Origin of the sequence: Aeromonas sp. 604443 (assembly GCF_049170315.1) — a bacterium.
Classification (GTDB): Bacteria; Pseudomonadota; Gammaproteobacteria; order Enterobacterales; family Aeromonadaceae; genus Aeromonas; species Aeromonas veronii_A.
Map to the genome: position 1 here is coordinate 1 of NZ_JAAKMI010000006.1, position 115,343 is coordinate 115,343.

The window sequence follows — 115,343 nt, forward strand, 5'->3', positions numbered from 1 at the left end:
TGGTGCGCCCGAGAGGATTCGAACCTCTGACCACCTGGTTCGTAGCCAGGTACTCTATCCAGCTGAGCTACGGGCGCAAATGGCGGAGAAGGGGGGATTCGAACCCCCGATGCGGGTATAAGCCGCATACTCCCTTAGCAGGGGAGCGCCTTCAGCCTCTCGGCCACCTCTCCGTTTGCGGGGCTGATAATACTTCACAGGGATTTTTAGTCAAACACTTTTTTGGAGAAAAAAGTGCGTTCGCTCAGCATTTGGTCAAAGCGTGGAATATTCAAACAATATCGGCACTTATCCCGCAGTTTCGCGCCCTGCAGGGCAATTTCAGGGGGCCGGAAAAACAAAAGGCGACACATGAGGTGTCGCCTTGTCACAGCCATGAAAGTGGCTTAGAAGCCCGGTTGGCCCGGAACTTTCTCGGCCTGGATGCGCTGGTAGATCTCTTCGCGGTGTACGGAGACCTCTTTCGGCGCGTTAACACCGATACGGACCTGGTTACCTTTAACGCCCAGTACGGTGACAGTCACTTCATCACCAATCATCAGGGTTTCCCCTACACGACGAGTCAAAATAAGCATTCGCTTGCTCCTGTATCCTGTTTTGTTTTTATATCGATATGCGACATTATCTTACAAAGATACCGATATGGTAAATGGTTGAAACTAAATCAATCAGCGATTGTTAGCCCAAAGGCTGCTCTTGGGGCGCTTGATCCAATCCAAAAGCGGCGTGCAGGGCCCGCACCGCCAGCTCCAGATACTTCTCGTCAATCACCACCGAGATTTTGATTTCAGAGGTAGAAATCAACTGCATGTTGATCCCCTCCTCGCCCAATACCTTGAACATGGTGCGCGCAACACCGGGATGGTTCCACATGCCGACACCGACAATGGAGACCTTGGCAATCTCGCCATTCCCCTGCACGCAGGAGGCTCCCAGCTCAGTGGCGGTCTCCTCCAGCAGCGCACGGGCACGGCGGTAGTCGTCACGATTCACCGTGAAGGTGAAGTCGGCGGTGCCATCTCCCAGGGTATTTTGCACAATCATGTCGACATCAATGTTGGCGTCGCTGATCGGGTTCAGGATCTGCGCAGCCACGGTCGGTCTGTCCGGCACACCCAGAATGGTCAGGCTGGCCTCGTTGCGGTTAAAAGCGATCCCGGATACCAGGGGAGCTTCCATCCTCTCACCTCCATATGTGATTAAGGTTCCCTCTCCGTCGACAAAGCTCGACAGCACCCGCAGCGGGACGCGGTACTTGCCCGCAAACTCCACCGAGCGGATCTGCAGCACCTTGGCGCCGAGACTGGCCATCTCCAGCATCTCCTCGAAGGTGATGGTGTCGAGACGACGAGCCTTGGGCTCGATGCGCGGATCCGTGGTGTATACCCCATCCACATCGGTAAAGATCTGGCACTCATCGGCCTTGATGGCCGCCGCCACGGCAACCGCCGTGGTATCCGAACCGCCGCGGCCCAGCGTCGTGATGGCGTTATGCTCGTCACGGCCCTGGAAACCGGCGATCACCACCACCTTGCCCGCAGCCAGTTCGGCATGAACCAGCTCGGTGTCGATGTGGGTGATGCGCGCCTTGCCATAGGCGGAATCGGTGTGAATCCGTACCTGATCGCCAGTCATCGAGACCGCCGGGCAACCGCGTTTGTTCAACGCGATGGCCAGCAGCGCTATGGTGACCTGCTCACCGGTGGAGACCAGTACATCCATCTCGCGCCGGTTGGCATCAGGATCCAGTTGCTGGGCCATGCCCAGCAACCGGTTGGTTTCGCCCGACATGGCGGAGACAACCACCACCACGTCGTGTCCCTGGGCGCGGGTCTGCTCGACCCGCTCAGCTACCGCCTCGATCCGCTCCAGTGTGCCGACCGAGGTGCCGCCGTACTTCTGTACATAGAGTGCCACAGATCACCTCGCCCGATTACAGGCGCTCTTCCAGCCAGGAGTGAACGGATTGCAGCGCTGCCGGCACCGCCTCAGGCTGGGTACCACCCGCCTGTGCCATGTCCGGACGGCCACCGCCCTTGCCACCCACCTGCTGGGCAACCAGATTGACCAGCTCACCGGCCTTGACCTTGCCGGTCAGGTCGTTGGTGACGCCCGCGATCAGGTTGACCTTGCCGTCGGCACAGGTTGCCAGCAGCACAACACCGGACTTCATCTGGTTCTTCAGCTCGTCCAGCATGCCGCGCAGGGATTTCGGATCGGCCCCTTCCAGCGCTGCAACCAGCACCTTCTGACCGTTGATCTCGATCACCTGACCCAGCAGGTCGTTACCGGCCTGAGCGGCCAGCTTGGCCTTGAGCTGCTCCAGCTCGCGCTCCATCATCTTGGCCTTGTCCAGCATCTGGCGAACCTTGTCGGCGATGCAGAACTGGTCGCCTTTCACCAGGGCAGCAGCCTCTTCGATCTGCTCGCCAACCTGATGCATGAAGTCGATGGCCGCTTTGCCGGTCACCGCTTCGATACGGCGCACGCCAGCAGCGATACCGCTCTCGGCGATGATCTTGAAGAAGCCGATATCACCGGTGCGCTTGGCGTGAGTACCGCCGCACAGCTCGGTGGAGTAGTCGCCCATGCGCACAACACGCACGTCGTCTTCATATTTTTCACCAAACAGCGCCATGGCACCGGCGGACTTGGCCGCTTCCAGATCCATCAGCTGGGTGGTGATTTCGTGGTTGGCGCGGATCTGGTTGTTGACCAGCTCCTCGACCCGGCGAATGGTCGCCATGGTCAGCCCCTCGAAGTGGGAGAAGTCGAAACGCATGCGCTCGGCTCCAACCAGAGAACCTTTCTGGGTGACGTGCTCGCCCAGAGCCTGACGCAGGGCAGCGTGCAGCAGGTGAGTTACGGAGTGGTTCAGGGCGATGGCCTGACGACGGTCAGCGTCCACCACGGCCTCAACCTCGGCCCCTTTCTCCAGGGTGCCCAGCTCCATGTAGCCCTTGTGGATGATCGCCTTGCCCGCTTTCAGGGTGTCGGTCACGGCAAAGATGCCGTCGTCCACTTTCAGGATCCCGCTATCGCCAATCTGGCCGCCGGACTCGGCGTAGAAGGGGGTCTCTTCCAGCACGATGACTGCTTCGTCACCGGCAATCAGACCGCTCACCTCTTCCACACCCTTGTAGATGCCGACCACGCGAGTGCGCTCGCTCAGGGTCTTGTAACCGGTGAAGGGGGTCTCGAAGTCGAGCTTGAGCATCTCGTTGTAGTTCACGCCGAAGCTGGACGCTTCCTTGGCACGAGCACGCTGCTTCTCCATCTCGGCCTTGAAGCCCTCTTCGTCGATGCCGATCTCGCGCTCGCGCACCACGTCGGCAGTCAGGTCGGCCGGGAAGCCGTAAGTGTCATAGAGCTTGAACACCACTTCACCCGGAATAACCTTGGCATCGCCCAGGTTGGCCAGAGCGTCTTCCAGCAGCAGCAGACCGCGATCCAGCGTGCGGACGAACTGCTCCTCTTCGATGCGCAGCACGCGCTCGACCAGCGGCAGCTGGGCGATCAGCTCGGCAGCGACATCCTTCATCTGCACTGCCAGCTCGGCAGCCAGTTTGTAGAAGAAGACATCGGTAGCGCCCAGCTTGCGACCGTGACGCACGGCGCGGCGGATGATGCGGCGCAGCACATAGCCACGACCTTCGTTGGACGGCATCACGCCATCTGCCACCAGGAAGGCGCAGGAGCGGATGTGGTCAGCGATGACGCGCAGGGACTGGTTGCTCAGATCGGTAGTGCCGACAATCTCGGCCGCTTTCTTGATCAGCGCCTGGAAGATGTCGATTTCGTAGTTGGAGTGCACGCCCTGCATGATGGCGGAGATACGCTCCAGACCCATGCCGGTATCCACGGACGGACGCGGCAGCGGCTCCATGGTGCCGTCAGCCTGACGGTTGAACTGCATGAACACCACGTTCCAGATCTCGATGAAACGGTCGCCATCCTCTTCCGGTGAGCCGGGACGGCCACCCCAGATGTGATCGCCGTGGTCATAGAAGATCTCGGTGCAAGGACCGCACGGGCCGGTATCACCCATCGCCCAGAAGTTGTCGGAAGCGTAAGGGGCACCCTTGTTGTCACCGATGCGCACGATGCGATCGGCCGGGACACCGACCTCTTTTTCCCAGATATCGAAAGCTTCATCATCAGTCGCGTAGACGGTCACCAGCAGGCGATCTTTCGGCAGTTGCAGCACCTCGGTCAGGAAGCCCCATGCAAACTTGATGGCATCCTGTTTGAAGTAGTCACCGAAGCTGAAGTTGCCCAGCATTTCGAAGAAGGTGTGGTGACGAGCGGTATAGCCGACGTTTTCCAGATCGTTGTGCTTACCACCGGCACGCACGCAACGCTGGGAAGTCGTCGCGCGATTGTAGGCACGCTTGTCTGCGCCAAGGAACACGTCCTTGAACTGGTTCATACCCGCGTTGGTAAACAACAGGGTCGGGTCGTTATGCGGTACCAGCGAGCTGGAGGAGACAACCTGGTGCCCCTGGGAACGGAAATACTCGAGAAACGCAGCGCGAATCTCTGACGTGGACATATACATGGAAAATCCTGCTTGATTCGAATACGGACTTTTAACCGCATTAATGTAAGTTTTCTGCGGGGTAAAGTAAAACGGACAGGGCCGCCACGGGTGAAAAAGCGCACATAAACGGGCCAGAAAAGAGCGTCGCTGCCCACGGTGGCTTTTTTCACTGTCGAGACGCAAAAAAGTAGCGCATAAAGAGGGATGAGATGAACAAAAGGCGGCTTTTTCGGAATTGCGCTCGCAACCTACTGAGCCGGCAGGAAAAACCTGCCACAAGGAGAGGTGAAACGACTTTTGCCACGCAGTGGCGTTACTCTTCCCGCTCCTGCAGGGCCGAGATGGCATAACGGGCCTGATCCTGAGTAAAGCCGCGCCCCAGCAGATATTTGAGCCACTTCATCCGCAGCTTGAAATCGGCCAGATCGGCAATTTTTGCCCGTCGCTCCAACAGTTCGAAGGCAAGCTCGAACCAGTCCAGCTCGGGTTGCTCGAAGGCGGCATCGATCTGGCCATCGTCCAACCCCTTGCGGCGCAGGTCGAAACGGATCTTGAGCGGGCCATGTCCCTTGGCGGCACCGGCCCGCACCGCCATGGCACCATATCGCTCGTCATTGACCCAGTTGTAACCGCGGCAGTAGTCGACCACCGCCTCGATCACCTCTTCCTGATAGCCCTGCTGGCGCAGGCGTCTGGTCAGCTCCGACTCGGCACTCTCGCGGCGGGCCAGACTGCGCATGGCATAGCCACGGGCAGCGGCCAGCTGTTCGGCAAAGGTCGGCTCGGCGGGCTCGAGCGGTTCGGTCACGGATTCATCTACCATCATAAATAACAAGGCCGGGTATCTACCCGGCCTTCCTTTGTTCCTTATTCGAACTCTTGTTCGCTTTCGGCATCGAACTCGTCTGCCTCAACCGGTGCAGCCTTGTCATCGACAGGTACAGCACCGGAGAGCAGCAGCTCGCGCAGTTTGGCTTCCACTTCGCCAGCCAGCGCTTTGTTCTCGGCGAACAGCTTCATCACGTTGGCCTTGCCCTGACCAATCTTCTCGCCGTTGTAGCTGTACCAGGCACCCGCCTTGTCGATCAGCTTGTGCTTGACGCCGAGATCCACCAGCTCGCCCTCTTTGGAGATGCCGGCACCGTAGAAGATCTGGAATTCGGCCTGCTTGAAGGGAGGAGCTACCTTGTTCTTCACTACCTTGACGCGGGTCTCGTTACCGACCACTTCGTCGCCTTCCTTGATGGCGCCGGTACGACGGATATCCAGACGCACGGAGGCGTAGAACTTGAGCGCGTTACCACCGGTAGTGGTCTCCGGGCTACCGAACATGACGCCGATCTTCATCCGGATCTGGTTGATGAAGATGCACAGGCAATTGGCGTTCTTGATATTGGCGGTCAGCTTGCGCAGCGCCTGGGACATCAGACGGGCCTGCAGGCCAACGTGGGAGTCACCCATCTCGCCTTCGATTTCCGCTTTCGGAGTCAGGGCTGCCACGGAGTCGACGATGATGACGTCAACGGCGTTGGAGCGCACCAGCATGTCGCAGATCTCCAGCGCCTGTTCACCGGTATCCGGCTGGGAGATGAGCAGGTCGTCAACGTTGACGCCGAGCTTGGCAGCATAGATGGGATCCAGCGCGTGCTCCGCATCGACGAAGGCACAGGTCTTGCCCTTCTTCTGGGCTTCGGCGATAACCTGCAGGGTCAGCGTGGTTTTACCGGAAGATTCCGGGCCGTAGATCTCGACGATACGACCGCACGGCAGACCACCGATCCCCAACGCCACGTCCAGAGAGAGGGAGCCGGTGGAGATGGCTTCAATATCCATGGTCTTGCTGTCGCCCAGACGCATGATGGAGCCTTTGCCGAACTGCTTTTCAATCTGACCCAGCGCAGCCGCCAGTGCCTTCTGTTTGTTCTGATCCATGCCAATCTCCGCTGGAAATCGTGAGTAAAAAATGAAGTTGGGCTAAGTATACTGTCTATTCATACAGTATCAAGCCCAATTTATCTGAGCAGGGCCAACAGACCCGACAAGGCCTGTCTCACCGCCTGCTGGCGCACCTGCCGGCGATCCCCGTCGAAGCGGGCCAGCAGGGAGTGGTGGCGGCCATTGCTGTCGGCCCAGGCGAACCAGACGGTGCCGACCGGCTTGCCCTCGGTGGCGCCGCCGGGGCCGGCGATACCACTGATAGCAACGCTGATGGAGGCAGACGAGTGCGCCAGCGCGCCGCGGGCCATCTCCAGCACCACAGCCTCGCTCACTGCACCATGCTGTTCAAGGCTATCGCTGCTCACCCCCAACATCTGCTGCTTGGCCTCGTTGGTGTAGGTGACAAATCCGCGATCGAACCAGCCGGAGCTGCCCGCGATGTCGGTGATGGCGCTGGCCACCCCGCCGCCGGTACAGGATTCGGCTGTCGCAGCCAGCCAGCCCCGTTGACCAAGGGCCCGCCCCAGCTCGATGGCGAGGTGCTCTATCTCTGCGTCCAGTTTCATCACAGCTCCTTCTGATTCGTGGAAAGGGCACATTATGCGATCCCGCCGCAGCCCCTCGCAACTGAGCTGATTGTCACAAGGCTGATGACTCGCATCAGCCAAATGGTGGTGTGAGCCAACCTCCCCCGGCGCGGCGCTTATGTGTAGAATGGCGCCATCAAGCTCAAGGCTCATCACCGCAGACCCGGGCCCGCAGAGGCCCCTTCTGGAATAGAACATGACCGCACAACACCAAGCTACTGGCGCCGCGCCAAGCGCCAATCTCAGCGCCCACACGCCCATGATGCAGCAGTATCTGACCCTCAAGGCCGAGAACCCGGAGATCCTGCTGTTCTACCGGATGGGCGACTTCTACGAGTTGTTCTATGACGATGCCCGCAAGGCCTCCCAGCTGCTCGATATCTCCCTGACCAAGCGCGGCCAGTCGGCCGGCAGCCCCATCCCGATGGCAGGCGTGCCCTATCACGCCATCGAGGGTTATCTGGCCAAGCTGGTGCAGCTCGGCGAATCTGCCGCCATCTGCGAACAGGTGGGGGATCCCTCCACCAGCAAGGGGCCGGTGGAGCGCAAGGTCATTCGCATCATCACCCCGGGCACCGTCTCCGACGAGGCGCTGCTCAGCGAGCGGCAGGACAACCTGATCGCCGCCGTCTATCACGATGGCCGCCGCTTCGGCTATGGCACCATGGACATCGGCTCCGGCCGCTTCTTCATCAACCAGTTCGAGAAAGAAGAGACCCTGCTGGCGGAGCTGCAGCGCACCAATCCGGCGGAGCTGCTCTACCCCGAATCCTTCGCCTTCCTGCACCACGTCGAGGGGCGCCGCGGCCTGCGCCGACGCCCGGAGTGGGAGTTCGAGCTCGGCACCGCCCGCAAGCTCTTGTGCCAGCAGTTCGGTACCCAGGATCTGGTGGGCTTTGGCGTCGAACAGAGCGAGACCGCCCTGTGCGCCGCCGGCTGCCTGATGCAGTACGTCAAGGACACCCAGCGCACCGCCCTGCCCCACATTCGCAGCGTGCGCCTCGAGCAGCCGGATCACGCGGTCATCATGGATGCCGCCACCCGCCGCAATCTGGAGCTGACCCAGAATCTGGCCGGCGGTCACGACAACACCCTCTCCGCCGTGCTGGACTGCACCGCCACGCCGATGGGCAGCCGGCTGCTCAAGCGCTGGATCCACCAGCCGATCCGCGATCGGGTGATCCTGAAAGGTCGCCAGAGCACCATCCATACGCTTATCGAGCAGAACCTCTATGACGAGTTGGGCGGATTGCTGCGTCAGGTCGGCGATGTGGAGCGGGTGCTGGCGCGTCTGGCACTGCGCTCGGCCCGTCCGCGCGATCTCACCCGGCTGCGGCAGGCTTTTGCCCAGCTGCCCGAACTGCAGCGCCTGCTGGCGGAGAGCGAGCACGAAGCGGTGCAGCAGTTGCGCGAGCGGGCCAGCACCTTCCCCGAGCTGCTGGACTTGCTGGAGCGCGCCGTGATGGAGGTGCCGCCGGTGCTGATCCGCGATGGCGGCGTGATCCGTGAAGGGTTCAACGCCGAGCTGGACGAACTGCGGGATCTCGCCAACGGCGCCACCGCCAGCCTCGCCCGCATCGAGGAGCGGGAGAAGCTGCTGACCGGCATCAACACCCTCAAGGTGGGTTACAACAAGGTGCACGGCTTCTATATCGAGGTTAGCCGCGCCAACAGCCATCTGGTGCCGGCCCACTACATCCGCCGCCAGACCCTCAAGAACAACGAACGCTACATCATCGACGAGCTGAAAAAGTACGAGGATCGGGTGCTCACCGCCCAGGCGCAGGCGCTGGCGCTGGAGAAACGCCTCTACGAGGAGCTGCTCGATGCCCTGCTGCCGCACCTTGGCGATCTGCAGGAGTCTGCTGCCGCGCTGGCGGAGCTGGACGTGCTGGCCAACCTGGCCGAGCGGGCCGAGACCCTCGACTATCGCTGCCCCACCCTCATCGACGAAGATCAGATCATCATCGAGGCGGGCCGCCATCCGGTGGTGGAGCAGGTGATGACCGACCCCTTCATTGCCAACCCCATCCGGCTGGAGCGGGAGCGGCGGATGCTGATCATCACTGGCCCCAACATGGGCGGTAAATCGACCTACATGCGCCAGACCGCGCTGATCGTGCTGCTGGCCCACATCGGCGCCTTCGTGCCGGCCGACAGCGCCCGCATCGGCCCCATCGACCGCATCTTCACCCGCATCGGAGCCTCGGATGATCTGGCCTCAGGAAGATCCACCTTTATGGTGGAGATGACCGAGACCGCCAATATCCTCAACAACGCCACCGCCCGCAGTCTGGTGCTGATGGACGAGATCGGCCGCGGCACCAGCACCTACGACGGTCTCTCGCTGGCGTGGGCCTGCGCCGAGCAGCTGGCGAGCAAGATCGGCGCCTACACCCTGTTTGCCACCCACTACTTCGAGCTGACCCGCCTGCCGGAGCTGATGAGCGGGCTGGCCAACGTCCACCTGGATGCGGTGGAGCACGGCGACACCATCGCCTTTATGCACGCGGTGCAGGAAGGGGCGGCCAGCCGCTCCTACGGTCTGCAAGTTGCCGCACTGGCGGGGGTGCCGAAATCGGTGATCCAGCAGGCCCGTCACAAACTGCATGAGCTGGAGAGCGCCACCCCGGTAGCCGCCGGTGAAACCCGCCCGGCCCCGGTGGCCCTCGCCCCGCAGCCTCATCCGGTGGTGGAAGAGCTGGAAGCGCTGCGCCCCGACGAGCTCACCCCGCGCCAGGCACTGGACCTGCTCTATCGCCTCAAGCAGATGCTGTGAACAACCGCTGCGGCTCAGGTATGAAACAACTGGCCTGACGCTGTCATCATCAACAAAAGAGCCGCCCATCGGGCGGCTCTTTGCATCGTCTTTTTATAGAACCGTCAATCTATACTGGGCGCTGCCGCGATATGGGTCGCCTCTGACTGGTGGTCACCCTCCTTGATCCAGGCATCCAGCAAGGTATAAGCCACAGCCAGCACCACGGGGCCGATAAACAGACCGATGATCCCCATCGCCAGCAGGCCGCCGATAACCCCCACCAGAATGAGAATGAGGGGCAGATTGGCACCGCGTTTGATCAGGAAGGGACGCAGGAAGTTGTCCATTGTGCCGGCGATCAGCGACCAGACCAGCAGGAAGGTGCCCCAGGTAGTATCACCGCTCCAGTAGAGATAACCGACACAGGAGATCAGCACCGGAAAGGGACCTATCTGGGCGACGATGAGCAGGAACATTACCACCACCAGAACCATGGTGTAGGGGATGCCAGCGATCCACAGCCCCACCCCGGCCACCGAGGATTGCACCAGCGCAGTAACCACCACCCCCATGGCCACGGCGCGGATCGCCTGGGAAGCCAGCACGGTCGCATTGTCACCGCGATCCCCGGCCAGCCGGTGGGCAAAGCGGCGAATGCCGGTCGCCACCACTTCACCGGAGTGATAGAGCAGACCACAGATACCGACCGTCAGCAGGAAGTGGACCAGCAGCATGCCCAGATTACCGGCCTGAGCAGCCAGCCAGCGCGCCGTCTGGCCGAAGTAGGGCGCCAGTTTGGCAAACAGCACCTGACCACCGCTCGCCAGAATTTGCTGCCAGAAGTCATAGAGCTTGCCGCCCACCAGCGGGATCTGCTGCAACCAGAGCAGCTCGGGCGGAGGCGACTGGCTGATATTGGTCCCCAGTTCGATCAGCATGGGGGCTTTCTCCGCCACATTGGCCAGTGTCATAAAGAGCGGAATGACAAACATCAGCAATAGCACCAGGCTCATAAAGAGAGCGGCCAGCGCACGCTTGCCCCACAGCAACCGCTGCACCATCAACATCAGTGGCCAGGTAGCGATGGTGATCATGGTGGCCCACACCAGTGCGGGCAGGAAGGGGCGCAGCACCATAAAGCAGGAGATGATCAGGAGGCTGAGAAACAGCACCCCCAAGGTTATCTTGGCCAAATCCACTTTTTTCATATTCATAGAGTTCCCCTTGCAGGGCGTCCGCCCCTGGGTCGTGAGTCTTGTTTCAAGAGAGAGAGTATCCACCAGAGGCCGACGCTCAACCAGAGCCCCAGCCCGAAAAAGAGCACAAACTGTCCGAGCAGTATGATCAACGAGCTACTGGTTAGCAGCGGCAACAGCCACAGGCCGGCACCGATCAGCAAGCCGCCCGCCAGCACAACGCCCCCTGTAAGCAGCGGGGGATAACCAGCACGAACGAGGGCAGCCTTTCCCCCGAGCCAGAGGCCCAGCGCTACCAGCCCGATACCGGTCAGATGGGCCGATTGGGTCATTCCCCCGAGCGCCAGCGCCGCGGCAATCAGCAGCAACCAGCCTGCCCCACCCCCATCGGTACGCCAGCAGGGACAAGCAGCCAGCAGTATGGCGCCCATCAGCAGCCCCGCCGCTACGTCAGAGATAAAGTGCACCCCGAGCCAGACCCGCGCCAGACCTGTGGTCAGCGCCAGCAGCAGCGCCAGCGAATAGGCCAGCCCGCGCCGGGCAGGCCAGAGCCAGCCAAGCAGCGCCCCCCAGAACAGCAAGGCCGAGGCGGTATGGCCGCTCGGCATGCCAAAGCCTTGGGCACTCTGGGTTGCCAGTTCAGGTTGCAGATGGAAGGGGCGCGGCCAGCTGATCCCCTCCTTGCTTGCCTGCACCAGCAAGCCGAGCCAGAGCATGGCGAACAGCAGCTGGCGCAGTCGCGGCCACCCCAGCAGCGGGAGCAGCAAAGGTATCAGGGCAAGCTGAAAGCCGCCTGAACCAAACAGATTGCTGACCGACAGCCACCAGACATCGGGCCCCAGCCACTGTTGCATGTGCAGCATCAGCGGGATCTCGGCCTGATGCAGCGCATTGCCCTGCATCACGAAATCGGCCTGCCAGCGCACCTCGCTCTCCGGCACCTGATCAAGCCTGGCTTGCAGCCAGTCGAGCTGATCCGGGAAGCGGCGCTGCTCGCGGGGGAGCTGGTCGATGGCGATCAGCCGGGCGTTAAGGATCTCGCCACCCAGATTGGGGGCCTTCAGGATGGAGACAAACGCGGCGCCTTGCTGCGCGACAATCGGTTCCAGAGTGCGACAAGCGAAGATAACCGCCCGCTGCCAGCGACCCAGCTCCTGCACAACCCCCCCCCGCAAGCCGGTCTCTTCATAGAGTTCGCGCAGCGCCGCCTGTTCGGGGCGCTCATCGCCATCTATGTAGCCGCCGCTCAGACTGTAGCGGGAGGAGATGCGATCCTGCACCAGCAGCAGTTGATCCTGATGGCGGATGGCGCAAGCCGCCGCCGAGGGAGCCGCCGGTTCGGCACTCAGGGCTGGCAGAGCGGCAAACAGCGCCAGCAACAGTAAAAAGAGGGTTCTCGACATCAATTTGCTTTCCCTATGCACAATGGCGACAAGCCTCCCAGAAATCAGATAGTTGGGCAACGGTAGCGGCCGGATTGCCGCCGTTCCAGCCGCGCTGGCGGTGCACGGAAGATTGCGATGAAGCAGGGCACTCCCTACTATTGGCGGCTATCTTCAATTTCATGCAGCAAACGCTGGAGCCCTCCATGAGACAGTTCGGCTTTTTCCTCGGCATCGCCATCGGTGTCATCCTGATCCTGTTCGGCAGCATCGTTATCTTTCAGGCCCTGCCTGCGGCACTGGACGTGCTGGAGATGCCAAGCCGCATCCCGTTCGTGCGCGAGGTCTACACCTGGCTGATGACCAGCGCCAACGGCCTCACCGCCCAGCTGGAGCAGAACTTCCTGGAAGCGTTCCAGACCGTGCTCAAGCTGATCCTGCTCATCACCTTCATGTGGGTCTGCGTCAAGCTGGTCAACATGGGGGTGCTGATTATCCGTGCCGGGGTTGACCTGATCCGCACCGCCATCGCCCACAGCGAAGGCAAGGAGGAGAAGAAAGTCGAACCGCAGGATCGCTTCTGATCACCGACCTGACCGGCCAATTGCACTGAACGATGGCGCCCCGCGAGGGGCGACATCTTTTATGCAACATATGGCAGGCAATCTACCCCTTACGGCCAGATCCCCCGCTTTTCCCTTGTTAATCAGCAAACTGCCCATATGTTGCGTGGTCAGGACAACAGCGGGGCACGCCTTCGCTGCCGGCCGGTTTCTATCCAGCGGCCCGCCTCTGGTATAATCGACCACCCCTTTTCCCCGTTATGGAGCCGGTTCATGGCCAATCATCCGGAAAGCGCCCTTGAGGTTCGTCTCGACAAGTGGTTGTGGGCGGCCCGTTTCTACAAGACCCGCTCGCTGGCGCGGGATCAGATTGACGGCGGCAAGGTGCACTACAATGGTCAGCGCAGCAAGCCGGGAAAACAGGTGGAAGTGGGGGCGCTGATCCGCTTCTGGCAGGGGCAGGATGAGCGGGAAGTGCGGGTGCTGGCCATCAGCGATCAGCGCAAATCGGCACCGCTCGCCCAGCAGCTCTATGAAGAGACTGCCGAAAGCCTGAAAAAACGGGCAGAAAACAGCGAGGCGCGCCGCTTCAACAGCCAGTTTGCGCCGAGCCCGGAGCGTCGCCCCGACAAGCAGGAGCGGCGCCAGCTGCTCAAGGTCAAACAGTACTGACCGACCCCGATTTGATACCGGGCTGGCCGCAACCCCAGCCCGCCCGATTTACCTCACCGAAGAACCCAGGAACATATGATGAGCAACCAAGATCTGCTGTATCGCTATCTGTTTGAAGAGTACGAAGTACGTGGCGAGCTGGTCCAGCTGGATCACACCTACCGCCATGTGGTGGAAGCCCAGAACTACCCGGTGCAGGTGCAAAAACTGCTGGGCGAGCTGCTGGTCGCCACCAGCCTGCTGACCGCCACCCTCAAGTTTAAAGGTTCCATCACCGTTCAGCTGCAGGGCGATGGCCCGGTGCGTCTGGCCGTCATCAACGGTGACCACAACCAGCAGCTGCGCGGCGTGGCCCGCTTTGAAGGCGAACTGCCGAGCGACAACAAGCTGCAGAGCCTGATCGGCAACGGCCAGCTGGTCATCACCATCACCCCGGATCAGGGCGAGCGCTATCAGGGCATCATCGCGCTGGACGCCGACACCCTGGCTGGCTGTCTGGAGCACTACTTTGCCCAGTCCGAGCAGCTGGCGACCAAGCTGTGGATCCGCACCGGTTACCACGAGGGCGAACCGCGCGCTGCCGGCATCATGCTGCAGGAGCTGCCCGCCCAGAGCGAGGATCACAGCAACGACTTCGAGCACCTGACCCAGCTCACCAGCACCATCAAGGATGAAGAGCTGTTTGGTCTGGAAGCGGAAGAGATCCTCTACCGTCTCTACCATCAGGACAAGGTACGGGTGTTCGATCCGCAGGCGGTCGAGTTCCGCTGCACCTGCTCCCGTGAGCGCTGCGAAGGTGCCCTGCTGCAGATAGAAAAGGAAGAGGTCATGGATATGGTGCAGGAGCTCGGCAAGATCGACATGCATTGTGATTATTGCGGCGCCCAGTACCAATTTAATGGGATCGATGTCGAAACCCTGTTCAGCAGGGCTCCCGGCAATGATGCAAACAAGTTACACTAATTAAAGGCGGGCAAAACCCGCCTTTAACTTTAATAACAAAAAAATACCCTATTTTATAAAGTTTGATGGCGATCGCTAAACTCTACCACCTAAGTGATAGGATGAACGTCAGATAGAACCCTACCAACCTCTGAACCCAGGAGAATACAATGACAATCGTGGCAGAACCCACCCTGGCCCAACAATTAGGACTGGACCAGTACGGCATCAAAAACAGCCAGGAAATCGTTCGCAACCCCTCTTACGAGCAGCTTTTCGCTGAAGAGACACGCCCTGACCTGGAAGGGTTCGAGCGCGGCGTCGTCACCGAACTGGGCGCCGTCAACGTCAACACCGGTATCTTCACCGGCCGCTCTCCGAAAGATAAATATATCGTCAAAGATGCCACTACCCAGGATACTGTGTGGTGGTCTGACCAGGGTAAAAACGATAACAAAGCCATTACCCCCGAAGTGTGGTCACATCTGAAAGGACTAGTCACCAAACAGCTCTCCGGCAAGCGCCTGTTTGTGGTCGACGGCTTCTGCGGTGCCAACCCGGACACCCGCCTGGCCGTGCGCATCATCACCGAGGTGGCCTGGCAGGCACACTTCGTGAAAAACATGTTCATCCGCCCGAGCGATGAAGAGCTGAAAACCTTCAAACCTGACTTCGTGGTGATGAACGGTGCCAAGTGCACCAACCCGAACTGGAAGGAGCAGGGTCTCAACTCCGAGAACTTTGTTGCCTTCAACATGACCGAGAAAATGCAGCTCATCGGTGGCACCTGGTACGGTGGCGAGATGAAGAAGGGCATGTTCTCCATGATGAACTACTTCCTGCCCCTGCGCGGCATTGCCTCCATGCACTGTTCCGCCAACGTGGGTCAGGACGGCGACGTTGCCATCTTCTTCGGCCTCTCCGGCACCGGCAAGACCACCCTATCCACCGATCCGAAGCGCCAGCTGATCGGCGATGACGAGCACGGCTGGGATGACCACGGCGTGTTCAACTTCGAAGGGGGCTGCTACGCCAAGACCATCAAGCTCTCCGAAGAGGCCGAGCCGGATATCTACCACGCCATCCGCCGCGATGCGCTGCTGGAGAACGTGACCGTTGCTGCCGATGGCACCATCGACTTCGATGATGGCTCCAAGACCGAGAACACCCGCGTTTCCTACCCCATCTATCACATCGACAACATCGTCAAGCCGGTCTCCAAGGCTGGTCACGCCACCAAGGTGATCTTCCTGACTGCCGACGCCTTCGGCGTGCTGCCCCCGGTCTCCAAGCTGACCAAGGAGCAGACCAAGTACCACTTCCTGTCTGGCTTCACCGCCAAACTGGCCGGTACCGAGCGCGGCATCACAGAGCCGACCCCGACCTTCTCCTCCTGCTTCGGCGCAGCCTTCCTCTCCCTGCATCCGACCAAGTACGGTGAGGAGCTGGTAAAACGGATGGAAGCGGCAGGTGCAGAGGCCTATCTGGTCAACACCGGCTGGAACGGCACCGGCAAGCGCATCTCCATCAAGGATACCCGCGCCATCATCGATGCCATCCTGGATGGCTCCATCGAGAAGGCCGAGACCAAGGTGCTGCCGATCTTCAATCTGGAGATCCCGACCGCGCTGCACGATGTGAACCCGGCGATCCTCGACCCGCGCGACACTTACGCCGACAAGGCCGAGTGGGATGCCAAGGCCGTCGATCTGGCAGGGCGCTTCATCAAGAACTTCGAGCGCTTCACCGATAACGATGAAGGCAAACGTCTGGTTGCGGCAGGCCCGCAGCTGTAACAGGCTCGCTTCGTATCAGTGACATCATGCCGGTCAGCCACGCTGACCGGCATTTTTGTTTTTGTGGAGCCCCGAACGCCGCCATCGCCCCCGTTAAAGGGGCCAAAACCTTGCCTTTGCCTGTTGTGACAGGTTAGATTCAGCCAAACTTTATACAATATACAATTTTGTAACGCCCAATCGTGACCCGACCATGACCCCACCCTACAAGACCCGAACCCAGATGGTGATGGAAAACCTCCGTGGCCGGATCCTCCGTGGGGAGTTCCCCGCTGGCGCCCCCTTGCGTCAGGATGCCATCGCCAAAGAGCTGGCAGTGAGCCGCATCCCGGTGCGCGAAGCCCTGATGCAGCTGGAAGCGCAGGGGCTGGTGAAGTTCGAAGCCCATCGCGGCGCCGTGGTCACCATGCTGGACGCCTCGGCCATTGAAGAGCTCTTTTATTTGCGAGCGCTGCTGGAAGCCGATACCCTGTTTCACGCCGTCGACAAGATGACGGAAGCCACCTTCGCGCAAGCGGAGGCGATCCTCGCCCAGTTTGATCACGCCCTGGAGTCAGGCACCCAGATCGAACATTGGGCCGAGTTGAACCACAGCTTTCACGCCACCCTCTATCAGGCAGCCGGTCGCCCCCAGGCACTTGAACTGATCGCCCAGATCAATCTGAGCTGTGACCGCTATGTCCGCTTCGAGCTGCTCTTTGCCAGCGACGGCGTGGACAAGGCGGAGCGTGAACACGCCCAATTGCTGGAACTGTGCCGCGCCCGGCGCAAGCACGAGGCGGTGGTGCTGCTCAGGCAGCATATCGAAGCGGCAGGTCAGTCGATCAAGCGAATCCTGGCCAGCGGCCATAAAAACTGAACACTCATATAGCAACCATCTGGCACTAACGACATGAATAATTTCGAGATAATTGAAACCCGCGTCGCCCAAGTCAGGGCCGAGCTGGCCATGCAGGAGTTGGACGCCTTTATCGTCCCCCACGATGATGAGCACCTCGGCGAGTACATCCCCGCCTATGCCGAGCGGCTTGACTGGATCACCGGTTTCAACGGCTCTGCCGGCGTCGCCATCATCATGGCCCAGCGAGCAGCCCTCTTTGTCGATGGTCGCTATACGGTGCAGGCGCGGATGCAAACCCCCGCCGAACTGTTCGAATTCCTCCACCTTATTGAAAATCCTCATGTGCAGTGGCTGGCCGAACAGCTGCCATCAGGCTCCCGGGTTGGCTTTGATGCCCGCCTGCACAGCCTGACCTGGTACAAGAATGCCAAGGCCGTGCTGGCCGAGCGCGGTATCGAGCTGATCCGCGTCGAGCAGAACCCCATCGACCTGAACTGGAGCGATCGTCCCGAGCCGACCAAGACGCCGGTCATCCTCTACAGCGAAGAGCTGGCGGGCCAGTCGAGCCAGGCCAAGCGCGAACAGCTGGCCGCCGATCTGCGCAAGCGCGGCCTCGATGCCGTGCTGCTGACCCAGGCCGAGCCCATCAACTGGCTGCTCAACCTGCGTGGCCGCGATATCGAGCGGCTGCCGGTGGTGCTCGGTTTTGCCGTGCTCTACGCCAACACCACCATGGATTTCTTCGTCGATACCGACAAGATCGACTGCTTCGCCTTCAGCCAGCACGTGGGGCAGGATGTCTCCGTCTACCCCATCGACAAGCTGGAAGATGTGTTGCAGCGCATCGGTGAAGATCAGCAGAAGGTGCTGGCCGATCCGGACAGCGCCAACGCCTGGACCCAGCTCGTCATGGAAGAGGCGGGTGCCATTCTGGTGGCTGGCCAAGACCCCACCATGCTGCCGAAAGCGTGCAAGAACGAAATCGAGCTGACCGGTATGCGTGCCGCTCACCTGCGTGATGGTGTGGCCATGACCCGCTTCCTCGCCTGGCTGGATCGGCTGGTCGCCTCCGGCGAGGTCGAGGGAGTGGATGAAGGCACCCTGGCCGATCAGGTGGAAGCGTTCCGCCGCGAGCAGGAGCACTACGTCGAGCCGAGCTTCGATACCATCTCCGCGCTCGGCCCCAACGCCGCCATGTGCCACTACCACCACACCAATGGCACCCCGCGTGTGTTTGGTCAGGACAGCCTCTATCTGCTGGACTCTGGCGCCCAGTATATGGATGGCACCACCGACATCACCCGCACCATCAAGGTGGGTGAGGTGAGCGACGAGCAGAAAGCGATGTTTACCCGCGTATTGCAGGGCCATATCGCGCTGGATCAGGCCCGCTTCCCGCGCGGCACTGCCGGGATCCAGCTCGACGTGCTGGCCCGCATGCCGCTGTGGCAAGCCGGTTACAACTACGACCACGGCACCGGCCACGGCGTCGGCCACTTCCTGAGTGTCCACGAAGGGCCCCAGCGCATCGCCCCGAAAGGGAGCATGGTCGCCCTGCAACCGGGCATGGTGCTCTCCAATGAGCCGGGCTACTACCGCGAAGATGGCTTCGGTATCCGCTGCGAGAACCTGGTAGTCGTGACCGAGCTGGAGCAGATCGGCGAGTTGCCGATGCTGGGCTTCGAGCGTCTGACCTATGTACCGTTCGATACCCGCCTGATCGACCGCAGCCTGCTGAGCCCGGCCGAATTCCGCTGGATCAACGAATACCACGCCGAAGTGTTCCGCCGCCTGAGCCCGCTGCTCGAGGGTGAGGATCTCGCCTGGCTGGAGCAGGCAACCAGCCTCATCTGATGACACAGGGCCTGCGGGCCCTGTTTTTTTGTCCCCCCTTTTGACCTGTATCAACACCCTGCCCGGGCTGGTCAGGAAAATGGCGACCATGAAAATTCATCAAGCCAACCCAGCAAGGGGCGCGCACGCCAGCACCGGCAAAGCGGCAAGCGTTCACCCCAGACTGGTGCGCGAGCAGCGGACGGTCAGCGCCATGATCCGCCTCTACTGCCAGCACCACCATCAGGATCCCCACTGCCGTCACTGTCGCAAGCTGCGAGATTTCGCCCACCAGCGGCTCGCCCGCTGCCGTTACGGCCACGGCCACGGCCACGGCCACAAGCCCACCTGCGCCAACTGCAACATCCACTGCTACGCGCCAGCGATGCGCAAACAGATCCAGCAGGTGATGCGCTGGAGTGGCCCCCGCATGCTGCTGCGCCACCCCTGGCTCACCCTTCGCCACCTGCTCGACGGCTTTCGCAAGGCTCCCAAACTGCCCCACAGCAGACCGCTGCCGCCATAACCGCCAATCCCTTGCATCCGGCAGGGGATGACCACTACCCTATGACTCCTTTTCTGCCGTTGGCCCCAAGGTTAGCGGCGTTGCCGATCCGTTTGCTGCCGATGGAGTCCTGATGCACCACAACCCGCCCCTGCTACGCACCGCCACCCACAATGACATGCACGCCATCTGGCAGATCGATGCCAAAGTCTTTGGTGAAGATGTCTATCCCGCCTTCTTCTTCCGTCAGGCGATGGATTTATGGCCCGAGTTGTTGCTGGTGGCCGAATACGAGGGGCAACTGGTGGGTTATGTGCTGGGTGGCTTTGGTCAGGAGCGGTCGCAAGGCTGGGTGCTCTCGCTGGCGGTGCTGCCCGAGGCGCGCGGTTTCGGCCTCGCGGAGCGGATGATGCGCCAGATGGAGGCCAACCAGCAGGCGCTGCAGATAAGCGAACTGCGGCTCACGGTCGATCCGGCCAATCCGGCCCAGCGCCTCTACTACCGTCTTGGCTATCAACTGGTTGAAGAGGTCGCCGACTACTTCTGCCCCGGCGAGGATCGGCTTGTGCTGGTTAAAACCCTCTCAAGTACAGCTGCGATTCAAGGATAAAACCGGTTACAGAACGCATAATTGGTTACATTTTGCCGATTTCATGTCCCGCTTGCTTGGAGTAAAGTTCAATTCATCAAACTGATTGTTTGAATTCTATTCAGCCTTGGAGGCCCATCATGTTGAAACGTATGACCCTTATTGCCCTGCTGGCCGCCACTACCGTCACCGGTTGCGCCAACAGCGATGTCTACTCTGGCGATGTCTACACCAAAGACCGTGCCAAGCAGGTACAAACCGTCAGCTATGGCACCATCATCTCCACCCGCCCGGTGAAGATCCAGGCCGATGAGAACTCCCTGATTGGCACCATTGGCGGCGCCGTAGTCGGCGGCCTGCTGGGCAGCACCATAGGCGGCGGCACCGGCCGTGATATCGCCACAGCAGGTGGTGCCATTGCCGGCGCGGCAGCCGGCAAGGCCGCTGGCGACAAACTCAACCAGGTCGACGGCGTCGAGCTGGAGATCAAGAAAGAGAACGGCGAAGCCATCGTGGTCGTGCAGAAAGCCAGCCCCACCTTCACCCCGGGTGCTCGCGTGCGCATGACCCAGGGCAATGGCAGCATCAACGTGGCCGTCGTGAACTAAGCGTGTGAACTCAGGCTTTGCAGCTTTAGAGTCATAAAAAAACCGCCGGTTCCGGCGGTTTTTTGTTGTCTGGCATTCGGGATTACATGCTGTAAGCCTTCTCGCCGTGGGAGGTGACATCCAGCCCTTCCCGCTCGGCATCGCCGTTCACCCGCAGACCCACCAGCATGTCGACCGCCTTGAAGGCAATCGCCGCCACGGCACCGGACCAGAACAGGGTGACACCGACCCCGATGGCCTGGATCTTCACCTGAGTCAGAATGGAGTAGCCATCGGCAACCTGATTGGTGACATAGTCCCACACCCCGGTGCCGCCCAGATCCGGGCTGGCAAAGACGCCGGTCAGCAGGGCGCCGAGAATGCCGCACACCCCGTGCAGACCGAAGACATCCAGGCTGTCATCGGCCCCCAGCAGACGCTTGAGACCGTGGACGCCCCACAGACCGGCCACACCACTGACAAGACCCATCACCAGCGCGCCACCGACACCGACAAACCCGGCCGCCGGGGTGATCATCACCAGACCGGACACCGCTCCGGACGCCGCACCCAGCAGGGAGGGACGCCCCTTCATCACCCACTCGGCCAACGTCCATGACAGAGCTGCCGCAGCCGGTGCCACCCAGGTGTTGATAAAGGCGAGCGCAGCCACCCCGTTGGCTTCCAGCGCGGAGCCCGCGTTGAAACCGAACCAGCCGAACCAGAGCAGGGAGGCGCCGATCATGGTCATGGTCAGGCTGTGGGGGGTCATGGGATCACGACCGTAGCCCAGACGCTTGCCCACCAGATAGGCCCCCACCAGACCCGCCACGGCGGCGTTGATGTGCACCACTGTGCCGCCTGCAAAGTCCAGCGCACCATGCTGGAACAGATACCCGGCAGTTGCGGTCGCGGTTGCTGCGGCTTCGGCGCTGGTATAGGCATCCGGACCCGCCCAATACCACACCATATGAGCCAGCGGGATATAGGCGAAGGTGAACCAGATCACCGAGAAGAGCAGCACGGCGGCAAACTTGATGCGCTCGGCAAACGCCCCCACGATAAGGCCGCAGGTGATGGCGGCAAAGGCCCCCTGGAACACCACATAGATCAGCTCGCTGATCCCGACACCCTTGCTGAAGGTGGCGGCGATGGAGTCAGGGGTCACCCCCTTGAGCAGCACCTTGCTGAAGGAGCCATAGAAATTGCCCCCCTCGGTAAAGGCCAGCGAATAACCGTAGATCACCCAGAGCACGCAGATGAGGCAGAACAGGGTAAAGACCTGCATCAGCACGCTCAGCATGTTTTTGGCCCGTACCAGACCACCGTAGAAGAGGGCCAGACCGGGGATCGACATTAGGATCACCAGCGCCGCCGAGAGCAGCATCCAGGTGTTGTCACCCTTGTTGATTGTCATGGCGGCAACCGGAGCCACCGCCGCCTGTACCTGAGCGACCTCTTCGGCCCAACTTGGGGTAACCAGCAAGGCAGGCAACATCGTCAGACCCGCCATCATCCATTTTTTGACCATAGAGCACTCTCCTTCCCTGTCGTACCGGTACAAGACCGGCTCCGTTTCCCTGATTGAATCTGTGGCGAACCGCAAGGTGTTGCTGCAACCCGCCAGAATCACACCCGCGCCCGGCACGGGGATGCCTCTTGCCACTTCCTCATCACTGCGTCTGCCGCCGATGAGCGCAAGAGACCGTCTGACATGTAAAAAGCATAAAGTGGGCCATAATTTTAAATCCTTAAAAATCATTAAATTAACTATCTCAGCCATCGCTAACGCACCAAAATGGCGCACGCTCTGCGCTAACCGGTACTGAACCGCCCTGTCACAGGGCAGGGCATGGCCGGCGCACCACAAATGCGCAAATCCTGAACCAGCCCACAAGCTGAAGCCCTCGATATCGCGCGCTGCGGGCCAACTCGTTTACACTGGCAGACCAGCCGTTTCTGTTATCCGACTACGGCATACCATTACGCAGTGCCTTGTTTGCAACGTGATGGCGGGCACAATCCGAGGAACACCATGCAGTTTGATCGTCTCGATATCAGCCTCTCCCACTACCATCAGCTCGATCGGGAGCATCGTTCCCACATCTTGTTGCTGGGGGGATTGATGCTGGCCATCATGACCCTTCATCTGTTGCTGCTGCCCCACTTCCCCTACGAGCGCTTTTACGCCGTCAGCTTTGGCTTCGAGGTGATCAACTGGCTCACCATGCTGTTCCTGTTCTGGGTGGTGCAGTGCGCCCACCTGCCCACCCACACCTACCGCATGCTCTCCTGCGGTCTGATGCTGTGGATCATGGGGGCCACCGCCGACATCATGGATGAGCTGGTGGCGCAGCCGCTCTGGCTCGCCATCTATGCCGAGGATCTGCTGCGCTCCAGCGGCATCCTGCTCAGCAGCATCGGCATCCTGAGCACCATGCACCACCTCTTTCATATCAATACCCGGCTCAGAGAGCAGGCGCTGTTTGACGATCTGACCAAGCTGCCAAACCGGCGCTACTTTCATCAGCAGCTGTTTCTGGAGCAAGGGGTTTGCCATGCCCTCATCCTGCTGGACCTGGATCACTTCAAGCGGATCAATGACAACTACGGCCACGATATCGGGGATCGGGTGCTGCAGCAGTTTGGCGAGCTGTTGCAACAGCACTGCCCACCGGGTGCGCTGGCGGCCCGTGTCGGTGGTGAAGAGTTTGCCCTGCTGCTGCCCGTCGCTCACGAAGCCGATTTGCAGCAACTGACCAACACCCTGCTCACTGCGACCCGCACCATAGCCCCCGACCCGACCCATACCATGACGGTCAGTCTGGGGATGGGGATCCGCGAGCCCGGGGAGCCGGCCGTCTCGCTGTTCAAACGGGTGGATCAGGCGCTTTATGGCGCCAAGGAGGCGGGTAGAAACTGCGCGGTATGGGCGACGCCGACTAATAAAGAGGCGTGAAGAGCTGCCGGTTGATTGCCGGTCACTGCGGAACATTGCTGCTGAAACAGGGGCCCAGGGGCCCCTGTTTTATGGGGGGAAATCCCCCCGCCTAAAAGCGGAAGGTAAGACCGAGATTGGCCTGCCACTGGGTCACCAGCTCCCCGCGTACCTTGAACACGCACTGCTCCGGGTTGCAGAGAAACTGGTTGTTGTCGTTAACCAGCGAGCCATAACCGCGCACCTCGGCCCGCAGCGCCAGATGCTCGGCGAGGCGCGGTTGCACCCCGAGCGCCAGCGACATGGAAGGGGTCACCTCGCTGTCGTAAGCGGCAAAGCGGGTCACCCCGATCCCGGCGCCGATATAGGGCGCCATCAGGTTGTCAGAGAGGGTCAGAGCACCGGCAAAGTGCAGGATGTCCACCGTCAGGCGATCCGGCTGGTCGGGAGAGAGGGTGGTGGACTGATGGCTGTAGAGCAGCTCGATCATGCCCGGATCATCCACCTCCTTGCTGATAAAGAGACCCCAACTGCCAGAGCCCTGCCCCTGCAGTGAATCGAGCGAGGCCGAGCGCGAGACCGGCTGCACCACCTCGTCACTCTTCTCGAAGTCGATGGCTGAGCTGTAGCCGAAAAACGGCGTCACCTGCCAACCGGATGTGGTTGCTGCCTCACTACTCCAGGCCTGACCCAGTGGCAGCAACAGCCCCATCATCACTATCCCGGCTCTCTTCATCATCATCCCCTGCTCCCTGTGTGATTGTGCAGAAAGCATACCAGAGGCGTCCTAGGCCCATCCTAAACGGCGGCTGTACCGGATCACTTTCATGGGGGGGATCACACTCATCGATGGCGCGGCAAAGCAGTACCATTGTGGCCTTGCCGTACTCCCCGCCACCATTCATCGACGGTTAACCTCTGCCACGTATGCTGGCGCCAAAGCGGGTCATAGGGACCAGTCATCACCACTCAGAAGGACATCAGGGAATGGTTGCCGCGCAACTTCACGACCCCCAAACCACCCTCGCGGATACCCTGCGGGCCACCGCGCACGCCATCGACGAAAGCCACATCAGCCTGCGCCAGATGCTGGAGCTGGTGGGCGAACAGGGCATGCTGCTGTTTTGCGTGCTGCTCACCGTCCCCTTTCTGTTGCCGGTCTCCATCCCCGGTGTCAGCACCCCGTTTGGCCTGCTGATCCTTTTTATCGGTATAGGCATCACCCTCAACCGGGTGCCCTGGCTACCCGCCATCCTGATGGAGCGCCGCTTCGCCGCCGACCAGCTCAAGCCGACCCTGCACAAGGGGGCAGATCTGCTGGCCCGTGTCGATCGCGTTATCCGCCCGCGTCTGCTGGTGCTGACCGGCAGCAGCACGGTCAACCGCTGCAACGGTCTGCTGATCATGCTGGCCGCCCTGCTGCTGATGCTACCCCTGGGCGCCATCCCCTTCACCAACGCCATGCCTGCCTGGGCCATCCTGCTGCTGGCCACCGGCATGTTGCAGCGGGACGGTCTGTTCGTTGCCAGCGGCTATCTGCTGGTAAGCGCAACCCTGGTCTGGTTCAGCGTGCTGGCCCTCGGCTTGCTGATGGCGGGCCAGAGCGCCACCGGCCTGCTCGGCTAACCCCGATGCACAGAAAAAGGGCGACCAGATGGTCGCCCTTTTGGATTTGTGCGGGATACTGCCCGGTCAAAGCAGATCGTAGATAAGGGCCGAGATGGCAAGCAGCCCCATCACCAACACAAAAAGGGTACTCGGCCCGCGATAACGCTTGAGTGCGGGCAAGCGATAGATGGAGCAGGCTGGCAGCAGAAACAGGATCACCGCGATCAGCGGGCCACTGACGCGCTCGATGATGTCGAGCACATTGGGGTTCAGATAGGTGATGAGGGCGGTCACCATAAACAGGATCACCGACGACACCCGGGCGATGGTCGACTCCTTGAGGGAGAGCCCCAGCCCCTGACAGGCACCGCTCACCATGCTCACAGTCCCCTCGCTAACCCCCATGGAGGTGCCGAGGAAGGATTTGGACATGGCCAGAATGGCGATAAGCGGCCCTACATAGGCGATCAGCGGATTGGAAAACTTGTTCGCCAGCGCCGACAGCACCGAGATATTGTCGGTGCGGGCCAGCGCCATCTCGGCCTGACTCAGGCTCATCACGCAGCTCACCACGAAGAAGAGCACGCTGCCGCAAATCAACATGCTGCTGTACTTGATGATCCGCTTGGCACGCAGGTCGGCACTCTCCTGACAGCGCTTTTTCTGCGCCGCACTGAAGGAGGAGATAATGGGCGCATGGCTGAAAGAGAACACCATCACCGGCACGATCAGCCAGAGGGATTTCCAGAACGCCGGGTCACGCCACTCCACTGCCTGACTCTCTGTGAAATAGGAGAGGCTCCACTGGGGCAGCAGATAGATGGAGAGGCCAATCAGAAAGGCGACCATCGGCAGAGCCAGCACGCTGATGGCCGACACCACGATCTGTTTGCCGGCCAGCAGGATCAGATGCAGACCCAGCATCACCCCCAGCACCAGCAAGCCGCGGGGAAGCGCGGCATCCCCCAGCTGATGTACCACGAAGCTCTGGATCGCATTGGTGATGGAGATGCTGTAAACCAGAATGATGGGGTAGAAGGCCATCAGATAGACCAGCATCAGCAGCTTGCCCGCCCTGGCACCGAAGTGCTCCTCCACCACATGGGTGATATCCCCCTCCTTATGGGAACTGGAGAGCACAAAGCGGCTCAATGCCCGGTGGGAATAATAAGAAAGCGGAAAAGCCAGCAATAATATAAACAGCAAAATAACCGGGGAATTACTGCCGACAGTAATAGGGAGAAATAACGTACCGGCACCAACAGCAGTGGCATATAAGCCCATGGTCCATACCGAATCGCTTTTCTCCCATTTCAATTTTGAAACAGGGTGACTCTTTTCAGCAATAGAAACACTCATTGCAATATATACCTTATTAGTCTGTCATCATTATTTTTATTGGCCCGAATAACAGGCTGGCGATATGTCATGGCAGATCGCCCTGTTCGTGAAAGAACAACGCCGCCAGTAGCCAACAGGGCCACCGGAGGGAAACGGAGCTGCCACGCTACCATCGTTGAAATCGCCAACCTGGTCAAGGTTAATAATTCATGACCGTTTGAATCGGATTGTTTCAAAAGACAATGAAATGTGTCACATTCGTCATCCAGAACCAGATCCAAACCCTTTTGATAACATACCGATAAAACCTCATCCTGTTGCCCAACAACACAAATAAGACCAGCGATCAGGCCGATAATATTAACACCTTAAGCTGTGGAATATCAGTGAAATAATACGGCCAACTTTTCTACTAATTGACAGTGATGTCAGCCAATTTATTTATGGCAAAAGGAAAGGTGATGTCTGCCAATAACAGGACCAATCAGCTCAGCGTGCCGGGCAGTGTGCCACCCGGTTGCGCCCTGCCCGCTTGGCCTGATAGAGCCACTCGTCGGCCCGGGCCAGCGCCTGATTGATCTCCTCCTCCGGCTGCACCAGGGTTGTGCCCAGACTGACCGTGATGGCGACCGGATCGGCAGGCAATGCTTCGACAGCGGCACGGATCTGCTCCGCCATCTGCAGCAAACCGGCCTCATCGATCCGTGGCAACAGGATAAGAAACTCCTCGCCGCCGCTGCGCACAAAGAGATCGTCCGCCCGCAACAGGGCATCGATGCAGCCACTGAATCGCTGCAAGGCCCGATCTCCCTGCTGATGGCCGTAGTGATCGTTGATCTGCTTGAAGTGATCGATGTCGAGCATGATAAGGCCACAGGGCGCCTCCCCTGTCCGCAGCGGCTGGCAGTGCTCGAAGAAGAAGCGGCGGTTGTAGAGACCGGTCAGCTGATCGGTCTCGCTCTGGCGCTGCAGTCGCTGCTGCAACTCGTACTGGCGGGTAATATTGCGAGTCACCCAGGCCACCGCCCGCTTGCCGTCATAGAGGGAGGGCAGCGGGGCAATCTTGCCCTCGAAGCGTTGTACCCCCTGCGGCCCGACGGCGGCATTGATCCCCCCCACCTCGGCTGCTGATAGCTCATACTCCACCACCCGCACCTGACCGCTCGCCAGTGACTCGGCAACCTGTGCCTTGACCCACATGGCCATCTCGGGTGGCAGCACATCGGCCAGTTGCTTGCCCGCCAGCGGATTGCCATCGTGATAGGATTGCTGCTCCATGCCGCCGATATATTCCACGTAATAACCATCTTCACTGAGGATGAAGATGGGATCTGGCAGTTGGGCCATCACTTCATAAAGCTGGGTTACCGAAAGCGCCACGGAGACTCCTGTACGTTAGGGTCAAACAGGGGGGAGATATTCTGCCTTAAAAGGACTCACTCGCCCTCATCGGCAACGGAGAAAAATCTGCCGTCATAGCCAACAATCCTTTACATCTAGCAGCATGCGGACGTCTCGGCCAGCAAGGATTGCCTGCGCCCACCGCCGCTCTGACTTGCGACCGTTCGCAGTGGCGGATGGCCCCTCCCTCGCTCAATGATATCTCATTGTTTCAACTCACAAGTTCATTTACGCTGGCCGTCACGAGTCCAGTTTTCACCTCATCAGCCATCAGGAACGCCAGCCCCCCCGCAACCGCAGGGGCTGTACCACGGAAAAGGAATCGCCAGATGAAAAACGCCATCGTTACCGCCCGCTTCGACGCTATCAGTACCGAAGGGGAACAGCTCACCCTCAAGATCGCCATCAAGGCCCCCGAGCCGGATCCCAAGTCCGCCAGCGGTGACTGGCGCTGCAAGGTGAAGCTGGCGGGGCTGAGCGACAAAACCTTTATCTACGGCATCGACAGCCTGCAGGCCCTGAGCCTCGCCATCAAGTTTGTCGAAACCGAACTGCGCGCCTTCTCCGATGCGGGCTGGCAATTCTATCTGCCTGGCTGCCCCGATCACCCCATCGACATGAGCGCCTGCTACTTCCCGGCGCTCTAGCCCGGCCAACCCAAGGAGCCCGGATGCACGGACCCGATCCCGCCAATCCCCACCCCATGAATGGCTTCCCCCAGGTGTGTTTTATCAAGAACACCATCAAGGGGCCCAATATCGAGGTGGGTGACTACACCTATTACGACGACCCGGAGGATTCGGCGGGCTTCGAGCGCAACGTCCTCTACCACTTCCCCTTCGTCGGCGACAAGCTCATCATCGGCAAGTTCTGCGCCATCGCCCGCGGGGTGAAGTTCATCATGAACGGCGCCAACCACCAGACCTCCGGCTTCTCCACCTACCCTTTCTTTATCTTCGGCAACGGCTGGGAGCATGCCGCACCCGCCCCGGGCAGCCTCCCCTACAAGGGGGATACCGTCATCGGCAACGATGTCTGGATTGGCTATGAGGCTCTGATCATGCCGGGGGTAAAGGTCGGCAACGGCGCCATTATCGCCGCCCGCTCCGTGGTCACCGGTGACGTGCCCGCCTACGCCGTGGTCGGCGGCAACCCGGCCAAAGTGATCCGCTACCGCTTCGACGACGACACCATAGCCCGTCTCAACGCCATCGCCTGGTGGGACTGGCCGGTGGAGCAGATCAGCCGCAACCTGCCGCTTATCAGCGGCGGCGAGATAGCCGCGCTGGAAGCGGCAATCCGCTAGAGACAAGCCCCATCAGGCATAGGGCCAGAAATGAGAAGAGGGTTGAGCGCACAGGCACTCAACCCTCTTTTTGATTGGTCGCAGACCGCTCAGTGGCTGGCGGAGCGACTACCGCTCCAGATCAGCTCGCCGCTGCGCAGCTCCATCAGGGTCATCGACAACCGATAACGGCTCCCCTCTGTCAACAGATCCCCGTAGAGCATGTAGCCGGCGCCGGTCTGACGGCCAAGCCGCACCAGGGAGGCCGGGTTCATCCTGCCCTGCTGATACTCCAGCTGGCCGGTGATGGCTGCCACCTGCCCTTGGTCGACAAAGTGAAAACCGCTCTTGCTCTGGATGCGCTTGCTCATGGCCGCCGCCATGGCGCGGGTGTCCACCGGCTCGCCGGTGCCGTTCTGGGGCGGGGTGAGCAGCAGCACCGGCTGACCGGTTTGCGCCAGCTCCCGCACCTCGGGGGCCTGCACAAAGAGATCGGCCATGGCCTGCGCCAGTCCGGTCGGCGCCACCGGCTTGGGCTGAACGTCCCCGCTATCCGGTTTGGTCACCGGCTTGTCCGGCTGGCTCACTGGCTGATCGGGTTCACTGACAGGAGCCTGAGTACCACCGTAGGGATTGACCGCACAACCGCCCAGCAGCAGGGCCCCCACCATCAACAAGGAACGCAGCTTCATCTTTTCTCTCCGCCAGAAATCCGTAAACGGGCATCAACACATGCCCGCATGGCGGAGCCCCTGCCCCGCATCCTCCTTATGCTAGGGACAAACCCCGGCGGGGTCGATACGCCCACCACCACAGGGCGACAGAGACTGGCGAACCTGGGCCCACGAAAAAGCTGGCACGGCTCCACCCGATTCCGTTAGGGTAGTGTCGGTAAAACATCAACAGTAACGCAGCGGTAAGCCCGGCGCACAACACGTCGCAACCCGACAGAGATCATCACACTCAAGCAGGAAGCACTATGCAACTCACCCCACCCCAACCGCCTCAGGACGATGAGATCGAAGCGCTGCGCATTGGCCTCTCGGGCTTCAACAAGGATCACGCCGGCACCCATCTGCGCGAGCGGATCGCAAGCTTTATCAAGGATAAAGAGGGCAAGGTACACGGCGGCATCATCGCCGACATCAAGTGGGGCTGGCTGCACGTCGACTGGCTCTGGATCGACGAAAGCATCCGCCGCGACGGCTGGGGCGGCCGCCTGCTCGGCGCCATGGAGCAGTACGCCCAAAGCAAAGGCATCACCAACTACCATCTGGAAACCACCAGTTTTCAGGCCCTCCCCTTCTACCAGAAGCAGGGTTACGAAGTCTTTGGCCAGCTGCCCGATATGCCGCCGGGGCATATCAGTCACTTTCTGAAAAAGCAGTCATAAGCCGATGAGCAGCCGCAACAGCCCTGCAATAGACAAGGCGCCGGGTAGCAGGAGCCTCTCCTTCTACAGGCGCCTTGCCTTGCTCTTTGCACTGCTTACAACCAGCGCCAGCGCCTTTGCCCTGTCACTACACGATCTGGATCCGGCATTTGAGCGGTGCGAAGCGATCAAGTCACAACACAGCGCCACACTGCCCGCGAAAAGCGACCTCTTCTGGTCACTGGAGAGGGAACAGCAGGCGACCTTGCTGATCTATCTGCATGAGAAAAGCATGGAGCGCTGCACCGCAGCAGAAGTGGATGCGCTGGCGATCAAGGCGTTCCATCAGGCGGTAGCGGGAGACCGCAGTTTTCTCGATACCCCGATCAAGGCGAGAACCACCACGCTCACTCCCGCCCAGCAAACCCAGTTACAACAAGTCGGCCAAACAGAGCTGGAAAGGTTGGCTGGCATGAAGGCATTTGCTCAGCCCTTCTCGCTAACCGAATACCTCAAGCAGCTTTGAGTTGGAAAAGATAACCTACGTACTTTGGATATAGGAATATCTGGCAACAGGGACTAGTAATCCTTTTCATCTCTAAAATAAAAACTTCAAGCTCTACTATTTAATTGGCAGAAAGAAATTAACACTAAGTCAGATTATTACACTGGATAAGCAAAATACTATTATCTAGAGTGATAGGTTCACTCTGACTTATAAAAATCGTTACACATTTTTTAGATTTAGAGTAGATATTTTTCACAAAGACTATAAGAAATCATTTTTAAATAAATTACGTACTGTATGTAATGGCCCCTATAGGGGCCATCGATAATAGTCAGAAGTTGAAAGGAACAACTACATCGTCAAATTCAATCTCATCAACTTCTTCATAGTGAACACCACAGATATCTGCTAACAGTCTTGCATGTACTCCAAGCTTTTTAGCAAGCATATCAAATGATATTCCTAATTCATTCTTAAGTAACGAGATACTCTCCTGTAAAACATGTGGCTCTTCCATAGCCAGTTCATCATCTAATCTTTCTTTCCTTGTTTGCCGTGTCTGACTAAACCAAACATTGGCACCTCTATATTGCTGTGCGTTAATAAAACCCAAAAAATGGGCGCGATATATTATTGCCTTTGCACTAACCTTCCATCTAATCTTGAGATCGTATACTTTTTTCCAATTAATAATGCCATCTCTTCCCAAGCAAGATGGAAACTCTCTTGCAAAAGAGCTTCGAGGAAAAAGAAAGGCACTAGCAAAGGCATCCGCTTCACGTTCAGTTTGCTTGCAACCAGTTTCAATCCCATCATGCATAACTAGATGCCCACACTCATGGGCTAGATCAAAACGCATTCTGCATACACTTTCTTTGGCGGAGTTTCGAATTATTATTGGATATTTTCTATTAACTGATAAAGCATCAACCTTTTCAGAAACACCATCAAAGCAAGTAACAATTGCACCCTGATTTTCAACAACATTGATCATATTATCGATGGGTGCATCTAGCGATAGCCCCCATCGTTCTCTTGCTCCTTCCGCAATCTTTTCAATTATCGGCGAAGTTAATACATCTATTTTACTGTTGTCGATAAGATTAAATTTATTCTCAGGCATATCCAAATGCTCATGCAACTCTGTCACTAATTGCTCAAGGATTGTACTGTATGCCTGAACTCGTTCTTTCACACCCACAGGGGTGGTCTGTCTCTTTCTAAAATGGCATTGTTCTGGTTTCACATCACCAGAAAGAGGTCTTTCAAAAAAATCTGGCTGTACTCTTAGATACTCAGCAAGAGCATTCGTGACATCAGATGCAGGAGCACGAATATCACTTTCATACTGATGTATGCTTTGCCTAGATACAGATACAGCTTCACCCAACTCTTGCAGGGTAAAGCCATTTAATATGCGAGCCAGACGAAGTCGCTCACCATAGAAAGTCATGGACATAATCTACTAACCATTGTCACTATCCTCCACTTTTTTGATTTTTCTCTTGATGGAGATAGATGCTTTATCAGTTTTAATAGGCTCAGGAAGGTCTTCGTTAATAAGACCCAAAGCTGTTACACGCTCATCAAGTGCAATTTCCCAACAGGAAACTTGAACACTATTCTGAAAACCAGCAAACGTGACTCGTTCTACATAGCGAAACTCATCTACTTCAATGGCAAAAAACCAAAGCACAGTTGCGGCATCCCCAATCTCTGGGGGCAATAGCGACATTTGTTTCATCGCTTCAACAGAAGGGATTAATCTGCGTTCCTCTGGGCAAGAGGGTCTCCCACGATATAGCCGAACGGGAACAGAACTAACAGAGAAGGTAAATTTTCCATCTGGTTTGACAATTCCAAGCCATGGCCATCCCGCATTATCTGCAGCCGCACGAATAATTCTGTTACGCGAGCACTCATACGCTCTCATACCTGTCGCACGGGCAGTATCACCAAGTTCATCATCATGCCTGTCAATAACATCATCTCTGACATCTCGGATAAGAGATGCAAGTCGTTTTAGTCGCTCTTGTGATAATGCCGGATTTAATTCCCACGGTTTTTGCATACTTAGAGATCCTCTAACAAGGAGTTGGTGTAGCCCAGAAGGGTGCTCGGTGAAATGTCCTTGCATGATCTTGCGTTTTCTTTGATTTGTCAAGCCACCCAGAAAATGTCATCTCGTTTTTGATTGTTCAACCTCGATGGCCTACAGAGGAACTGGAAGCCCTTTTATGTTCCTAAACCCAGCTCAAAATCGGACATAGGGTGGATAAGGCAACCCCTCGCACAGAGTTCCATTCACCCACAGCTATTTTTACGCCAGCGAAACAATGCCAACGACAATCGTTACACCAGAGAGACAATCCTGCTGGAGCAAACAAAGCAAAGCGGCAAGCAGTGGCGGGGATCTGCCCCTTCGATCTGCTTGCCGCCGTCTGTTATCACTGGGGATACGCCTCTTTAGCGACCCAAAAACGGTTCCCAATCTTTAAACACCGGCTGCAACCCCGCCTGTCGCACGGCGGCGGCCACTTCCCCCACCGGGCGGTCGTCGTGGATGGCGAACTGCTCCAACTCCTCTGCATCCCCCTCGGCATAGCCACCCGGCTGGGTGCGCGACTCGGCCGACATCTGGGTGATGCCAAGGCGCACCGCGCCGTTGCGAAAGGTAGCCGACTCGCGGGTGGAGAGGGACAAGTCCAGCGTGGGCGAGAAGAGGCGCCAGGCACAGATCAGCTGAGCCAGCTGGCGATCCGACATGACCACGGCAGGCTCCAGAGCGCCGGTGCAGGGGCGCAGACGCGGGAAGGAGAGGGAATAGCGGCTCTGCCAGTGGTGGCGCTCAAGCCAGCTCAGATGCTCGGCGACAAAGTAGCTGTCGGCGCGCCAGTCCGAGGAGAGGCCGATCAGCGCCCCCAACCCGATTTTGTCGATACCGGCGCGGCCCAGCCGATCCGGCGTGGCGAGGCGCCATGCGATATCCCGCTTGTTGCCACGCAGATGGTGGCGGGCGTAGGTGGGGGCGTGGTAGGTCTCCTGATAAACCATGACGGCATCGAGGCCGAGGCTCTTCAGTTCGGCATAGTCAGCCTGCGAGAGGGGCTGAACCTCCATCCCCACCGTGCTGAAGTGGCGGCGGATGATGGGCATCACCTCGCGAAAATAGGCGAGCCCCACCTTGTGCTCGTGCTCGCCGGTCACCAGCAGCACGCTGTCAAAACCGCGCGCCTTGATGGCCAGACACTCGCGCTTAATCTCCTCTGTATTCAAGGTCTTGCGCTTGAGGCGGTTGCTCATGGAGAAGCCGCAGTAGGTGCAGTCGTTGGCGCAGAGGTTCGACAGATAGAGCGGCACATAGAAGCCGATGGTGTTGCCAAAGCGCTGGCGGGTCAGCCGCTCGGCCTCGGCCGCCATCTGCGGCAGATAGACTTCGGCGGCAGGGGAGATCAGCGCCATAAAATCGCCCAGAGTGCGGCGCGGAGCACTCAGGGCGCGGGCCACATCGGCGGCAGTTTTGGCGCGGATCTGCATGCCGATATCGTCCCACTCAAGTTCGAACCAGCGGTCGAGAAAGGAAGGCTCCTTAGCCCTCCCCCCCGGCGCCCTCACCCCCAGCCCCTCTCCCAGAGGGAGAGGGAGGCAAACCTCTGGCAGCCCTTGGGGCAAGGGGGAGATGTTCATGGTCGCCCCTGTTTCATGACTCATAACGCCCCCAGAAAATCGGTGAGCGGGCTGGAGGCTTGCGCCTGCAGGGCGCGGGCGCCAAGGCCAGCTTCATAGGCGCTGCGACCGGCGGTGCAGGCCAGTGCAAAGGCGCGGCCCATGGCGACCGGATCGCCGCTCACCGCAATGGCGGTGTTGACCAGCACGGCATCGGCGCCCAGTTCAAAGGCAGCGGCCGCATGGCTCGGTGCACCGATCCCCGCATCCACCACCACAGGCACATTGGCCTGCTCGACGATGATGGAGAGAAACTCCCGGGTCACCAGCCCCTGATTGGAGCCGATGGGCGCACCGAGCGGCATCACGGCGGCGCAGCCCACCTCTTCCAGCCGCTTGCAGAGCACGGGGTCGGCGCCGCAGTAGGGCAGCACCACAAAGCCCTCTCTCACCAGCAGCTCGGCGGCTTTCAGCGTCTCGATGGGATCGGGCAGCAGATAGCGCGGGTCGGGGTGGATCTCCAGCTTCAGCCAGTTCGTCCCCAGCGCCTCGCGGGCGAGGTGGGCGGCAAACACCGCCTCGGCGGCGGTCTTGGCGCCGGAGGTGTTGGGCAAGAGCTTGACCCCGAGTTGCAGCAAGGGGCTCAGGATATCGTCGTGGGCCTTGCCCGGTTCGAGCCGCTTGATGGCCATGGTGACCAGTTGGGAGCCGCTCGCCTCGATGGCGGCGGCCATCAGTTCCGGGCGGGCAAACTTGCCGGTGCCGGTAAAGAGGCGCGAAGAGAAGGTGTGATCGGCAATTTTGAGCATGTCAGTCAGCCTCCCGCAATGGCGGTGAAGAGGTGAAGTTCATCCCCGTCATTGAGACGGGTCTCGGCCCAGCGGCCTCGGGGCAGCACGGCGCCGTTGAGGGCTACCGCCACCCCCTGTGGATTAACGTCTTGCGCCGCCAGCAGATCGGCCACGCTCTGCCCTGCCGTAAGCGGCTGGGCTTTATCGTTGAGTCGAATGGTCAAGGTCATGGGGTGATCTCCTTATCGTGTGTCGGGCATCGTCGCTGCCCGCAGACCGGGCAATCGGGATCGGGGGCCAGAGTGAGGGTTTGCCACTGATGGCTCAGGGCATCGAAACGGCGCAGGGTGCCGGCGACCTGGCTCGGCATCCCGAGCAGCAGTTTCAGTGCCTCCAGCGCCTGCAAAGAGCCCATCACTCCGACCAGCGGGCCGGTGACGCCGCTGGTCTCGCAGCTCTGGCTCACCTTGGTATCCAGCGGATAGAGGCAGGCATAGCAGGCGTGCTCCGTGCTGGTGCGCGCCATCAGCTGCCCCTGCCAACCCACCGCGGCGGCGGAGAGCCAGGGCTTGCCCTGAGCCACGCAGGCGACGTTGATGGCCTGGCGGGTGGCGAGGTTGTCACAGCAGTCGATCACCAGATCAACCTCGGCCACAAACTCCGGCAGGCTGGCGGCATCGAGCCGCTGGTTGATGGCAATCAGCTCCACCAGCGGGTTGTGGGCGGCCAAGCGTTCGCGGGCCAGCTCCGCCTTGGAGTGGTTGACCGCCTCACTATCGAACAGGATCTGGCGCGGCAAGTTGCTGGAATCCACCGTATCACCATCGGCCAACCACAAGGTACCCACCCCGGCCCCCGCCAGATAGAGGGCGAGCGGTGAGCCAAGCCCGCCCAAGCCCACGATCAGCACGGATTTATCCTTGAGCCGTGCCTGACCGGCCTCCCCCACTTCCGCCAGCATCAGTTGGCGACCGTATCTGAGGTATTCCGCATCAGAGAGCATGTTCAGCCTCCCGTATAACGGTGGCCGAGCGCGGCTCATCCCCCGCCCCCACGGCGGCGAGCAGCCGCTCGGTCGCCCCCTGCCAGTCGTCGCTGGCAGTGATGGCCGAAACCAGCGCGATACTGCCGACTCCGCTTGCCTTGACCGCCGCCACTCGCTCCTCGCTGATGCCGCCGATGGCCACCGTCGGCCAGTCGCACATCAGGGCGCGGTAGCGATGCAGCCGCACCAGCCCCTGCGGACGGGAGGGCATCGCCTTGGTGTTGGTCGGGAAGATATGCCCCAACGCGATATAGGAGGGGGCCAGCTCGCGCGCACGCATCAGCTCGAAGTAGCCGTGGGTGGAGATGCCAAGACGCAGCCCGGCCGCCTGAATGGCGGCGAGATCCGCCGTATCCATATCCTCCTGCCCCAGGTGCACGCCCCAAGCCCCCGCCTCGATGGCCTGCTGCCAGTAGTCGTTGATAAAAAGCCGCGCCCCATAACGGCGACCAAGCTCAACCGCATCGCGAATGGCCGGTGCTACCTGAGCGGCGGGCAGATCCTTGATCCGCAGCTGGATGGTCTTGACCCCCTGCCCCAGCAGGCGGCGCAACCACTTGACCGAATCGACCACAGGATAGAGGCCGAGGTTGTGTTCGGTCGGCGCAAAGGGGCCCTGCGGCAGGCGGGCGCTGCTTGTCTCATAAAGTCCGAAACGACGGTCGAGGGCAGACCCTGCCAGCACGGCACGGGGGAAGTGGGCAAGATCGGCTGGCCAGCCAAGATGGGCGATGGGGCCCGGGCCTGCCCCCACTCCCTGCGCCGCCGCCAGCCCCTGTTGCAGGTAAGCACGAGCGAGGGTGATGGCGTCCTCTACCGGATAATCCTGCGCCACCACGGCGGCGATGGCGCTGGCGTAACAGCAGCCGGTGCCGTGGCCGTGGCGGGTATTCAGGCGCGGCGCCGCCAGCCAGAATTCGCGGGTCTCATCCTGGTAGTAGTCGAGGCAGAGATCGCCGCTCCACTCCAGATGGCCCCCCTTGACCAGCACGGCGCGGGCGCCGAGTTCGCGCAGGCGGCGGGCGGCGAGGCGCACCAGTTCGGGGCTGCTGACCGGCAGTCCGGTCAGGGCTTCCAATTCGGGGCCGTTGGGGGTGATGAGCGACAGACGTGGCAACAGCTGCTCGCGCACCGCCGCCAGCATATTGGGCTCCGCCATCGGGGTGCCGGTGCTGGCAATGGCCACCGGGTCGTAGACCACGAAGGGGGCCGGGGTAGCCGCCAGTCGGCGGGCCAGCACCTCCACATGGAGCCGGGTCGGCAGCAGGCCGATCTTGATGGCGGCAGGCGGCAGATCGACGCCGAGGGCGTCGATCTGGGCGGTGAAGGTCTGCATCAGCACAGGGTCGACCATCTTAACCGCCACCGAGTTCTGGGCGGTAATGGCGGAGATGACCGAGCAGCCGTGGACGCCGAGGTCGTGCAATGTGTGCAAGTCGGCCTGAATGCCGGCGCCGCCGCCGGAGTCTGAACCGGCGATGGTCCAGACCACAGGTAGCGAGTCCGTCACAGGCAGCAGATCGGCGGGGCTGACAGCCCCGCTTGCACTGCTCACGCCTCCTCCCCTGCAGCCTGTTTCAGCGCCGCCGCCTGATGGTAGATCTCGCCGCCGGTCTCCTTGAAGGTTTCGGCCATGCGGGCCATGCCGCTCTCCACCTGAGCCACCACCTGCTCCTGCTGGCCATCCATACCGACCAGCTTGATCTCAACGGCCTCCAGCTTTGCTGCGTAGTCACGCACGTCCTGAGTGATCTTCATGGAGCAGAACTTGGGCCCGCACATGGAGCAGAAGTGAGCCACCTTGCCGGACTCCTGCGGCAGGGTCTCGTCGTGGTAGGCGCGAGCGGTGTCGGGGTCGAGGGCCAGATTGAACTGATCCTCCCAGCGAAACTCGAAGCGCGCCTTGGACATGGCGTTGTCGCGGATCTGGGCCCCCGGATGACCCTTGGCCAGATCGGCGGCGTGGGCGGCAATCTTGTAGGTGATCAGCCCCTGCTTCACATCCTCCTTGTTGGGCAGCCCCAGATGCTCCTTGGGGGTGACGTAGCAGAGCATGGCGCAGCCGTACCAGCCGATAAGCGCGGCGCCGATGCCGGAGGTGAAGTGATCGTAACCCGGCGCGATATCGGTGGTGAGCGGGCCCAGGGTGTAGAAAGGCGCCTCGTGGCAGTGCTCCAGCTGCTCGGTCATGTTGCGCTCGATCATGTGCATCGGCACATGACCCGGCCCCTCGATCATCACCTGTACGTCGTACTCCCACGCAATTTTGGTCAGCTCGCCCAGGGTGCGCAGCTCGGCGAACTGAGCCTCGTCGTTGGCGTCATAGACTGAGCCCGGACGCAGACCGTCGCCCAGCGACAGCGCCACGTCATAAGCGGCGCAGATCTCGCAAATTTCTCGGAAGTGCTGGTAGAGGAAGTTCTCCTTGTGGTGGGAGAGGCACCACTTGGCCATGATGCTGCCGCCGCGCGACACGATGCCGGTGAGGCGTTTGGCGGTCATCGGCACAAAGCGCAGCAGGACGCCAGCGTGGATGGTGAAATAGTCCACCCCCTGCTCGGCCTGCTCCAGCAGGGTGTCGCGGAACAGCTCCCAGGTGAGGTCTTCGGCGATGCCGTTGGTTTTCTCCAGCGCCTGATAGATGGGCACTGTACCGATGGGCACCGGGCTGTTGCGCAGGATCCACTCGCGGGTCTCGTGGATATAGCGGCCGGTGGAGAGATCCATCACTGTGTCCGCGCCCCAGCGGGTCGACCAGACCAGCTTCTCCACCTCCTCTTCGATGCTGGAGGTGACCGCCGAGTTGCCGATGTTGGCGTTGATCTTCACCAGAAAATTGCGGCCGATGATCATCGGCTCCGCTTCCGGGTGGTTGATGTTGCTGGGGATAATGGCGCGACCGGCGGCCACCTCATCACGGACAAATTCGGGGGTGATATTTTCCGGCAGGCGGGCACCGAAATCGCGGCCCGGATGCTGGGTACGCAGGAGCTCTGAGCGCACCCGCTCGCGACCCATGTTCTCGCGAATGGCGATAAATTCCATCTCGGGAGTAACGATACCGGCACGGGCGTAGTGGAGCTGGGTGACCCGGCGGCCCGGCTTGGCGCGGCGCGGTTTCGGCAGATGCTCGAAGCGCAGGTGATCCAGCCCCTCATCGGCCAGCCGCTCCTGAGTGAAGGTAGAGCTGAGTCCCGGCAGTTCGTCGGTATCATCGCGCTCCAGCACCCAGTTTTCCCGCAGGCGCGGCAGACCGCGGCGCACATCGATGGCGACCCCCTCCTCCCCGTAACGGCCCGAGGTGTCGTAGACCGGCACCGGCTCGTTGGGCTCGAATTGGGGATTTTCTTTGGTGCCGCCGACGAAGGTATCGGCCAGCTGGATCTCCCGCAGGGGTACCCGGATATCGGCGCGGGAGCCTTCGATAAAGATGCGGCGGGAGTTGGGGTGAGCCATCCCCTTGAGGCTGTCGATAAAGGCCTGAGCGCTGGAGCGCTGCTCGCGGCGGCTGGATTTGGTGGTATCAGATACGGAAGTAGACATAGCAAAACTCACATTAACTGGTTGAAGTTATGGGTATTTGCTTGTCTGGAGTTCGAGGAGAAGATGAACTTGCGGCGGGGTGTTTATCTCGGGAGGGAGTGCGTGCGGGATGGATCTCCGCGCCGCTGTTCTGCCACTTCCAGCTATCTGCACATTGTGGGCAAGGCGCCCCACGTGCTGGACAACCGGACGGGACAGACTCCCTCCTGTGCGCCCTGACCCATCAGGGTTACCCCTTCGATGAGCGGAAGAGGCTTGTTCCTCCCCCGGCGCGGTAACCCGCAAGTTACCCTTGTTCCCTTCGCAGGTTTTAACCTGATCAGGTTCCACGGATCCCGAATTAACGGTCTCAGCTTCGCGTCGTTCGACGGTCAGCACTCCGACAAGATGGCGCCAGTATAAGGGGGAAAATCCAAAGCACAAGCCGTTAACAATATGGGGGCAACGGCTGGTGCAGTGGTCAGACGGGTTACTCCCCGCGCGACCAGGTGCGGATGGCGGCGATCTCCGCGGCGGGGATCTGCAGGGATTCGAGGAATTCCTGATGGGCCTGTGGCTCCATCTTCTCGAACTGGATATGCCAGTTGCGCATCATCTCTTCGGTCATGCCTGCGGCCTGCATGATGGCAACCCAGCGTGCCTTGTCTACCATGGGGATCTCCTCGTGTGTCTGTTGGCGATAGAGGATGATGGCCCGCTGTTGCCGCCTCAGCTCGGCGATCTCCTGCTCCAGTCGCAGCAGGTGACCATCGAGGCAGGAGTGGCTCTCCTGCCTCGCTGCCAGCAGGGTGCCGATCTCTTCGAGCGGCAGTCCCATGGCGCGAAAGCTGGCGATCTGCCGCCCCCGTTCCAGCTCGGCCTCGCCATAGCGGCGATAGCCGTTCTCCCCGCGCAGGGCGGGCAGCAGTAAACCGAGACGTTCGTAATAGAGCAGGGTGGTGCGGCTCAGGCCCAGTTCTCTGGCCAGCCGGGTAATCGTCAACATAGGGGTTCCTTCATCCAACGGGCTGAGGATAAACCCGCCTATTGTAGACGGGTCAACACCTTCGCAGGAGTGACCACCAGGATCAGGAGCCACGGGCAGTAACAGTGAGTGATATGAGAAGTGGGGTAGATAGGCAATCCGGAGAGGGATCCATGGCCGGCAGGTGATGCAGGCCCCCATGAAAGGGGCCTGCGAGTGAGGTTATTGAACCGGTGCTATGGTCAGGGATACGTTGCCAAACCCTTCGCTGGCAAGGGCCTCGCTGTCCAGATCCACACCGGTCAGAGCCACACCTTCAGCAGAGGAGTTACGCAACTGCGCAGCCTTCGCGGAACGGGTCTGGGGCTGACCAATCTCGATATCACCGGCAAACTGGCTCTCGGCATAGAAGTCACCGGTCACTGCCGAACGGATCGGGCGCAGCACACGGCCCAGGTTATTCTGCATGGTCGACAAGCCATACTCGCTGATGGTCCAGTTCCAGTCCCACCACTTCACTTCACCCGGGATATAACGCTTGTCCCACTGGTAACGGATGCTGCTCGCCTTGTCGCGGAACGGGCCGACGGCAAAGGTGTGCTCCCAGGTCGGACGATTCTCCGGATGGGTATACCAGGCATTGCCGCCCCAACGCAGGAAGCCCTTCATGGTCAGGTCATAATTGACCTCGGCCTTGAACTCGTAGGGGTAGGAGATGTTGGACTTGTAGAGGGCAACCCGCACCGGCAGGCTGGAGTGAGGCGGCACCGTGGGACGCGCTTCAACCGAGACGGTCTCGGTGGTCGAGCCCCCGTGTTGGGAAGCCCAGCTCTGGCTCGCCGCAATCTCGATGGCAAGCTCGGTCTCCCCCACCAGCGGCCACTGGAACTTGTTCTTGGTGGTCACCTTCTCGCTCAGGCTGTAGGTGTCGGTCTTCGACCAGTTGGTGGCCTTGTCGTACTTCAGGGTCACCACCACCTGCTGGGGAAGGTCGGTGTAGTTGGTCGCATTGGCCGTGATGGTCTTGACCAGCTGCTTGCCACTCTCGGTAACCTGACCGTGGCTAAACGAGTCAGGTTCCAGAGTATATGAGAAGTTGCTCACCGTGATGGAGCTCTTCTCTCCACAGCGATATCCGGAGCAGCCGCCGTCATTATTTCCCTTTATCAGCCAGGTATCGCCAACCCGGGTAACGTCCATATCTTCCCCGACATAGGGGCTATGATTCCCCCCCACCCAGGCATATCCCAAATAATGGGCGAGATAACTGGCCGGCTTGATAAAATAATCATTGTCATGGACAAGCCGCCATTGCACATCGACTTCATCTCCCGCCGGAATATTCCAGACAGAGAGTGTTGGTATTTCTCCGGAAACCGGTGAGTTGGGATAGCACCAGGTTTCTCCGGCAGTGCCCTGTTTGATTTCGCCATTATATCCCGGCCCCATAATCACCCAGCGATCCGCCAGCCCGGTGATCTGCCACTGCCCCATGCGGCTGACCAGATTACCCTTGATACTCATGGCTTCATCGCGGGTCAGAGGACGATAACCACTGGCACAGACGCCCGTGCCAAGACCCGCCCACTTGACCTGATCAGGGTAGACAGGTTCAGCCGCCTGCACCTGAGCGAGCATCAATGAAGATGCCAAAAACGCCAGATTGGCGGTAATTATTCTATTCATCATTTATCCCTCTTTCAGACATACGATAATTGTTATTGTGTAGAAATATCCTTTTTCATTTGACAGGGATGAACTCCGACAAAACCTGACACAAGCGAAATAAACCACCAAAAAACATCCATGACAAACAAAATAATGGTGGTATAAGAAAATAATTAGAGTGATGACTTTATTGAGGAATAAATCATAAATATTGTGGCAGCCATTATTTAATGGCTGCCACAATATGGTGAAACCATATTAAATAAGAAGATACTGAATTACTCTTCCGGATTGATCACTTCAATTCCCTGCAATATTCCATTCGCCGAACGGATCAATACCAGCTCGCTCCCGGCATGCAGATCGGCGGCCGAACCGTTGATCCAGCGCACCAGCGGATTGAGTGGCACAGTGCCCAGGGTGGCCAACGTGAGCTGCCGGTCATCGAAGGATTGCAGGCGATCTTGCGCCCGCTGCCAGGGCTGATTGGCCAGCGGGGCTCTGGCGGCCAGCAGCTCAATCCGGGTGGCAACGCCATCGGCCACCAGCAGGGCGAGCTGGTCGCCGGGTTTGAGTGGCTGCGGCCAAATCTCCCCCTGCCGCCAGATGGCGGCACTGCCCTGCTCCACCTCGGCCCCCTGAAATTGCAGGCGGATGCCGTCGCTGTGCTCCAGCTCCACCAGCCACAATTCGTCGGCTCCCGCCTGCGCCGCCCAGAGCGGCACACCCAGCATCCATGCACACCACTTTCTCGATTGTTCCATCTTCGTTCGTCCCTGAACAAAAAGCCCATGCTGGACAAGCATGGGCTTCATTCGGGAGCATTTCTAATCGGAACGCAGAGATCGGATCAGTCATCCTCGCGGCAACGGCTCAGGCGCATGCCGTCAAACTTGCACTCCAGCTCCAGCCAGCGCCCTTCGAACGGCGCCAGACTGTTATCCGAGGTGGTGTAGCCCCAGATCCGCCCCCCTTCGACCGGCCCCTCCAGATCCATCTCGTCCTTGTCATCTTCGTCGAGGGCTTCGACCTTGCGCACATAGCGCACGCCGTTCTCCACCACCCCCTTCATCTCGACCCAGGTACCGCCGAGATCATCCTCGTTGAGCCAATCCTTGAAGCGGGTCTGGTCGTCGATCACGAACGGCATGCCGTTGACCATCAACTGGCCAAGCTGCCAGGTGGTGCGGCCGGTCAGTTTGAATTCGGTCGCCTGTACGGTGCCAAGTGGCAACAAGATCAGCAACAGGAAGGCGCAGAGAGACTTCTTCATCAGGGATCCTCGGGGTTACACTGGCAAACAGGATGCCGAATCCGGTGTGAAAAGAGCGTGAAACGCTCGCCAACCAGGAGAGCAAAGCATGAAGATTTTGGTAGTGGAAGACAATCCTCAGGTGGCGGAAACCATCATGGATTATCTGGAGCTGGCCGGTCACCGCCTCGATTGTGCCTATCACGGTCAGGCGGCGCTACAACTGCTGGAGGATCAGCGTTTCGACGTCATCATCATGGATGTGATGATGCCGCGCCTCGATGGCCTCAGCACAGTGGCGCGCCTGCGCGAGCAGGGGATTGCCACTCCCGTGCTGTTTCTCACCGCCCGCGACAGCCTGGAAGACAAGCTGGCGGGCTTCAAGGCGGGAGGGGATGACTATCTGGTCAAGCCGTTCGCCATGGAGGAGCTGGAGGTACGGCTGCAAGCTCTGAGTCTGCGTGGCCCGCGCGGCGATGTGGGGGCCATCAGCTTTGGCGATCTGACGGTCGATACCGCCAGCGGTCAGGCGACTCGTGCCGGCGTTCCCCTCAAGCTCGGCAAGATCCCGTTCCGGATCCTCGCCCTGCTGGCCCGCCGCGCCCCCGCCATCGTCAGCCGTCAGGAGGTGCTCGACACCGTCTGGGGGGATGAGGAGCCCGACTCCGATGCCCTGCGCAGCCATATCTACGCCCTGCGCAACGCGCTCGACAAACCCTTCCCCACTCCCATGCTGGAGACCCTGCACGGCCAGGGCTACCGACTGGTGAGCGCATGAGCCTGCCGAGCCTGCGCCGCCGCCTGATCATGGCGCTCGGCGGCGCCGGGGTGGTGCTGCTGATCCTGCTCTCTGGCCTGATGCTGGTGGCCGAGGACAAGATGGAGGAGCTGAGCCTGCGCCACTGGCTGGAAGCCGAAGTGACCCGCTACAGCGATGACTGGCTGCGACTCGGCCCGGCTGCGGCGGCTCCGAGCCCCAGACAGTTCTCCAGCTACTGGACCGAGGCGGGCCGCTTGCCGAAATGGCTGAAGCCCTACCAGACTCCCGGCTTTTTCGAGCATCAGCTGGGCAAGGAGGACAAACACTTTCTGGTGGCCCGTCACCCCTCCGGTGAGGGACTGCTCTATCTGGTGTTCAATGACGACGCCGATGACTACCTCGACCCCTACGAGGACAAGCTGCATCTGGCCACCCGACTGATCGGGGTGACCCTGCTGCTCGCCTGCCTCGGCTTCGGCATCTGGCTGGTACGCCATATCACAGGGCCGCTGCAACGGCTGCAACAGAGGGTCGCCCACCTCACCCCGGATCAGGCTGATTTCGAACCCGACGCCCCCTGGCAGGAGCTGCGGGATATCGAGCTGGCACTGTTGGCCGGTAAACAGGAGGTGAGCGCGGTATTCGCCCGCGAGCAGGAGTTCAGTCGCTTCGCCAGCCACGAGCTGCGCACCCCCAACATGGTGATCCAGGGCTCGGCCGCCCTGCTCGGCAAGGTGACGGATCTGCCCGCGCCAGCTGCCCGCGCCACCACCCGCATCCGCGCCGCCGCCGACGAGATGGCGCTGCTCACCGAGACCTTCCTGCTGCTGGGCCGCAAGGAGGCAGTGGAGCGACCGCTGCAGCAGGTGACCCCGCTGATCCGTCAGGAGCTGGCCCGCCTCGCTCCGCTGTTGCAGCGGGAGGCCCTCGATATCCGGCTTAATCTGGATGAGAGCAGCGAAGTAAACGCCCCCCTCTCCCTGCTCGCCATCGCCCTCGGCAACCTGCTGAAAAATGCCCTGAGCTATGCCGAGGGACATATCGACATCGAGCTGTGTGGCCCGGTGCTCACCATCAGCAACCCGACGGCGGCGGCGCCGGATCAGATCCTCGGCTACGGCTGCGGCCTCACCATCATCCAGCGCATCTGCGAGAAGCTGGGCTGGCAAATCGACACCCGGCTGGAGGATGGTGTATTTAGCGCCCGATTGGCGATGATCACTGCCGAACAGTTCCCTCTCCCTTTGGGAGAGGGTTAGGGTGAGGGCGCAGTGGCACCGCCAACCCACCAGCCAGATAGCAACAAGGCGCCCGAGGGCGCCCTGTTGCTATCTGACAGATGCAAGCCTGAGGCTCACTCCGCCGGTTTGTTCTTGCGGCTCGCCTTGAGTTCGAGGAACTCGATGATCTTGCCAGCCACATCCTTGCCGGAGGCGGCTTCCACCCCTTGCAGGCCGGGGGAGGAGTTGACCTCCAGCACCAGCGGGCCACGGGCGCTACGCAGGATATCCACCCCCGCTACATCCAGCCCCATGATCTTGGCGGCCTGCACCGCGGTGGCTCGCTCTTCCGGGGTGATCTTGATCGCCTCGGCGGTGCCGCCACGGTGCAGGTTGGAGCGAAACTCCCCCGGCTGGGCCTGACGGCGCATGGCGGCAACCACCTTGCCGTTGACCACCAGACAGCGGATATCGGCGCCATTGGCCTCGCGAATATACTCCTGCACCAGAATGTTGTTGTTGGTCTGGATAAAGGCTTCGATCACGCTTTCGGCGGCCTTCTGAGTCTCGCAGAGCACCACACCAATCCCCTGGGTTCCCTCCAGCAGCTTCACCACCAGCGGCGCCCCACCCACCATGGTGATGAGGTCGGGCACGTCGTGGGTGCTGTGGGCATAGCCGGTGATGGGCAGGCCGATGCCGTGGCGGGAGAGCAGTTGCATCGCCCGCAGCTTATCGCGGGAACGGCTGATGGCCACCGAGCTGTTGAGGGCCATGGTGTTCATCATCTCGAACTGGCGCAGCACGGCGGTGCCGTAGGCGGTAATGCTGGCACCGATCCGCGGGATCACGGCGTCATAACTTCCCAGCTCCCCACCCTCGTAGTGAATGGAGGGGTTGTGGGAAGCGATATTCATATAGCAGCGCAGGGTGTCGAGCACCTCTACCTGATGACCGCGCGCCTGTGCCACCTCGACCAGACGGCGGGTGGAGTAGTTTTTCGGCTCACGGGATAAAATGGCGATCTTCATGACAATTCCGCTAGAAGGCTGTGCCTGGGCAGGATGGGGCGGGAGAGTATAAGGTGCCACAGCGCCAAGACAACGCCAATTGTTTATCCTGACAACAAGACAAACCACACCAAACCGCACGCTACCACATCACTGTGACCAACAGGTTAAACGGCGGCTCTGCGCAGATTGTTCAACCCGAGCAAGGATGCCGCCGTTTCTCGTTAAAGATCAACCGATGTCACGCGGGAGTCAGTTCAGGTTGGGCCCCAGCCAGCGCTCGGCCTCGGCCAGCGTCATCCCCTTGCGGGCGGCGTAATCTTCCACCTGATCTTGCTGGATCTGCGCCACCGCGAAGTATTTGCTCTCGGGGTGGGAGAAGTACCAGCCCGACACCGCCGCCCCCGGCCACATGGCGTAGGATTCGGTCAGCTGCATGCCGATAGCCTGCTCCACCTCCAGCAGTTCCCAGATGCTCCCCTTCTCGGTGTGCTCCGGGCAGGCCGGATAACCGGGGGCCGGGCGGATGCCCTGATAGTTTTCGCGGATCAGCTCCTCGTTGCTGAGGGCCTCGTCGGGAGCATAACCCCAATGAACCTTTCGCACCTGCTCGTGCAGATACTCGGCAAAGGCTTCGGCCAGACGGTCGCACACCGCCTGAATAAGGATGGCGTTGTAGTCATCGTGCTGCGCCTTGTAGGCCTTGGCGATGGCCTCCTCACCGATGCCGCCGGTCACCGCGAAGGCGCCGATCCAGTCGGGCTTGCCGCTCTCTTTCGGCGCCACATAGTCCGCCAGACAGTAGTTGGGGAAGCCCTGCTTCTCGCTCTGCTGGCGCAGGTGGTGCAGCACCTTGATGACCTCGGTGCGCGATTCGTCGCTGTAGACCTCGATGCTGTCCCCTACCGCGTTGGCGGGGAACAGACCGATCACCCCGGCGCAGCGCACGCTCTGATCCTTTTCCAGCTGATCCAGCATGGCGTTGGCATCGGCAAACAACCTGGTCGCCTCCTCGCCAATGATCTCGTCCTCAAGGATGCGTGGATACTTGCCCGCCAGCTCCCAGCTGAGGAAGAACGGCGTCCAGTCGATGTAGGGGCGCAGTACCGAAATGGCCACATCTTCGAACTTCTGCACCCCGAGCTCGCGGGGCTTGGGTGGCTGGTAGCCAACCCAATCCAGCTGATGCCGGTTGGCACGGGCATGGGCCAGACTGACCGGGCGGGAGCGCGGCTGCTTGCGGGCATGCTGATCCCGGGCGATCTCGTACTCCTTGTCGATGCGGGCGACAAACGCCTCCTTGAGATCCGGGCTGAGCAGGCTCTGGGCCACCCCCACCGCGCGGGAGGCGTTGGAGACATAGACCACAGGCTCCGAGTAGTTCTGCTCGATCTTCACCGCAGTGTGGGCCTTGGAGGTGGTGGCACCGCCGATCAAGAGCGGCAGCTTGAAGCCCTGACGCTCCATCTCCTTGGCCACGTGCACCATCTCGTCCAGCGACGGGGTGATGAGACCCGACAACCCGATGATATCGGCGCCGACCTCCCGCGCAGTCTTGAGAATGGTCTCGCAGGAGACCATGACCCCGAGGTCGACAATCTCGAAGTTGTTGCACTGCAGCACTACCCCGACGATGTTCTTGCCGATGTCGTGCACATCCCCCTTCACGGTCGCCAGCACGATTTTGCCGTTGCTGGAGCCACCCGACTTTTCTGCCTCGATATAGGGTTGCAGATAGGCCACCGCCCGCTTCATCACCCGCGCCGATTTCACCACCTGCGGCAGGAACATCTTGCCCGCGCCGAACAGGTCGCCGACCACGTTCATACCATCCATCAACGGCCCTTCGATGACGTGCAGCGGCTTCTCGGCGCCAGCGCGCGCCTCTTCGGTATCCTCTTCGATAAAGTCGGTGATCCCCTTGACCAGCGCGTGCTCCAGCCGCTTGCCCACCGGCCAGCTGCGCCACTCCTGATCCCGCGGATCCTCGGCCTGGGCACCGGCACCGCGATACTTCTCGGCGATGGCCAGCAGCTCCTCGGTGGCGTTGTCATTGAGGTTGAGCACCACCGCCTCGACCTTCTCTTTCAGCTCCGCCGGAATGTCTTCATAGATGGCGAGCTGACCGGCGTTGACGATCCCCATGTCCATGCCGTTCTTGATGGCGTGGTAGAGGAAGACGGCGTGAATGGCTTCGCGCACCGGCTCGTTGCCACGAAACGAAAACGAGACGTTGGAGACGCCGCCGGAGATCATGGCGTGGGGCAGGTGCGTCTTGATGTCCTTCACCGCCTCGATGAAGTCCACCGCGTAGTTGTTGTGTTCGTCGATGCCGGTCGCCACCGCGAAGATGTTGGGATCGAAGATAATGTCTTCCGGCGGGAAACCGACCTGATCCACCAGGATCCGGTAGGCACGCTGGCAGATCTCGAACTTGCGGGCGCGGGTGTCGGCCTGCCCCGCCTCATCGAACGCCATCACGATGACGGCGGCGCCGTAGCGGCGCAGCAGTTTCGCCTGCTGAATGAACTTCTCCTCCCCCTCTTTCATGGAGATGGAATTGACCACCGGCTTGCCCTGCACGCACTTGAGGCCCGCCTCCAGCACCTCCCACTTGGAGGAGTCGATCATCACCGGCACCCGGGCGATATCCGGCTCACCGGCGATGAGGTTGAGGAAGCGCACCATGGCCGCTTCGGCGTCCAGCATCCCCTCGTCCATATTGATGTCGATGATCTGGGCGCCGTTCTCTACCTGCTGCTTGGCAACATCGAGCGCCTCGTCGTAGAGCCCCTCCTTGATCAGCCGCTTGAACTTGGCCGAACCGGTAACGTTGGTGCGCTCACCCACGTTCACGAACATGGACTCGGGGGTGATGATAAGGGGCTCGAGACCTGACAGGCGGCAGGCCACCGCCAGCTCGGGCAGCACACGCGGCTTGATGCCCGCCACGGCGTCGGCCATGGCGCGGATATGAGTCGGGGTGGTGCCGCAGCAACCGCCGACCAGGTTGAGGAAGCCGCTCTGGGCCCACTCGCGGATATGCTCCGCCATCTCGACGGCATCGAGATCGTACTCGCCGAACGCATTGGGCAGACCGGCGTTGGGGTGGGCGCTGACGCAGGATTCGCTGATGCGAGACAGCTCCTCCACATACTGGCGAAGCTCGTCCGGCCCCAACGCACAGTTGAGGCCGAACGACACCGGTTTGACGTGACGCAGCGAGTGGTAGAAGGCTTCGGTGGTCTGGCCGGAGAGGGTTCGGCCGGAGGCATCGGTAATGGTGCCGGAGATCATCACCGGCAGGCTGTAGCCCAGCGCCTCGAACACCCCTTCCACCGCGAAGGCGGCGGCCTTGGCGTTGAGGGTATCGAAGATGGTCTCGATCAGAATGATGTCGGCGCCGCCCTCGATCAGGGCGTGGGTCGATTCGGTGTAGGCGGCCACCAGCTGGTCATAGGTGACGTTGCGCTTGCCGGGATCGTTCACATCCGGCGAGATAGAGGCGGTACGGTTGGTGGGGCCCAACACCCCGGCGACGAAACGCGGCTTGGCGGGATCTTTTGCCGTCCACTCGTCTGCCACGGCGCGGGCCAGACGGGCGGCTTCACGGTTGATCTCGGCGGAAAACTCTTCCATCTCGTAATCGGCCATGGCGATGCGAGTGGCGTTGAAGGTGTTGGTCTCGAGAATGTCGGCCCCGGCAGCGCAATACTGCTCGTGGATCTCGCGGATCACCGCCGGACGGGTCAGCACCAGCAGATCGTTGTTGCCCTTGATGTCGGTATGCCAGTCGGCAAACCGCTCACCCCGATAATCCGCCTCCCCCAGCTTGTAGCACTGGATCATGGTGCCCATGGCCCCGTCGATGATCAGGATCCGCTCCCTGAGGCAGGCTTCCAGCTTCTTTGTTACGTCCGACTGCTTGCTCGGCTCTCTGCTCGACATTTCGTTCGACACCGCGTGTTCCTCTTACATCCATGCAACTGCGTAAACAGCATCCTAACAGCAAACAAATAAAATGGAAATCTAGCCGTCTATCAGTCCAAATGCGCCACCATATACTCATTTATGGGTAATGAGTAACATAGGGCCCGAGAGTAACCTATGCCCGTCCTGCATAGGGATACGTGCTTGCTGTCTACCAACGAGAAAAAAATAACTATGAGCGTCTACTACACACTCTGTTTTCTGGCAGCGTTGGCGATTTTTATCGCCTTTGCCAACCAGTATGTTGTGAAGATCCAGACCACCATCGCCATCACTGCGGGCTCCATGCTGATCTCCGCACTGCTGGTGCTGTTTGGCAAACTGGGTTGGTTCAATCTGGAACCTCTTGCCGTCAAGACCATGGAGAGCATCGACTTCCAGAACTTCCTGCTGAAGGGGATTCTGGGCTTCCTGCTGTTCGCCGGTGGCCTTGGCATCAACCTCAAGGCGCTGCGTAGCCAGAAGTGGGAGATCACCATTCTCTCTATCGTGGCCACCCTGCTTTCGACCTTCCTCATCGGCTACGGCTTCTGGTTTATCGCCAAGCTGCTGGGCTGGGAGTTGCCGCTGGTCTACTGCATGCTGTTCGGCGCGCTGATCTCCCCCACTGACCCGATTGCCGTACTGGCCATCGTCAAGAAGATGAAAGCGCCACCCCAGATCGCCATCCAGATCGAAGGGGAATCCCTGTTCAACGACGGTGTTGGCCTCGTCATCTTCGCCACCGTGTTTGCCGTCGCCTTTGGCGGTGTCGAGCCCACCTTCGGTAGCGTAGCCGGTCTGTTCCTGCACGAAGCCCTCGGCGGCATCCTGTTCGGTGCCGTGCTGGGCCTCATCGCCCACGTGATGATCAGCGCCACCGACGACGGTTCATTGGAGCTGCTGTTGACCCTCTGCATCCCGACCGCCGGTTTTGCCTTTGCCAACATGATCGGCGTCTCCGGCGCACTGGCCATGGTGGTCACCGGCATCATGATCGGCAACTGGACCCGTCACTCCGGCTTCTCCGAGCAGAGCAGCCATCACCTGGACCACTTCTGGGAGTTGATGGACCAGTTCCTCAACGCCCTGCTGTTCCTGCTGATCGGTCTGGCGCTGGTACTGCTGGATCTCGCCTGGCGTGACTGGATCCTGCTGGTCATTGCGGTGCCGCTCTGCCTGGGCGCCCGCTTTATCAGCGTGTCGCTGCCCTATGTGGCTTTCCGCCGATTCCGCAATTACAACACCTTCTCGGTACGGATCCTCACCTGGGGTGGCCTGCGCGGTGGTCTGGCCATGGCGATGGCACTGGCACTCCCCTCCGGCGTCATGATGATCCCGGAACACGGCGTCGATCTGCGGGAGGTCATCCTGGTGATGACCTACTCGGTGGTGATGTTCTCCATCGTGGTGCAAGGCATGACCATCACCCCGATGATCACGGCTGCCAAAAAGGCCTGTGGCGACTACTGAGTCGGTCCACAGTGCTGATTGCAGAATGAGAGAGGGCTCCCGTCGGGAGCCCTCTTTTTATGACTGATAGCTGCGGATATTTGCTGCTGATAGCACCTTGATTACACAGAGGAAAAGCGTACTGACTTCAACATCGGCAAATTATTGTTTGCTTTTTATTCATTTCGAGGAGAGAATGCGCGTCGGCTAGTTAATCAGCCTGTTTATGTTTGCCCTGCAATGCTTCACCTCACGATGAATCCTGCCAGTACCCGCATAACCTTCTTCTGATTTACTCGCCTTGAGAACCGTCAGGCTGTCTGCCTGCGTTGCCCGGCTCTCACGGTGCAGACCCGATCTGCCCACCCAATTTGATTTATGCATCAGCATATTCCTTGAAAGTGCAGACGCCCCTTAACCGGGCTGGGTATTCCTGCGCGCTTGTCGTTCACCCAATCGACCGCGCCCATTGACCTGACATTTGCCAATACAAGGAGCAAACACCTAATTTATATAGAGAAATACCATGATGAAAGCAGTACAAACACACAAGCCCCTGCGTCGCAGCAAGCCCATCAACCTGCCTGTGCAAGAGCACGACAATGATGCGTTTCTGATCCAGTTCAGCACCCGCTTCAGCGGCGGTTTCGCCATCTCCTGTGATGGTATCGCTGGCGAGTTCTCCATCGAAGACCTCAACTGATCCTGCCTGCCCTCCGGCAGCGCCCGATGCAGACAGGCCGCAACTCACGGCGGCCTCTTTGCTTATCCCCCTCCGCCATCATCTGGTGATAGTACACCCCGCATCGTCTCTGCTCCTTCCCTTAGCCTCTTTATCTCATTCGCCTTGCAAACCACCAATGTGCCACTCCGATCACAAATCGCAGTAAAGCGAACCGCAAGAGGTAGCTGACATACCGAGTTGTCGTTATAAGAGAGCCCCTTATCTCCGGAGTATGAACAAGGCAATCAGATGGCCACCATCAGACAGGTCGCAACCCTCGCCAAGGTCTCGACGGCAACCGTCTCAAGAGTGATCAATAACTCTGCCCATGTTGAACCGGCGACCAGGGAACGGGTAGAGAAAGCAATGCGTGCGCTCGACTATCGACGCGACATGGCGGCAGTGGCTCTGGCAAAACGCAGCGGCAATATGCTCGGCCTGTTGACCGGCAATCTGGCCGATCCCTTCTTTGCCAGACTGGCCCGCGGAGTAGAAGCCATCAGCCGGCAGCACGGCTTTCGGTTGATGGTCTGTAGCGGGTCCCATCAAAGCGAGCAGGAGCAGTATGGGCTCGAGTTTCTGATCAATCAGGGCTGCGAAGCCATCGTTGCCCATACCACTCGCCTCTCTGACGAACTGCTGCTCCGTTACGCCTCACACATGCCAGCACTCATTCCCATCAATCGCTATCTGCCCGAGCTGGCTCACCGCAGTGTCTGGCTGGACAACCGGGCAGGCACCCGAGCCGCCGTCGACCATCTGGTGGCTCAAGGTCATCGCCGGATCGGCTTCATCACCTGTGATTTGCCCATCGCCGATCGGCAGCTCCGCCTGGAGGGATATGAGCAAGGAATGGCTCACTATCATCTGGCACTCAAACCACAGTGGGTTATCAGCCAGCCCTTTACCGAGGAGGGGGGCGAACAGGCGGCGGCGCGCTTGCTTGCTGAGTGCCCCGAGGTAACCGCCGTGCTCACTTTCAACGATGTGATGGCGGCAGGCATGATGTCGCACCTGAGAAAATGCGGGCGACGGATCCCTGAAGACCTGTCGATTATCGGGTTCGATGACATCATGCTGGCCCGCTACCTCTACCCGACACTGACCACTCTGCACTACCCCATTGAGACCATGGCCAAACGGGCTGCCGAGCTGGCCATCACCCGACTGCAACAGCAGGACCCGGGCCCGGAGATCCATGAGTTCACCCCTGCACTGGTCATTCGCGAGTCGGTTATCCCCCTGACGCAACCTCCCCTTCTGCGACCATGATCACGTTCCAGAACACCATGTAACCGGTTACATGGCTGGCGTGCAAGGCTCACATTTCCACCAGGCTGCTCGCCCCACAATGGCGCCATGTTCTGAAGCGATGGATCAACTGTGATGAAACAAGAGAGAAAGACCCTGACCCTGGGGCTTGCCACATTACCCATTCTGGTGATGCTGGGGCTCCTGATCGTTGGCTATGTTCTGATGGGATTGCGCATTGAGCCACTGCTCCTGCTGTCCGCCATCTTCACAGCACTGCTCGCCTGCTGGCAGGGATATAGCTGGGACGAGATCATCCAGTCCATCGTCCAGAAGCTGGCCAAGGCGATGCCGGTCATTCTGATCCTGGTCTGTGTGGGTGGATTGATTGGCAGCTGGATGTTCAGCGGCACCATCCCTTACATGGTCTATTGGGGGCTCAAGCTGATCAGCCCGCAATACATTCTCATTGCGGCCTTCTTCATCACCAGCCTGGTCTCGGTCTGTACCGGTACCTCCTGGGGCTCAGCAGGCACCGTCGGGGTAGCCCTGATGGGGGTTGCGCACGGTCTGGATGTTTCGCTGGCAGCGGCAGCCGGGGCCGTGGTGTCAGGCGCCTATTTCGGCGACAAGATCTCTCCTCTCTCCGATTCGACCAACTTCGCCGCCATTGTGGCCGATACCACCCTCTACGCCCATATCCAGCACCTGCTCTGGACCACGCTGCCCAGCTTCCTGCTGGCTGCCGGCGTCTTCTTCGTCGCCGGTTTTTCAGTCATCGGTGAAGAGGTGGCCACACCGGAGAAGGTCATCACCATCCTGTCCACACTGGAGCAGCTCTACCACTTCAATCCTCTCCTGCTGCTGCCCCCGCTGATTGTGCTGTGGGGGGCGATCGCCAAGAAGCCCACTATTCCCTTGATGCTGCTGGCCAGCGCCATCGCCATTATCCTCGGGATTACGTTGCAGGGATTGCCGCTACAGTCCGGTTTCAATGCCCTGATCGACGGCTTCAACCTCACCATGTTCACCCCGCTGGGTCATGACGTCAGCCAGCTGCTCCCCGATATCCCCCGCCTACTCAATCGCGGTGGCATGTTCTCGATGATGAGCACCATTCTGCTGGTCTTCTGCGCCTTCTCCTTTGCCGGTGTACTGACCCTGACGGGGGCGCTCGACCTCATCATCAATCGCCTGCTGACCCTTATTCACTCCACTGGCCAATTGATCGCCTCGACCATTGCCACCACCCTGCTGGTCACCGGTGCCACCAGTGACGGCAAGCTGGCCCTGCTCATCCCGGGCGAGCTGTTTCAGGACGCCTACCGTCGCATGGGGCTGGATACCAAGAACCTCTCCCGCACCATAGAGGATGCGGGCACCGTGATTGAGCCCCTGATCCCCTGGACGGCTGCTGGTGTCTATATGGCGGGCACCCTTGGCATCCCGACGCTCGATTACCTCCCCTGGGCCATCCAGTGCTATGCAGCCCTTTTCTTTGCCCTGGGCTACGGCTTTACCGGTATTGGCATCGCCCATGCAGACCGGAAAGAGGTGACAGGGGAGCCGCGGACCATGACAGTGGCGGAGGAGCGATAAGATGCCGGAGCACAACTTTGACCAAGTGATTGATCGCCACAATACCAACTCCATCAAGTGGGACTGTATGCCCCAGTACCTTGGCATCGACGGCAGCGATCTGCTACCCATGTGGGTATCCGATTTCGACTTTGCCTGTCCACCAACCGTGCAGCAGGCACTGCAACGGCGGGTCGCCCACGGCGTATTCGGATACAGCGAGCGACGGGATGACTACTTCAGCGCCATACAACAGTGGTTTGCCCGGCGCCATCAGATCACCATAGAACGGGAGTGGATCCACTCCGTCGAGGGGGTGATCCCCGGCATCTCGCTGCTACTGCAAATGCTGACACAACCCGCAGAAGGGATTGTTGTCCAGGGCCCCTGTTATGGTTCCTTTGCCAAGATCATCGCGCTGAACGAGCGACGACTGCTAGATAACCCGTTGCTGCGAAAAGGGAATCGCTACGAGATGGATCTGCCGCAGCTGGCACGTCTCTTCATGGTGGAGCGCCCCGCCATGATGATCCTCTGCAATCCCCACAACCCGACCGGCAGGAGCTGGACGTTCACCGAGCTCTATGAACTGGCGACCCTGTGCCAGCAGCACGGCGTGACGCTGGTATCAGACGAGATCTGGGCCGATCTGCAACTGGCTGGCCATCGGCACACCTCGGTGCTCTCCCTGCCGCCCCATTTGCTGCCCAACATGGTGGTGGCGACCTCTGCCAGCAAGAGCTTCGGTCTCTCCTCGCTGCGCATCTCCAACTTCATCATCCCGGATCCTGCGCTGCGCCAGCGCTTCAAACAGCGTCTCGATGCCCATGGTCTGGATGTATTCAATGCGCTCTCCATGGAGGCTGCCACTGCGGCCTATCAGCACGGCGAGGCATGGCTAAACGGGCTGCTCGCCTATCTGACAGATAATCGCCACTGGTTTGCCGAGCAGCTGGCAACCCGGTTGCCCCGTCTGCAACTGATGGAGGCCGATGCCACCTATCTGGCCTGGATCGATTGCCGCCAACTGGAGCTGGATGACGATGAGCTGAAACAGCGGCTTATCGAAGAGGCGAGAGTTGTCCCGTCGATGGGGATCGGCTTTGGCAAAGGGGGGCAGGGCTTTATTCGCCTCAATCTGGGCTGCCCGCGCAGCTATCTGGAACAAGCACTCACCGGACTGGAGCGGCTGGTGTCCAGATGACATCGCAGAGCAGGGGACAACAGGGGTAGAGCATGCAACTCCGCTGTCTCCTGCATACCCCAACTGTGAGTTCACCGGCAGTTTCCTGCTCTGGTGCACCACAAGATGCAATAACGGAACGACCGCCACAGGCAGAGACTCGGAATGGTGATACAAACAGGGTCTCTTCAATCCACCTGATAACGATGCCTGCATGATGACGAAGCTTGAACGCCCCTACTTTTCCAGCGTGCACGAGACCGATGAAGGGCTAAGCAGCCCCCTCTCGCTCTACTCCGTTTATGAGGCGATCGATGTGGAACTGCGGGCTCCCCACGAGATGGCCGGTTACCACTGGCATGGCCAGGTGGAAGTCAACATCCCGTTCGATGGTGATGTGGAGTACACCATGAATGGCCAATCCTTCACTCTGGCGGCAGGCCATGCAGGGTTGTTCTGGGCGGCCATCCCCCATCAGTTGACCCGTATCGGCCACTGCTCGCAGATGGGCCTCATCAATATACCGATCCATCTGTTTCTCTCCTGGCCCATCAATCGGGAGCTGCTGAATCAGGTCACCCATGGCGGCGTACTGCAGTCGCGATCAGCCATGCTGGTGAGCGAGTTTGAACTGACCCGCTGGGTCACGGAGAGCCGGATGGATGACCCTGGCCGTCAGCAACTGGTTGCCGACGAGATCTGCCTGATGTTGCGGCGCCTAGGGCTGGATGGCTGGAGCCGCCTGCTCGCCAACCACAGCAATCAGGGGACGACGACGGGTACCTCAAAACACTCCCAGTTCCATGTGCAGCAGATGCTCGAGTACATTGCCGCCCACCATGATGCCCCGCTCACCACCAGGGAGCTGGCCGATCATGTTGGGTTGCACCCCAACTACGCCATGGGGCTGTTTCAGAAGGTGATGCAGATGAGCATCAAGCAGTACGTCACCGCGATGCGGATCAACCATGCCAGAGCCCTGCTCAGCGATACCGACCGTACCATCCTCGATGTCGCACTGACGGCAGGTTTCAACTCCAGCAGCCGCTTCTATGAGACCTTCCAGCGTTATCTGGGGCTGACACCGAGTCGCTACCGCCAACTGAGTCGGGAACGGGCCAACTCTTCGCAGTAAATTCCCAAATAAAAAAGGGGCTCACGCCCCCTGACTCAATCTCTCCCCGCTTAGCGGGACGGTACCGATACATTCACTCGTCCACCCGGCGGCACAGTCACCTCGACCGCACTCACAGTGACTCCGTTGAGGCGCTGCATACGCGCCTTGCGCAGCTTGCCATCCACCAGCAGGAATCCGTGGTTGCCCGGGAAGCGGGCCTCCCAGAACAGCGCGCGCGGCCCCGTGTTGCCCAACTTGCTGGCGGTAACGCCCTCATGGCGCAGTGACAACCGGTGGGCCCCGACCGGCAGTTGCTCGATGGCTACCCAGTCGATGAAAGCGGGCAATCGGGGCAGGGTTGCCACCCGGTGCGCGGCCGCATCCGGCTCAACCCCCATCATCCCCTCCACGGTCTGCGACACCAGCGTAAAGGAGATCTCCGGATAGTCGCCATTGGTGCCCTGACTAGGCCGCTCATGGGGGAGATTTCGCTTGGCCAGAATGTAGCGCATCCAGCGCCACGCCTCCTCGTTGCGCTGATAGGGGAAATAGGTATCCGGCAGATAGGTGTAGGCCTCGATGTTGGCGGGTGCCTGTGGTGTCGAGCCGATCCCCTCACCCACCATCTCGCTGATAAAGTCGAGATAGCGGTCATTGCGCGGCCCCGGCTCAGATAGCCGCTTCATCGGAATAAACCAGCTGTTCTCCTTGCCAAAATCGTTGCGCTTGCTGAGATTGCTGTCGAGGATGCGGGCATAGTGGCCCTGCTCATCCCCGGCAACCCGGCTCCACTCCTCGTTGAAGTAGCGCTTCAGCAGCACCGCCTTGCGCTGCCAGACTTGCGCCGCCCGCTTTTCACCGCGAGCCTGCAGCATAGCGGCATAAGCCAGCGTCGCCTGATACTGGGAGCCGATGGCATCGGCTGCCTCTATCGGGTGCTCGCCCCGCTCGTTGTAGGTGCAGGATCCCTGGAAAATACCTCCCTTGCCCTCGGCGATCCCGTTGGGGTGCTGCTCATCATGCAGCGCGATGAAGTCGGTCAGCACCTTGCCGTAAAAGGACCACAGCTCGGGATCCTCGATATAGCGGCGATCGCCGCTCCAGAGGTAGGCGTGGTAAGCCTTCTCCACCAACTCGAACTGGGCGGGCACCTCGCGCACGAACCAGCTGTCGTCCTTGTAGTCGATGGTGTGGGGAGAGCCATCAAAGTTGAAGGCCCAGAGGGTATACCACTTGCGCGCGTCGGTGGCATTGCGAGCAAACACCTTGAACATCGAAAAGTTCTCGGCGCGCCAGCCAGCAATCTCGGCACCGGCAACCTGATGGGCAAAGTCGCGTCCGTAAAAGGCCGTGCGATCGTAATAGCCGGCCCAGTAGGAGGGGATGTAGTCATGCAGGCCGGTGCCATCCCCCTCCGGGTGGTACTCGTCCTTGTTGGTGACGCCACGCTGGCCGGTCATGATGAACTGCGCCGTTTTGGCGGCCGCCCAATTAAACCCTTCCGCCAGTTCGGTGCTGGAAGAGCTGAGATGCACGGCCGGTTGCGATGCTGCCTCCACTCCGGCGGCGACCGCCGGCTGCGCACAGAGGGTAGCGATGCCTGCCGCCATCATGGCGCATGAGAGACGGGCCCGGCGACTCATTGGATATCCCATGTTCAACTCCTTTGATGATGAACGCCGACCCCAAGGTCGGCGTTATAGGTGAAAGAGATCAGCTGGCCGCCGCCTGCGCCTGCTTGGCCTCGATACTTTCGGATTCATATTTGCACATCAGATGATCTACCACCTTGCTCTGGTAGTGGCCGTTGAGCTTGTAGAAGCGGAAGTAAACAAACAGGGTCAGGGCAAAGAAGATGGCCGGCAGCACCACCATGATGGCCTGCATGCCGAAGAGGGTTTCGGCACTCTGCACCGCATTGGGGACATAACCGACCAGAGTCAACATGACACCGATGAAGAAGCCGGCGAAGGCCGAGCCAGCCTTGACCACCATGGTCTGCACCGAGTAAGCGATGCTCTCGTTGCGGGTGCCAAGCTTGTACTCGCCATAGTCGACCGTGTCGGCGACCATGATCACCTGTAGCACCCAGAACAGGGCGGTACCTATGTGGAGCAGGATGCCGGAGAGGATGATCAGCGCGACATTCTGGGGAGCAATGAAACCGATATACATCAGCATCAGGCAGCTCGTTATGGGGCAGAGTGAGGCCAACGCCCAGAGCACCCGCCGCGAGATGAAGCGGGCCAGCCGCGGGAAGATCATCAGGGTGATCAGGTTGGCGATGCCCCCGTACATCATGAAGCTGGGAAAGAGGGACTCCTGACCAATCACATAGGTAAAGTAGTAGATGGCGAAGGCGGTGATGGTGTTGTTCGCCACGTTGTAGCAGAGCGCCATAAACAGCACGCTGGTGAGCTGATCGTTGCGGAAAATAAGCTTGACCGAATCCATGATGGTGGTGCGCTGCTGACTGACAGTGGGGGTCGCGGCCGAGCTGTAGCGCTCCTTAACATTGCGCAGGGTGACCAGGGTCGAGACAAGAAAGAAGGCGACCAGGATGAAGGTGAACATCAGAAAACCGTGGGCCTTGTCCCCCTGGCCAAAATAGTCCACTACCTTGAGGCCGATGGCACCGGTAATAAGCCAGGAGAGACTGGCAAAGAAGCGGGGATAGGGAACCAGTGCCTCGCGCTCGTGCTTATCGATGGTCAACGTTGGCACCAGCGACCAGAAGGGTATATCCATCAGGGTATAGGTCATGCCCCACAGGATGTAGGTGATGGCCACATAGACGAGCAGGGCCGTCCCTTCGAAATAGTGGGCACTGAACACCATCACCAGGGCGATGGAGTTGACCACTGTACCTATCAGTATCCAGGGTTTGAACTTGCCCCAACGGCTGCGGGTATTGTCGACAATCCACCCCATGATGGGGTCATTGACCGCATCCCAAATCCTGGCAATCAGAAAGATGGTGCCGACGAAGGCAGCCGACACCCCCACCACATCCGTGTAATAGAACATCAGGTACATGTAGACGATGCCGATGGCAAAATCCTTGCCGAAGGCCCCGAAGCCATAGCTCAACTTGGTTTTCAGCGAGACGCTCATGGTTTATCTCCTTGGGGGTTAAGCCCCCCGCAGGGGGCTCTTGCTCAGCCGTGAATCCACTCCGGCAACCAGCCGCGGTGGGCTTCAATCAGTTCGTCGATCAGGGCGTAGATCTCGTCCATGCCAAGCACTGCCGCCGTGTGGGGATCGAGCAGGGCTGCATGGTAGATGCTTTCCCGCTTGCGCTCGGTGATCGCCTCGGTGACCAGCGCCTGCACGTTGATGTTGGTGCTCATCAGGGCGGCCAGATGGGTTGGCAGCCGACCGATGGCGGTGGGCTGAATGCCGTTGGCATCCACCAGACAGGGCACCTCCACGCAGCAGCCATCCGGCAGGTTGGTAATGAGGCCGTCGTTTCTGACGTTGCCATAAATGACGCTGGGCTCACCGCTCCAGAGGGAGTTGATGATGACGCTCGCATACTCGTTCGATTCGGGCACCTCGACCCGTTCGGCCTGACGATAGGCAGTGAGGTCATCCTGCCAGCGGGCAATCTGCTCGACGCAGCGCTTGGGATACTCGTCGAGCGGCACCTTGTAGCGCTCGATGAGATCGGGGCGTCCCGGCTTGATGAAGTAGGGGGTGTACTCGGCAAAGTGCTCGGAAGATTCGGTAACGAAGTAGCCAAACTTCTTGAACAGCTCGTAGCGCACCAGATTCTGGCAACGCTGGTTGTGGTGCAGGCCGGGTTTGGGGGCAGTCCCCGCTTCATAGGCAGCCAGCAGCTCGGGATAGAGATTGACGAATTCGCCGCTCTCCAGCTGATGCTCAAGGGTCAAATAGAAGGCCATGTGGTTGATACCGGCACAGCGATAACGCAAGGTCGCCGGATCGATGCCGAGATCACGGGCCAACTCGTGCGCCGTTCCCTGCACCGAGTGGCACAGTCCCACCTGCTTGATATGAGGGAACTGTTGATACATGGCCCAGGTGTTCATCGCCATCGGGTTGACGTAGTTGAGCATGGTGGCGTCGGGGCACACCTCGCTCATTACCTCGCACACCCGCCAAAGATGAGGGATGGTGCGCAGTGCCCGCATGATGCCGCCGGGCCCAAGCGTATCGGCAATGGTCTGTTCGAGACCGTGGCGTTTGCACACCTCGAAATCGGTCACGGTACAGGGCTCGTAACCGCCGATCTGGAAAGCAACGATGACAAAGTTGGCCCCTGCCAGCGCAGGTTTCAGCTCGGTATGGCAACTGAGCAGCCCCTTGGCACCGCTGGAATCCATCAGCTTGCGCACCACAATCTGGGACTCTTCAAGCCGCTGTGGATCTATGTCCATCAGGGAGATGTTGGCATTTTTCAGGGCCGGTTTGTGAAACACATCCCCCAGGATGTTCTTCACAAAGATGGTAGAGCCTGCGCCGATAAAGGTGATATTGGGAGTTCTCATGTCCATTGCTCCAATGACGGTGAAACCAGTGTGCCTACTATGCAGGGCTGGTCCCGTCAGGTGCGTCTCGCTTACGGAACAGAGACTCCCAAAAACTCATTTTTGATGGGCTGGCTGACAAGATCTTAGGAAACGGGACACTTGTTCCCGAAAGTGGGACTCCCTTCTCCTGGCATCGACCGGCTCGCAGACAGCCGGAACGTTACTCCGTTACCCCGGATTCGAGCAGCAGGCACTCATCGGCATCTTCGCTCAATTTGACCAGTCGACTGTGCACCAGCCCCAGCTTGGCCAGCAGGCCGATGGATCGCTCGTTGCCCGGAGTGACGATGGCAACTACCTGCCCGATCCCCAACCGGCTTTTGCCATCGGCAAGGGCGGCCTGCGCCGCTTCAATGGCGTAGCCCTGGCCACGATATTGCGGCAGGAAGGCGTAACCGATATCGACCTGCTCCAGGGTATCGCGCTTGATCAGACCGCAGATACCGAGGCTGGCACCGTCATCCTTGCGCTCCACCAGATAGAGCCCGTGACCATAGCGGGCATAGCTGACTGCCGGCCCCTGCTGGATATACTCCTGCGCCTGTTCGAGGGTGCGAATGCCCCGATCACCGATGTAGCGATAGAAGTCACCGTCATTGAGCAGCTCAAGGATGAAGGGGGCGTCGGTGGCGATCATTTCGCGCAGGATCAGGCGGGAGGAGGCAATCATGGCAAGGGCTCTCAAACGGAAAGTGAAGGGCAAAGAGTGCCCCGTCACTCCCGGGCTGGCAAGCCTGTGGCACCATCACTCATACAAAAGGGGCCGCAGTGCGACCCCTGACGAGATGGGAGAAACGGGCTCAGGCGGCCAGCAGTCCGGCATAGCCGTTGCCCTGCTCGCGCAGCGCAGTGAACTGGGCAGCGCAATCGGCCCAGCTCAGCCCCAACGCATCTGCCACCTTGTGGGGCCACTCAGGGGGCGCCTCTTCCCCCACATCGGACTGGGCCGCCAGCACAATGGCCAGATGGATCAACCCGGCCTCGGCGGAAAATACCTTGGCCAGCATGGGATTGTAGTGATACTCCACCGCATTGCTGATGGTATCGGGAAACTTCCAGTAACGAGCCATGGCCGCCCCGACCTGGGCATAGTTGAAGCCAACCACCAGCTCTTCTGCCTTGGCCCGCCCCTTGTGCAGCTCCAGATCGTGAATGTGGTGGACAGTGTTTTCAGGCAGCCCCACGTGCATCACCAGCCGGCCAAGATCGTGCAGCAGAGCGCAGGTAAAAACCTCATCTCCCTTCATCCCTTTCTTCACCGCCAGACGGCGGGCCAGTTCAGCCACGTTGAACACGCTGCCCCAGAAATGTTTGAGATCAATGCCGGGCACGGCCTTGACCGATTCGGTGAGCCCGCAGGCCAGCACCATGTTGCGCACCATCGCCAGTCCAAGCCGCACCGCGGCTTCATTGACGGTGCCGATCTGACGACTGCTGCCGAATTTGGCCGAGTTGGCCAGCCGCAGCAACTTGGCGGAGATGACAGGGTCCTTGTTGATCAACTTGCTGATCTTCAGCAGATCCGGATCCTTTTCATTGAAGGTCTGGATCAAATCGCGCATCACTTCCGGGATCTGGGGCAGTAGCTTGGGCTCGGCCAGCAGGGAATCTATCGTGGGCATAGGCGTGTCCATCCATGTTATCTGTGTTCCAACCTGTTTGCCTTGGCAAACTCTTCCTAATTATGGGTAACAAATGGCCTCCTCATCGGATTGTTTATTCGCTGGCCATTCAAGGTGTTAGTCACATTCAGGCTATACTGGCCGCCACATTCACTGTTGCGGATATCCCATGAACGACACTCAGGAATTTTTTGACGAAGAGACGCTGCTGGAGATGGTGGAGAACCAGCTCAACGATGGTCACCCTCCCCATGTGAAGGCGACCCTGATGCGGCTGGTGATGAAGGGCACCCCGCGGGAAGAGGCGTTGCAATATATCGCCTGCGCCCTAGGGGCCGAGCTGATGGCGATGGAGGCCGATCAGGGCCCCTTCAATCTGACCCGCTACGGCGAATTCCTCGACAGCCTGCCCGAGATGCCGTGGGCTGACTGATAACCGGAGCTGACCAAGGCGCTACGCCTTTGCATGACTCCTTCAAAACAGAAGGGCGGGCGCCAATGGCCCCGCCCTTGTTGTATGGATCCGCTCCGGATCAGAACTGGGAGTTGATGACCACCTCTTCCCCCAGCGCCCCTGCCAACGGCAGTGGTCGATAGCTGGAGTTGGCGGCCCGCAGCAGCCGAATGCCGCGAATGCCGACCTCCTGCGCCGCCTTGATATCACCGTAGAAGAGCGTCATCGGCTTATCCTTGAGCCACTGCACCTTGGTGTTCTGCCCCGCTGGCCACCGGCGAAGATCACCGGATTGAGCTGGTCGGCCGGAATATTCATGGTCTGCTGCAGGATCTGGCTCACGGTCTCGGTCTTGGTGGCTAGCCCCCCATTTTATCCGCCCGGGATAAGCCTCCACCAACCAGGATATGACAAGCCTCTTTTGACCCTAGATATCGGCTGGAAGAGCCAGAGTGGGCTATAACTGCTTAACACCCGCTATTGATATCAAAATCAACGACTCTCTCTGGAGATGCCATGGACGCGCACACTTCCTCTTCCAATACCACAGGTTCGGCCCCTTCCACTCATCATGCCGGGATAGACACCCTCGATCAGGTGCTGGTACGGCTCGAACTCTCGCCAGAGGGGCAGATCCTTGATGCCAACCCGCGATTTCTGAGCCTCATGGGCTACACGCTAGATGAGCTCTCCGGCAAGCACTACGGCATGCTGCTCTCCCCGGACCAGGTGCAATCCGCCACACATGACACCTTTCAGGCCGCACTGCGCAGCGGCTCCTCGCAGGAGGACGAGCTTCACCTGCTGGACAAGCCGGGACGGGATGTCTGGATCCGTGGAGCCTGCAGCCCGGTTCTGGATGACAATGGACAACTATCTCGTATGACTCTGTACGCCATGGATCTGACCGGGCAGAAGCAGCTCACGGCCAGCTTCGAGGGCCAGCTCAATGCGCTGAGCCGGGTCATGGGCAAGGTCGAGTTTTCGCTGGAGGGCACCATACTGGATGCCAATCCACGCTTTCTCGACATAGTGGGTTACCAGCTGGAAGAGCTGAAAGGGCAACACCACAGGCTGCTGGTTGACCCAGACTACGCCCAGTCGGCGGATTACCTCGCCTTCTGGGACACGCTGCGCCGGGGCGAGTTTCTGGCTGGCGAATTCTGCCGCCTGAACAAGCAGGGACAGGAGGTATGGATCCAGGGCTCCTACAACCCCGTGCTGGATCTGAACGGCAAGCCCAGTAAAATCGTCAAGTTTGCCACCGACATCACGGCGCAGGTGGAGCAGCACCGCCAGCTCAAACAGGCGATGGTGGAAGCGGAAGAGGCCGCCAGAGTGCGCGAGGAGCTGCACAAGTCTCTGCAAGAGATGTCGACCCCTGTCACCCCTATCTGGGACGGGATCCTGCTGCTGCCACTGGTTGGGATCATCGACTCCATGCGCACTGCCGACGTGATGAACAAGTCGCTCACCAAGATTGCCGAAACCCGCGCCCGGGTCTTTGTGCTGGATATTGCCGGAGTCGCCACCGTGGACACTGGCGTCGCCAACCAGCTGATCAAGATCACCAAGGCGACCCAGTTTATGGGCTGTGAAGCCATCATCTCGGGAGTCTCCCCCGCCATTGCCCGTACCATGGTGGAGTTGGGGGTGTCGGTCGGTGACGTCCGTACCACAGCGACCCTGAGAGACGCCTTCGAAATAGCGCTCAAACGGGTTGGCTCAGCCCTCTAGGTCGCGGCAATGACCATGCAGCTCAACAACGATCTTGGCATCGCCGATATGGCCGACTGCATAGTAGTCAGCATGCGCCCCGATCTCGGAGACGACGGCATGCAGATGCTGATGCAGGCCCTCTCCCAGCGACTGGTACACGGGCGTCACCATGCAGTCTTGCTCGACTTCTCCGGCGTCATGCTACTGGATCACCATGAATTCAGACAGGTTTGCAAACTTGCCGAGGTGTGCCGTCTGTTGGGTGCCACCTGCCTGCTGGTAGGGCTCAATGCCGGGATCGCCGCATTTCTGGCGCTAGCCGAGGCACAGCCCGGGCCACTGCGCTGCTTCATCGACATGGACGACGCTTTTGCCCATGTCAGCCGCCTCCAGGGCGAGGAGTAAACCGCCATGATACAAGAGCATGCGACCCGGGAGGCCAGCTATCCGCTACGCCACGATATCGATCTGCACCTGGCTGTGATGTCGGTTCGTCGGCTCCCATTTATCGCCAACCTATCCGACGTGGATCGCGCCATACTCTCCACCGTGGTCTCCGAACTTGGCAGCAATATCCTGAAATACGCCGGGCAGGGGGAGATCACCCTGATGCTCCATCACCCGAAGGGGAGATCCTGCATCGACATCATCGCCCGTGACAAAGGGCCCGGCATATCGGATGTCTATCAGGCCCTGCAGGATCACTACAGCACTTCCGGCACCCTGGGACTGGGACTGCCCGGCGTGCGGCGCATGATGTCAGAGCTCACCATCAGCACACCGCCGGAAGGGGGCACCCTGGTGCAGGCGCGCAAATGGCTGGGTTCTGTACCCTCGGTCCCACGTCTCATCACGCCCACCCAACAATGGGGGCAGGCAGGTCTGACACTGGTCTGGGCTAGCGAAAACAGACCCTGTTATCCGGAAAAGGTCTCCGGCGATCTGGTCTTTATCCGGCCCACATCCGACGGCGTCTTGCTGGTACTGATCGATGTCAGCGGCCACGGCTCCTCGGCCAACAAGCTGGCACTGATACTGCAAGAGGCGCTGCAAAACACCCCTGAACAGGAGCCGGCACCTCTGCTGCAGCTGTTGCACCAACACTGCATCGGTACCCGGGGAGCGGCCGCTGGCATAGCCCTGGTCAACAGTGAACGGGGTGAACTGAGCTACGCCGGCATCGGCAACACCCGCATCTGTCTGCGCGGCCATGACCTCTGGCGCGGTATCTCCCGTGATGGGGTGCTGGGGGAGCGCTTCCCCACCCCCTTGCTGCAACGGCAGCCCATCAAGCCGGGGGATGTGCTGATGCTCTATTCGGATGGCATCAGCGAGTCACTCAACCTGCGTGACGGCGCACTGGATCTGGGGGCTGATCCCGTCATTCTGGCCCGTCAAGTCATAGACCATAGTGGGCGCAGCACCGACGATGCGAGCTGTATTGTGCTGCGGGTACAACCAGAGAAGGAGCGCTAGATGCGGCAGCTGATCGGTGATATCAGGCTCTCTGGCCCGACGGCAGCCCTCACCGCCAGACGCAAGGTGATCCAGGTGCTCACCTGCATCGACAAGAGCCCCACCTTCGTGGCGCCGCTGGCGGGTACCACCTCGGAGCTGGTGCGCCAGCTGACGGCAACCATCGACTCACTGCAACTCCAGCTTTGGCTGGAGAGCAATACGCGGGAGCTGTGGGTCTCCCTCTCGGCCGACGAGCCACTGCAGCACAACGCACCCGGTGCAACCCATGGCAGCATCCGGCTGGTTCCTCATGCTGACACCGCCATCGCTCTGGTATGCCACCTGCCACACTGGCCCGATGACGCTCTGCTGTTGCAGATGCAGCAGCAGTTCGCTGAACCGACCCGGGATGAGCTGTTCGCCGTGATGCAGACCAAGAATCAGGAGCTGGAGCAGGCCTATGAGCTGGCAGAAAGCGCAACCCGGGCCAAAAGCGATTTTCTCGCCAACATGAGCCATGAAATCCGCACCCCGATGAACGCCATTCTGGGTATGGCCCACCTCGCCCTGCAAACACGCCTCGACTCGCAGCAGGCTGATTATCTGGGCAAGATCCAGCGCTCGGCCCATCACCTGCTCGGCATCATCAACGATATCCTCGACTTCTCCAAGATCGAGGCGGGCAAGCTGGATCTGGAGCAGATCGAGTTCGATCTCGACCATGTGCTGGAAAATCTGGCAACCCTGGTGGGCGAGAAGGCCGAAGCCAAAGGCATAGAACTGCTGTTCGAGGTCGATCACCAGCTAGACACCCTGCTCTATGGCGATCCCCTGCGGCTCGGCCAGATCCTGATCAACTACGCCAACAACGCAGTCAAATTCACCGAGCAGGGGGAGATACTGGTCAAGGTCACTTGTCTGGAGAAACGACCACAAGAGGTGCTGTTGCACTGCTCGGTGCAGGACACGGGGATCGGCATGAGCCAGGAGCAGCAGCAACGGCTGTTCCAGTCTTTCCAGCAGGCGGACAGCTCCACCACCCGCAAATACGGCGGCACCGGCCTCGGGCTCGCCATCTCCCGCGAACTGGCGGCACTGATGGGAGGGGAGGTCGGCGTGCAGAGCGAACCGGGCAAGGGAAGCACTTTCTGGTTTACTGCCCGACTCGGCCGCGGCAGATACCGCTCACGCTATCTGCCAAGTCTGGATCTGCGTGGCCGCCGCATACTGGTGGTCGACGACAGTGCCAGCGCCCGCACCATACTGGCTGCCCTGCTGCGCAGCATGAGTTTCGTGGTCGACACCGCCGAATCGGGTCAGCAAGGGCTGCAGATGATCGCCTGTGCCGAGCAGGAAGGTAACGCCTACGAGGTGGTGCTGCTGGATTGGCACATGCCCGGGCTGGATGGCATAGAGACGGGGCGCCGCCTCATCGCCCGCGGCCTTGGCAAGCGGCTTTATCGGGTCATGGTGACAGGTTATGGGCGGGAAGAGATTTTTCGCGAAGCAGAGGCCGCCGGCTTTGATAGGGTGCTGGTCAAACCAGTCTGTGCCTCTGTGTTGTTTGATACCATCATTGGGCTGTTCGGCCAGCAAACCACGGCGACTGCCTTGAAGCCCACCCAGCCTACCCACAACTATCGCTTCGAGGGACTCCGTATACTGCTGGCAGAAGACAACGAGCTGAATCAGCAGGTGGCCATGGAACTGCTGCGAGCGGCGGGCATCGACGTCAGCATTGCTGCCAATGGTGCCATTGCTCTGGAAATGGCTGCGCAACAACCATACGACCTGATCCTGATGGACATGCAGATGCCGGTGATGGATGGACTGACTGCCACCCGTCAGTTGCGCCAGCAAGAGAGCGAAGGGCACCACACTCCGATCCTCGCCATGACGGCCAATGTCATGGCCGGTGACCGGGAACGCTGTCTGGCGGCCGGTATGGATGACCACATCGCCAAGCCCATCGACCCCGACAAGCTTTATGCCGCACTGCAGTGCTGGGCCCCTGCCTTCAGCGTTGAAACCGATGCAATACCCAAGAGCGCACCTTCACCACAGCACCAGCCATTGCAGCCTCAGTTAAGAGCGCTCGGACTCAATGCCGAAGCCGCCCTGCAACGGCTGATGTACAACTGGGGGTGGTATCAGGATCTGCTGCAACGATTTGCCCAACAGGGCACCCGGCCCATGCAGAGCCTGATCGCCGCCCTGCAGAAGAACGACCGGGAGGAGGCCCATCGTCAGGCCCATACCCTCAAGGGGATTACCGCCACTCTGGGCGCCGAACCACTGCGGGGTATCTCGGCCAAGCTGGAGAGTGCACTCTCCCGGGGGGATGACACCACCAGCCTGCTTCCACTGGCGGAGCAGGGGCTGCAGATGCAGCAGCAACTGAGCGATGGCCTACAGGCCCTGCTACCCACCCAGACCACAGCCGACCTGCCGGAGCAAGAACAAGTCGACCTGGCGCCCCTGCTGGCGCAGCTGATCCGGCTGCTGGCGGAAGATGATGCCGGAGCTCTGACCCTGTTCCAGCAGCATCAGCAGCAGCTGACGAGAGTGCTGGGAGAGACGGCATCCAGGATAGCTGACGCCATTACCGGCTTCCGTTTTACGGATGCACTTGCACATCTGCAACGAGTCCGGGCCCTCAGGCCCGATCTGTTCAACCAAGAGTGAGGGCACCACCATGCTCAACCTGCTGGATCCCGATACCAAGCCCACCCTGCTGGTGGTCGATGACACCCCTGAAAACCTCTCATTGCTCAGCGCCTTGCTCAGCCCACAATACCGGGTCAAGGTCGCCATCAGTGGCCAGCGGGCACTGGAGATACTGTCATCAGACTCCCGGGTAGATTTGATCCTGCTTGATGTCGTGATGCCCGGGATGGATGGTTATCAGGTGATGCAGGCACTGCAGGAGATGCCGCAGGCACGGCATATTCCGGTGATTTTTCTGACTGCCAAGGTAGAGGAGAGCGCCGAGGCACATGGACTGGCTCTCGGCGCCGTGGACTATATTCACAAGCCGATCTCCCCCGCCATCGTGCTGGCCCGCGTCAGAAACCACCTTGAGCTGAAGGCGGCACGGGATCTGCTACATGACCAAAATGCCTATCTGGAGCAGGAGGTGGAACGACGCACCCGAGAAAACGAGCTGATCCAGAACATCACCATCCACTCCCTCGCCTCTCTGGCCGAAACCCGGGACAACGAGACCGGCAACCACATTCTGCGCACCCAGCATTATGTGAAGCTATTGGCGGAAACTCTCTGCGAGCACCCTCGCTTTCGTGCCGAGCTGACCCCCAAGACCATAGAGCTGCTGTTCAAGTCGGCCCCCCTGCACGATATCGGCAAAGTCGGCGTACCGGACCGGATCCTGCTCAAACCCGGCAAACTCGATGAAGATGAGTTCGCCCAGATGAAACACCACTCCACCCTTGGCAAGGAGGCCATAGTCCACGCCGAGGAAGCGCTGGGGGTAGAGGTGGAATTTCTGAGACTGGCCAAGGAGATCGCCTGCTACCACCACGAGAAGTGGGATGGCACCGGCTACCCCTACGGTCTGATAGGAGATGAAATTCCCCTCTCGGCCCGACTGATGGCGCTGGCAGATGTGTACGATGCCTTGATCAGCAAGCGGTGTTACAAGGCAGCCATGACCCATGCAGAGGTGGTGCCCATTATTTTGGCGGGAAGGGGCAACCATTTTGATCCCGACATCACGGATGCCTTCGCTCACATCCACGTGCAATTTCACGAGATCGCGCTGCGCTACAACGACGACAAGAGCGATCAGGAGGCCAAACTCGACTAGGTGCTGGAATCAGCAGGCAACAAGTCAGTGAAGATGAAACCATCGCGCTCCACCGTCTTCCCCGTGCAGATCGCCAGCGGGCGCAGAAACATGGGGCCATCATAGGCCAGAGTGTGAAACTCGCCGTTCTCGCCGCACGGATCGACCCCCGCCGGCTGCGCCGCCAGCAGTGCCTCGTCAAAATCGTGGCCACCCAGGCTGGCATCCAACTTGTTCGGGTCGAGAGCACTGATCCGCGCCTTCAACCCAGCGGCCACCATCTGCGACGCCAGTTCACGGGTATTGCTGCCCCACAGCGGGAACAGTGGTTCGATGCCGGTGCCTGCCAGCTGCTTTTCACGGTAGGCGCGCACATCCTCAAGGAACAAGTCGCCAAAGGCCATATGGCGGATCCCCTGTGCCACCACATCGGCGATAAAGCCGGTCATGATGCGGGCGTAATCCTCGTTGCTGCAGGGCCAGGGCAGATCGATGGTGATGAGGGGCAGCCCGACGCAGGCGGCCTGTTCGGTCAACAGCTGCTTGCGCACCCCGTGCATCGCCACCCGCTCGAATGCCTGATTGAGGGTGGTAAACAGCCCCACCACCTCGATGGCGGGATCCTGCCGCAACTGATGCAGAGCCCATGCGCAATCCTTGCCGCTGCTCCAGGAGAGCAGTACCCGTTTCTTTTCCATCATTCCTCCGCCAGCGGGGCACTCGGATTGCCCCAAAAAGATGCAAGACAGTGTTGCGAATTGCGCGATTTACACACAAGAGGCAGGCAGCATACTCTCGATCACCTGTATATACCCCTTGTCCGGGGTGACAATAACTAAAAAAACCGATGGGAAACATACGGATATGACCACGACCACACAACAACACGATCACGCCCGCCCCCTCAATCGACAGGATTACAAAACTCTGAGTCTGGCTGCCCTCGGCGGTGCGTTGGAGTTTTACGACTTCATCATCTTCGTCTTCTTCGCCGTGGTCATCGGCGAGCTGTTCTTCCCGGCCGACATTCCCGAGTGGCTGCGCCAGTTCCAGACCTTCGGCATCTTCGCCGCCGGTTATCTGGCCCGCCCGCTCGGCGGCATCATCATGGCCCACTTTGGCGATCTCATCGGTCGCAAGCGGATGTTCACCCTCAGCATCATCATGATGGCGCTGCCGACCCTGTTGATCGGTCTGCTGCCCACCTATGCGGTGCTCGGCATCGGCGCCCCCATCGCCCTGCTGGGATTGCGGATCCTGCAAGGCGCCGCCATCGGCGGTGAAGTGCCGGGCGCCTGGGTATTTGTCGCCGAGCACGTTCCTGCCCGTCGGGTCGGGGTCGCCTGCGGTACGCTCACGGCGGGATTGACGGCCGGCATCCTGCTCGGCTCCCTCATCGCCACTGCGGTCAACAAGAGCCTGACCCCGGCCGAAGTGAGTGACTGGGGCTGGCGAGTGCCCTTCCTGCTGGGCGGTATCTTCGGCATCGTCGCCATGTACCTGCGTCGCTGGTTGCACGAGACCCCGGTTTTCGCCGAGATGAAGGCCAACAAGACCCTGGCTGACGAGCTGCCCCTCAAGTCGGTGCTGCGCAACCACAAGAGCAGCGTGGTGGTCTCCATGCTGCTCACCTGGCTGCTCTCCGCCGGTATCGTGGTGGTGATCCTGATGACCCCGACCTATCTGCAGAAGGTCTATGGCATCAGCCCGGCGGACGCCCTGACCGCCAACTCGCTGGCGATCGTGGCCCTGACCCTCGGCTGCATCGTTTATGGTCGACTGATCGACCTGCTGGGCAGCGGTCTCACCTTCATGTTCGGCTCCCTGCTGCTGGCGGGCTCCAGCTACGCCTTCTATCACGGTCTGGCGGCCGGTACGAGCCAGCTGGTGCCGCTCTACATGCTGGCAGGCTTTGCGGTCGGGATTGTCGGCGCCGTGCCTTACGTGATGGTCAACGCCTTCCCGCCGGTGGTGCGCTTCTCAGGTCTGTCGTTCTCCTACAACGTGGCCTACGCCATCTTCGGCGGCCTCACCCCGATGGCGGTGACCCTCTGGATGAAGAGCGACATGCTGGCCCCCTCCCACTATGTGGTAAGCCTGTCGGTGCTGGGTTTCGCCATCGGCCTCTGGCTCTGGTTCCAGCAACGGGCCATCCGGCAACAGCAAGCGCCGCAAGCGGCCTGAACCGAACATCAAGCCCCGGTATCTGCCGGGGCTTTTTTGTACTGCTTATGTTCAGTTTCGCCAGCATAAGATAGCCTCCCTCTTGAGTCAGGTGACCACCTGGATCAAGGTATTCCCATTCATCCCTGCTATCCGAGGCTCAACATGTTCTTTCAGGTCGTATTTCTCGCTTTGCTGGCGTTGCTGCCCATGGTCAATCCGCCTACCACGGCCACCCTGCTGCTGGGGCTGAGCAAGGGGATGTCGCGCGAACATGTGCGACGTCAGGTCAATATGGCGGCCATCTATCTGTTCTGCACCCTCTGCATCACTTTCTTTATCGGATCCTCGATTCTGGATCTGTTCGGTATCTCCATTCCGGGTTTGCGCCTGGCCGGGGGGCTCATCATCGGCTTTATCGGCTTTCGCATGCTGTTCCCCGCCCCCAGCCAGCAGAGCGGGGTCGATATCAACCAGAGCATTGCCTTCGTACCACTCACCATGCCCAGCATGTGCGGGCCGGGCACCATGGCGCTGGTGATAAGCGGGGCAGCCCAGATTGCTGAGCTGCCTGACGAGTACAACCGCCTCACCATCTATGGCGCCATGGTCACTGCGTTTGCCCTGATGAGCCTGATCAGCTGGGGAGTATTGAAGCTGGCGGATCCGGTCTGCAAGATCCTTGGCGCCACCGGCATCGATGCCATGACACGCATCATGGGCTTCCTGCTGGTCTGCATGGGTATGCAGTTTTGCATCAACGGCATCAAGGAAGTGGCACAGGATCCGGTCTTCCACGGCGGCCAGGCCGTGCAAACCGCACCGGCGCTACCGCAGGCTTCCGGCACGTTTGATCAGTTGCCGCAAAAGCCCGCCAGCTCTGATTGAAAACGGTATCAAAAAGTCCCTGACGATCTGCACTGATCTTGTTCCTGATCATGTTATTGACACAAAAATGGGTTAGTTTGTTTTTTATACAGACTTTATTCAGACGGACGCTGATAGGTTTGTTGATGAATACCCACTCAACTTCAGGAGAGTATGCAGATGGAGAAGATACTGACCGAAATAGGGAGCCATAGCCTGTTTCACGAGTACCTGAACGTGGTTGGGATTGCGAGCCCATCCCTCGCCAAGATTGAGCAACACTGGGAATATAAAAAGCGGGAGCAGCTGGTCGCCAAAATCCAGATCGACAAACAGGGCAATGCCCGTTACTTCATCGATGCTCGCGCAATATCCATCAACTGATACCGAATAACCAGCCAGCCCCGCTCCACCGAACGGGGCTTTTTGTTGTCTGCGATCCCGCACTCGCTGACCCGCATTATCTCTGCTGTTGCCAGAAGCCCTGTTTGTTTTTTGTACAGCACTCATTCAGCTCGACATGGCTATCTTGTATCTGCCCCCCTTGTTCCAGAAGAGTGCCCATATGACCAAGATGCTGACCGAAATCGGCAGTCATAGCCTGTTTCACGAATACCTGAATGTGCTCGGCATAGCCAATCCAGCTCTTGCCAACATAGAACAACTGTGGGAACACAGGCAGCAAGAGAGGCTGCTCGCCAAAATCCAGATCGACAAACAGGGTAAAGCCCGTTACTTCATCGACGCCCGCGCCATCTCGGTCAATTAACACTGATGATTCTGCAAGCCCCGGCCTACTGACCGGGGCTTTTTGTTGCATTCCCATCAAGCAGGCTAGCAAATCCCCCTGTCACCCCCTCTTCTCTCCATACTCCTCTAATGGAATTTTATCTCCTTTAAAAACAAAATAACTGGAATAATTAATTATGCGATGCTGATCTCATAATAAAAATCAAAAATCGTTCATGATGGCCAACATCAAAAAAGATGATTTACGCCGGGAATGGCGACGACCTGAAGTAGAGGAAGCGATGACCATTGACCTATCAAGCATGATTACCGAAACCCGCAATCCAGCCAGCATCGAGATCGATCAGCTCCCGACGCTGGATATGCTGCGGATCATCAATCAAGAAGATCAACACGTTGCAGTGGCTGTAGGCCAACTGCTGCCCGAGATCGCCAAGGCGGTCGATGCTATTGCAGCCGCATTTGGCAAAGGCGGCCGCCTGATCTACATCGGGGCTGGCACCTCCGGACGCCTCGGCATCCTGGACGCCAGCGAATGCCCGCCCACCTACGGGGTCTCTGCCGAGCTGGTCATCGGCCTGATTGCCGGGGGCCACAAGGCCATACTGCAGGCGGTGGAGAATGCCGAAGACGATGCAGAACTCGGTGCCAACGATCTTAAAAATATCCACTTCAGTGCCCACGACGTGCTGGTGGGTATCGCAGCCAGCGGGCGAACCCCCTATGTGCTGGGCGCCATGCAATATGCCAGGAGCCTGGGTGCCACAGTGTGCAGCATCAGCTGCAACCCGGGCAGCCCGCTCGCCAAAGCGGCCGACATCAGCATGGTCGCCGTGGTCGGCCCCGAGATTGTGACCGGCTCCTCCCGCATGAAAGCGGGCACAGCCCAGAAGCTGATCCTCAATATGCTCTCGACCGGCGCCATGATCCGTACCGGCAAGGTCTACGGCAATCTGATGGTGGATGTGGAGGCGACCAACGCCAAACTGGTGGAGCGCCAGAAGCGCATCGTCATGGAAGCAACCGAATGTGACCGTGGCACGGCCGAGCAGGCTCTCGCCGCCGCAGATAACCACTGCAAGACCGCCATCGTAATGATCCTGGCCAATATCTCCGCCAGCGAAGCACGAGAGCGGCTGAAAAGCAGCGGCGGCTTTATCAGCAAATGCACAGATTAATCGGCCGACCGCACATTGGCCGCGCCAGCAATGGCGACAGGATAACAACATAAGCGGGGGCATCCGCCCCCTCACATCAGACTGACCGGGTTCTTTATGGCAAAAATAACTGATTCCATGATTGGCCAGATCATCCAGGCCATCGGCGGCCGGGATAACATCACCAACTGTGGCCACTGCATGACCCGCTTGCGGCTGAGCCTGGCGGACAGCCTGCATGCCGATCGCGATACCATCAAACGGATCGCCGGGGTGATGGGGGTGATTGAAAGCGACAACCAGTTCCAGATCGTGCTTGGTCCGGGCAAAGCCCAGACCGCCTGCGAAATGATGAACGGCATGCTGAGTGCGGACGCGGGCATCCTCACCGCCCCCCGCCCGCAATCAGCGGATCTTGTCGACATCGCCGCCGCCAACAAACAGGCGCTGAAGCAGAAACAGAGCAGTGCGGCGCACCGCTTCCTGGCCAAGTTTGCCACCATTTTCACACCGCTGATCCCCGGTTTTATCGCTGCGGGTCTGCTGCTCGGCTGCGCCACCCTGATCGAGCAAACCCTGCTGCTGGAAGGACAGCAGACAGGGGGCATGCTGGCCGAATTTGTCGGCTACATGAAGCTCTTCAGCAAGGGATTGTTCAGCTTCCTCAGCATCCTGATCGGCTACAACGCCCAGAAGGCGTTTGGTGGCTCCGGCGTCAACGGTGCCATCATCGCCTCTCTGTTTGTCATGGGTTATGACCCTCAGGCCAGCAGCGGCATCTACTCCGGTATCACCGACTTCTTCGGCCATCAGATCGATCCCCGCGGCAACATCATCGGCGTGCTGATCGCCTGCATCATAGGCGCCTCAGTTGAGCGCCAGGTTCGCCGCTACATGCCGGACAGTCTGGATATGATCCTCACTTCCTGCATCACCCTGCTGATCATGGGAGCCGTCACCTTTATCCTGATCATGCCCCTCGGCGTGCAGCTCTATAACGGCATGTCCTGGCTCTTCATCAACCTCAATGGCAACCCGTTCGGTACCGCTATTCTGGCTGGCCTGTTCCTCATCTCGGTGATGTTCGGCATCCACCAGGGGTTCGTTCCCGTCTACTTTGCGCTGATGGATGCCCAGGGCTTCAACTCCCTGTTTCCTATCCTGGCGCTGGCCGGTGCCGGACAGGTAGGGGCTGCGCTGGCGCTCTACAGCCGGGCAGGCAAGGATTCCCTACTGCGCACTCAGGTGAAGGGCACCATCATTCCGGGCATTCTGGGGGTCGGTGAGCCGCTCATCTACGGCGTCACCCTGCCGCGGGTCAAACCCTTTATCACGGCCTGCTGCGGTGGTTCGCTGGGGGGCTTCGTGGTTGGCCTGATCTCCTGGCTGGGTCTGCCGGTCGGCCTCAACACCGTCTTTGGACCATCCGGTATCGTCGCCCTGCCGCTGATGACCTCCGCCCAGGGGATCTTCCCCGGCATGATGGTCTATGCGGTCGGCCTCGCCGTCGCCTACCTCGGCGGCTATCTCTTCACCCTGATGTTCGGCTGCAAGAACGTCGATCTGAGTTAATCCCTCCTCCGGATTTCTAGCCAAGGTCTGGCCCCGAGCAATCGGGGTCATGGCCAAACTCATCCCGGCTCTGGCACAGAGCCCGTACAGGAACGATAAAAAATGAAAAAATCCATGCTTGCTCTGGTTCTTCCCGCACTGCTCGGCACAGGTTCCGCTCATGCGGCCGTCATCTATCAGGCTGACGATGGCTCCAACGTCGACCTCTACGGCCGTCTTGGCTTCAATATTTCCGACAAGAAGAGCGGCAATGATCAGGGTGACTTCGATGGCCGTATCGGCTTTACCGCCCGTCAGACCGTCAATGACGATGTCGCAGTGATCGGCATGGCGCAATATCAGGTCAATGCAGCCGAATACGCCAACAACGTGCAGAAGAACAGCAGCGACCTCACTGCCCGTTACGTCTGGGCAGGGATCGATGGTGGTCAGTGGGGCAAGGTGACCGGCGGGCGCGTCTCTTCCGGCCTCATCATGTTCACCGATATTGGCGATGTGTTTGCCGCCTCTGATGTCTCCATGGCTCGTCAGGCCAGCAAGGTGGACTCCACCGCCGTGCAGGTGTTCCGTCAGGATGGCACCCTGCAGTACCAGAACACCCTCGGCAATCTGGATCTCTCGCTCGCCTACATCCTTGGTAACGGTACCTCGGATCTTGATTACGGCTACAACGGCGCCCTGCGCTACACCTTCGATCTGGGCAATGCAGGCAAACTGGCTCCAGTCGTGGCGTATCAGCAGACCAAAGCCGCCCAGAGCAGTGGCAGCAAGGTCGATCCCAATGCCGATGAGTATCGCTTCGCCGGGATTGGTACCCGCTACTATCTCGGCCCTCTGATGTTGGGCGCCCTCTATAGCAAGGATCAGGTGACCTATCGCGATGGCCGTGCCGACAGTGAAGACAAGGTGTGGGAACTGACCGCGGTGTATGACATCAACCAGAAGTGGGCGGCCCGCGCAGGCTATCGTCACCTCGTCAACGAGGGGGGCGACCAGATGGCACTGCGCGATACTACTCTGGAACTGCAATACAAGCTCACCCCGCGATCTTCCCTCTACAGCGCCTATGTGATCCGCAATGGTGAAGATGGTCTGGCTGGTAGCACCATCACCAGTTTTGGTGGCAGCAGCAACAGCGAGAGCTTCTACCACCTCGGCCTGCGCTACGAATTCTGATCTGGTTGCCGGCCTGCGGGCCGGCTCCTTCATGGAGTCTTATGATGGCACGATCCTCCCTGCTCTCTCCCCTACTATTATCCCCCCTGTTTGCCCTGCTGCTCAGCGTACCGGCCACGGCCGCCCGACTGGAGCTGGCCGATACCCTCACCCTGCTCGCTTCGCCACAGGGCAAACCCTCGGCCTTCACCCGGACCATTGAGCTCCCGGCGGGAGAGTCCCGACTGCTGGTGCGCTTTGACAGCCCAAGTGACCCTCGCTCCACCAACGAGAGCCAGGGACGCGTGACCTCGGCTCCTCTGCTGGTTACCCTTACAGCACCATCACAAGGGACGCTGCAACTGACCACCCCGGTGCTGACCAGCCCCTCGGTTATCCGCCGGTTTGCCGCCAGCCCGGCCCTGCGGCTGAGTGACGACAAGGGCACCTCACAGCCGCTGACACTACAAGCCCTGCCACGCAGCCGGGATGGACTGGGCACCGATTACCAGGCCCTGCTGGCGAGCCATACGCCAACAGTGAGCTCGGCCCCCATTTTCGCAACACAAGCCGCAACTGCCGCTCATACAGCTTCTGCACTTACGCCGGAGCAGGCGGATGCCACCCTGCGGGAACTCTATCTGGCGGCCGATGCCAAGCGGCGTAAAGCCTTTATCCGCTGGGCCCTTGACCTCTAGCAGACAACAAAAAACCACCTGTTCAGGTGGTTTTTTGTTGTACGGATGATGCAGAGGCAGAGCCGACCTCACTCCTTGTTGAGTCGGTCGATGGCATCCCGGGTACCGTCAATCAGTGCCCAGGCTCGCTCGTCTCTGCGCTGCACCAGGCCGAGGAACAGGATGTCGGTAATGGTGTTCTGGGCGGTACGTGAGGAGATGGAAGAGATACGCAACTCGTTCTCCTCCGCCACCGTATCCAGCACCATGTCGGCCATCTGGCGCAACTGGGTTTGCCGGAACGAAGTCACGGCAATCAGGGTGGCACCATTGCGCTTGGCCAGCTCGGCCGCCGCCAGCACATCACGGCTGGCGCCAGAATAGGAGATGACCAGCTGTACATCACCCGGCCCCAGGGTCTGGGCGATGGAGATCTGCACATGGCTATCCTGGGCAAACAGGGTAGTTACGCCGATCTTGAGCAACTTGTACCAGAGATCCTTGGCAGTCAGTGCCGAACCGCCAATCCCCACCAGCTGTACCCGCCCGGCGCCATCTATGGTATCGAGTACCTGCTTCAGCAGAGCACTGTCGAGGGCCTGAGTGGTCTCGACGATGGAGTTGATCTTCTCCTGCGCCAGCTTCTTGGCCATGGTCTCCAGATCATCGTCCCGCCCGATGCCATTGTAGAGATCACCGACATTGTCGGTCTTGATGGCATGCTTGCGCCCCAGATCCTCGCTAACCGCCAGCTTGAAGGCGGTGAAGCCCTTGAACCCGATCTTCTGGGTGAACTTCACTATGCTCGACTGGCTCACCTCCGCCTGCTGGGCCAGCTCCTGGGAGGAGAAGCGAGTCACCTGCTCCGGGCAGGAGAGGATGTAATCGGCAATCTTGAGCTCGCTGGGAGAGAGCTGGCTCCGGATATTGGATATTTTCGACAGGGTAAGCATGGTTTCTCTCTGTTCTTGTTCTGCGTCGAGGCTTACTGGGTGCCACCCACGGTGAGCTGATCCAGCTTGAGGGTGGGCTGGCCGACACCGACTGGCACGCTCTGCCCCTCCTTGCCGCAGATGCCAACCCCGCGATCCAGCGCAAGGTCGCTACCCACCATGGAGACCTGGCTCATCGCCTCGGGGCCGTTGCCGATCAGGGTCGCGCCCTTGATGGGGGCAGTGATCTTGCCATCCTCGATGAGATAAGCCTCGGAGGCGGAGAAGACAAACTTGCCGGAGGTGATGTCCACCTGACCGCCGCCGAAGTTGGGGGCATAGATCCCCTTCTTCACCGAGGCGATGATCTCGGCCGGATCATACTGACCCGCCAGCATATAGGTGTTGGTCATGCGCGGCATCGGCATGGCGGCGTAGGATTCGCGGCGCCCGTTGCCGGTGAGCGGCACGCCCATCAAACGGGCATTCTGCTTGTCCTGCAGGTAACCCTTGAGAATGCCATTCTCGATCAGCACGTTGTAGCCACCCGGTGTCCCCTCGTCATCGATGGAGACGGAGCCGCGTCGACCCGGCAGGGTGCCGTCATCGACGATGGTACAGTGTTTGGAAGCCACCTGCTCGCCGATGCGGCCGGCAAACGCGGAAGATCCCTTGCGGTTGAAATCCCCCTCCAGACCATGACCCACCGCCTCGTGCAGCAGCACGCCAGGCCAGCCGGAGCCCAACACCACTGGCATGGTACCGGCTGGCGCGTCGATGGCCTCCAGATTGACCAGTGCCTGACGCACCGCTTCACGCACATAACCAAAGGCGCGGCTCTCCAGCCCGTCCAGTTCGAGGAACCAGTCGTAACCAAAGCGCCCGCCGCCACCGGCACTGCCACGCTCGCGGCGCTCACCCTTCTCGGCGATCACGGTCACCGACAGACGCACCAGCGGGCGCACATCCGCGGCCAGGGTGCCATCGGTGGCGGCCACCAGCACCTCTTCGTAAACGCCGCTGATGGAGGCCATCACCTGATTGATGGCGGGATCCAGACTTCTGGCGAACTTGTCCATCTGCTCCAGCAGGGCAATCTTCTGGTGCTTGTCGAGGGTCTGCAGCGGATCCATGGCCGGATAGAGCAGGTTTGCGGAGGTTCTGGCCCACGCCTTCACCTTGCCGTGAGCACCGGCAGCGGCGATGCCACGAGCAGCAGTCACCGACTGTTGCAGCGCCAGCAGGCTCAGCTCGTCCGAGTAGGCGAAGCCGGTCTTCTCGCCGCTGACGGCGCGCACCCCGACACCCTGATCGATGTTGTAGCTGCCATCCTTGACGATGCCATCTTCCAGCATCCAGGACTCGTGCCAGCTGCGCTGGAAATAGAGATCGCCGAACTCGACCTGATGGCTCATCAGGCTGCCGAGCAACTGCTGCAGGCGCCCTTCGTCGAGGTCGTTCGGGGCCAACAGGGAGGCACTAACCTGGCTCAATAGACTCAATCTTCTTCTCCACTCTCGTAACGAGCTGTTTTAAATCGTCTTGCCGACGGGTTGGCAACAAGCCACACCATCACAACAAACGGGCATGCTCCAGCACGGGCAAACGGCTGCGTTTCAATTTTTCACCACACCATCAGAGCAAACGGGCGTGTTGCAGCACTGGCATGGTGCGTTTCAATTCGTCGATAAGCCCGGGCTCCATCTTCGCCAGCACTGTGCCGCCCCCGGACTCTTTGCTCGCCAGCACTCGACCCCAGGGGTCGATCACCATGCTGTGGCCCCAGGTCTGGCGCCCCGTATCGTGAGTGCCGCCCTGATTGGCAGCGACTACGTAGCACTGGTTTTCGATGGCGCGGGCCCGCAGCAGCGGCTCCCAGTGCGCCTCGCCGGTCACGGCGGTAAAGGCGGCAGGCACCAGCAGCACGCGGGCACCGGCACGGGCCAACTGGCGGTAGAGCTCGGGAAAGCGCAGATCATAACAGATCGAGAGGCCGAGGGGACCAAAGGGAGAGTCCACCACCACAGGCCACTCGCCGGGGCTGAATGTCTCCGACTCACGGTAGCGACCGTGATTGTCCGCCACATCCACGTCGAACAGGTGGATCTTGTGGTAGTGGCCCCTGAGCTCACCGCTGGGGTCAAACACCAGCGAGCTGGTGTGGATATGGTCGGAATCGGCGATGGTGGTCGGCATTCTTGTCGGCATAGCCCCGGCCACCAGCCAGATGCCATAATCGCGGGCCCATTCAGCCAGTTGCTGCTGGATCGGGCCCTCACCTATGGCCTCGGCCCCATCCAGATAACCCTGCCGTTCGCCAAACAGGGCAAAGTTTTCCGGCAGCAGCACCAGCAGCGGCCGCTCTTTGGGCAAGGCCGCCAGTTCGGCGGCGATCTGCTCCCGGTTATCCTGCCAGTGACGGCCAGATACCAGCTGTATTGCGGCTAACCACATGACGTTCTCCTTGTCGCTTGAGCCATCAGACGGTGACAGCATCCCCCGCCTGCAGGGTGTAATCCAGCACTATGATGCGCTCCAGCACCGGGCGGAAGATGGCCTTGAGGGCATCGTGATCCGGATGGGGCAGATAGCGCTGGCGGGCCGCTTCGTCGGCGAAGGTCATCAGCACGCTGTGGGTAAACCCCTCGGCTCGCCCCTCCGGGCTGTCATCCCGACCCCACTCCACAGCGATCACGCCGCTGACCTGATGGGGAATGGCGAGAAAAGCGTTACGCACCGCATCTATCTGGGCAAACTGGGTGCCCGGTTTGAAGGCGATCAGCAGGATATGTCGGATCATGGCTCACTCCTTGTGATGGTGCCGGGCCGCTCGTTCAGCGCTGAGCGGGCCCCGCGTGTTTGGGGCTCAGCAGGAAAGGGGTCACCTCTTGGGTCGGCAGGCTGGGGGCAACGGCGTCAACCGCCTCTTTCTGCTGCTGGTTGAGCTTGATGCGCGCGCGATCGCGCCCCGCCTCGATCAGCTTGGGTGCGTCGAGCGGGCCCGAGATGCGAAAATCGATGCGGGTCACCACATCCACCACCGGCTCCAGCAGTTTGGAGAGGGCCAGCACATAGAGACCCGTGACCGGCGTGATGGAGAAAGCCGCCACCACCGGCAGGGTGCCCCCCAGATTGGGGGAGAAACTCAGCTCGTAGTCGAGCCGCCAGCGCACCAGATCGGCGATCCCCTCGCCGCGCAGGTTGCCTGCCGCCCCCTTCATATAGAAATCATCGTTGCTGACCTGCCCCTGCTTGATGGTGGCAGAGGCGGACATGGATTCGAAGTAGAAGCCCTTGTCGAACACATCGCGAAAATCGAGGCGCAGTTTGCGCAGCAGGGAATCGAGGCTGAGCAGGGAGAGCAGTCGCGCCCCCTTGTCGTTGACCTCCCGCAGGGTGCCGCCCTCCAGCTGATAGTTGGCACTGCCCCCCAGAGTCGGCAGGCTCGGGCGATAGGGCACATCCTGCCAGTTCAGATCAAAAGCGAGGGAGCCGGGGGCATCGCCGATGGGCGAGGTGTAGCCGAGCCGCTTGAGCAGCAGCTCGCTGTTGTTGCTGGTCAGCTTGCCACGGGCGCGGGTCTCCATCTGGTTGCCATCGGCCAACCAGTCGACGCTGCCGGTGAGCTGACTACCTGCCAGCCGCATATCCAGTCCCTTGAGGGTCACCTTGTTGGCGCCGGGCACCAGCTCCCCTTTCACTTCGCCGAGCGGCAATGCGCCAAAGCGGCAATCGACGCAGCTGAATGTCAGCCAGGGGATGGAGGCCATGATGGCGTTATCCTGCCTGGCATCGGGGTCCGGACTGAGATCCGAACTCTTGCCGGACCAGTAGATGCGGGCAAACTTGGCATCCACCGGGCGATTGGCTACTGCAGGCAGGCGGATCACCCCCATCACGTCGGGGCTGTCGATCATCACTTCGGTCGCCTGATTGGTCGGCCCCACGGTGAAACGCGCCGCCTTGAGGGTGGCACTGCCGATATAGGCGCGAGCCAGCTGTCCATCCACCCACCACTCCTGCGGCAGGAAGGCGGGGCCGACCACCGCATTGCCGGTCTGGTTCTGCGCTGGCAACCACTGCTTGAGTCGCGCCAGCCAGCCGCCCACATCGGCCTCCTGCTGGTTGATGGCGAGCAGCATGGGGGCATCGCGCATTACCCGGGCGCCCGGCTGGCCCACATCAACTCGCACCCGGCTGAGATAAGGTACCCCTTCGCCGTAGACCAGTCGGGTCTGCATATCCACATCAGCCCCCAGTACGGCACGAATGTCGGCGCTGCCATCCCGGCCACGGGCGATCACCTTGAGCGGCAGCCGGCTGGCACTGCTCTTGGCCAGCGGCAGCGGCAGATCCAGCCCCATCCCCTGCAGGTTGGAGTCGAGCGCCAGCTGGAAGCTGAATGGCTTGCTCTCGGGCAAGGTCAGCCCGAGCTTGCCACCCCAGTTACTGCGGCCGTTGAGAATGCCGAATGAAGAGATGGCGGCGGGCTGGCGGCGGCTATCCCACTGCCCCTTGAAATCGAGGTCGACCTGATAGTGATCCGGATGCTGGCGCCCCTGATAGTCGAGGGTCAGCGGCTGGTTCCACAGGCTCGCCTTGAGGTTGCTGAAGCGGGTCTGTTCGTTGTCATATTCGAGGCGCCCCTGCACCTTCTCCAGCGGCAGGTCCAGACTGGCGACCCGCACCTTGTTGTTGCTGAAGGTGGCATCACCGCTCGCCTTCACCTCGCTCTCGCCATCGAGAGGAATATCGAGCTTGACCGAACCGGCCATCGGGCCGCGGATCTCGATCTCTCGCAGCGCCTGACCTACCGAACTGCCCAGCGGGGAGTCCTGCAGGTAGTCGCTGATGGCCTTGCCCTCCCCCTGCACCTTGGCATCCACATAGAGGTGGGCGCCGGGGGAGAGATCCGGGATCCAGGCATGCACCGAGTCGGAGCTCGCCTTGCCGAGTTTGGTGGATCGGCTGCGCATATCGAGACCGGCATTCTGGAACAAGAGATCGATCTGCAGGTCGGTAAGCGGTTGCCAACCGGGGAAGAACTCGTAGGTGGCCTGCTCCAGCGGCACCGCCACCTGGAAGATGCCCTTGCCGTTGTCGTAGGGGAAATCCCGAAACTCCCCATACCAGAGCAGGTCGGCCCCCTTGGCCTTGCCCCCCTTGATGGCGCCGCTCAGGTAATCCACCAGCCCCTTGTCCATCGCCTGCAGCGGGAAGTAGCGATCCGCATGGCCCGCATTCTTCACATCGATGCGACCGGTCAGGGCGAGGAAAGGGTGCTCGAACAGATCGAGGCGGAAACGGCTGGCCAGGGTCAGATCCGGGTTATCCAGCGCGATATCCTGACCGTAGAGCACCCAGCCCTGTTCCTCGCGCCACCAGTCGAGGCGGGCCGAGAAGTTGTCGACCGGGATCGGCATCTTGAAGTGACGGGCGGGATCCACCTTGTCGTTCGCCAGCGCCAGTCTGGCGCTACCACCGGTCGGGGTAAGCCAGAACTCGCCGTTGAGATCCTGCATTCCGGGTATATCTTGCCAGGCCTTGAGGCGCACCTTGCTGAAGCGGCCACTGAAGGAGAGATCCTGCCAGTCGGCATTGGTCAGCAGCGTCAGATCCTGCACCGCCCCCTGCGGATTGGTCTGGCGCAGGGTCTCGCAGAGTGTGGGGTAGAGCGCCGAGACCAGCTGACTGATCTGGGTGATCTTGTCGAACTCTATGCTGGGCAGATAGCCCTGCACCCGATCCCCGACCCGCTCCAGCTGCAAGCGGCTCTGCAACCAGGGTTTGCCGTCCAGCTTGAAGGTGACGTTATGGCTGGCCAGTTGCCAGTCGGTGCCCTCACGGCGCAGCTGGATCTTGCCGCCATCGAGGCCGAAGCGGTGCATCTCCCCTTTCTTGGGATCCTTCCAGATCAGGTAGTTGTTGCCAAACGCCAGCAGGGTATTGCCCAGCTTGCCGCTGTCAAACTCGCTCCAGAGCTGGAAGTCGAGCTGACCGGTAACCCTGGGTTCACCAGCATGGATCCTGGCCAGGGTCGGGGTGATATCGAGCTGGCGGGCCCCCAGATAGAGCTGCCCCTTGAGGCGATCGAGTCGATCTTGCGGCGTATCTACATCGAGTATCAGATCGAGGGTGCTCTCGCCCACCCCGTTGATGAGATAGGCCTTGCCGACCCCCTGATGGCGCTTGCCCCTGTTCTGCCAGCGCAGATGGGCGATATCGAGCGCCCGCATGTCACCGAGCGCAGTAGTGACACTGAGGCGTGTATCGTGCACATCGAAGGTGGAGAGCTGGGTCAGCAGAAAGCGCAGCAGGGCACCCTGCTGGGGATCGCCGGAGGGGCTGTCGTCAGCCGGTTGGCTGAAGTCGAGAGTGATATCGCCATCGCTCAGGATCAGCTCGCCAAAGACCGGCTTGAGCTGGTTGAGGGTGCGCCAGAAGTCTAGATGCACCCAGGCCTTGCCGAGCTTGATGGTATAGCGCTTGGAGTCGGGGGCGACGGCGAGCTGTTGCAGCTCGAGGGCCGGGCCAGACTGTGTCCAGCTCAGCCCAATCTGATCGACGCTGACCTTGATTTGCGAATCGCCGAGCAGAGAGTTGATAAGGCTCTCCCGGTACTGATTCAGCAAAGGGCCTCCGACCCGTACCAGGGTGACCAGCATGGCCAGCAGTACGAACAGAACCCCCAGGGCCAACCAGCCCCGACTCAGCCAGCGATAGACCAATTACATCATCACCACGTCGAACTGCTCCTGACCACAGAGGGGTTCGCTCACTACCCGCACCTGTTTGCCGATAAACACTTCCAGCTCCGCCAGACTGTGGGACTCCTCGCCATGGAGGTAGTCGGCCACGGCAGGGGCTGCGTAGACGGTGAACTGATCCGCATCGTAGGCACGATTGACCCGGATGATCTCCCGCAGGATCTCGAAGCAGACCGACTCCACCGTCTTGACCCGGCCGCGCCCTTTGCACTCGGGGCACTCGGAGCAGAGCACATGCTCCAGACTCTCGCGGGTGCGCTTGCGGGTCATCTCTACCAGACCCAGCTGGGAGAAGCCGTTGACGTTGGTCTTGGCGCGGTCCTTGGACAGCGCCTGCTCCAGACTGTGCAGCACCCGGCGGCGGTGATCTTCCGACTGCATGTCGATGAAGTCGATGATGATGATGCCGCCGAGATTGCGCAGGCGCAGATGACGGGCGATGGCCGCCGTCGCCTCGACGTTGGTATTGAAGATGGTCTCTTCCAGATTGCGGTGGCCGACAAAGGCGCCGGTGTTGATATCCACCGTGGTCATGGCTTCGGTCTGGTCGATGATGAGGTAGCCGCCGGATTTCAGCTCCACCTTGCGCTCCAGCGCCCGCTGGATCTCGTTCTCCACGTCATAGAGATCGAAGATGGGCGACTCGCCGGGATAGTACTCCAGCTTGCTGGCCAGCTCAGGCACGTACTCTTCGGTGAAGCGCTTGAGCTGATCGAAGCTCTGGCGCGAGTCGACGCGGATCTTGTCGAGTTCTGCACCGACGAAATCGCGCACCACCCGAAAGGCCAGACTGGGATCCTCGTAGAGGATCTTGCAGGGGGGATACTTCTGCTTGCGCTCGAGGATCTTGCGCCACAGCCGCTTCAGGAAGGCGGCATCCTGCTCCAGCTCCTGCTCCCCCACCCCTTCGGCGGCGGTACGGATGATGTAGCCACCCAGCTCATCCACATAACCGGCCACGGTGCGCTTGAGGCGTTCCCGCTCCGCTTCGGACTCGATTCGCTGGGAGACGCCGACGTGAGCGCTGCCCGGCATAAAGACCAGATAGCGGGAAGGCAAGGTGATATCGGTAGTGAGACGGGCACCCTTGGTACCCAGCGGGTCTTTCACCACCTGCACCATGATGTCCTGCCCCTGACGCACCAGCTCGGCGATATTGCCGACCTGGAACTGCTCCTTCTCCTTCACCGCCACACACTCGGTATGGGGCACAATATCGGAGGCGTGCAAAAAGGCCGCCTTGTCCATGCCGATATCGACGAAGGCTGCCTGCATGCCAGGGAGCACCCGGCTTATCTTGCCTTTGTAGATGTTGCCGACAATGCCGCGTTTGGCCTGACGCTCTACATGCACTTCCTGCAGCAGACCGTTTTCGACCAGAGCGACCCGGGTTTCGGAGGGGGTAACGTTAACCAGCAGTTCTACCGACATAACTAACCTTGCCTGTTCCAGTTTTGAATTCTTATACAGCCAATCCGGTACAACGCGCGCAAGGAAGAACGCAGCAGAGCACAGCTGACGGAAAATTACTTGTGTTGTTCCAGATGCTGCTTGATCAATAGATCCGTCTCCAGCAGCGGCAGGCCGACCACGGCGCTGTAGCTCCCTTCGATACGGCTGACAAACTTGCCGGCAATACCCTGAATGCCGTAGGCCCCGGCCTTGTCACAGGGCTCGCCGGTTTGCCAGTAAGCCTCGATCTCGGCCTCGTCCAGCTTGCGAAACGCCACGTTGGTGGTGACCAGTCGCACGTCACAACGCTCGGGGCTGGCCAGCGCCACCGCGGTCATCACCTGATGCACCTTGCCGGAGAGCGCCTCCAGCATATCCTTGGCATCGAGCAGATCGGACGGTTTTTCCAGCACCCTATCCCCCAGCACCACTATGGTGTCGGCCCCCAGCACCGGCAACGCTGTCGGCGCACACGCCACACCCGCCATCGCCTTGTCGCGAGCGAGACGACAGACATAATCTTGCGGCTTCTCCCCCTCTTCCCGTTGCTCCGGTACATCCAGTTTCAGCACATCAAAACGATAGCCAAGCTGGGTCAGCAGTTCGCGACGACGGGGAGAACCCGAGGCGAGATAGAGTTGCAGTTCGTTGTTTTTGCTCATATTTACCTGATATTGAAGCGGCGCCGCACCTTGCGCAGCACCAGAAATACCCAGGGCCATATTAGCATCGTCGTCAACATCGACCAAAAGTAGGCGAAGTTGAGGCTGGCCCGGCTGAACAGGTGCTCGGCCCAGAACACCGTCAGCTTGCCCACCAGCGACAGCCCACCGATGATCAGGGCCTGTTGCCAGAGGGAAAAGTTGCGGATCTTCTGGAACTGGAAGGCGGCCAGATAGGTAGTGATGGCCATCGCCATCGCCCGCACGCCGAGGGTGCTGCCAAGCAGCACATCCAGCAGCAGGCCGGCCACCCAGGCGGTGCCGACATTGGCCCGGTGCGGCAAGGCCAGTGCCCAGTAAATGAGCACCATGGCCAGCCAGTCCGGACGGAAGGGGTCAAATTCGAAAGGAAGCGGCAGGATCGACAGGCTCAAGGCCAGCAGGATCGAGATCCAGATCCAGATCCTGCCGCTGGCGGGTTCTAGCATCAGCGAGTGGCTCCAGCGGCGGAGGCAGCCGTTGCCACCCGTTCGCCATTCTCATCATCATGTACTTCGGGTTTCTTGTCGGTCCACAGCAGCAGCAGATAACGCAGCCGATCCAGCTCTACCAGCGGCTTGGCCTCGACCTGGGCGAAGGGCTTGCCCTCCACATATTCGGATCGGGTCACGGTCGCCACCGGATAACCTTCCGGGAAACGGCCACCCAGACCCGAGGTGACGAGCAGATCCCCCACCTGAATATCGGTGTTGCGCGGCAGGTTGCGCAGCTCCAGCTTGTCGAGCTCGCCACTGCCGGAGGCGATGGCGCGCAAGTCGTTGCGCAGCACCCGCACCGGAATACCGTGGCTGGAGTCGGTGATCAGCAGCACGCGACTGGTGGTGGAGCCCACGTGGAGCACCTGACCAATCACCCCCTGATCGTTGATCACCGCCTGACCGTTATAGACGCCATCCAGCGCCCCCTTGTTGATCAGCACCTGATGGCTGAAGGGGTCGGAATCCACCGACAGCAGCTCAGCCACCATCTTGCGGGACTCTTTGTGCACCGGTGAACCCAGCAGCTCGCGCAGACGCTGGTTCTCGTGCTCCAGATGATCCATCTTGAGCAGGCGAGAGCGCAGGGTAAACAGCTGTTGCTCCTGCTGCTTGGTCTGCTCGATGAGATCGGCACGGGTCTGCACCTGGGTCGACATGGTGTCGAGCAGGGTACCGGGCGCATTGGCCATGTATTGCAGGGGACTGACTAACGAACTGAGGTAGACGCGGACATGGGTAAACACACCGAAGCGGGAATCCGCGACGATGGCAGCGATGGAGATGATGACGGCGAGAAACAACCGTAACTGAAGCGAAGGGCCTCTACCAAAAATGGGTTTCATGGGTCGTCAAAAAAGAGCCGGCACGCTGGCCGGCTTTGGGTCTTATTCGTAGTGGAACAGATCGCCACCGTGCATATCGATCAGCTCCAGCGCCTTGCCGCCGCCACGGGCCACACAGGTGAGGGGATCTTCGGCCACGACGACAGGAATGCCGGTCTCTTCCATCAGCAGACGGTCGATATCTTTCAGCAGCGCACCACCACCGGTTAGCACCATGCCGCGCTCGGAGATGTCGGATGCCAGTTCCGGCGGAGACTGTTCCAGCGCAACCATCACGGCAGCCACGATACCGGACAGCGGCTCTTGCAGCGCTTCCAGGATCTCGTTGGAGTTGAGGGTAAAGCTGCGCGGCACACCTTCAGCCAGGTTGCGACCACGTACTTCAATCTCGCGCACCTCTTCGCCCGGGTAGGCGGAGCCGATCTCGTGCTTGATGCGCTCGGCAGTAGCTTCACCGATCAGGCTGCCGTAGTTGCGACGGACGTAGCTGATGATCGCTTCGTCAAACTTGTCGCCACCGATACGGACAGACTGGGAGTAGACCACACCGTTCAGGGAGATGATGGCCACTTCAGTGGTACCACCACCGATATCCACGACCATGGAACCGGTCGCTTCGGAGACCGGCAGGCCGGCACCGATGGCAGCGGCCATAGGCTCGTCGATCAGGTAGACCTCACGGGCACCGGCACCCAGTGCGGATTCCTTGATGGCGCGACGCTCAACCTGGGTTGAACCGCACGGTACACACACCAGCACGCGCGGGCTGGGGCGGAAATAGTTGTTGTCGTGAACCTGCTTGATGAAGTGCTGCAGCATCTTCTCGGTCACGTAGAAATCGGCGATCACGCCATCTTTCATCGGGCGGATTGCGGAAATGTTGCCCGGGGTTCGGCCCAGCATCTGCTTAGCGGCATGACCGACAGCAGCGACCGATTTGGCGTTCCCGCGCTCTTGGCGAATGGCGACAACTGAGGGTTCGTTAAGGACGATCCCTTGATCTTTTACATAGATCAGGGTGTTGGCAGTTCCCAAATCGATCGACAGATCGTTGGAAAAGACGCCTCTGAGCTTTTTGAACATGGCTACGGGAAATCCTAAGAATTTGGAGGTGCAGAAAACCGGCTAACTTTACCAATGCCCACCCCAATGGGCAAGCGCTCAAACTGTCGCCAATCAATCAGGCGCGACAAAAATGCGAGTCATCACTCACTCGCACACGCTTGCAAACACTAATAAACAAGGATTTAGGGGGATGCTGTTGAGCCATTCCTCCTTTCACATCATTCAGTGCAATACTTCGCGCCGATAAATAATTCTGTCATTACCCCGGCTGGAGCCGAAAATGGCCTCACCTTGCAGGTTGCCGTCATTGGCACTCGTTGGGTCAGACAACCAGAGGGGCTGCGACGGCTGTTTTGCCAATTCGACCTTGTAGGGGATGCGCACCGAGATGTCCGGCTTGGCAAAGTGGAACAGGATCTCCCCGTCTTTCGCCAGTGCAGCCTCCCCACCCGGTGCCGAACTGCCCAACCCCAGCTTTATCTTGCGACCCGCCCCCAGCTCCAGGTCACGGCTGGCCCCATCAAAGGTGTGACTCGGGTTGAGGAAAGTGAACCCCTGATTGGCCAAAGAGAGCTGGGTACATTGATCTTCCTTGTTTTGCAGCCAGTTGCCCGCTTCGTAATATTGCGTCTGCAGTGGAATGGCCAGCGGCGCCGAGGCCAAGCCCGCCGCCGTGCCAGCCTGCAGGCGGCCAAAATAGGCTTTCATAGGCACACTGTCTATCTGACGGGCATTACAGCCGCTGCCACTGCAGTTACCTACCACGGCATCATTGAAATTCGGGCTGGCAATCAGCGTTCTGTCACCATCGTTATCCCTCATATACAGACCAAACAACAAAGAGTTGTAGGGACCATCCGGTTGCGTGCCAGAGAGGCGCACAAACTCGCTGCTACCAGTAGTCAAGGCCGCACGGCCATTGAGCCATGGTAGCGGCTGCAGACTGCGCAAGCGGCTCGACAGGGATTTCCCATCCTTATCATTGGCAACCGAGAGATAGGCTTCGCCCTTGGCAAAGGGCCCTGTATAGTTTCGGGTCTGTACACCCGTCGTATTACGAGCTAGCACATCCAGCATGACACCAAAGGGTTGCCCCATATAGGAGAACGCATTGCAAGCCGGCACTATGTCGCCGCTCACCAGATTGAAGTCGGCAGGAATAAAACGCCCCACCGGCTGGCTCTGGGCTGATGGGATGGTGTAATTGAAGTAGCCATTGACTGGCGGCGTCACCGTCATCCGGAACACTCCCACCTCGCTCACAGTCTGGCTAAGGCTATTGACACTGTTGGTCGCTGCCACATGGTTGTAAGTAGAAGTACCCAATACGGCATTGGAGCCCGGGCTTGGTGCCACCAAGGTGCTACCCAAGCCAATGCCACTCAGCACAAAGTTGGGCGTAGTCTGATTTCCTGCGCAGATATCCCCATCATTAGCCGACTCCCAGGCCATCGCCTTGATATCTACCTGAAACGTCTCCCCCGCTTTTTTGAATACCGGGCAACTGCTGTCACCTGCCGCGCAGGCCCCTTGCGGAGGGGTAATGCACAAGCCCACCGGACGCGCTACAAACTGATCTGCGCCGAGCATCACCAGACCGGCTTCACTGCCGGTACCATCATAACGGGCATCCAGTTGCACCTTGCCCGCGTCCGGGTACTTAACCGTTATGGTCGACTGCCCCTGAGCATCGAATGCGAGGGAGAGCGGCGTTGCAGCGCCCTGACTGGCACCAATCGTACTGCTGTTGACGCTCATCTGGCTGTTATAGGGGTTACTGGTGGGGGTGATATAGCTACCCCAGAACTTGACGCTCTTGCTCTGGTTGGCAAACCCCGGCACGCACTGCCTGGTCACGTCGCTCTTCTTGACCGCCTTGATGGTCACCGTCTGCGGCTGGTTCGAGTAAGTGTCGGGCACGTCGAAGATAAATCCGCTGTCGGCAAAGGTGAGCGTACAGGCAGCCGCACTCTTGGCGCCACCGCCAACCCGACACAGGGTGGTACTCAACGGTTTGGTCGAGGGCGTCGAGCCGCTGACCCCGACGGTCACCGTACCGGCGGTATTCTGTCGCAGCGCCAGCGTGGTGGTTCCTCCGCTGAAGCTCACTTGATTGCCTCCCACCCAACCACCGCTGCTACTCGTTGCGGGTTGCAGGGTGGCAGTCACGGGTTCGGTCACCAACAGGCTGCAGTCGGCATTGGCACAGGCCCGAATGGTCAGGGTTTCAGGGTTGCAGGTCAGCGCATTGCCGCTGTGATCGAATTCGAAATGATCGATCTGGGTGCCCACTGGACTGGAACGCAGCGCACAGATCCGCACGTTATCGATCTCGTGGAAGTTGGTCACCGACCCGGTGGACCCAGTCAATGACAGCAGGAAGTTGCCCGGTACTGTCGCTTGGCCGGTCTGGCTCGTCATGTTGATTGGACCAACGAGCGTACGAAACCCGTCACCGCTATCCCGTTCGACGGTGGCCACCGAGTTGCCCGCCGTGCGAGAGTCGACCGTAATGCGATAGCGGTGGGGGCGATTGCTGTTGGTACCGCTGTCGACGGTCGGGTTGAGATTGCTGGCGGTTCCGGCCAGGTAGCGGTAACCGGAGGTACCGGAGCCGGATCCGCGAATAGATACGGCCTGCGGTCGGGAGCCGATATTATAAGACCCCCCCTCATTGGCGTAGTTGCCGTATTCGTCGATCCCGACACCAAGCCAGCCGCCCGCAAAACCACTGATCCCGGTCTTGAAACCGTATCCCAGGGGGCCACCAAACGCACCTGGTTGTGGCGTCAGGGTGGCATCCGAGAGCACCACCGCCATGCCATCCGCCCCGCTTGTGCCGGAAGTCTTGTAGGCGTATTGATCGAACTCGACCGTCACCAGGTTACCAGCCCCGGGGAAGAGGCGCTGGAAAGTGGCCGACGTGGCCTGGTTGGTGACGTTCTGGGTGAGACGCAGGCGACCATTCTGCACCGATGGCAATGTGCTGTTGTTGCGCTGAGCCACGACCCAACTGTCGGGGTTGATCTGGCTGCTTTCGAAACCGTCGACAAAACAGGTCAGCATCGGCGGAAGTACCACTTCATTGATGCTGGACTGGGCATCCATGGCCAGATAGCGGGCCGTCACCCTGCCATAGACGGTGGCATTATTGTTCATGGTGAGCTTCCCATCGGCATAGAGATAACCATAAAACGTGGTGCGGTTGTCGATCACCATGTCGTTATAGTTAACCCAGATGAGACTGCCCTGATTATTGGCATTGATATTGACCGTATTGACCAGCTTGACATCCTGATTGACGAAAATCCGGGTGGTGCCACTGCCTGAGAGACGGATGGTACCGCTGTCCAGAATCAGCTTGTCGATGAAGTAATCCCCCTCCCCCAGCACCAGGATCGCGTTGTTGCGCACTGTCAGCGTCTTGATCAGGTAGGTGCTGCGGCTGGGGAACGTCATAGTGCAGTTTTCTACCGTCATCGCACCATAAGAGGTACTGGAAGCCGTTTGCGCACCGAACGAACAGAGCTGGGTCGAATTGGAGGTGATGGCGGGAAAAGCATTATTCCCGCTCAGGGACAGCCCGCGGATATCTTTGCCAGTAACGCTACAAACCATGTAGCCGCCAGTACCATCATCGCAGCGCGGCGTATTGTTCTGATCCGGCTGGATGGAGCAGAAGTTGAGAGGCAAACCGCCGGAACCGTTGATCTTGGCGTTGTTGAGTTGGCTAAGCTGGTAGCCGCTAATCTGATGGCAAACGTTATTGTTGTTGCCATGATGCCCTTGCACCACATCCGGAAAGAGCGTGCCTGTGTCGATAGGGTCGAAGGCCCAGACATGGCCAGTAAAGAGGGCAAGCGCCCATAGCCATTTCATTGTCCGCCTCCGTCATACGCTTCAAGCATCAGAGTTCTGCTCACGGCAAAATCGGGACTCGCACTATCCAGTTCAGAGGAACCACAGGTTCCGACACTCTCGAGACGATAGCCATTAGTCACGGCACCGTTATAGGTCACCGGAATCTGAGTGCAACGCACAGCAACTTGGCACTGCACCAGACCGGTAACGCCGGTGAACGAGGGGGTCGGGCTGATCCAGTCACAACGATCCTGGGGAGATGGCGCAGCAGGCCGGTTCGGAAAAAGCTGATACAGAGCAATCTCCAGCCCGCTCTGGGCGGCCAGCAGAGCACGCACACTGCGTACCTCCACGGTATTTTTCTCGCTACTGTCGACCAGAAAACGGCCCATGGCGGCCGCCAGCAGCGCCATCACCACGATCACAAACAGGGCGATCATCAGGGCGCTACCACGCATCCGTCCTGCCGGGAGTGCATCACGGGACATTGAACACCTCGATCTTGTGGCTAAAGGTGACCGACTCCCCCTTGCGTTCGAACAAGAACCGCATGCCAAACTCCCCTTCCGCGTTGAATGCCGATGTTTCCCGATAGAAACCGCCAGCGCGGAGCGACTCTGCCATCAGCACGCCTTGCGCAGGTAAAGGAGCACCGATTGCGGCACTGGCACGAGTGAGGGTGCCCCCATCAACGCAATAACGTACCTGTTGATTGGCAAAGTAGACACGGCTACCGGGAGAGAGGCCAGCCAGACTCTCGCTATTGGTATAGCGGATCGTTTGTGCGCCGGAGACGGGCGCCAGCACATCAGCAACCCTGGCCACACAGCGGCCATATTCACAATTGCTCAGCAGCGACCCTGCACTTGGGTCAGGTACCGGGAAAACGATCATCCAGTCACCTTTGCCGACGGCTAACGGATCTGCACTCGACGGGCTGGCAGCAGAAGCCGGAGTCGCCATCACCAGCTCAAGGGTAGCCGTGCTCCCCGACATGGCACGGTTAAGTGCCAGATAGCGGCTGGAGGTGCTGATAGGCCAGAACCGCAGGCAAGCCCCCGAGTCAACCCAGGTACCATCAAGCGTCTCGATCCGCACCGATCCTGGCACCGCATCGCGCAGTTCGCGGTTAAGCCGCTCCATGGCGAAACGGGCATCGCTCATCAACTGTTCACGACTGCTGGCATCACCATAGATCTGGCTGCCGATGCCGATAAACTGGCTGGTAAATGTCGCCATGATGCCCAGCAGCAGGATCACCATCACCAGCTCGACCAGGGTAAAGCCACTGTTACCCCCAGGTTTACGGTAAGTTCGACTAGCCGCCAGACATAATCGGAAGCCGGAAGTGGTTACAGGAGCGGACTTTCGGACAGGCAGGCAACACCCGACAGCGGAACGATTCATCAGTAGTTCCCCCGGTAGAAGGAGAAGTCGAGTACGCTCTCATCCGGCAGCTTGATCTGCAGATCAATCCGCTTGCCCACAGAACAGGGTGCGGTACAACTCTTGAAGGTGCCATCGCTAAAATCGACGGCGCTGACCGCAATCCTGACCTGATAGTTGCGATACTCCTCGCCGCTGATCCCCGCCGCCGTCTGGGTAAACCAGCTGGCATCCCGCCAGTTTCCCGCAGTATCGAAGTCATCCACATCGTTATAGGCGTAGGGAGCCGGCTCACCATCGGGGCCATAACTGCCGGAGCAGGGAGCTATGTTCACCCCCGCCACCTGCTCGCCACAACGATAACGGCCACCATTATGATCCGAATGTTCATCAAACGACTTTTGCAGGATCTCGCCGGAGAGGCGCTGGGCCAGCTGGGCGGCGCGTACCTGCTGCACCGGGTCTACCGCCTGCGGCGCCTGATTGATGAGTAACCCCAATATGCCGGTCAAGGCCACCGCCAGCAGCACTATGCCAACGATCAGCTCAATCAGGGTAAAGCCGCGCTTAAGGGATCTCATGGATATACCCCTCAGACTCAATCTGGATGCGGCTGGTTTCGCGACCATCACTCACCAGCAAGGTACAACCGTTGGCACAGCTGCCTAGCGGTCTGCCCATCTGATCGAAGCGGAGTACGAAGCTTCTGTTGCTGTTCAGGGAAAGCGTGATTCCGTCAGAGGCGGTCACCAGCCGACCACGGGTGCGCAGGTTATCGGTCCAACCACTGCCCAGATCATCGCTGGCGGGACACGCCGCATAAGTACGGTGGGCAAAACGGGGAGAGGCGACCACCAGCAGGGTACAGCGGTTGGCAGGCTCATGCATATTGACGGTCTGTACCAACCGTAGACGGGTCAGCAGTTCATCACGCACAGTTTGAGTTTCAACGCCGCCTTTGCCCAGCCATTTGGGCACGACAAAGGCGGCGAGAATCCCGAGTAACAGGATCACCACAACCAGTTCAATCAGGGTAAAGCCCTTGGTTGCAGGCATGGTTTTTCTCATAGGGGGAAAGAAGAAAGCGAGGCCAAAGCCTCGCTTGATAATTCAATCAGTTGCTACAACCTGTCACATCAACACTGAATGCAGCGGCTGAAGTGGCCTCATTGTATTTAACTTGGCAATTAGCGTTATTGCCAGCCGCCTTGGGCTTGAAGGTCCCTTTGGATGCAGATACTTCATCCCACCCATCTAAAGTAACGGCGTTTGCAATGGTACCTACTGTCGGATAGCCATACTTGGCATCGACGGTAGTGCCAGCAACAGAGACTGCCGCAGAAGAGTTTTCAATACCTTGGATAGCCGCCTTACTGTAAATCATCTGAGCCGCACTCTGTAGTGATGCTTTGACCCCATCAGCAGCTGCTTTACGCGCATCATCCTGCAGATTCAGGAACTTGGGTGCAGCGGTGACCGCCAGAATACCCAGAATAATGATCACGATAACCAGTTCGATCAGGGTAAAACCCGCCTGTTTTTTCATTTCACTTTCCTCTGTCAATTGATGTTGGTAGTCACCTGACCGGACGCCGGACGGTAACTGAAACTCATGAATGCATCAGTACTGCCTTGCGGATCCTGATACTTGCCATCGCTGCCCTTACTCAAACTATTGACCAGATAGTAACGACAGACCGAATCCAGTCCATTACTGCTCACAGTGGCATAGTATTTCAGGTCATTGCCGCTACCGCGTACTTCATTGAAGTTGGCCGTAGCCTTGGGCGGGTTTTGCAGCAACCCCTCCCAAATCTTGAGACAACGCTCTGCGCTCAGATTGGCCGGATCCACATCCGGATTGCCGCTGGCAGCAGTATCCATGGGATAGCCGGGAGACAACTCGCCGTTGCTGATCTGGGCATCGGTCGGCGTGGTCAGATAGAAGCGGCTGCCGTCATAGAGCACGGTATTGAGGCTATCCTGTTTGGCGCGCCCTTCCGCTTCCCACTGGGCCCGCACTAGCGACACTCCTGTTGCAAAACCACCCGAGACGCCCTCGACGCTGGCCTTTTTCGCCTCGTCGGTTACATCCAGAAAACGGGGCAACGCTGTTACCGCCAGGATCCCCAGGATCACGATAACGATCACCAGCTCAATCAGGGAGAAGCCGGCGGTCACTCTTGTCATCCCGTTATTTGGCATTGATGGTGCCATTGGTTTCATTTTCATGCTCCCTTGGTAATGGCCGATATTATTTCATGCAGACCTAAAAAAATCATGTAGTTGGGTCATATGATTAGCCTCATTCAAGGCTTTTTAATCACTCGCCCGTCGGAAAACAGATAAACCAGCCAATAACCATCCCACCCCATCTCGCACCCGCTGCCATCGGGGCGGGCCAGAAACTGCAAGGGTGGCATGCCCCCCTCCGTCTCTCCCACCAACGCCAGCCACAACTGACGACAATTTTCTGATGGTGATTGCAGGGGCAACAGTCCGAGTGGCCAGCCACGCTCATCAAATTGCCAACCATGACCCGCGCTATGCAGGGTGTCGGGGCGCCGTTCATTCAGCCAGATCCCGTGCAAACGCTGTGCCCGCTCCGCAAATTGCTCCCCCAGCAGGGTGAGCGAAAGCTGTTGCGCCTCCTCCCGGTTGATCTGATAGCTGCGCACCAGGGTCGTGACGATCACCATCAGCAGGATTATCACGGCGATCTGCCGATATCCGGCCAGCCAGCGATCATCCTGTTGTGTCTGTCTGTTCATCCACTCCTCGACTCCCTCGCCCTATTGCCTCTTACGACGCTCATCATGCCCAGCCACTCAGGTGTGAAGATGCCGAGTTACTTGCTACGAACCACTCACATCCCGCTCGCATCATGTCCCACCATTCTGGCGTGAAGATACGGGGTTACTTGCCTCTTACGGCCCTCATCATGTCCCACATCGGTGTGAAGATGCCCAGCGCCAGGATCAGCACCATCACCGCCACGATCCCGATCAGGATCGGCTCGATACGGGCGGTGAGACTCTTGAGGTCATAATCCACCTCCCGCTCGTAATACTCGGCCGCTTCGTGCAGCAGGTCATCGACCTGACCGGTCTCCTCCCCCACGGCGATCATCTGCATCACCAGCGGGGTGAACAGGCCGCTGCTGCTGGCGGTGCGCAGCAGGCTCTCGCCCCGCTCGATACCAGCGCGCATATCCCGCACTCGCCCCGCCATCCAAGCGTTATCCACCGCATCGGCCACCAGGGTCAGCGCGGTGTTCAGCGGCACCCCTGCCTTGAGCATCATGGAAAAACTGCGGGCAAAACGGGCCAGCAGGGAGCGCTCTATGATGGTGCCGACGATCGGCAACTTGAGCTGCCAACGGTGCCAGGTCAGCTTGCCCTTGGTGGTGGCAACCCAGCGGCGCCAACCGAACACCATCCCAGCCAGAATGGCGAGCAGCAGCCACCAGTAGTTGACAAAAAAGTGCGAGGTGGCGAGCAGAATGCGGGTCGCCAGCGGCAACTCCACCCCGAATTTGGCGAACATGCCGGCAAACACCGGGATCACCATGATATTGAGGATCACCATGGCGATACCGATGGCGATCATCACGAAGCTGGGGTAGCGCATGGCGGTCTTGATCCGCTTGCGGGTCTCCAGCTCCAGCTCGAAATAGTTGGCGAGCTGCAAAAAGGACTCTTCCAGCTGACCTGTGTTCTCACCCACATGGATGATGGCGACAAACAGGCTGCTGAATACCTTGGGGTGCGCCTGCATCGAGCTCGACAGCGGACGACCGTTGCCGAGATCTTCCCCCAGCGAGTGAAGCGCCCGCTTGAGCGGCTTGCTGTGAGTGCTCTCCTCCAGCCCGGCGATGGCGCGCAGGATCGGGATCCCGGCCCGGGTCAGGGCATACATCTGACGGCTGAAGATCACCAGCTCATCCAGCTTGACGCCCCCTTCCAGCAACAGTGACCAGTCGATGGCGGCGGATTTGGCCTTGCCCGGTTTGAGCTCGGTCGGCATCACGCCACGGCGCATCAGCTGTTCGGCGGCCGCCATCTCGTTGGCCGCTTCGACCACGCCACTGGTGGCGTTGCCCTGGCTGTCACGCCCCTTGTAGGCAAAGTTAGCCATCGCTTACCCCAAATCCTCGGCCAGTCGCAGCACCTCGTCCACCGAGGTGACCCCCTGACGTGCATAATCGAGGGCGGTGAGGGCAAGCGGCCGGTAGTGTTCGTGTTGACGGGCCGCCTTGGCGAACCCTTCCGCATCGTTGCGGCGCAGGGCATCCATCATCGGCTGATCCAGCTCCAACAGCTCGTAGACCCCGATACGGCCGGAATAACCGGTAAAGTTGCAACTCTGGCAACCCCGCCCCTTGTGATAGGTGTGTTGGCCGGGCGCCTCGCCGGAGAGCACTGTGAGCCAGGTGGCCTGCCCTTCGTCGGGCGCCTTCTCCTCGACGCAGTGCTCACATACCCGCCGCACCAGCCGCTGGGCGACCACCGCCCGCAGGGCACTCGCCACCAGATAGCCGGGCGCCCCCATGTCGATAAGGCGCAAGGCACTGGTCACCGCATCGTTGGTGTGCAGGGTGGTCAGCACCAGGTGACCGGTGATGGCGCCACGCAGACCGATCTCCACCGTCTCGTTGTCCCGCATCTCACCCACCAGCAGGATGTCCGGGTCCTGGCGCAGGGTGGAACGCAGCACATGGGAAAAGGTGAGACCGATCTTGGGATTGACCTGCACCTGGCTGATACGGGGCAGACGATACTCCACCGGGTCTTCTACCGTGATGATCTTGTTACTGGACTGGTTGAGCTCGGAGAGGGCGCCATAGAGGGTGGTGGTCTTGCCGCTCCCGGTCGGGCCGGTCACCAGGATCATCCCGTGCGGCCGTTTGAGTTGACGACGGAAACGGGTCAGGATCTCAGGCGGCATGCCGGTCTCGGTCAGCGACAGGATGCCGGAGGATTGATCCAGCAGACGCATCACCACAGACTCGCCATACTGCACCGGCATGGTGGACATCCGCACATCCACATCACGGCCGCGCACCTTCATGTTGAAACGGCCATCCTGCGGCAAGCGCTTCTCGGAGATATCGAGCCCGGCCACCAGCTTGAGACGCAGCACCAGCGCCTGGGCGATGCGCACCTCGTTGAGGATATTCTCGTGGAGGATGCCGTCGATCCGCTGGCGAATGCGCAGCACCTTCTCGTCCGGCTCGATGTGGATATCCGACGCTCCCACCTGCACCGCATCCTCGAACAGGGAGCGCAGCAGCTTGGCCACCGTCGCCTCCCCCTCGTCATTGGCCCCCAGATTACCTGAACCCAACTCGAAGCCGGAGTCCTGATACTCCTCCTGCAGCTGTTCGGCGAAGCTCTCAATCTCGCGGGTGCGGCGATAGAGGCGGTCAAAATAGTCCAGCAACTGCCCTTCCCGCGCGACCGCCAGCACCATATCCCGCGGGCTCAGCAAGGCAGCAATGGCATCCAGCGCACTCAAGTCCGCCGGATCCGACATGGCTACCGTCACCTTGTCGTCGGTAAGGTTGACCGCCAGCGCCCGATAACGGCGCGCCTGCACTTCGGGCAGCAGCGGCACCGCGGCGGCATCGATGGTGAGGTTATTGAGATCGAAGAAGGGTACATCCAGCTGGCGAGCGAGGAACTGCAGCAGCTGTACCTCGCTGATAAAGCCGAGGTCAATCAGAGTGGTACCCAGTTTGCGTCCGGTCTGACGCTGCTGCTGCAGGGCAAGCTGCAACTGATCATCAGAGATGATCTGCTCCTGAACCAGCAGGTCGCCGAGGCGCATTTTCAGTCTGGGTTGTGCCATGTTTGCTCCGATATCTGTTACTTCACACCCGTTGCCGCATCCGATGAGGCTTCGCTCATCGAATCTGCGTTTATCAAGGGGTTAGTTGGCCAATTCGTTGTTCCAGCCAGTTGGTCGACGCCTCGCCGAGATTGCCGTGCAGCAGGGCGTTGCGATAGGCATCGAGTGCCCGCTGGCTGTGCCCCTGACCATCCTCGGCGACACCGAGACCAAGCCACCAGCGGCCCTGATCCGGCTGCTGGCGCAGCAGCTTCACATAGAGCGCCGCCGCATCGGCATTTTGACCCAGCTCCTGGGTCAGACCCGCCCAAGTGGCGTAATAGTCCAGGTTGCTGGCAAGATCAGGTTGATAACCGGACAACCAGCCAAGCGCCTGCTGTTGCTGCCCCTCGTTGATGGCAAGACGGGCCAGCAGCAGACGAAAATCGGCCTGTTGGGGATCGAGCCGGATCCCCTCCTCCAGCAGCTGGCGCGCCTCGGTCAGGCGCCCCTCGCCGTAGAGCAACCCCGCCAGTTGCTCGCGCGCCCCCTGGTTATAGGGGTCGTGGGCCAGCACCTGATAGTAGTTGTCCTGCGCATCCCGCAGGCTTCCCTTGGCCATGGCGGTCGTCGCCTTGCGCTCCGCCAGTGCCGCCAGCTCCTTGGCCGACAGCTCGACCGTCTCGATCTTCAATATGCCCGGTTTACGCGGGGCGCTGGCGACAGCCTGCTGCTCTGCCGCCAGTTCGGCGTAGAGCTCGGGCTGCAGCTCTTCATCGGTCGGCTCCGAATCGTCAACATCGCTGGAGGCATCAAAGGGGGCACCATCGGCCATCTCTCCCTCTACCTGCCCGCCAGCGGTATCAGCCACTCTCTCATCCCCACCCGGCAACGGCAGCGCAGCGGCCACTGCGACCGGCTCGGGCGGATTGACTGGCTCGGCGGCCCGTGTCACCACATCGGGAACCACCACTTCGCTGGCGGCGACGACAGGGTGTGTCTGCTGCCAGTAGATCCAGGTGCGCCAACCGAGGATCCCCAATGCCAGACCACAGATCAGGGTCAGCAGCAACATCCACCACCCCTGCTGGCGCGCAGGGGCAATATAGACGGCAGTTCCCTCGGCGCCTTGCTGGCGCCGATCCAGATCTTTCAGCATCTGGTTGATAACGCTCATGGCCAGACTCCATAAGCCAGGGCGCACCCCAGCAACAGTAACAGTAACAGTAACAGGGGCCACCAGCGCAATGGCGCAAAGCGGCTGGCATCGTCGGTATCGCGAATGGCGAGCCTCACCAGACGGCTATCGATCCGGCGCCTCCCCTGACCGTAGGCCAGCATCAGGCACTTGTGCGCCAGGATGTTGATAAGTCTCGGGATCCCTCGCGAGGCCCGCCACAGCATCCGCATGGCGCGGCCGGCAAACAGTGGTGCCCCGCGGTAGCCGGAGACCTGCAATCTGTGCTCCAGATAGGCGCGGGTCTCGTCAAAGCGCAGCGGGCGCAGGCAGTATGAAAAGCCGATCCGCTGGCGCAGTTGGCGCAGGTGGGGCCTGGCCAGTCTGATATCCAGCTCCGGCTGGCCGAACAGCACAATCTGCAGCAGCTTGCTCGATTCGGTCTCGAGATTGCCAAACAGGCGAATCGCCTCCAGAGTCTCGTCAGGCAGCGCCTGGGCCTCATCGATCAGCACCACCACCCGACTGCCCTGCTGGTGCAGGCTGATCAGGTGACGATGGATGCGATCGGTAAGATCCAGCTCACTCTGCTCCCGCACCGACAACCCCAGTTCCAGCGCCAGCGCTGTGCGCAGCTCGGCCGGGCTGAGGTGGGGATTGGGCAACCAGGCGAGCCGCACCGGGCACTCTTCCGAGCCCAGCTCGCTCAGCAGTTTTCGGCAGAGCAGGGTCTTGCCGGTACCCACCTCGCCGGTCACCTTGATAAATCCCTCCCCTTGCGCCAGCGCCCAATTGAGCACCTGTTGCGCCTCCTCGTGAGGGGGCAGGCCGTAGTAGAAGCCGGTATTGGGGGTGAGGCCGAACGGCGCCTCCTGCAGGCCGAAGTGGCTCAGGTACATGGGCGCTCACCAGCCAGTACGGGGAACCTGCGACCGCGAGCCTCGGCCCGCAGTACGGCGGAATGGAAAGATGCCAATCGCCAGCTCATGGCTTACCCCTTCGCCGGATACCACTTGTCGAGCAGATCTGCGGAACGCTGCAGCTCGTTTTGCCAGGTATCTTTCTCCACCACGGTCGGTTTGAGCATGATCACCAGCTCCACCTTCTTGGTGCTCTCGCGACGATTGGTAAAGGCTTCGCCCACCCAGGGAATATCTCCCAGCAGCGGCACCTTGCTGACGATCTCCTGCTTGTCGGTCTTCATCAGACCACCGATGACGATAATGTCGCCGTTATTGGCCTGCACCACGGTATCGGACTCGCGGATCGAGCTCTTGGCGAGCGGCAGCTCCAGCGGTTTGGCGGTACCGACGTTGATGGTCTTCTTCTGCTCTTCTGTGTCGATAACGGAAGGGTGGATATGGAGCAGCACCTTGCCCTCTTCATCGATTTGCGGCGTTACGTCCAGCGCAATACCGGAGAAGAAGGGGGTCAGCTCCACATTGGGGGTCACGATAGGTTCGGCCGTGCCGGTCGAGGTCACCGTAGTGGTCGAGGCATTGGTGACGAAATATTCGTCCGTCCCCACCTTGATCACCGCCTTCTGGTTGTTGGTCGCAGTGACCCTCGGGCTTGAGAGGGTATTCACATCGCCCTGGGTCTTGAGCAGGTTGACCGCCACCTCGAAGTTGCCATCAGAGATCGTGAAACCGGCGCCGCCGCCCAGCGCACTGAAGATCTGGTTGGGGGTGGTGGGCAGCTGGGTCTTGGCAAGTGACTGACCGCCGGTAATACCCTTGCCGCCATCCCAACTGGCGGAGAGACCGCTCCAGTCAACCCCCTGCTCATACCCTTCGTTGAGGGCGACTTCGATGATCCGCGCCTCCAGCACCACCTGGCGCTTGAGGTGACTCTCGGATTGATTGAGGAATTCACGTACCGCCTTGAGCTCCTTCGGATAGGCGCGAATAGTGACCAGGCCCGCCTGCGGGCTGGTGATCACGGCGCGACCATCACCCGTGCCAATCAGGGTCTGCAGGGAGTCGCGCAGATCGGTCCAGTAGTCGCTGTTGGTGTCAGTCTCGATCCGGGTACCGTTGCTGTTGTCACCGCTCGAGTTGTTGCTGGAGGAGCTGTTGCTGCCGCTGTTGTTGGACGCGCTGTCGAAACTGCTGTTATTGCTGCCATTGTTGTTGTCATTGGCAGTCACCCCGCCGGTGCTGACCGAGGTGCGGGAGAGGCCACGGCGGGACATCATCAGATAGTTGACCGGAATGGTTTCGGTGCGCAGACCCGCCGGATAGATGTGGAAGACATTGCCCTTGCGCTGCACGTCGAAGCCATACATGTCACCTACCACCGCCAGCACCTCCGGCAGGGTCACATCCTTGAGCTCGACCGAGACCAGCCCGGCCACCCCGGGATGAACCGCCACGCTGTAGCGGGAGCCCTTGAACAGGGAACCGAAAAACTCCACCGCCTCCACGTCGTGAGCCGCGATGCGCAGCCGCTTCTCCGGCATGCCGACCGGCATCTGCGGCCGGTTCAGCTGCAGCAATTCACTCTGCACCGATTTGGGCAAGGCGGTCAGCGGGGCAGCCTGCTTCTGCTGTTCGTTCATGGCCTGTTTGAGAGCATCCTTGGCCTGGGTCGGCTCGGGGTGCTGATACGTGGTACAGCCTGCGGCCATCATGGCCATGGTGATCAGACAGAGACGGTGTTTTTTCATGTAATTAGAGCACCCTGACTTGCAATTAAACTCGATAAAGCCGCTCCACCTCTCGAAAGGCAAGCACGACTCAAACCCGGATCTTGCTGGCAAAGAGTGTGACCGCATGGCGTTTGCCCGCCTTTTCCAGCACCACGGCATCTGCCGTGATGGCCACCAGCGTATAGCCATCCACCTGTTGCCCGACCCGATAACTCTTGCCATTGAGCACCGCCAGCGCCGGGCCATTGCCCAGCACCACACTCTGCAGCTTCGGTAAACCGGTGTTGCTCTCGCCGGTCGCACGGGCGCCAATCGCCACATCCGCCAGCGGTGCGGTGGGATCCTGCAATACCTCGACCTGCTCCGCCTTTACCAGCACGCTGAACAGGCAACAGCACAACGCAAACACTCTAGCCACGGATAAACTCCTTGCTGGTACTCAGGGTGTAGATCTCCATCTCCACCACCGCGCCGGGATAGGATTTGACCCGGTAGTCGAACTGCTTCCAGTAAAAGTGGCGCGGCAAGGCTTCCAGCGCTTTGAGATATTGATAAACATCGAAATAGCCGCCTTCTAGCTGAAGCCGGATACCATGTTTGTAGAGATTGACCTTCTGTTCTCCCGCCATCAGCGGGGTCGGCTCCAGCGAACTGAGCGCCAGCATGTGAAGGTTGGCGGAGCGGGAGAGCAGCGCCTCCAGCACCTGCGGCATCTCGTGCGCCGGGATCAGATCGACGGTCTGGGCCTTCAGCTCATCGTCGATCCGGGCCAGATCCGCTTCGACCTGCGCCAGCTGGTCGCGAACGCCCTGATTGGGATCCCGCTTGAGCCGAGCCTGTTTGCCGAGGTTCTCCAGCTCCATGATTTCGAGGTCGCGCTCGGCGGCGCTCAGGGCCATGCGATCCTGCTGCAGGCGGGTATCGGCGCCATCGAGCCAACCGTAGATGCTACCAGCGCCCAGCAAAACCAGACCGGTAAGCAGGATCAACACCCGCTCCCGCTGGCTCAACAGGGCGATACGCTGGCCCCACGCCTGCCATTGTGCTTTCAGGTTCATCAGGGTTTCTCCCGCGCGATGCCGCTCAACTGGAAGGTCAGACGACCCTCCTCGTCACGGCCGAGGGTCAGTTCACCAAACTCCTTGCCTACCAGACTCGGGGTCTGCTTGAAGCGGTTGACCCAGGCCGGCACATCCTGACTGCGTCCGGCAAAACCGGAGAGGTTGATCCGCCCTTCGTTGATCTCGATGCGCTGCAACGAGAGGTTGCTGCTGCGAATGCGGGAGAGATCCGCCATCACGCTGGCATAGCCCTGGGATTTTTGCAGAGACAGGCTACCGAGCTGACGCATCAGCCCCTGCTTGGCGGTCAGCTCATCCCGTTTATTGACCAGTTGCTGTTGCAGCCGGGGATCCGCCTGATGGCGCGCAAGCTCGGCATCGAGGCGTCTGGCCTCGCTGCGCTTGAGCTCCAGCTCGGCGGTGCGTTGCGCTAGCGCCCGGCTGACCTGTTGCTGCTGCCAGCTGTAACCGATAGCCGTCAGCAGGATCAGCAACAGCGCAACACCCCATACCAACGCCATCTGATTGAGGCTGGCCCACTGCCGCTTGGGACGAAACTCGGCACCATAGAGGTTTATCTGACGTTTCATCACGCATCCTCCCCGATGGCGGCTGCGTAGGCAGAAAGGTATTCGACGCCAGCCAGCAACATTGTCTTGTTGACCATGGCAGCAAGGGGGAATAACACTCTCATTGATCATCCCCCAATGCGGCAGCATAAGCCGAGAGGTATTCGACGCCGGCCAGCACCGCCTTGTTGGCCATGGCGGAGACGGCAAAGCCGAAGGTCTGCTCCATGTGACGCACCAGGGTACCGATAAAGGGCGAAGCGACGGCAAACTGCATCTGCCCCAGCTCGGGCAATTTGAGCTGGCCCGCCAGATAGTCGAGGGAGCGCTGGATCTCCAGCGCCAGTGAATCGAGCAGCATGGCGTCAGGCTCATGTTCGCCGGTCAGGCTGGTGAAACCGCGCAGCTGGCGGGAGAAGCAGAGCCCCCCCTGATGGAAGACCAGCAGTTGCAGATCCTGCCCCTTGGGCTGCCACAGCAGCATGCGCACAGTGTCATCCGCTTCATAGAGAGAGGTGAGCGCCAGCTCGTCGCTGATGATGGATTGCAGGGTGGCGATGCCGTTGATGGCATCGGCCAGCTGTTGCACCCGGCTCTTGGGCAGGCAGATCACATTGATGCGCGGACGACCGGCAGGCGGGGTGGGCAAGTCCACATAATCCATCGCCAGTTGCAGCACGGGTTCGCTGACATAGTCCTTGATGGCCCAGGGGAGCGCCCCCGCCATCTCGGCGTCAGGCACGGCAGGCTTGTCGATCTGGATCTGTTGATAAAGGCTGGCGGCGAGGGCTACCCGCACTTTAGACTTGGCCAGCCCATAACGGCTGAACAGCTCGTTCATGGCCACAGCCCACTCCTGTGGGCCGTTGATGGTGCGCGTCGCGAAGACGGGGGGATTGCCCACTGCAGCCAGCATGATCCTGTCATTGGCCAACAAGAGCCCGACCTGGCGGCTTGGCGTCGACCGTCTGAACAGTTTTTTCATGTAAGCCCGCCCATCAATAGTGATTAAATGTATGAAATACTAACATAAACAGCAGATTAGCCTCTATATAAAAGACGGACTCACCATTGCAAGCCAGCCTTCCAGCCGAGCCAGAGGGGGCAGCTATCCTGCCCTCCCCCCTGCACCCCCTCCACCACCCGTTGCTGACCCGCTACGGCGTCGAACTCTGGTGCAAGCGGGATGATCTGATCCATCCGACCATCTCCGGCAACAAGTGGCGCAAGCTCAAATACCACCTGCTTCATGCCAGAGAGCACGGCAAACGGCATCTACTCTCGTTTGGTGGCGCCTACTCCAATCACATCCATGCACTGGCAGCAGCAGGGTGCCAATCTGGCCTTCGAACTACCGGTATCATACGGGGCGAATCTGATGCCGTCAGCAATACCACCCTGAGGGATGCCAGACGCTGGGGTATGGATCTCGTTTTCGTCGACCGCCAGAGTTACCGCCGTCGCCAGGATCCCGACTGGCTGGCCCAATTCGATGCACCCGATACCCTGATCGTGCCGGAAGGGGGCAGCAGCCCGCTGGCTATCCCCGGGGTTGCCGAACTGGTCGGCGAGGTACCCTTCTCGCCGGATCTCTGGGTACTGCCCTGTGCCAGCGGCGGCACCCTGGCGGGCCTAATCGCTGGCAAACAGGACCGGGAGCAGATCCTCGCCATTGCGGTACTGAAAGGAGGCGGCTTTATCGCTGACGAGGTGTGTCGCCTCCATCCCGCTGCCGCCAGCATCCCCAGCTGGCGGGTCGCACTCGATCACCACGATGGTGGCTACGCCAAATTCAGCCCGGCCCTCTGGCAGTGGGTTCAAGATTTCAGCGCCGAAACAGGTCTGCCTTTGGAGCCCATCTACAGCGGCAAGGCGATGTGGGGGCTGTTTCGCGAGCTGGCTGCGGGCCGCATCGCCCCCGGCAGCAAGATTGTCTTTATCCATACCGGCGGCATGCAGGGATTGGCCGGACTGCGGGAGCAGGGGCGACTGTGAGCCCCGCCTGACGGCAACCGAAAACGAGAGAGGGTCGCCCCACGACGACCCTCTCTTGTTTATCTCAATCACCAGCCGGCTCCTGCACCAACCGGCGTGGCTCGGCAAACCAGGGCCCCTGCCCGGCATGCACCCCGAGGTGGCGCAGCATCTTCCACTCATCACCACTCTCTACCCCCACCGCCAGCACCCGGGTACGGGTATTGGCGCAGCCCCCCACCAGACTGCGGACCGCCATCTGGTTCACCTGTCGGGCGTGAATCTCCCGCACCAGGCTGGGGTGCAGCTTGAGGAAGTTGATCTCGAACTCCTTAATGTACTGGGTGCTCACCACATCCTGGCCAGCATGATCGATGGCCAGCTGGCAGCCCAGCATGCGCAGGGAGCGCAGCGGCCGCTTGAGTGCTTCGAAGTGGCGTGTGACCTGAGCCTCCGAGAGCTGCAGGATCAACCGCTCGTTGATGCTGCGCGGCAGCTGGAACAGGGCGAAGAAGAGCCAGCGCTGGAACTCGCGGTTGAGCAGACTCTGGGCACTCAGGGTCAGAGTGATGGGACAGCTCTGCTCGGAACGCTGGCGCAGCAACACCAGCGTTTGCTCCGCCACCAGCCGATCCAGTTGCAGCAGCAGGCCCACCTTCTCCGCCATTGGCATGAAGATCCCTGCTTGCAGTTCCCGCCCCTGCTCATCGTGGATATAGGTGAGCAGATCCTGCTGCAGTACCACCTGATCCCGATCCTGCTGGACCGGTTGGGTATAAAAATCGATCCCCTGCTCTTCAAGACGGCGACTGATGAGGGTGCGCCAGCGCACCGTCCCCTTGCTGCTCTGCTCCTCGTCCAGCTGCTTTTCATAGAGGAACCAGCCGTTGTGCCCCTGCAGACGTGCACTCTTGAGGGCCAGCTCGGCCTCCTCCTGCACCTTGAGCAGAGTGTCTTGCGCCTGGTAGCAGACAGCCCCGATATAGATGGCCGTCTCCGGATTGACCTGCTGCGGCCAGTGTAGCCGTTGCAGACTCTTGAGCAGCTGGCTGGCACTGTCCACCATCTCGCTCTCCGACATGTTGGGCAACAATACCGCAAAGACATGTCCGGCATAACGAGCCTGCAAGGCACCGTTATGCTTGCGCACAAAAGCACTGATCACGGCGCTCGCCTCCAGCAGCAGATCATGCCCCTGCAGCTCGAACTGCTCCGCTTCCAGCTCTTCCAGACAGGCGAGTTCAATCAGCAAGACACCGCCACTCATCACGCTCGCCTCCATGATAGCGCTCTCGAGCCGGTTATCGAAGAAGAGGCGGTTGCCGATGCCGGTCATCTTGTCGACGAAGGCGTTGCTGCGAATGAAGTTGTCGAAGCGGCTGCGCTCCTTGCGGGCATCCGCCAGCTCGGCGAGCAGATGATCGAGGGCCTGACTGGCGGCCACCGGCCACTCTTCGACGGGGTCATGGCTCAGTTTGGAGAGCTTGTCATCGAGGATCAGCTGGGCGCGAATGCCCAGCAGCTCGGCGCCGCGCAACTGCTGACGCAACCAGCGGATGGAGTACCAGAGACCGAACACCACGATGAAGATCCCGAACGAGATGCCCGACATCGCCTTGATGGAGTACTCCGCCTCCTTGAAGGGGCGCTCCAGCTTGAAGCTGGCCTGCATGCCAGCCTGATGGGGCAGCGGATGGCTGTATGGCACCAGCAGCGGTTCATCAACCGGACGCTGTACGTCACGGAACCAGTAGACCCGCTGGTCATTCTGGCGCACCTCCAGCTCCACCACATGAGCCGCCCGCAGCAAGGTGGGCAACCAGCGGCTCATATCCTCCATACCGTGAGCAACGTCGAGTTGCTTGTCGATCACCTCGACCAGCGCATCGACCTTCTTTTGCTGCAACTCCATGCCCAGCTCGCGAAAGCTGAACACCCCGCCAATCAGCACGGTCGCCATGGCAGCGATCACGCACAAGGTAATAAACGAGACAAGATGTGTTGTGAGTTTCATGTGCCTTTCCGTGTGCCCGGCATCATCCATTGGAGTTCATGGTAGCAGTGGCGCTGTGGCCATCACTATGGACGGGGATCCCGCTTCTGTAATTTAAGCGGGGCAGCATACCCAAAGCAGCGGGAGAATACCAAGGAAGGTACACAGGTGGAGCAGGGGAAGATAGCAGACAGAAAAATGGTCCCTCAAAAGGGACCAAAAGGAACACTCATATCAAAACTAACACTCTGTGCTACTGACAAAAAACAGATACAGGAGTATTGAACACACGGTGAGTCAAACCGCAGGGGTACTCTAAAGCAGTTCGGATAAGTTGAGCAATTGTCATTTATGACAGGTCAGCGATTGAATCTTTTCAAGGTTAATAATAAAAACATTTAAAATCATATATTTAAAAAATCATCCAATAAGTGTGACAAGCAGAGCTCAAATTGATTGTACTAATGCACTATGATGGCTTGACCCATTTGTGTCTCGTGAAACTGGCAGGCGCCCTTGTTACGCATCACCCCCCTCTGGATCACTGTACTGCTACTGCTCTTGCCCATCCTGGCAAGCCAGTCCGTCGGTCTGTGGCTAACAAAACCGATGGCCAACCACCTGCTTGAGCAGAAGGTGGCCGAGATAAAGCGAGCCATGGCGATACGCCATCACACGCTGGACAAGGCCATGAGCGAGCAGCTGACGCTGTTTGATTTCGATTGTGGTGCCAACGACATGGCACTGCTGCGGGATCCCCGCTTTTACAACACCCATATTCGTCTGCAGGGGCTGGAACTGGCATCAGGGAAAAGCTGCTCAAGCCTGGGTGTGGGTATTTCGCTCATCAAAAACGCCAACCAGGATGGCGCCCTCCCCGACAAACTGGGGCTGACTGCTACAACGGCCAGTTTCAATACGGAACAGGAGATGGTTGCCTACTACAAAAACGGCGGCAACATTGCCTACTGGGTGCTCGATAACAGCTGGAGCCACGATCTGCTACAGCTCCCCTGCAGTGACTGTTTCTATCTGGAGTTCAGCCAGCGGGATCCCGCAGCGATGACCCCCCACTTCCCGCGCGGTGACCGGACCATCAAGCTGGAAGAGGGCAGCCGCAGCCTGAGCTTCTTTGATCAGGACAAACTGACCCGACAAACCATCTGGGCCGGTTCTGCACTGGATCTGTATGCTCGCGAGCAAGTCAGACGAATCGCACTCTGGAGCGGCACTATCCTGGGCCTGCTGCTGGTGACCGCTTACTGGTCGCTGCGAAACTATCGCCGCTCGCTCAAGGGGCTATTGCAGGCCGGATTGGTGCGCCAGGAGTTCATCCCCTTCTATCAACCCGTGGTGGATCTTCGAACCTGGCAGGTTGCCGGTTTTGAGGCGCTGCTACGCTGGCAACGTGGACACGAGCTGATCCCCCCGAGCGCTTTCATCGAATATGCTGAAGATCAGGGACTTATCCTGCCTATCACCAGGCAGTTGCTGGAGCAGGTGATCACGGATCTGCCGCTGTTGCCACCAGAGCAGTGGATCAGTGTCAATCTGATGGCCACCCATATCGAACAACCCTTGCTGCGCAACATGTTGAGTGAACACCATAACCCTTCGCCCGAGCGCCTTACCTTCGAGCTGACCGAACGCAAGCCGATCCTCGACATCAAAGCCGCTACCGAGGAGATCACCCTGTTGCAGCAGATGGGATATCACTTCAAACTGGATGATTTCGGTACCGGCTACGGTGGTTTTGCCTACCTGCAGAGCCTCGGGATCCGCCAGATCAAGATCGACAAGATGTTCGTCGATACCATAGGCACCAACGACCTCAAACGCAGCGTGCTGGATGCCATCATCACGTTTGGCCTGGAATCAGGCATGGAGATGATTGCGGAAGGGGTTGAGACGCGGGAACAGGTTGATTACTTGCGGCAACACGGCGTCTATCTGATCCAGGGTTACGTCTTTGGCAGGCCCATGGCGCTGGCAGATCTTGCCATCTGGCAGCAGACATGGCCTCCACAATATTCGCAAGAGAGCTGACACCGATATTGCACAGGCCAGCGCTGGCAGGGCTCCCCCCACCGGGAGCACACGCACCCTTTTGCACAGAGGCTGACACTCCCAAAGCCTCTGCCACGACCTGGCTCATCGCCCTTGAACCACCATTTACATTCAGCAACAAAATGATCTGCCCCTGAGAGGATGGAACCCTTATCATAAGCATTCGGCTAGCGTGAGCACCTTCACG

102 protein-coding genes, 2 tRNA genes and 1 riboswitch are annotated in these 115,343 nt (G+C 59.9%); of the genes, 40 read left to right on the forward strand and 64 right to left on the reverse strand.

Going from position 1 to position 115,343, the window contains the following annotated elements; translation table 11 throughout:
- The 8 genes from G5380_RS10335 to pncC all read right to left on the reverse strand — a co-directional run bounded on the left by G5380_RS10335 (position 1) and on the right by pncC (position 7,044).
- A tRNA-Arg gene (locus G5380_RS10335) sits at positions 1-77 on the reverse strand.
- Between the two features lie 3 nt (positions 78-80).
- A tRNA-Ser gene (locus tag G5380_RS10340) sits at positions 81-173 on the reverse strand.
- Between the two features lie 213 nt (positions 174-386).
- Positions 387-575 carry a carbon storage regulator CsrA gene (gene csrA, locus G5380_RS10345; RefSeq protein ID WP_005336053.1) on the reverse strand — a complete coding sequence of 63 codons (189 nt, stop codon included), beginning with the start codon at positions 573-575 and terminating at the stop codon, positions 387-389.
- A 103-nt stretch (positions 576-678) separates the two neighbouring features.
- A complete protein-coding gene (locus G5380_RS10350; RefSeq protein WP_041210820.1) occupies positions 679-1,917 on the reverse strand; it encodes an aspartate kinase in 1,239 nt (412 codons plus the stop codon).
- A gap of 16 nt (positions 1,918-1,933) precedes the next feature.
- The gene (alaS, locus tag G5380_RS10355) at positions 1,934-4,558 is read right to left on the reverse strand and encodes an alanine--tRNA ligase (RefSeq protein WP_421352714.1); all 2,625 of its coding nucleotides are present in this window, start codon (positions 4,556-4,558) and stop codon (positions 1,934-1,936) included.
- A gap of 295 nt (positions 4,559-4,853) precedes the next feature.
- On the reverse strand, positions 4,854-5,363 hold the full coding sequence (locus G5380_RS10360; RefSeq protein ID WP_421352752.1) for a regulatory protein RecX: 510 nt from the start codon (positions 5,361-5,363) through the stop codon (positions 4,854-4,856).
- 44 nt (positions 5,364-5,407) lie between these two features.
- A complete protein-coding gene (recA, locus tag G5380_RS10365; RefSeq protein WP_042033271.1) occupies positions 5,408-6,472 on the reverse strand; it encodes a recombinase RecA in 1,065 nt (354 codons plus the stop codon).
- Positions 6,473-6,552: 80 nt separating this feature from the next.
- Positions 6,553-7,044 carry a nicotinamide-nucleotide amidase gene (pncC, locus tag G5380_RS10370; protein WP_204380576.1) on the reverse strand — a complete coding sequence of 164 codons (492 nt, stop codon included), beginning with the start codon at positions 7,042-7,044 and terminating at the stop codon, positions 6,553-6,555.
- Between the two features lie 217 nt (positions 7,045-7,261).
- Here pncC and mutS point away from each other — a divergent pair, with 217 nt between their 5' ends.
- A complete protein-coding gene (gene mutS, locus G5380_RS10375; protein ID WP_421352715.1) occupies positions 7,262-9,844 on the forward strand; it encodes a DNA mismatch repair protein MutS in 2,583 nt (860 codons plus the stop codon).
- A 104-nt stretch (positions 9,845-9,948) separates the two neighbouring features.
- Here mutS and ydiK read toward each other — a convergent pair whose 3' ends face one another.
- Together ydiK and G5380_RS10385 are read right to left on the reverse strand one after the other, a co-directional pair.
- On the reverse strand, positions 9,949-11,040 hold the full coding sequence (ydiK, locus tag G5380_RS10380) for an AI-2E family transporter YdiK (RefSeq protein ID WP_216952793.1): 1,092 nt from the start codon (positions 11,038-11,040) through the stop codon (positions 9,949-9,951).
- On the reverse strand, positions 11,037-12,425 hold the full coding sequence (locus tag G5380_RS10385) for a phosphatase PAP2 family protein (RefSeq protein ID WP_421352716.1): 1,389 nt from the start codon (positions 12,423-12,425) through the stop codon (positions 11,037-11,039). The genes ydiK and G5380_RS10385 overlap by 4 nt, the downstream gene beginning before the upstream one ends.
- Positions 12,426-12,610: 185 nt before the next feature.
- Here G5380_RS10385 and G5380_RS10390 point away from each other — a divergent pair, with 185 nt between their 5' ends.
- The 9 genes from G5380_RS10390 (at position 12,611) to G5380_RS10430 (ending at position 20,753) form a co-directional block, all read left to right on the forward strand.
- On the forward strand, positions 12,611-12,988 hold the full coding sequence (locus G5380_RS10390) for a hypothetical protein (protein ID WP_033113750.1): 378 nt from the start codon (positions 12,611-12,613) through the stop codon (positions 12,986-12,988).
- A gap of 252 nt (positions 12,989-13,240) precedes the next feature.
- Positions 13,241-13,639, forward strand: coding sequence for a ribosome-associated heat shock protein Hsp15 (gene hslR / locus G5380_RS10395; protein WP_033113739.1), 399 nt, complete (start codon positions 13,241-13,243; stop codon positions 13,637-13,639).
- A 78-nt stretch (positions 13,640-13,717) separates the two neighbouring features.
- Positions 13,718-14,602 carry an Hsp33 family molecular chaperone HslO gene (hslO, locus tag G5380_RS10400; protein ID WP_421352717.1) on the forward strand — a complete coding sequence of 295 codons (885 nt, stop codon included), beginning with the start codon at positions 13,718-13,720 and terminating at the stop codon, positions 14,600-14,602.
- 149 nt (positions 14,603-14,751) lie between these two features.
- On the forward strand, positions 14,752-16,377 hold the full coding sequence (pckA, locus tag G5380_RS10405) for a phosphoenolpyruvate carboxykinase (ATP) (RefSeq protein ID WP_421352718.1): 1,626 nt from the start codon (positions 14,752-14,754) through the stop codon (positions 16,375-16,377).
- 193 nt (positions 16,378-16,570) lie between these two features.
- Positions 16,571-17,236 (forward strand): GntR family transcriptional regulator, encoded by a 666-nt coding sequence (locus G5380_RS10410; protein WP_005340138.1) that lies wholly within the window; start codon positions 16,571-16,573, stop codon positions 17,234-17,236.
- Between the two features lie 33 nt (positions 17,237-17,269).
- On the forward strand, positions 17,270-19,072 hold the full coding sequence (locus G5380_RS10415) for an aminopeptidase P family protein (protein ID WP_421352719.1): 1,803 nt from the start codon (positions 17,270-17,272) through the stop codon (positions 19,070-19,072).
- A gap of 88 nt (positions 19,073-19,160) precedes the next feature.
- Entirely contained in the window at positions 19,161-19,577 is a 417-nt protein-coding gene (locus G5380_RS10420) for a nitrous oxide-stimulated promoter family protein (protein WP_421352720.1), read from the forward strand.
- 112 nt (positions 19,578-19,689) lie between these two features.
- Entirely contained in the window at positions 19,690-20,166 is a 477-nt protein-coding gene (locus G5380_RS10425; RefSeq protein ID WP_421352721.1) for a GNAT family N-acetyltransferase, read from the forward strand.
- A 119-nt stretch (positions 20,167-20,285) separates the two neighbouring features.
- Complete coding sequence (locus G5380_RS10430) at positions 20,286-20,753, forward strand: glycine zipper 2TM domain-containing protein (RefSeq protein WP_266134592.1); 468 nt, start codon at positions 20,286-20,288, stop codon at positions 20,751-20,753.
- Between the two features lie 82 nt (positions 20,754-20,835).
- Here G5380_RS10430 and amt read toward each other — a convergent pair whose 3' ends face one another.
- Positions 20,836-22,263: an ammonium transporter gene (gene amt / locus G5380_RS10435; RefSeq protein ID WP_266134591.1), complete on the reverse strand. Its 1,428-nt coding sequence runs from the start codon at positions 22,261-22,263 to the stop codon at positions 20,836-20,838.
- A gap of 504 nt (positions 22,264-22,767) precedes the next feature.
- Between amt and G5380_RS10440 the strand changes: the two genes are divergently transcribed.
- On the forward strand, positions 22,768-23,691 hold the full coding sequence (locus G5380_RS10440) for a GGDEF domain-containing protein (protein WP_216979592.1): 924 nt from the start codon (positions 22,768-22,770) through the stop codon (positions 23,689-23,691).
- Positions 23,692-23,782: 91 nt separating this feature from the next.
- On the opposite strand, the gene G5380_RS10445 is transcribed toward G5380_RS10440, so the two are convergent.
- Positions 23,783-24,406, reverse strand: a complete 624-nt coding sequence (locus G5380_RS10445) for an outer membrane beta-barrel protein (protein WP_266134616.1) — start codon at positions 24,404-24,406, stop codon at positions 23,783-23,785.
- Positions 24,407-24,657: 251 nt separating this feature from the next.
- Here G5380_RS10445 and G5380_RS10450 point away from each other — a divergent pair, with 251 nt between their 5' ends.
- Complete coding sequence (locus tag G5380_RS10450; RefSeq protein ID WP_227341498.1) at positions 24,658-25,296, forward strand: exopolysaccharide biosynthesis protein; 639 nt, start codon at positions 24,658-24,660, stop codon at positions 25,294-25,296.
- A gap of 66 nt (positions 25,297-25,362) precedes the next feature.
- Here the strand turns inward: G5380_RS10450 and G5380_RS10455 are convergent, their stop codons facing one another.
- Together G5380_RS10455 and G5380_RS10460 are read right to left on the reverse strand one after the other, a co-directional pair.
- On the reverse strand, positions 25,363-26,418 hold the full coding sequence (locus G5380_RS10455) for an amino acid permease (protein WP_227341499.1): 1,056 nt from the start codon (positions 26,416-26,418) through the stop codon (positions 25,363-25,365).
- Positions 26,419-27,108: 690 nt separating this feature from the next.
- On the reverse strand, positions 27,109-27,999 hold the full coding sequence (locus G5380_RS10460; RefSeq protein ID WP_159158084.1) for a sensor domain-containing diguanylate cyclase: 891 nt from the start codon (positions 27,997-27,999) through the stop codon (positions 27,109-27,111).
- 350 nt (positions 28,000-28,349) lie between these two features.
- On the opposite strand from G5380_RS10460, the gene G5380_RS10465 reads away from it, so the two are divergent.
- Together G5380_RS10465 and G5380_RS10470 are read left to right on the forward strand one after the other, a co-directional pair.
- Positions 28,350-28,667, forward strand: a complete 318-nt coding sequence (locus tag G5380_RS10465) for a DUF6968 family protein (RefSeq protein ID WP_058056329.1) — start codon at positions 28,350-28,352, stop codon at positions 28,665-28,667.
- A gap of 23 nt (positions 28,668-28,690) precedes the next feature.
- Positions 28,691-29,326 (forward strand): Vat family streptogramin A O-acetyltransferase, encoded by a 636-nt coding sequence (locus tag G5380_RS10470; RefSeq protein ID WP_323912379.1) that lies wholly within the window; start codon positions 28,691-28,693, stop codon positions 29,324-29,326.
- An 89-nt stretch (positions 29,327-29,415) separates the two neighbouring features.
- Here G5380_RS10470 and G5380_RS10475 read toward each other — a convergent pair whose 3' ends face one another.
- Positions 29,416-29,997: a penicillin-binding protein activator LpoB gene (locus G5380_RS10475; RefSeq protein ID WP_323912377.1), complete on the reverse strand. Its 582-nt coding sequence runs from the start codon at positions 29,995-29,997 to the stop codon at positions 29,416-29,418.
- A 287-nt stretch (positions 29,998-30,284) separates the two neighbouring features.
- Between G5380_RS10475 and G5380_RS10480 the strand changes: the two genes are divergently transcribed.
- Both G5380_RS10480 and G5380_RS10485 read left to right on the forward strand, forming a co-directional pair.
- On the forward strand, positions 30,285-30,698 hold the full coding sequence (locus tag G5380_RS10480) for a GNAT family N-acetyltransferase (RefSeq protein WP_266134587.1): 414 nt from the start codon (positions 30,285-30,287) through the stop codon (positions 30,696-30,698).
- A 4-nt stretch (positions 30,699-30,702) separates the two neighbouring features.
- On the forward strand, positions 30,703-31,203 hold the full coding sequence (locus tag G5380_RS10485; RefSeq protein ID WP_421352722.1) for a hypothetical protein: 501 nt from the start codon (positions 30,703-30,705) through the stop codon (positions 31,201-31,203).
- A gap of 313 nt (positions 31,204-31,516) precedes the next feature.
- On the opposite strand, the gene G5380_RS10490 is transcribed toward G5380_RS10485, so the two are convergent.
- The 12 genes from G5380_RS10490 to G5380_RS10545 form a co-directional block, all read right to left on the reverse strand.
- Positions 31,517-32,638, reverse strand: coding sequence for a helix-turn-helix domain-containing protein (locus G5380_RS10490; protein ID WP_005348719.1), 1,122 nt, complete (start codon positions 32,636-32,638; stop codon positions 31,517-31,519).
- Positions 32,639-32,650: 12 nt separating this feature from the next.
- Positions 32,651-33,256 carry a hypothetical protein gene (locus tag G5380_RS10495; RefSeq protein WP_005348717.1) on the reverse strand — a complete coding sequence of 202 codons (606 nt, stop codon included), beginning with the start codon at positions 33,254-33,256 and terminating at the stop codon, positions 32,651-32,653.
- Between the two features lie 395 nt (positions 33,257-33,651).
- The gene (gene thiH, locus G5380_RS10500) at positions 33,652-34,872 is read right to left on the reverse strand and encodes a 2-iminoacetate synthase ThiH (protein ID WP_421352753.1); all 1,221 of its coding nucleotides are present in this window, start codon (positions 34,870-34,872) and stop codon (positions 33,652-33,654) included.
- A gap of 20 nt (positions 34,873-34,892) precedes the next feature.
- A complete protein-coding gene (locus tag G5380_RS10505; protein ID WP_201968236.1) occupies positions 34,893-35,660 on the reverse strand; it encodes a thiazole synthase in 768 nt (255 codons plus the stop codon).
- 5 nt (positions 35,661-35,665) lie between these two features.
- Positions 35,666-35,872, reverse strand: coding sequence for a sulfur carrier protein ThiS (gene thiS, locus G5380_RS10510; protein WP_069555221.1), 207 nt, complete (start codon positions 35,870-35,872; stop codon positions 35,666-35,668).
- Entirely contained in the window at positions 35,869-36,645 is a 777-nt protein-coding gene (locus G5380_RS10515; protein WP_421352723.1) for a HesA/MoeB/ThiF family protein, read from the reverse strand. The genes thiS and G5380_RS10515 overlap by 4 nt, the downstream gene beginning before the upstream one ends.
- On the reverse strand, positions 36,635-38,242 hold the full coding sequence (gene thiE, locus G5380_RS10520) for a thiamine phosphate synthase (protein WP_421352724.1): 1,608 nt from the start codon (positions 38,240-38,242) through the stop codon (positions 36,635-36,637). Before thiE ends, G5380_RS10515 begins: the two co-directional genes overlap by 11 nt.
- Positions 38,239-40,230: a phosphomethylpyrimidine synthase ThiC gene (gene thiC / locus G5380_RS10525; protein WP_159158074.1), complete on the reverse strand. Its 1,992-nt coding sequence runs from the start codon at positions 40,228-40,230 to the stop codon at positions 38,239-38,241. The genes thiE and thiC overlap by 4 nt, the downstream gene beginning before the upstream one ends.
- A 279-nt stretch (positions 40,231-40,509) precedes the next feature.
- Positions 40,510-40,622, reverse strand: a riboswitch (TPP riboswitch).
- Between the two features lie 77 nt (positions 40,623-40,699).
- The gene (locus G5380_RS10530; RefSeq protein ID WP_005342946.1) at positions 40,700-41,215 is read right to left on the reverse strand and encodes a MerR family transcriptional regulator; all 516 of its coding nucleotides are present in this window, start codon (positions 41,213-41,215) and stop codon (positions 40,700-40,702) included.
- A 201-nt stretch (positions 41,216-41,416) separates the two neighbouring features.
- On the reverse strand, positions 41,417-42,880 hold the full coding sequence (gene aerA, locus G5380_RS10535) for an aerolysin AerA (RefSeq protein ID WP_421352754.1): 1,464 nt from the start codon (positions 42,878-42,880) through the stop codon (positions 41,417-41,419).
- A gap of 260 nt (positions 42,881-43,140) precedes the next feature.
- Complete coding sequence (locus G5380_RS10540; protein WP_421352725.1) at positions 43,141-43,626, reverse strand: hypothetical protein; 486 nt, start codon at positions 43,624-43,626, stop codon at positions 43,141-43,143.
- 86 nt (positions 43,627-43,712) lie between these two features.
- Entirely contained in the window at positions 43,713-44,135 is a 423-nt protein-coding gene (locus G5380_RS10545) for a hypothetical protein (protein ID WP_236294153.1), read from the reverse strand.
- 88 nt (positions 44,136-44,223) lie between these two features.
- Here G5380_RS10545 and G5380_RS10550 point away from each other — a divergent pair, with 88 nt between their 5' ends.
- Both G5380_RS10550 and G5380_RS10555 read left to right on the forward strand, forming a co-directional pair.
- The gene (locus tag G5380_RS10550; RefSeq protein ID WP_236294152.1) at positions 44,224-44,892 is read left to right on the forward strand and encodes a response regulator transcription factor; all 669 of its coding nucleotides are present in this window, start codon (positions 44,224-44,226) and stop codon (positions 44,890-44,892) included.
- On the forward strand, positions 44,889-46,133 hold the full coding sequence (locus tag G5380_RS10555) for a sensor histidine kinase (RefSeq protein WP_107682220.1): 1,245 nt from the start codon (positions 44,889-44,891) through the stop codon (positions 46,131-46,133). The genes G5380_RS10550 and G5380_RS10555 overlap by 4 nt, the downstream gene beginning before the upstream one ends.
- Before the next feature lie 95 nt (positions 46,134-46,228).
- Here G5380_RS10555 and rimK read toward each other — a convergent pair whose 3' ends face one another.
- Positions 46,229-47,125, reverse strand: a complete 897-nt coding sequence (gene rimK / locus G5380_RS10560) for a 30S ribosomal protein S6--L-glutamate ligase (protein WP_005340088.1) — start codon at positions 47,123-47,125, stop codon at positions 46,229-46,231.
- A 231-nt stretch (positions 47,126-47,356) separates the two neighbouring features.
- Positions 47,357-51,052: a methionine synthase gene (metH, locus tag G5380_RS10565; protein ID WP_421352755.1), complete on the reverse strand. Its 3,696-nt coding sequence runs from the start codon at positions 51,050-51,052 to the stop codon at positions 47,357-47,359.
- A gap of 216 nt (positions 51,053-51,268) precedes the next feature.
- On the opposite strand from metH, the gene G5380_RS10570 reads away from it, so the two are divergent.
- The 6 genes from G5380_RS10570 (at position 51,269) to melR (ending at position 58,396) form a co-directional block, all read left to right on the forward strand.
- The gene (locus tag G5380_RS10570; RefSeq protein ID WP_108612739.1) at positions 51,269-52,546 is read left to right on the forward strand and encodes a cation:proton antiporter; all 1,278 of its coding nucleotides are present in this window, start codon (positions 51,269-51,271) and stop codon (positions 52,544-52,546) included.
- Positions 52,547-53,051: 505 nt separating this feature from the next.
- On the forward strand, positions 53,052-53,228 hold the full coding sequence (locus G5380_RS10575; protein ID WP_005340085.1) for a hypothetical protein: 177 nt from the start codon (positions 53,052-53,054) through the stop codon (positions 53,226-53,228).
- Positions 53,229-53,498: 270 nt separating this feature from the next.
- On the forward strand, positions 53,499-54,521 hold the full coding sequence (locus G5380_RS10580) for a LacI family DNA-binding transcriptional regulator (protein WP_236346307.1): 1,023 nt from the start codon (positions 53,499-53,501) through the stop codon (positions 54,519-54,521).
- A gap of 114 nt (positions 54,522-54,635) precedes the next feature.
- A complete protein-coding gene (gene nhaC, locus G5380_RS10585) occupies positions 54,636-56,099 on the forward strand; it encodes a Na+/H+ antiporter NhaC (RefSeq protein ID WP_421332687.1) in 1,464 nt (487 codons plus the stop codon).
- Position 56,100: 1 nt separating this feature from the next.
- Positions 56,101-57,282 (forward strand): MalY/PatB family protein, encoded by a 1,182-nt coding sequence (locus tag G5380_RS10590; protein ID WP_216952771.1) that lies wholly within the window; start codon positions 56,101-56,103, stop codon positions 57,280-57,282.
- A 193-nt stretch (positions 57,283-57,475) separates the two neighbouring features.
- On the forward strand, positions 57,476-58,396 hold the full coding sequence (gene melR, locus G5380_RS10595) for a transcriptional regulator MelR (protein WP_421352726.1): 921 nt from the start codon (positions 57,476-57,478) through the stop codon (positions 58,394-58,396).
- A 50-nt stretch (positions 58,397-58,446) separates the two neighbouring features.
- Here the strand turns inward: melR and G5380_RS10600 are convergent, their stop codons facing one another.
- From G5380_RS10600 to G5380_RS10620, 5 genes are all read right to left on the reverse strand, one after another.
- Entirely contained in the window at positions 58,447-60,033 is a 1,587-nt protein-coding gene (locus tag G5380_RS10600) for a hypothetical protein (protein ID WP_421172681.1), read from the reverse strand.
- A gap of 58 nt (positions 60,034-60,091) precedes the next feature.
- Complete coding sequence (gene melB / locus G5380_RS10605; RefSeq protein ID WP_216952768.1) at positions 60,092-61,492, reverse strand: melibiose:sodium transporter MelB; 1,401 nt, start codon at positions 61,490-61,492, stop codon at positions 60,092-60,094.
- A gap of 44 nt (positions 61,493-61,536) precedes the next feature.
- Positions 61,537-62,889 (reverse strand): alpha-glucosidase/alpha-galactosidase, encoded by a 1,353-nt coding sequence (locus G5380_RS10610; RefSeq protein WP_421257800.1) that lies wholly within the window; start codon positions 62,887-62,889, stop codon positions 61,537-61,539.
- 202 nt (positions 62,890-63,091) lie between these two features.
- On the reverse strand, positions 63,092-63,601 hold the full coding sequence (locus tag G5380_RS10615) for a GNAT family N-acetyltransferase (protein ID WP_421172677.1): 510 nt from the start codon (positions 63,599-63,601) through the stop codon (positions 63,092-63,094).
- Positions 63,602-63,731: 130 nt separating this feature from the next.
- Positions 63,732-64,553: an HDOD domain-containing protein gene (locus G5380_RS10620; RefSeq protein ID WP_421257802.1), complete on the reverse strand. Its 822-nt coding sequence runs from the start codon at positions 64,551-64,553 to the stop codon at positions 63,732-63,734.
- Between the two features lie 169 nt (positions 64,554-64,722).
- Between G5380_RS10620 and G5380_RS10625 the strand changes: the two genes are divergently transcribed.
- The gene (locus G5380_RS10625) at positions 64,723-64,986 is read left to right on the forward strand and encodes a hypothetical protein (protein ID WP_042658108.1); all 264 of its coding nucleotides are present in this window, start codon (positions 64,723-64,725) and stop codon (positions 64,984-64,986) included.
- 100 nt (positions 64,987-65,086) lie between these two features.
- Here G5380_RS10625 and G5380_RS10630 read toward each other — a convergent pair whose 3' ends face one another.
- The gene (locus G5380_RS10630; RefSeq protein WP_302055900.1) at positions 65,087-65,233 is read right to left on the reverse strand and encodes a hypothetical protein; all 147 of its coding nucleotides are present in this window, start codon (positions 65,231-65,233) and stop codon (positions 65,087-65,089) included.
- 290 nt (positions 65,234-65,523) lie between these two features.
- On the opposite strand from G5380_RS10630, the gene G5380_RS10635 reads away from it, so the two are divergent.
- The 5 genes from G5380_RS10635 to G5380_RS10655 are packed head-to-tail and all read left to right on the forward strand — an operon-like array spanning position 65,524 to position 72,010.
- Complete coding sequence (locus G5380_RS10635) at positions 65,524-66,744, forward strand: PAS domain-containing protein (RefSeq protein ID WP_216952764.1); 1,221 nt, start codon at positions 65,524-65,526, stop codon at positions 66,742-66,744.
- A 15-nt stretch (positions 66,745-66,759) separates the two neighbouring features.
- Entirely contained in the window at positions 66,760-67,131 is a 372-nt protein-coding gene (locus G5380_RS10640) for an anti-anti-sigma factor (protein ID WP_216954502.1), read from the forward strand.
- A 6-nt stretch (positions 67,132-67,137) separates the two neighbouring features.
- Positions 67,138-68,202: a SpoIIE family protein phosphatase gene (locus G5380_RS10645; RefSeq protein WP_421208876.1), complete on the forward strand. Its 1,065-nt coding sequence runs from the start codon at positions 67,138-67,140 to the stop codon at positions 68,200-68,202.
- Positions 68,203-70,869, forward strand: coding sequence for a response regulator (locus G5380_RS10650; RefSeq protein WP_421352727.1), 2,667 nt, complete (start codon positions 68,203-68,205; stop codon positions 70,867-70,869). It begins immediately after the preceding gene.
- Positions 70,808-72,010, forward strand: coding sequence for an HD-GYP domain-containing protein (locus tag G5380_RS10655; protein WP_216952761.1), 1,203 nt, complete (start codon positions 70,808-70,810; stop codon positions 72,008-72,010). The genes G5380_RS10650 and G5380_RS10655 overlap by 62 nt, the downstream gene beginning before the upstream one ends.
- Here G5380_RS10655 and G5380_RS10660 read toward each other — a convergent pair.
- The gene (locus G5380_RS10660; RefSeq protein WP_421172712.1) at positions 72,007-72,687 is read right to left on the reverse strand and encodes an ATP-binding protein; all 681 of its coding nucleotides are present in this window, start codon (positions 72,685-72,687) and stop codon (positions 72,007-72,009) included. The genes G5380_RS10655 and G5380_RS10660 overlap by 4 nt on opposite strands.
- A gap of 166 nt (positions 72,688-72,853) precedes the next feature.
- Here G5380_RS10660 and G5380_RS10665 point away from each other — a divergent pair, with 166 nt between their 5' ends.
- The 8 genes from G5380_RS10665 to G5380_RS10700 all read left to right on the forward strand — a co-directional run bounded on the left by G5380_RS10665 (position 72,854) and on the right by G5380_RS10700 (position 80,351).
- The gene (locus tag G5380_RS10665) at positions 72,854-74,173 is read left to right on the forward strand and encodes an MFS transporter (protein WP_019446502.1); all 1,320 of its coding nucleotides are present in this window, start codon (positions 72,854-72,856) and stop codon (positions 74,171-74,173) included.
- Positions 74,174-74,317: 144 nt separating this feature from the next.
- A complete protein-coding gene (locus G5380_RS10670) occupies positions 74,318-75,040 on the forward strand; it encodes a MarC family NAAT transporter (protein ID WP_337073128.1) in 723 nt (240 codons plus the stop codon).
- Positions 75,041-75,199: 159 nt separating this feature from the next.
- Positions 75,200-75,403, forward strand: coding sequence for a hypothetical protein (locus G5380_RS10675; protein ID WP_216952760.1), 204 nt, complete (start codon positions 75,200-75,202; stop codon positions 75,401-75,403).
- A 181-nt stretch (positions 75,404-75,584) separates the two neighbouring features.
- Complete coding sequence (locus G5380_RS10680) at positions 75,585-75,788, forward strand: hypothetical protein (RefSeq protein ID WP_041209699.1); 204 nt, start codon at positions 75,585-75,587, stop codon at positions 75,786-75,788.
- Between the two features lie 262 nt (positions 75,789-76,050).
- Complete coding sequence (murQ, locus tag G5380_RS10685; protein ID WP_227341511.1) at positions 76,051-76,947, forward strand: N-acetylmuramic acid 6-phosphate etherase; 897 nt, start codon at positions 76,051-76,053, stop codon at positions 76,945-76,947.
- A 96-nt stretch (positions 76,948-77,043) separates the two neighbouring features.
- Complete coding sequence (gene murP / locus G5380_RS10690; protein WP_041234056.1) at positions 77,044-78,498, forward strand: PTS N-acetylmuramic acid transporter subunit IIBC; 1,455 nt, start codon at positions 77,044-77,046, stop codon at positions 78,496-78,498.
- A gap of 102 nt (positions 78,499-78,600) precedes the next feature.
- Complete coding sequence (locus G5380_RS10695; protein ID WP_227341512.1) at positions 78,601-79,674, forward strand: porin; 1,074 nt, start codon at positions 78,601-78,603, stop codon at positions 79,672-79,674.
- Between the two features lie 41 nt (positions 79,675-79,715).
- Positions 79,716-80,351, forward strand: coding sequence for a DUF2057 family protein (locus tag G5380_RS10700; RefSeq protein ID WP_421352728.1), 636 nt, complete (start codon positions 79,716-79,718; stop codon positions 80,349-80,351).
- A gap of 68 nt (positions 80,352-80,419) precedes the next feature.
- On the opposite strand, the gene G5380_RS10705 is transcribed toward G5380_RS10700, so the two are convergent.
- The 27 genes from G5380_RS10705 to G5380_RS10835 form a co-directional block, all read right to left on the reverse strand.
- Complete coding sequence (locus G5380_RS10705) at positions 80,420-81,283, reverse strand: SIS domain-containing protein (RefSeq protein WP_005342915.1); 864 nt, start codon at positions 81,281-81,283, stop codon at positions 80,420-80,422.
- A gap of 32 nt (positions 81,284-81,315) precedes the next feature.
- Entirely contained in the window at positions 81,316-82,764 is a 1,449-nt protein-coding gene (gene tldD, locus G5380_RS10710) for a metalloprotease TldD (protein WP_421208879.1), read from the reverse strand.
- A gap of 133 nt (positions 82,765-82,897) precedes the next feature.
- Positions 82,898-83,716, reverse strand: a complete 819-nt coding sequence (locus G5380_RS10715) for a carbon-nitrogen hydrolase family protein (protein ID WP_421208880.1) — start codon at positions 83,714-83,716, stop codon at positions 82,898-82,900.
- Positions 83,717-83,741: 25 nt separating this feature from the next.
- Positions 83,742-84,062: a Dabb family protein gene (locus tag G5380_RS10720; protein WP_421208881.1), complete on the reverse strand. Its 321-nt coding sequence runs from the start codon at positions 84,060-84,062 to the stop codon at positions 83,742-83,744.
- Positions 84,063-84,096: 34 nt separating this feature from the next.
- A complete protein-coding gene (locus G5380_RS10725; protein WP_421208882.1) occupies positions 84,097-87,990 on the reverse strand; it encodes a YhdP family protein in 3,894 nt (1,297 codons plus the stop codon).
- Complete coding sequence (gene rng, locus G5380_RS10730; protein WP_005340056.1) at positions 87,991-89,460, reverse strand: ribonuclease G; 1,470 nt, start codon at positions 89,458-89,460, stop codon at positions 87,991-87,993.
- A 95-nt stretch (positions 89,461-89,555) separates the two neighbouring features.
- Positions 89,556-90,143, reverse strand: coding sequence for a Maf family protein (locus G5380_RS10735; protein ID WP_227341517.1), 588 nt, complete (start codon positions 90,141-90,143; stop codon positions 89,556-89,558).
- A 2-nt stretch (positions 90,144-90,145) separates the two neighbouring features.
- The gene (gene mreD / locus G5380_RS10740; RefSeq protein WP_270905491.1) at positions 90,146-90,631 is read right to left on the reverse strand and encodes a rod shape-determining protein MreD; all 486 of its coding nucleotides are present in this window, start codon (positions 90,629-90,631) and stop codon (positions 90,146-90,148) included.
- Positions 90,631-91,524, reverse strand: coding sequence for a rod shape-determining protein MreC (gene mreC, locus G5380_RS10745; RefSeq protein WP_005342907.1), 894 nt, complete (start codon positions 91,522-91,524; stop codon positions 90,631-90,633). The genes mreD and mreC overlap by 1 nt, the downstream gene beginning before the upstream one ends.
- A gap of 42 nt (positions 91,525-91,566) precedes the next feature.
- Positions 91,567-92,607: a rod shape-determining protein gene (locus tag G5380_RS10750; RefSeq protein ID WP_005340051.1), complete on the reverse strand. Its 1,041-nt coding sequence runs from the start codon at positions 92,605-92,607 to the stop codon at positions 91,567-91,569.
- 204 nt (positions 92,608-92,811) lie between these two features.
- Positions 92,812-96,468 (reverse strand): DUF6701 domain-containing protein, encoded by a 3,657-nt coding sequence (locus G5380_RS10755; protein ID WP_421208884.1) that lies wholly within the window; start codon positions 96,466-96,468, stop codon positions 92,812-92,814.
- Positions 96,465-96,890 carry an MSHA biogenesis protein MshP gene (locus G5380_RS10760; RefSeq protein ID WP_144716014.1) on the reverse strand — a complete coding sequence of 142 codons (426 nt, stop codon included), beginning with the start codon at positions 96,888-96,890 and terminating at the stop codon, positions 96,465-96,467. Before G5380_RS10760 ends, G5380_RS10755 begins: the two co-directional genes overlap by 4 nt.
- A gap of 37 nt (positions 96,891-96,927) precedes the next feature.
- Entirely contained in the window at positions 96,928-97,857 is a 930-nt protein-coding gene (locus tag G5380_RS10765) for a PilW family protein (protein WP_421208885.1), read from the reverse strand.
- The gene (locus G5380_RS10770; RefSeq protein WP_106844145.1) at positions 97,857-98,417 is read right to left on the reverse strand and encodes a prepilin-type N-terminal cleavage/methylation domain-containing protein; all 561 of its coding nucleotides are present in this window, start codon (positions 98,415-98,417) and stop codon (positions 97,857-97,859) included. Before G5380_RS10770 ends, G5380_RS10765 begins: the two co-directional genes overlap by 1 nt.
- A complete protein-coding gene (locus tag G5380_RS10775) occupies positions 98,404-98,892 on the reverse strand; it encodes a type II secretion system protein (protein ID WP_128834795.1) in 489 nt (162 codons plus the stop codon). The genes G5380_RS10770 and G5380_RS10775 overlap by 14 nt, the downstream gene beginning before the upstream one ends.
- Positions 98,893-98,950: 58 nt before the next feature.
- On the reverse strand, positions 98,951-99,382 hold the full coding sequence (locus tag G5380_RS10780) for a prepilin-type N-terminal cleavage/methylation domain-containing protein (protein WP_319920144.1): 432 nt from the start codon (positions 99,380-99,382) through the stop codon (positions 98,951-98,953).
- Between the two features lie 14 nt (positions 99,383-99,396).
- A complete protein-coding gene (locus tag G5380_RS10785) occupies positions 99,397-100,068 on the reverse strand; it encodes a prepilin-type N-terminal cleavage/methylation domain-containing protein (protein ID WP_106844142.1) in 672 nt (223 codons plus the stop codon).
- 77 nt (positions 100,069-100,145) lie between these two features.
- Positions 100,146-100,607, reverse strand: a complete 462-nt coding sequence (locus G5380_RS10790) for a hypothetical protein (RefSeq protein WP_421208886.1) — start codon at positions 100,605-100,607, stop codon at positions 100,146-100,148.
- A gap of 145 nt (positions 100,608-100,752) precedes the next feature.
- Entirely contained in the window at positions 100,753-101,973 is a 1,221-nt protein-coding gene (locus tag G5380_RS10795; RefSeq protein WP_111900319.1) for a type II secretion system F family protein, read from the reverse strand.
- 3 nt (positions 101,974-101,976) lie between these two features.
- Positions 101,977-103,686 carry an MSHA fimbrial ATPase MshE gene (gene mshE, locus G5380_RS10800; RefSeq protein ID WP_421352729.1) on the reverse strand — a complete coding sequence of 570 codons (1,710 nt, stop codon included), beginning with the start codon at positions 103,684-103,686 and terminating at the stop codon, positions 101,977-101,979.
- A gap of 73 nt (positions 103,687-103,759) precedes the next feature.
- A complete protein-coding gene (locus G5380_RS10805) occupies positions 103,760-104,842 on the reverse strand; it encodes a tetratricopeptide repeat protein (protein ID WP_266134568.1) in 1,083 nt (360 codons plus the stop codon).
- Complete coding sequence (locus tag G5380_RS10810; RefSeq protein WP_128834792.1) at positions 104,839-105,741, reverse strand: ExeA family protein; 903 nt, start codon at positions 105,739-105,741, stop codon at positions 104,839-104,841. Before G5380_RS10810 ends, G5380_RS10805 begins: the two co-directional genes overlap by 4 nt.
- A 92-nt stretch (positions 105,742-105,833) precedes the next feature.
- Positions 105,834-107,510 (reverse strand): pilus (MSHA type) biogenesis protein MshL, encoded by a 1,677-nt coding sequence (gene mshL, locus G5380_RS10815; RefSeq protein ID WP_216952745.1) that lies wholly within the window; start codon positions 107,508-107,510, stop codon positions 105,834-105,836.
- 70 nt (positions 107,511-107,580) lie between these two features.
- Entirely contained in the window at positions 107,581-107,910 is a 330-nt protein-coding gene (locus G5380_RS10820) for a SctD/MshK family protein (RefSeq protein ID WP_106844136.1), read from the reverse strand.
- On the reverse strand, positions 107,903-108,550 hold the full coding sequence (gene pilO / locus G5380_RS10825; protein ID WP_266134566.1) for a type 4a pilus biogenesis protein PilO: 648 nt from the start codon (positions 108,548-108,550) through the stop codon (positions 107,903-107,905). The genes G5380_RS10820 and pilO overlap by 8 nt, the downstream gene beginning before the upstream one ends.
- Positions 108,550-109,143: a PilN domain-containing protein gene (locus G5380_RS10830; RefSeq protein ID WP_128834786.1), complete on the reverse strand. Its 594-nt coding sequence runs from the start codon at positions 109,141-109,143 to the stop codon at positions 108,550-108,552. The genes pilO and G5380_RS10830 overlap by 1 nt, the downstream gene beginning before the upstream one ends.
- Before the next feature lie 100 nt (positions 109,144-109,243).
- Positions 109,244-110,107, reverse strand: coding sequence for an MSHA biogenesis protein MshI (locus G5380_RS10835; RefSeq protein ID WP_421205609.1), 864 nt, complete (start codon positions 110,105-110,107; stop codon positions 109,244-109,246).
- 86 nt (positions 110,108-110,193) lie between these two features.
- Between G5380_RS10835 and G5380_RS10840 the strand changes: the two genes are divergently transcribed.
- Positions 110,194-111,117, forward strand: coding sequence for a 1-aminocyclopropane-1-carboxylate deaminase/D-cysteine desulfhydrase (locus G5380_RS10840; protein WP_421352730.1), 924 nt, complete (start codon positions 110,194-110,196; stop codon positions 111,115-111,117).
- A gap of 64 nt (positions 111,118-111,181) precedes the next feature.
- Here the strand turns inward: G5380_RS10840 and G5380_RS10845 are convergent, their stop codons facing one another.
- Positions 111,182-113,110: an EAL domain-containing protein gene (locus G5380_RS10845; protein WP_421352731.1), complete on the reverse strand. Its 1,929-nt coding sequence runs from the start codon at positions 113,108-113,110 to the stop codon at positions 111,182-111,184.
- Positions 113,111-113,605: 495 nt separating this feature from the next.
- Between G5380_RS10845 and G5380_RS10850 the strand changes: the two genes are divergently transcribed.
- Positions 113,606-115,135, forward strand: coding sequence for an EAL domain-containing protein (locus G5380_RS10850; RefSeq protein WP_421352732.1), 1,530 nt, complete (start codon positions 113,606-113,608; stop codon positions 115,133-115,135).
- Positions 115,136-115,343: the final 208 nt, after the last annotated feature.

What these genes read in the sequence shown, in the direction of transcription:
- pncC (WP_204380576.1), bottom strand. Translation starts at nt 7,044, where the DNA reads ATGAAACTGGACGCAGAGATAGAGCACCTCGCCATCGAGCTGGGGCGG.
- rimK (WP_005340088.1), bottom strand. Translation starts at nt 47,125, where the DNA reads ATGAAGATCGCCATTTTATCCCGTGAGCCGAAAAACTACTCCACCCGC.
- G5380_RS10830 (WP_128834786.1), bottom strand. Translation starts at nt 109,143, where the DNA reads ATGAAACGTCAGATAAACCTCTATGGTGCCGAGTTTCGTCCCAAGCGG.
- G5380_RS10550 (WP_236294152.1), top strand. Translation starts at nt 44,224, where the DNA reads ATGAAGATTTTGGTAGTGGAAGACAATCCTCAGGTGGCGGAAACCATC.
- G5380_RS10580 (WP_236346307.1), top strand. Translation starts at nt 53,499, where the DNA reads ATGGCCACCATCAGACAGGTCGCAACCCTCGCCAAGGTCTCGACGGCA.
- G5380_RS10765 (WP_421208885.1), bottom strand. Translation starts at nt 97,857, where the DNA reads ATGAATCGTTCCGCTGTCGGGTGTTGCCTGCCTGTCCGAAAGTCCGCT.
- G5380_RS10795 (WP_111900319.1), bottom strand. Translation starts at nt 101,973, where the DNA reads ATGGCTAACTTTGCCTACAAGGGGCGTGACAGCCAGGGCAACGCCACC.
- G5380_RS10750 (WP_005340051.1), bottom strand. Translation starts at nt 92,607, where the DNA reads ATGTTCAAAAAGCTCAGAGGCGTCTTTTCCAACGATCTGTCGATCGAT.
- G5380_RS10475 (WP_323912377.1), bottom strand. Translation starts at nt 29,997, where the DNA reads ATGAAGCTGCGTTCCTTGTTGATGGTGGGGGCCCTGCTGCTGGGCGGT.
- G5380_RS10540 (WP_421352725.1), bottom strand. Translation starts at nt 43,626, where the DNA reads ATGGAACAATCGAGAAAGTGGTGTGCATGGATGCTGGGTGTGCCGCTC.
- G5380_RS10575 (WP_005340085.1), top strand. Translation starts at nt 53,052, where the DNA reads ATGATGAAAGCAGTACAAACACACAAGCCCCTGCGTCGCAGCAAGCCC.
- G5380_RS10785 (WP_106844142.1), bottom strand. Translation starts at nt 100,068, where the DNA reads ATGAAAATGAAACCAATGGCACCATCAATGCCAAATAACGGGATGACA.
- G5380_RS10410 (WP_005340138.1), top strand. Translation starts at nt 16,571, where the DNA reads ATGACCCCACCCTACAAGACCCGAACCCAGATGGTGATGGAAAACCTC.
- G5380_RS10660 (WP_421172712.1), bottom strand. Translation starts at nt 72,687, where the DNA reads ATGGAAAAGAAACGGGTACTGCTCTCCTGGAGCAGCGGCAAGGATTGC.
- mshL (WP_216952745.1), bottom strand. Translation starts at nt 107,510, where the DNA reads ATGAAAAAACACCGTCTCTGTCTGATCACCATGGCCATGATGGCCGCA.
- G5380_RS10665 (WP_019446502.1), top strand. Translation starts at nt 72,854, where the DNA reads ATGACCACGACCACACAACAACACGATCACGCCCGCCCCCTCAATCGA.
- G5380_RS10555 (WP_107682220.1), top strand. Translation starts at nt 44,889, where the DNA reads ATGAGCCTGCCGAGCCTGCGCCGCCGCCTGATCATGGCGCTCGGCGGC.
- amt (WP_266134591.1), bottom strand. Translation starts at nt 22,263, where the DNA reads ATGGTCAAAAAATGGATGATGGCGGGTCTGACGATGTTGCCTGCCTTG.
- G5380_RS10415 (WP_421352719.1), top strand. Translation starts at nt 17,270, where the DNA reads ATGAATAATTTCGAGATAATTGAAACCCGCGTCGCCCAAGTCAGGGCC.
- hslO (WP_421352717.1), top strand. Translation starts at nt 13,718, where the DNA reads ATGAGCAACCAAGATCTGCTGTATCGCTATCTGTTTGAAGAGTACGAA.
- ydiK (WP_216952793.1), bottom strand. Translation starts at nt 11,040, where the DNA reads ATGAATATGAAAAAAGTGGATTTGGCCAAGATAACCTTGGGGGTGCTG.
- mreD (WP_270905491.1), bottom strand. Translation starts at nt 90,631, where the DNA reads ATGCTAGAACCCGCCAGCGGCAGGATCTGGATCTGGATCTCGATCCTG.
- G5380_RS10640 (WP_216954502.1), top strand. Translation starts at nt 66,760, where the DNA reads ATGCAGCTCAACAACGATCTTGGCATCGCCGATATGGCCGACTGCATA.
- G5380_RS10430 (WP_266134592.1), top strand. Translation starts at nt 20,286, where the DNA reads ATGTTGAAACGTATGACCCTTATTGCCCTGCTGGCCGCCACTACCGTC.
- G5380_RS10735 (WP_227341517.1), bottom strand. Translation starts at nt 90,143, where the DNA reads ATGAGCAAAAACAACGAACTGCAACTCTATCTCGCCTCGGGTTCTCCC.
- G5380_RS10775 (WP_128834795.1), bottom strand. Translation starts at nt 98,892, where the DNA reads ATGCCTGCAACCAAGGGCTTTACCCTGATTGAACTGGTTGTGGTGATC.
- murQ (WP_227341511.1), top strand. Translation starts at nt 76,051, where the DNA reads ATGACCATTGACCTATCAAGCATGATTACCGAAACCCGCAATCCAGCC.
- G5380_RS10630 (WP_302055900.1), bottom strand. Translation starts at nt 65,233, where the DNA reads ATGACGCTCTTCTACGGTGATATCAAGGCGGCGCAGGAGGTCGGCATT.
- G5380_RS10650 (WP_421352727.1), top strand. Translation starts at nt 68,203, where the DNA reads ATGCGGCAGCTGATCGGTGATATCAGGCTCTCTGGCCCGACGGCAGCC.
- thiS (WP_069555221.1), bottom strand. Translation starts at nt 35,872, where the DNA reads ATGACCTTGACCATTCGACTCAACGATAAAGCCCAGCCGCTTACGGCA.
- melR (WP_421352726.1), top strand. Translation starts at nt 57,476, where the DNA reads ATGATGACGAAGCTTGAACGCCCCTACTTTTCCAGCGTGCACGAGACC.
- G5380_RS10420 (WP_421352720.1), top strand. Translation starts at nt 19,161, where the DNA reads ATGAAAATTCATCAAGCCAACCCAGCAAGGGGCGCGCACGCCAGCACC.
- G5380_RS10360 (WP_421352752.1), bottom strand. Translation starts at nt 5,363, where the DNA reads ATGGTAGATGAATCCGTGACCGAACCGCTCGAGCCCGCCGAGCCGACC.
- G5380_RS10720 (WP_421208881.1), bottom strand. Translation starts at nt 84,062, where the DNA reads ATGATCCGACATATCCTGCTGATCGCCTTCAAACCGGGCACCCAGTTT.
- G5380_RS10675 (WP_216952760.1), top strand. Translation starts at nt 75,200, where the DNA reads ATGGAGAAGATACTGACCGAAATAGGGAGCCATAGCCTGTTTCACGAG.
- G5380_RS10385 (WP_421352716.1), bottom strand. Translation starts at nt 12,425, where the DNA reads ATGTCGAGAACCCTCTTTTTACTGTTGCTGGCGCTGTTTGCCGCTCTG.
- G5380_RS10715 (WP_421208880.1), bottom strand. Translation starts at nt 83,716, where the DNA reads ATGTGGTTAGCCGCAATACAGCTGGTATCTGGCCGTCACTGGCAGGAT.
- G5380_RS10770 (WP_106844145.1), bottom strand. Translation starts at nt 98,417, where the DNA reads ATGAGATCCCTTAAGCGCGGCTTTACCCTGATTGAGCTGATCGTTGGC.
- G5380_RS10620 (WP_421257802.1), bottom strand. Translation starts at nt 64,553, where the DNA reads ATGCCCACGATAGATTCCCTGCTGGCCGAGCCCAAGCTACTGCCCCAG.
- murP (WP_041234056.1), top strand. Translation starts at nt 77,044, where the DNA reads ATGGCAAAAATAACTGATTCCATGATTGGCCAGATCATCCAGGCCATC.
- nhaC (WP_421332687.1), top strand. Translation starts at nt 54,636, where the DNA reads ATGAAACAAGAGAGAAAGACCCTGACCCTGGGGCTTGCCACATTACCC.
- G5380_RS10625 (WP_042658108.1), top strand. Translation starts at nt 64,723, where the DNA reads ATGAACGACACTCAGGAATTTTTTGACGAAGAGACGCTGCTGGAGATG.
- G5380_RS10530 (WP_005342946.1), bottom strand. Translation starts at nt 41,215, where the DNA reads ATGTTGACGATTACCCGGCTGGCCAGAGAACTGGGCCTGAGCCGCACC.
- mutS (WP_421352715.1), top strand. Translation starts at nt 7,262, where the DNA reads ATGACCGCACAACACCAAGCTACTGGCGCCGCGCCAAGCGCCAATCTC.
- thiH (WP_421352753.1), bottom strand. Translation starts at nt 34,872, where the DNA reads ATGAACATCTCCCCCTTGCCCCAAGGGCTGCCAGAGGTTTGCCTCCCT.
- pilO (WP_266134566.1), bottom strand. Translation starts at nt 108,550, where the DNA reads ATGAACCTGAAAGCACAATGGCAGGCGTGGGGCCAGCGTATCGCCCTG.
- recA (WP_042033271.1), bottom strand. Translation starts at nt 6,472, where the DNA reads ATGGATCAGAACAAACAGAAGGCACTGGCGGCTGCGCTGGGTCAGATT.
- G5380_RS10545 (WP_236294153.1), bottom strand. Translation starts at nt 44,135, where the DNA reads ATGAAGAAGTCTCTCTGCGCCTTCCTGTTGCTGATCTTGTTGCCACTT.
- G5380_RS10600 (WP_421172681.1), bottom strand. Translation starts at nt 60,033, where the DNA reads ATGGGATATCCAATGAGTCGCCGGGCCCGTCTCTCATGCGCCATGATG.
- G5380_RS10390 (WP_033113750.1), top strand. Translation starts at nt 12,611, where the DNA reads ATGAGACAGTTCGGCTTTTTCCTCGGCATCGCCATCGGTGTCATCCTG.
- G5380_RS10835 (WP_421205609.1), bottom strand. Translation starts at nt 110,107, where the DNA reads ATGAAAAAACTGTTCAGACGGTCGACGCCAAGCCGCCAGGTCGGGCTC.
- G5380_RS10450 (WP_227341498.1), top strand. Translation starts at nt 24,658, where the DNA reads ATGGTTGCCGCGCAACTTCACGACCCCCAAACCACCCTCGCGGATACC.
- G5380_RS10480 (WP_266134587.1), top strand. Translation starts at nt 30,285, where the DNA reads ATGCAACTCACCCCACCCCAACCGCCTCAGGACGATGAGATCGAAGCG.
- G5380_RS10470 (WP_323912379.1), top strand. Translation starts at nt 28,691, where the DNA reads ATGCACGGACCCGATCCCGCCAATCCCCACCCCATGAATGGCTTCCCC.
- G5380_RS10655 (WP_216952761.1), top strand. Translation starts at nt 70,808, where the DNA reads ATGCACTTGCACATCTGCAACGAGTCCGGGCCCTCAGGCCCGATCTGT.
- G5380_RS10465 (WP_058056329.1), top strand. Translation starts at nt 28,350, where the DNA reads ATGAAAAACGCCATCGTTACCGCCCGCTTCGACGCTATCAGTACCGAA.
- metH (WP_421352755.1), bottom strand. Translation starts at nt 51,052, where the DNA reads ATGTCGAGCAGAGAGCCGAGCAAGCAGTCGGACGTAACAAAGAAGCTG.
- G5380_RS10810 (WP_128834792.1), bottom strand. Translation starts at nt 105,741, where the DNA reads ATGTACCTGAGCCACTTCGGCCTGCAGGAGGCGCCGTTCGGCCTCACC.
- G5380_RS10505 (WP_201968236.1), bottom strand. Translation starts at nt 35,660, where the DNA reads ATGCTCAAAATTGCCGATCACACCTTCTCTTCGCGCCTCTTTACCGGC.
- G5380_RS10700 (WP_421352728.1), top strand. Translation starts at nt 79,716, where the DNA reads ATGATGGCACGATCCTCCCTGCTCTCTCCCCTACTATTATCCCCCCTG.
- G5380_RS10635 (WP_216952764.1), top strand. Translation starts at nt 65,524, where the DNA reads ATGGACGCGCACACTTCCTCTTCCAATACCACAGGTTCGGCCCCTTCC.
- mreC (WP_005342907.1), bottom strand. Translation starts at nt 91,524, where the DNA reads ATGAAACCCATTTTTGGTAGAGGCCCTTCGCTTCAGTTACGGTTGTTT.
- alaS (WP_421352714.1), bottom strand. Translation starts at nt 4,558, where the DNA reads ATGTATATGTCCACGTCAGAGATTCGCGCTGCGTTTCTCGAGTATTTC.
- G5380_RS10440 (WP_216979592.1), top strand. Translation starts at nt 22,768, where the DNA reads ATGCAGTTTGATCGTCTCGATATCAGCCTCTCCCACTACCATCAGCTC.
- G5380_RS10515 (WP_421352723.1), bottom strand. Translation starts at nt 36,645, where the DNA reads ATGCTCTCTGATGCGGAATACCTCAGATACGGTCGCCAACTGATGCTG.
- hslR (WP_033113739.1), top strand. Translation starts at nt 13,241, where the DNA reads ATGGCCAATCATCCGGAAAGCGCCCTTGAGGTTCGTCTCGACAAGTGG.
- G5380_RS10425 (WP_421352721.1), top strand. Translation starts at nt 19,690, where the DNA reads ATGCACCACAACCCGCCCCTGCTACGCACCGCCACCCACAATGACATG.
- G5380_RS10445 (WP_266134616.1), bottom strand. Translation starts at nt 24,406, where the DNA reads ATGAAGAGAGCCGGGATAGTGATGATGGGGCTGTTGCTGCCACTGGGT.
- G5380_RS10645 (WP_421208876.1), top strand. Translation starts at nt 67,138, where the DNA reads ATGATACAAGAGCATGCGACCCGGGAGGCCAGCTATCCGCTACGCCAC.
- G5380_RS10490 (WP_005348719.1), bottom strand. Translation starts at nt 32,638, where the DNA reads ATGACTTTCTATGGTGAGCGACTTCGTCTGGCTCGCATATTAAATGGC.
- aerA (WP_421352754.1), bottom strand. Translation starts at nt 42,880, where the DNA reads ATGAATAGAATAATTACCGCCAATCTGGCGTTTTTGGCATCTTCATTG.
- G5380_RS10790 (WP_421208886.1), bottom strand. Translation starts at nt 100,607, where the DNA reads ATGAACAGACAGACACAACAGGATGATCGCTGGCTGGCCGGATATCGG.
- csrA (WP_005336053.1), bottom strand. Translation starts at nt 575, where the DNA reads ATGCTTATTTTGACTCGTCGTGTAGGGGAAACCCTGATGATTGGTGAT.
- G5380_RS10590 (WP_216952771.1), top strand. Translation starts at nt 56,101, where the DNA reads ATGCCGGAGCACAACTTTGACCAAGTGATTGATCGCCACAATACCAAC.
- mshE (WP_421352729.1), bottom strand. Translation starts at nt 103,686, where the DNA reads ATGGCACAACCCAGACTGAAAATGCGCCTCGGCGACCTGCTGGTTCAG.
- rng (WP_005340056.1), bottom strand. Translation starts at nt 89,460, where the DNA reads ATGTCGGTAGAACTGCTGGTTAACGTTACCCCCTCCGAAACCCGGGTC.
- G5380_RS10670 (WP_337073128.1), top strand. Translation starts at nt 74,318, where the DNA reads ATGTTCTTTCAGGTCGTATTTCTCGCTTTGCTGGCGTTGCTGCCCATG.
- G5380_RS10680 (WP_041209699.1), top strand. Translation starts at nt 75,585, where the DNA reads ATGACCAAGATGCTGACCGAAATCGGCAGTCATAGCCTGTTTCACGAA.
- G5380_RS10615 (WP_421172677.1), bottom strand. Translation starts at nt 63,601, where the DNA reads ATGATTGCCTCCTCCCGCCTGATCCTGCGCGAAATGATCGCCACCGAC.
- thiC (WP_159158074.1), bottom strand. Translation starts at nt 40,230, where the DNA reads ATGTCTACTTCCGTATCTGATACCACCAAATCCAGCCGCCGCGAGCAG.
- G5380_RS10760 (WP_144716014.1), bottom strand. Translation starts at nt 96,890, where the DNA reads ATGATCGCCCTGTTTGTGATCGTGGTGATGGCGCTGCTGGCGGCCGCC.
- G5380_RS10780 (WP_319920144.1), bottom strand. Translation starts at nt 99,382, where the DNA reads ATGAAAAAACAGGCGGGTTTTACCCTGATCGAACTGGTTATCGTGATC.
- G5380_RS10845 (WP_421352731.1), bottom strand. Translation starts at nt 113,110, where the DNA reads ATGAAACTCACAACACATCTTGTCTCGTTTATTACCTTGTGCGTGATC.
- pckA (WP_421352718.1), top strand. Translation starts at nt 14,752, where the DNA reads ATGACAATCGTGGCAGAACCCACCCTGGCCCAACAATTAGGACTGGAC.
- G5380_RS10695 (WP_227341512.1), top strand. Translation starts at nt 78,601, where the DNA reads ATGAAAAAATCCATGCTTGCTCTGGTTCTTCCCGCACTGCTCGGCACA.
- G5380_RS10570 (WP_108612739.1), top strand. Translation starts at nt 51,269, where the DNA reads ATGAGCGTCTACTACACACTCTGTTTTCTGGCAGCGTTGGCGATTTTT.
- G5380_RS10495 (WP_005348717.1), bottom strand. Translation starts at nt 33,256, where the DNA reads ATGCAAAAACCGTGGGAATTAAATCCGGCATTATCACAAGAGCGACTA.
- G5380_RS10705 (WP_005342915.1), bottom strand. Translation starts at nt 81,283, where the DNA reads ATGCTTACCCTGTCGAAAATATCCAATATCCGGAGCCAGCTCTCTCCC.
- melB (WP_216952768.1), bottom strand. Translation starts at nt 61,492, where the DNA reads ATGAGCGTCTCGCTGAAAACCAAGTTGAGCTATGGCTTCGGGGCCTTC.
- G5380_RS10485 (WP_421352722.1), top strand. Translation starts at nt 30,703, where the DNA reads ATGAGCAGCCGCAACAGCCCTGCAATAGACAAGGCGCCGGGTAGCAGG.
- G5380_RS10805 (WP_266134568.1), bottom strand. Translation starts at nt 104,842, where the DNA reads ATGAGCGTTATCAACCAGATGCTGAAAGATCTGGATCGGCGCCAGCAA.
- G5380_RS10755 (WP_421208884.1), bottom strand. Translation starts at nt 96,468, where the DNA reads ATGAAATGGCTATGGGCGCTTGCCCTCTTTACTGGCCATGTCTGGGCC.
- G5380_RS10610 (WP_421257800.1), bottom strand. Translation starts at nt 62,889, where the DNA reads ATGAGAACTCCCAATATCACCTTTATCGGCGCAGGCTCTACCATCTTT.